Source organism: Actinomadura pelletieri DSM 43383, from assembly GCF_003634705.1.
Taxonomy (GTDB): Bacteria; Actinomycetota; Actinomycetes; order Streptosporangiales; family Streptosporangiaceae; genus Spirillospora; species Spirillospora pelletieri.
Map to the genome: position 1 here is coordinate 571,150 of NZ_RBWU01000005.1, position 115,343 is coordinate 686,492.

Here is a 115,343-nt window from a genome sequence, read left to right on the forward strand (position 1 = left end):
AGGCCGCGAAGCCGGTCGGTGATCATGGTGACGGCGCGAGCGTGGCCGCGGGCGGCGTTCTCCCGGGTGGAGTACCGGCCGACGTCGGCGTGCGTCGACAGGTCGGACACGATCGTCTGCCACAGCAGGGGCGTGCCGTTCGCCGTGACACCGAGGTCGATCACGGTGAACCAGGTGGACACGACGACGACCACGGCGCCGACACGGACGACGTCCTGCGCTAGGAGCCGTCCTCGTACGTCCAGGAGGAGCCGTTGGGCCTCCTCGGCCGTGGCGGGTCTCCCGTCCGAGCGGTAGTAGTCAACGGGCATGGTGCCTCCCAACGCCGAGCGGGGATGGGCGGGGGCCGGCGGGGCCGGGGGGCCGGGCGCGGAACCGGGCTCAGTGCCCCGAGTTCGCGTCCGGCGGCCAGGCGTGCAGTTCGCACCAGACCGACTTGCCGGACGAAGTGTGGTCCGTGCCGTGTCGGTCGGCCATGATCGCGACGAGGAACCAGCCGCGTCCGGTCTCGTCCATGAGGTCGAGCGGCCGTGCCCGGGGGACGGCGGCGCTCTGGTCGTGGACTTCGACGCGGAGCCGGGATCCGGCGCGCAGCAGCCTGAGCAGCAGCACCGAGCCGGGGATCGCCACATGCCGGACGGCGTTGGTGACCAGCTCGGACACCAGGATCTCGGTGTCGTCACCGACGTGTCCGATGTCGGAGCCGACGGTGACCGAGCGGCTGAAGCGACGGGCCCGCGGCACCGACTCCAGTTCGGCGGGGAGTGTCAGCTCGCCGAGCAGCTTCGCGGCGGGCTTGTCGTCCGGGGGTGGTGGTGCGTGCGGTGGTGGTGCGTGCGGTCGGGTGGCGCCGTTCGGTTGGACGGCGGGTGGGGTGGTGGGGAGTTCGATGGTGCGGTGTTCGCCCGACATGGTGAACGCCTCCTTGACTAAGGCGTGTCGCCCGGATCCGGCACCGCGGGGGCACGGCACCGTGGAGGGGCGCGGGGGGTGGTGCCGGTGCGCCGTGCACGCGGTCATGGCGGCTCACCGTCCTCGGCATGGGCGCCCGCCCGGGCGCGGAGCAACCGGGCGGTGCCGGTGAACCACTCGTGGTTCTCCTGCTCGAAACGCAGGCCGCGCAGGCACGTCAGGTACGGGCCGATCGGGGAGCCGCTCCGCAGATACGTCTCCTCGTCCATGTCGCCGCGCAGATGCTTCAGGGTGCGCTCGAAGACCTCGATCTTGGCGGCGGACGCCAGCGCCCGCTCTTCGAGTTGCGCGATGACGGGGCCCGCGGAGATGTGGTCCACGGCCTGGACCATGACGAGCAGGTTCTCTCGGATGATGCCCGGTTTGGCGGGGGTCGCCGCGAACCGTTCGAGCTCGTCCACACCGGCCTGCGTGACGGTGTACACGCGCTTGTTGGGACGGTCGTGCTGGATGATCTTCCGACCGCTGATCAGTCCTTCGGTCTCCAACCTCGCCAGCTCCGTGTAGAGCTGTTGCGGTACGGCGTGCCAGAAGTTGGAGACCGACAGATCAAAGATCTTGGCCAGCTGGTAGCCGCTGTACTCGCCGTCCAGCAGCGCCGCCAGCACCGCGTGACGTAGCGCCATCGGCCTTCTCCCCGCCTTGACTCAGGGTGTACCCGACGGTAGCAGACAACGACCTGACTAGTCATGCTTTTGACTAGCTTGGGTTAGGGGGATTTTTCCTAGTTCACTGGGAGTCTCTGGCGGCGGCTGCGGACCGCTCGTGCAGGCCGTTCTCGACGTCCGCGGCGAGGGCGACGATCTCGCCGCGCAGGAACGCCTCCCGGGTGTGCTGGCGGCGCGTCTTTCCGCTGGTCGTCCGGTGGACCGTGCCGCGCCCGGACAGGACGACGCTCAGCACGGGCAGCCCGAACGCGCGGGCGACGCTCGTCCTGATGAGGGTCGCCAGCTCGTCCAGCGATGTCCCGGCGGCGGCCCTCGTACTGATCTCCTGGACGAGGACGACATGCTCCCGCCGCACACCGTCATCGACGGTGAACGCGGCGCCGAGCAGGGTCGCCGGGTGGGTCCGTCCGGCGACCTCCTCGATGTCGTGTGCGTGGATGTTGCGGCCGTTGACGATGACGAGGTCCTTGATCCGGCCGGTGACATAGAGGTCTCCGCCGGATCGGAACCCGAGGTCGCCCGTGCGGAGATACTGGCCTGCCCCTGTGGACGTGTGCGCGCCGAACGTCTCGCGGCTCGCCTCGGCGTTCTTCCAGTAGCCCGGGGCGACGCTGCCACCCTTGACCCAGATCTCGCCGACGCGTCCGTCCGGCAGGGGTACGCGGGTGTCGGGGTCGACGACGCGGACGTCCAGCGTGACGGGTCGCCCGCAACTCACCAGCCGACGCGACGGGCTGTCCGCGCAGGCCGGGACGGCCGTGCCGCCGGTGAGGGCTTCAGCGTCGAAGTCGCGGACGACGGCGCCACCGCCGAGCGGCGCGGCGGTGACGAGCAGCGTGGTCTCGGCCATCCCGTAGCAGGGCATCCACATGGCGGGCCGGAAGCCGATCGGGGCGAAACGCTCGGTCATCCTCTCCAGCGTCGCGGCCCGGACGGGTTCGGCGCCGTTCTTCACGACGCGCAGGGACGACACGTCCAGGCCCTCCAGCTGGCGGTCGGTGACCCGGCGCAGCGCGAGCTCGTAGCCGAAGTTCGGTGCCACGGTGACCGTGCCCCGGTAACGGGTGATCAGCTCCAGCCACACCACGGGACGTTTGACGAAGGTGATCGGCGAGGTGAACACGTAACGGCAGCCGAGGTAGAGCGGTTGGAGGAACTGGCCGACGAGGCCCATGTCGTGGTGGTGCGGCACCCAGCCGACGCCGACGGTCTCGGACGTCCCGCCGATCCGCCGTCTGATCTCCTCGCCGTTGCAGAGCAGGTTGCCGTGGGTGACCATCACGCCCCTGGGTTCGCTGGTCGAGCCGGACGTGTACTGGAGGAACGCGAGGGTGTCCGAAGTGAGGCGCGGTGGCGTCCACGCGTCGGGGTCGTCACCGCCCTGTGTTTCGGTGTCGAGGCACTCGACGCGGTTCGCGAGGTCGATTTCGGTCAGCCAGGCGTCGAGGGTGTCGCGGTGGGCGGTGTCGGTGAGGATCAGCGCGATGTCGGCGTCCTCGATGATCCTTCGGGTGCGTCCGTACCGTTCGGCGTCCAGGTCGGGAAGGGGTGCGGGGACGGCGATGGCCCGCGCGTACAGGCAACCGAGGAACGCCGCCACGAACTCCAGGCCTTCCGGATACAGCAGCAGGACGGCCCTGTCCCGCAGACCGCGCGCCTCCAGGCGGCACGCCAGCCCGCGGGCCCTGCGGTCGAGTTCGGCGAACCCGAGCACGTTCTCCCTGTACTTCCCGGCCGCTCGGGCAGGTTCTTCGCTGATGAATGTGAACGCCCGGTCGTCACCGTGCGCCTGGACGTTCTCCCGGACGAGCGATACGAAGTCTTGGGGGCGCTTGCGCATCGTCCGTCCCCATCACGTCGTCGGCGACAGGTCGGCCAGAGACAGCAACGAGAACCAGCGGCCTTCGTCGGCGGCGCGGAACATCGCGTCCTCCAGGGGCGGGAGGAAGTCCTCGGACAGGAAGGTGTCGGGCTGGACGCGCTGAACCAGCCGTTGCAGGCACAGCACGAGCCACTGTCCGTCGGCGAACGGCCCGCCGAACCGGTGCCGGTTGTGCAGCCACGTCAGGACGCACGAGAGCATCGCGTGCAGTTCGCAGTAGCGCTTGGCACGTGCCAGCGCCGCCACCGAGGCGGTGTCGCCCGCACTCGCCCGAACGCCCTGCTCCAGGGTGGCCCGCATCCCGCCGATGCCGGACATCAGGTCCTTCAGTTCGGCCGCGACGCCCGGCGCGGCGTGCGCGACGGCGGCGGTCAGCAGCTCCTCGCAGATCACTTCGAACCGCTGGCCGACTTCGTCGCGTCCCTCGTTGGTGAGCTGGAGCACGCGGCCGTCGGGAACCCAGGCCGGCGGTGTCCGCGTCCAGGAGAACAGGTCGGCGAGCAGGTCGTCCTCGCGGCCCGTCTCCTCCGGCGGGTCGACCAGGTACGGCAGTTGCCCGGCGACGTTCGCGAGGTTGACGTGCGTGGTGCCCTCGAAGATGCTCGCGATCGCGTGGTCGCGCTGCAGTTTCTGGAAGACGCCATGGGCCACGCCCTCGCGTAGGTAGCCGCGCGCCGCGAGGACGGTCCCGATGCTGCCCACGACCTCCTCGCCGAGCACCGGCACGAAGTACTTCACGATCGACGACCACAGGCTCAGCCGCCCCGGCGCGAGCGTCAGGGACCGCGCCACCGGGATCGCGACGCACTCGGCGATCAGCAGGTCCAGATGCGCCTTGAGGAGATGGTCGCGGATGACGGGGATCTGGTAGATGTCCGAGCCGTAGAGGGTGCGGTGCCGTGCGTAGTCCATCCCGATGCGCACCACGGCGTCCATGGTCCCGACCGACAGCGCGGCGATCGCCGTGCGGGTGATCTGGAGCGTCTTCAGCGTCTGGACGAGCCCGGAGCCGCGCCGTCCGATCACACTGTCGGCCGGGACGCGCGCCCCGGTGAACGCGACTCCGCTCAGATCGTGGCCGCGCAGTCCGACCGTCCGCACCGGCGGCAGCGTCGACCACGTGCCGGGGTCGAGTTCGTCCTTGTCGACCAGGATGAGCGAGAAGTCTCTCGGGCCGGTTCTGGCGTAGGTGGTCACGAAGCGTCCGCGGGTGGCGTTGCCGACCGGCCATTTCGTCCCGGTCAAAATGAGTTCGTCCCCCTGAAGCTCGGCCTCCGACTCCGAGGCCGCCACATCGCTGCCGTGGTCGGCCTCGGAAACACCGAAGCAGGCCAGGTCACCGCCCAGCACCCCTTTTGCGACCGTCCTGCGCTGCCGCGCGTCCCCCCACAGCCACACCGGGTTCACCGCCAACAACCCCGACCCGTACATCACCGCGACGGTGACGCTGCGGCGCGAGAGCGCACGTGTGACGAGAAACAGCTCTTCTAAGGTCGTCAGCCGCCCACCCAGGCCACTCGGCACCAGATACTCCGGAAACCCCCAGGCCCGGACGGCCTCGACCGCTCCCGGCGGAAGCTCGTCCCGTTCCTCCGCCTCGACGATCGCCCTGTAGGAGAACGGCCCGGCGGCATCGTCCATCGGATCACCGAGATACCGATCCAACTCACCGGCGACCCGATGCGCCCCCGACCCCCACTCACCGCACCCGACCTCCGAGACACCCCCGACGCTCGCAACGGGCACGGCGCTGGTGGCAGGCACGGCGCTGGTGGCAGGCACGGCGCTGGTGGCAGGCACGGCGCTGGTGGCAGGCACGGCGCTGGTGGCAGGCACGGCGCTGGTGGCAGGCACGGCGCTCGCGGCGAGCCCGATGGTTGCAACGGGCCCGGCGTCCTCAACGGGCGCGGCGTCCTCAACGGGCGCGGCGTTCGTGGCGGGCCCAGCGGCCTCAACGGGTGCGGTGTTCTCGGCGGGCGTGGAGTTCGTGAGTGGCGCTGCGAGGGTGGGTCTCGGGGCGAGTGTCGGTGGGTTCGGGGTGGCGGGGGGTGCGGGGTTCGGGGAGGTCTTACCGTCCATCTTGGTCTTCGACTCCTGGGGGTGGGGCGGTTCTTCGGTGGGGAGCGAGGGAGATTTCGGGTCCCTTCGCTTCCAGTCGCCTTCCGACGACCCGGGCGAGTGTCATCGCCGCGGGGAGGGGGCGGACCATGACGGTCAGGTCGGTGACGAGGCCGGTGTCGCCGAAGGTGAGCAGGTCGAGGCCCTGGACGTCCCTGCCCGCCACCCGGGCGTCGAAGATCAGGGCCGTGGACGCGGCGCTCACCAGTTCGTCGGTGTAGTGGAAGTCCTCGAAGACCTCCAGCAGCACGCCGAGCAGCGGGAAGACCGCGTCGCGGCCGAGGTAGGGCCTCACCATGACCGGGCTGTGGAAGGCGATGCGGGGGTGGAGTGCGGCGCCGATCGCGGCGAGGTCCTTGGCCTCCACCGCGGCGCGGAACGTTCCGGGGGTCGTCATCTGATCCGCTCTCTTCACTCGCCCTGGGACGTGGTCAGTTCGCCGCCGGGGGCCGGGGACGCCGGGGCGGCGGCGTCGGCGAGGCCCTCCGCCCAGGCCCGGTAGCCGTCGGGCGACGGGTGGAAGCCGTCGGAGGCGAACAGGCGGCGGTCACGGGCCATCACCTCGTCCACGGGCACGTGGAGCGCACCGCCCGCACGGGCCGCGTCCGCCATGATCCGGTCCATGGTCCGTGCCCGCGCGCCGAGGACGAGGCGCAGCGGTCGCGGGATCGTCGGGAAGCGGTGCACGGGCGGCATTCCCGCGAGGACGAGGGTCGCGTCGGTGAACCTGGTCCGCAGAACGTCGACGAGGTCGGTGACGTCGGCCGTCCAGGAGCGCAGCGAACGCCTCCTGATCAGGTCGTTGATTCCGACGGTGACGACCACGAGATCGGCGGACGCCCTGTCGACGAGCCCGGCGGCCGGGACGAGCGCGGTCGCGACCCGGCGGGCGGTGGCGCCGCTCTCACCGGTGACCGACCATGCCACGCTCCGCCGCAGACGTTCCCGCAGCGCCTCGGCGAGGAAGCCAGGCAACGCCCGCTCGTGCCGGGAGGCGCCGACCCCGGCGGCGGTCGACTCACCGATCACCACGACGCGGAACACGGGACCGGCACCCGTCGGGTCCGGGCCGGGAAGGAAACCGTGCTCGTCGCCCGCCGCGGGGTCGAGCCGGGGGGGGCGCCGCACCGTTCGCCAGGCCTGGACGGCGAGGAGCGGCGCCAGCGGAACGAGCATCAGCGACCGGGTTGCGAAGAATGGTTTCTTCATCTTTGTCCCAGAGTTCGAAAATTGGCGGCCCGGACATCGGTCGAAGCCTCAGCGGACCCGCTCGCCGAGCGAGCTTCCCGCGATATGACCGATCACCTCCGCGACATAGGCGTGTCCCCTCGGGTTGAGGTGGATTCCGTCGGCGTTCCACATCGCCGGGTCAGCGACTTTCGCCACCGCCTCCCGTTCGGGAAAGGTCGTTCCGAACTCGCGTGCGGCGCGTCCGAGCTCGTCGTTGAGGTCGGAAATACGCTGGACGGTCCGCTTCTTACGGAACTGTGAGATCGGGGACAGGTCGAGGAGCGGCGGCCGGGGCACCGGGATGGCGACGGCGACCGCGCCGACGTCCCGGGCCCAGCCGAACAGCTCGTCGAGCCGGGCGGCGACCTCCGTCCGGTCGAAGCCGCGCAGCGCGTCGTTCATGCCACAGCCGAGCACCAGCAGGCGCGGCCGGAGCCGCCGGACGGCGGGGAGCTGGTCGCGGACGACGTCCTCGATCGTCGCGCCGGGGTCGGCGACATTGAGCAGTTCCGCACGGGAAATGCCCAGGTGGCAGGCCAGTCGTCCGGCCCAGCCGAGCCATCCGCCGCCGGGATCGGGGTCGGCCTGGCCCTCGGCCACGCTGTCGCCGAGCACCACCATGACGGGCTCGGGCCCCGTCCCCGCGGCCCTCGCCCCGGTGGAGGCGAGGTCCATCACGCGACGAGTTCGAGCAGGTAGTCGGTGAGGTCGGTGACCGTCTCCCGCCGCCGGGCCTCGGCTACGTCGACCTCGATCTGGAGGTGGTCCTCGATGTCGCTGATGATGCTGATGGTGTAGACGGAGTCCACTCCGTAGCGGGCGAGTTCGACCGCGGGGTCGATGTTTTCGGGAGGCTTGTCGAGGTAGAAGGCGATCCTGTCAAGAAGCCACGTTTCCAGCTCGCCGCGGGAAATTGTTTCCGATCCGGTCACCGCACTCCTCCTTTGTCAGAGGATCATCGAATTTCAGGCGATAGCTATCGGAAGACGAGCAACACGCAACATACATGGAAATGGAGGATATGTCTCAGGTCCACATGTGAACGATCGGACACAACCATGTCTCTGTCGCGTAAATTATGTCAGCGGAGACGGTAAATCGGCGCAAAGTTACTGAGCGGTAAGGTGTTCCGTTATGGGACCCAGCGCCGCCGGGGCCGGACCTCATCGTCCCCGCGCGCCCCATCGAACCGTTCGTTCTCGCGGGCGGTACGACGGCACGTCACCTGCATGGTTCCCCGGCGGCCCCGGTCCGGGCGGGCGATCGGCGGGCGCCGGGTGGGCGCCGGAGCCCGGCACGTTCCAGAGGGTTTCGGACAGCGTTCGGGACGGCGGCTCAGCGCCCGTCCGGCCGTCCGGACACCGGCACCGGTCCCCTCAGCCGGGAGACGACGGGGTTCGGCTCCCGGGCCTGCGCGAGCCGGTCCAGGAACGCGTGGGCGTGCCGTGACCGCCAACGGTGCGCCGCCATGCGGTGGAACCTGGCGAGGTGCGCGGCGGAGGGTCGCGGTGTTCCGGTCAGCGTGTAGCCCCGGTCGACCAGACGTGAGGCGAGGACGTGCTCGACCAGGTCCGCCTCCCACACCGGCAGGCGGTCCCGCCACGCCCCCACCGCGCGGGTGTTGGGCGCCTCGTGGGTGCGCAGATGCCATTTGCGCGTGGACGGCACCGTCCGGCGGGCGTGCTCGTACGCCCTGGTCATCTCGGGGTCGTAGTCCTCGCCGAGGAAGGCGCACAGCTTCACCAGCTCGTCCTCCGGTTCGGCGACGAGGTCCTCGTACCGAAGCTCGTAGAACGTACGGGGACCGAGCCGGGACGCGAGGGCCCTCCCCGTGTCGATCGCCTCCCGCCAGGTCAGCGCGGCGGCGTAGATGTCGCCGTGGAACCACGGCATCCGCACCAGCGAACTCACCGCGTCCCGGCCGTCCCGGACGAGATGGACGAACTGGGCGTCCGGGAACAACCGCCGCAGCATCGTCACCCGGCGGAAGTAGCTCGGACGCTTGTCGCCCCAGCGCGGTTTGCCGTGTCGCCGGGCATAGCCGCGGAAGATGATCGCCAGCGCGGACCCGAGCGTCGGCGGCCCGTGCACGATCTCCTCGATCGTCTCGTCGGCGTCCAGCCCGAGGACCCTGAACTTGGTGTCCTTGCCGTGGACGATCCACTCCGCCAGCGCCCGCCGGTTCGCCTCACGCTCGAGATCGCCGAAGGTGTGCCGCACCTCGTACGAGGTGTGCACGAACCGGGTCTCGGACGGGAACGCGACACGCCGGTGCGAGTGCAGCATCTGCTGCAGCAACGTCGTGCCCGACCGCGGACATCCGAGAACGAAGATCGGGTGGCTGAGCTGCGGATTCATGGGCCGCGAACGTACCCGCGCCCGCTGGACCCAACCTCGGGACGACCTCCACGAAACCTGAAAGTTCGCGTCGATCGGATCGAAGGAGACTTCCCTTAACACGAGAAGTAAGCTACGCTAATTACTGGTGTGCCGGGAAGTCTGGTCGGCGGGACGGATACGTCTCCGACCAGAAGGGGTTCAATGACTCACCGGCATTCTTTGTGTGCGCCGCGTCTGCCCCTGCATGGCGCGCGGCCCTACGGTTTGACCGTCGCCGCACTGGCGCACGCCTTCCCAGATAGCTAGCCGCATCGGCCACTGCCCCGACGGGGCCACTTCTTTCACGTTCACTCCCCTGGCCAGGGCGTTCTCGCGCGCTCTGGCACGGTCACTGACGTCCTCGATGCGGAAGCGTGCATTTCACATGGGCGAATTCATCGACGCCGCGCTCGGTTTCCCGACGGCGCTCTTCACTTTTTCTCTGCTGGTCGTCACCGTGTACTGGACGGTCGCCCTCCTCGGCGGCCTGGGCACCGAACTCCCCGGCACCGGAGGTGATGTCGGGGACGCTTTCGGCGGTGCCGAAGACGGTGCCGAAGACGGATTCGTCGCCGAGCGTCTCGCCTTTCTGGGCCTCGGCGGAGTTCCCGTCACGGTCGTGCTGTCCCTGCTGATCGCGCTCGCGTGGTTCGTCAGCCTCGCCGGTACGGCGTTGTTCGACGGCACCGTCGCGCGGACGCTCGTCCTGCCCGTGGCGCTGGTCGCGGCCTGGCTCGGTACGCGCGTGACCGTCCTGCCGCTGCGCCGCGTCTTCCAGGGAGCCGTGGAGGCCTCGCTACGCGACTTCGTGGGCCTCCCCTGCGTCATCCGCACCGGACGGGTCGGCCCCGACTTCGGGCAGGCGGAGGTCACCGCGGCCGACGGCTCGTCCGCCATCGTCCAGGTGCGGCAGCCCGCCATGGACATCCCCGTGGCCGGTCTCGCCAAGGACACCGTCGAAGGCGCCGTGCTCACCACCGGCAGCAGAGCCCTGATCTTCGATTTCGATCCGGAGGGCCGGTTCTTCTGGGTCATGCCGCACGACGCGGCGTACGACCGGCCCGAAGACCTCGCCCGCTGACCGGGCCCACCGGCCAAGCCCACCGACCGGGCCCCGCCCGGCCGACCCACTGACCTGCCCACCTCACGCTGACCTGCCCCGCATCCCCCAAACAGACGGGAATGTCGATGGACACCATCACGATAGGAGCCGGTGTGCTCCTCGCGCTCGCCCTGCTCATCGCCCTCGGCCTGGTGCTGATGGTGACCCGGTTGTTCCGCAAGGTCGACCAGGGCCGCGCGCTGATCATCTCCAAGTTGAAGAGGGTCGACGTCACGTTCACCGGCGCGATCGTGCTGCCGGTGCTGCACCGCGCCGAATTCATGGACATCTCGGTCAAGACCATCGAGATCGAACGCACCGGACGGGACGGTCTGATCTGCAAGGACAACATCCGGGCCGACATCCGCATCACGTTCTTCGTCCGCGTGAACAAGACCGTCGAGGACGTGGTGAAGGTCGCGCAGGCCATCGGGACCGCGCGGGCCAGCAGCCAGGAGACGTTGCAGGAGCTGTTCGCCGCCAAGTTCTCCGAGGCGCTGAAGACCGTCGGCAAGCACCTGGACTTCACCGACCTCTACACCCGCCGCGACGAGTTCCGCGACCACATCATCCGGGTCATCGGCACGGACCTGAACGGCTACAGCCTTGAGGACGCGGCGATCGACTACCTGGAGCAGACCCCGCTGCTGTCCCTCGACAAGTCGAACATCCTGGACGCCCAGGGCATCCGGAAGATCACCGAGCTGACCGCGCTGGAGCACATCCGCACCAACGAGCACGCCCGCAACGAGGAGAAGGAGATCACCCGCCAGAACGTGGAGGCGCGGGAGGCGATCCTGGAGCTCGAACGCCGCCAGGCGGACGCGGAGCTGCGGCAGGAACGCGAGGTCGAGACCGTCCGGGCCCGTGAGCAGGCGGAGATCGAGCGGGTCAAGGCGGAGGAGCGGCTGCGGGCGCAGACCGCGCACATCCGCACCGACGAGCAGCTCGGCGTCCAGCACGAGAACAAGGAGCGCGAGGTCTCGGTCGCGGCGAAGAACAAGGAGCGCGTCCTCGCGATCGAGAGCGAGCGCATCGAGAAGGACCGGGTCCTCGAGGTCATCGCCCGCGAGCGGGAGACGGAGCTGACCCGCATCGCCGCCGACAAGGAGGTCGAGGCGGAGAAGCGGGAGATCGCCAACGTCGTCCGGGAGCGGATCGCGGTGGAGCGGACGGTCGCCGAGCAGGAGGAGGGCATCAAGCGCCTCCGCACGGTCGAGGAGGCCGAGCGCGCCCGCCAGTCGGTGATCATCCACGCGGAGGCGGAGGCGCAGGAGAACCTCGTCAAGGACATCAAGGCCGCCGAGGCCGCGGAGGCCGCCGCCGCGCACCGGGCCCGCGAGGAGCTGACGATGGCGAAGGCCCGGCAGGAGGCCGCCGAGCTGGACGCGCAGGCGAAGATCCGGCTGGCCGAGGGGCTGCGGGCCGAGGCCGCCGCGGCGGGGCTCGCCGAGGTGCAGGTCCGTGAGCGGGACGCCGACGCGATCGAGAAGGTCGGCCGTGCCGAGGCCGCCGTGGCGCAGGAGAAGGCGCTGGTCGAGGCCGCGCGGATCCGGGAGAGCCTCAAGGCGGAGGCGGAGGGCCTCACGGAGAAGGCCGGGGCGATGGCCGCGCTCGACGACGCCACCCGCCAGCACGAGGAGTACCGGCTGCGCCTGGAGGCGGAGAAGGACGTGCGTCTCGCCGGGATCGAGACGCAGCGCCGGGTCGCGGAGGCGCAGGCCGGCGTTCTCGCGGCCGGGCTGGAGAAGGCCGACATCGACATCGTCGGCGGCGACACCGTGTTCTTCGACCGGCTCGTCGGTTCGATCGCCCTCGGCAAGGGCGTGGACGGCTTCGTCCAGAACTCCAAGGTCGCGCAGGCGGTCGCGGGGCCATGGCTGGACGGCTCGGGAAGCTTCACCGACGACGCGGCGAAAATCCTCGGTTCGCTCTCCACGGACGGCGTCCGCGACCTGACCCTTTCCGCGGTGCTGCTGCGCATGCTCAAGTCCGGCGGCCCGGACGGCGCGGCCGTCCAGCAACTCCTGGACACCGCCCAGCGCCTGGGCATCGCCGACACGCGGCTGTCGGACCTCAACGGAACCGACCTGACCACCGCGTCCAGGTAACGGACCGCACAAAGGACGGAGGGGAGACGAACCCGTGATCGAGGACGTCAGGGACGCGCCCGCCACGCCCGAAGCGGCCACGGCTGCCACGACCGGTACAGCCACGACCGGTGCGGAGCTGGACCACGGCACGTACGAGGTGCTGCGGGCGCGGCTCGCGGAGCGGGCCGGGGAGCTGGCGCGGCGGGCCGAGACGCTGAACGCCCGGCGGCTGGAGGTGTTCGGCGGCGCGGAACTGACGCTGATCGGCACCGAACGGATCCGGACGGCGAGTCCCGGCGTGCCCCGCGACGTGGTGGCTCTCGGCGACGTGCTGTTGTTCGGGAACAACGCGTCCCTCGGCTCGACGTCCGAGACGACGGTCGACGACGTGTTCTCCCTGCACAGGTTCTCGAGGTCCGGCGAGGCCGGCGACGGGGGCGGCATCGCGTTGGTCCCGGTGGGGACCGACGCGGTGCCGGGTCTCCTGGACGATCCTCGGTTCCGGCGCGACTTCGCCGACATGTACCGGTACTACCGGCAGGCCCGGCTGCTCCAGTTGCGGTTCGTCGAGGGGCGGCTGCTCGCGGCATTCCAGACCGGGCCGCGCCTGTCCGACGTGCGGGTGCTGCGGTGGCGGACGTCCATGTCCGGGGACGGCGCCGTCACCTACGAGGACAACCAAGGCGAGCGCGACCACGCGTTCCCGTCGCCGCACGACGTCGACTGGACCGCCGCGACGCGGGACGAGCACGTCCTGGGGCGACACCCGCACATCTCGATCGGCGGTGAAGTATTCGTCGCGACGGTCGGCGGCACCCTCACCGTCAAGGTCGAGGACGACACCGACACCGGCGAGGGCATCTACTCCGAACCCGTCGACGAGCCGCTCCAGTCGCTCGCCGACGCGGACGTCCTGTACGCGCGGGTCGGGGCACTGATCCTGCTGCGGATCCGCCCGTACAACGAGACCGGGTGGCGGCACCTGGTGTTCAACGTCCGGACGAAGGACGTCGTGCGGCTCGACGGCATCGCGGGGGCGTGTCGCCGGCTGCCCGACGACCACGGGATCGTCTTCCCCGGCGGCTACTGCCTGGACACGGGCGTGGTGAAGACGTTCGACACCGACGTCACCGGGTTGGAGTACGAGCGCGTCGTCCGGTCCCCGAACGGCGAGGACGTCCTGTACGTGTTCCATTCGCGCGCGGACGGCAGGTCGCTGCTCCTGCCGTACAACGTGATCCGCAAGCAGGTCACCACGCCGATCACCTGCCACGGCCACGCGCTGTTCGAAGACGGGACGCTCGTCGTCATGCGGACGCTCACGGACGAGGCGGCCCGCGTCCACCCGGTCCGGTTGTGGGCGACGCCGTTCGTGTCCGACGCGCACGCCGCCGCGCAGCCCGTGGGCACGGGTCCGCTGGAGCGGATCGGGAACGCGGACCTGGTCCGGGGGATCTCCGAGTGCCTCTCCGTCGCCCGCATGGTCGAGGAGATGTCGCCGTCCACCCGTGTCTTCGAGGCGCTGATCGCGGCCTGCACGCGCACGTCCGACCTGCACCACTGGCTCGCCGGGGACGAGATCGGGGACCTCGCGGCGCCGCTGGCCGACGTCCGCGCCACGGCGGGTCAGGTGCTGGAGGAGTACGAGAAGGTCCGCGCGCTCACCGAGCAGGCCGCCGCGTCCGTCGCCGAGACCGCCGACGCCGTCGCGGCCCTGGTCCGGCGGGCGCGCACCGAGCCGCCGGAGAGCGCGGACGGGTGGATGACGCGGCTCGCCGAGTTCCGCCGCGCCCAAGGGCACATCGAAACGCTTCGCGACCTGCGCCATGTGGACACGGCCCGGCTCGACGAACTGGCCGCGACCGTCGAGACCGAGCTGCGGGACGCCGGTCAGGGCGCCGTCGAGTTCCTGCGCCGCGAGGACGCCTTCACCGGCTACCACGCCGAGGTCGACCGGATCGCGGAGGCGGCGCACGCGATCGAGACGTCCGCCGACGCCGCGCCCCTCGCCGACCTCCTCGACGCGCAGAACGAGGGCCTCGGGATCGTCACCGAGGTCGTCGGCGAACTCGACCTCACCGACGCCACCGCCCGCACCGCGATCCTCGAACGGGTCGGCGAGGTCCTCGGTGGGCTGAACCGGGCCCGCGCCGTCCTGGACAACCGGCGCCGCGAACTCCTCGAACGCGAGGAGCGCGCCGCGTTCGCCGCCGAACTGGCCCTGCTCGACCGGGCCATCGCGGGCGCGCTCGCCACCGCCGCCACCCCCGAGGGCTGTGACGAGCAGCTCGGCCGCCTGCTCCTCCGCCTGGAGACCATGCAGGCCCGGTTCGCCGACCTGGACGAGTTCCTCGCCGAACTCGAGACCAAGCGGACCGAGGTGTACGAGGCGTTCTCGTCCCGTAAGCAGGCGCTTCTGGACGAGCGCGCCCGCCGCACCGACCGCCTCATGGAGTCGGCCGACCGGATCCTGTCCGGCGTCCGCCGCCGCGCCGCCGCGCTCGCGTCCCCGGACGAGGTCAACACCTACTTCGCCACCGATCCGATGGTGGCCCGCCTGCACGCCATCGCCGGCGAGCTGCGGGCCCTGGACGACGGTGTCCGCGCCGAGGAGCTGGACGGCCGGGTCAAGGCCGCCCGCCAGGAGGCCGGGCGCGCGCTACGCGACCGGCTCGACCTCTACGGCGACGACGGTGGGACGATCCGGCTCGGACGGCACCGTTTCGCCGTGAACACCCGTCCGGTCGAGCTGACCCTCGTTCCGCACGGGACCGCCGAACGCGCCTCGCTCGACTTCGTGATCACCGGCACTGACTACCGGGCGCCGGTCCGCGACGACGCCCTCATCGCGACCCGCCACCTGTGGAGCCAGAGCCTCGTCTCGGAAACCCCGGACATGTACCGCGCCGAGTACCTGGCGACGTCGATCCTCGCGGGGACGGCCCCCGACGTGCTGCGCCAGGCCGTGGCCGGGGATCGTGTGCTGTCCCTCGTCCGGGACGCGGCGGCCGACCGTTACGACGAGGGCTACGAACGAGGCGTCCACGACCACGACGCGGCGCGCATCCTGGAAACAGTGGTGCGCCTGCACACGGACGCGGGCCTGCTGCGTTACCCGTCCGCCGCCCGCGCAGCCGCACAGCTCTTCTGGACACACGGACCCGCCGACGGCGACCGCGCCGCCTGGACGACCCGCGCCCGTTCCCTGGTCCGCGTCCGCGAGGCGTGGGGCAGCCCCGGCGCCCTGACCGCGCTGGCGTCCGAGCTGGCCGCGTCCATCGGCGAGTTCATCGACCGCACCGGACTGCCCGCTGAGGCGGACGCGGCGATCGCGGCCGAGTACCTGATCGAGGAACTCGCCGCCACTCCGGAGGGGTTCGTCACCGCCCAGGGAGCCCGCGACCTGCTGGACGGCCTCGGCCATCACCACGCCGTCCTGAACAGCGAGCTACACGCGCTCGGCGGCGACCTCGCCGCCCGCCACCAACTCGCCATGGCCTGGCTCGCCCCTTTCGCGGACGACCCGTCCGACCTCCCCGATGCCGTCGCCGCCCTGCTGTGCGACGCCCCCCGCTACGACTCCCCCGCCGCCCTCACCGCGACGGTCGACGACCTGCTCGGCGACCATCCGCGCATCACCGGCGGCCGTCTCTCCGTCCGCCTGGACGAACTGCTCACCCGCACCCGCCGTTTCCACGCCGACCGGGTGCCCGAGTTCCGCGCCTACCAGAAACGACGCAACACCGTCATCGCCGAAGAAGGAAGACGCCTCGGAATCACCGGGCTCAAACCACGCACGATGAGCGCCTTCGTGCGCAACCGCCTGGTGGACGAGGTGTACCTACCGCTGATCGGCGACAACCTCGCCAAACAACTCGGTTCGTCCGGCGAAGGCAAACGCACCGACCACATGGGTCTCCTCCTGCTCATCTCCCCGCCCGGCTACGGCAAGACGACCCTCATGGAGTACGTCGCCGACCGTCTGGGGCTGGCCCTCGTCAAAGTGGACGGTCCGGCCCTCGGCCACGAGACCACGTCCCTCGACCCGGCGAAGGCACCGAACGCCACCGCCGCCCGGGAGGTGGAGCGGATCAATTTCGCCCTCGAAATGGGCAACAACGTCCTGCTCTATGTGGACGACATCCAGCACACGTCCCCGGAATTCCTCCAGAAGTTCATTCCGCTGTGCGACGCCCAACGCCGGATCGACGGCGCGGCACGCGCCTACGACCTGCGCGGCAAGCGATTCGCCGTGTGCATGGCCGGAAACCCGTACACCGAGTCCGGGCGTCGTTTCCGCATTCCCGACATGCTCGCCAACCGCGCCGACGTCTGGAACCTCGGCGACGTCCTGTCCGGCAAGGAGGACCTGTTCGCGCTCAGCTTCATCGAGAACGCCCTCACGTCCAACCCGGTGTTGGCTCCGCTCACCACCCGCGACCGCGGCGACGTGGAACTGCTCGTCCGGCTGGCCTCCGGCGACGAGACCGCGCGTCCCGACCGCCTGTCCCACCCGTACTCCCAGACCGAGCTGGACGAGATCCTGGCCGTTCTGGAAAGGCTGCTGCACGTCCAGCGGGTCGTCCTGACGGTCAACCGCGCCTACATGGCCTCCGCCGCCCAGGACGACTCCGCCCGCACCGAGCCTCCGTTCCGGCTCCAGGGTTCCTACCGCGACATGAACAAGCTCGCCGAACGCGTCCTGCCCGTGATGAACGCCGCCGAACTCGAAGCCGCCATAGACGACCATTACAAGGCCGAATCCCAAACCCTGACCTCGGACGCCGAAGCGAACCTGCTGAAACTGTCCGAACTTCGCGGCACCCTGACCCCCGAACAGCAGGCCCGCTGGACGGAGATCAAATCCGCCTACCGACGATCCCAGCCCATACCCGGAACCGAGGACCCGACAGTGAGCGCCCTCCTCCACCTGGCCGACAAACTGACCGCCATCGAAAAGGCACTGAACGCACGACTCGACTGACCGGGCGACCCCTCAATTCCCGGCCCCGGGCGGCGGCGGAACGTCCCGAACCCCATGCTGCCTGAGCGACATGTCCACGGCCAGGTCCCACCGGTCGGACAGGGCACGCGACATCGCGTACGCGTCGTCGCACATCGCCGCCGCGGCCTCCGCCGTCTCCGGGTCACCGGCCCGTTCGGCGACGCGCCGCAGCATCTCACCGGCGGCGATCTGGAGGTGGACGGCGACATAGGCGTCCCGCATGTGCCTGCCCACGGGGTCGCGGCGGCTGCGGCCGAGCCCGCCCTCGACCACCGCCGCGAACAACATCCCCGCGTCCCGCACGATGGACGGCGCCGAACCGTGCGCCCGCAACCGGGCCTCGATCGCCCGCGTATGCGCCCGGGACCGCTCGGCGTAGCGGCCGAGCGGTCCGCACATCTCCGGTTCGTCCGCCGCCGCGGTCAGCAACTCGCTGAGCGCGGCCTGCACATGCTGCTGCAGCGCGTGCGCGTCCTTCAGATAGCCGACCAACTGCCTGTCGATGATCGTCATGCGGACTTTCTCGCGCGCCGTCGACGCGGCGTCGGCATCGCCTTGACGACCACGGCGAGCACGGCGAGCGCCAGCATCGCGACGGTCAGCCGGAGCAGACCGGGCCCCAGACGCTTTCCCTTGCTCATTTCTCACTCCCTCCCCTGTCCAGTTCACGGGCGACCGGACGGATCCGTCCGGCCACGTTCATTTCGGCCCTGCGGCCACAGCGGGCCAGCAGGTCACGCCAGATCGAAACGGGCAACAGGGCCGTCATCTCATGCCGCCAGGGGGCCTGCCCGGTGTGCCGGTTCCCGTCCTCGCCGGGGTAGAAGACCGTGCCGTCGAAGGCCAGCCTGAGCGGCACACCGCCGTCATCCCCAGAAGGCCCCTCATCCACATGGCCGCACGTCAACCCGAGCGTGGCCTCCGTCCCACCGCGAAAGGTGGGCACGGTCGCACCACCGCGCGCCCACGCCCGACCGGACTCCGCGAGAGTCACGAACGTGGTGAGCAGGACGCACTGGACGGGCCCGCCGTCCAGCCGCCGCAACCCGACCCGCAGATTCAGGATGGGCGCCACCGTGGACGTTCCGGCCTCGAACCCGACCAGCTCCACACCGAGTTCCGGCGGACCGTTCATGATCAACACTTTTCGGACCTGCCCCGCCCGCCCGACACGAAACACCGTGACGAACCCCTTCAATCTCGGATTGGAGAGATTTTCCGGTGCCATGCCGGACGTGCCTGGTCGCCTCAGCCCAACGGCCGCCGCCCGAGAAAGGCGACCAACCGATCTCCCGCCCCCGCGTCCACACCCGGCTCGACCGGCTCGGCGAACAACGGCCACCGATCCTGCGGCTCGGGCGCCAACAACGGCACGATCATCAGCAACTCGTCCGCCAACGCGGGCGGAACGGGCGCCCGCCGCCCCGACGCCTGCGCGATGTCCCAACCGTGCACGGCCACCTCGATCGCTCCTGCGGCGGCCATCAACTCCCGATCCATACTGCGATCACCGATCTCAACCCGCCCCGGGCACAGCGACTTCCGCAGCAACCGAACAGCACGCACCCGCACCGCGGACACCGGATCCTCCTCCGGGACGAGCGGCTCCGGGTTCATCGCGACCCGCCCAAGGCAGACGCCGTCGTACAGGGCCGCGAGCGAGTCACGCAGATGCAGCAACAGCATCTCGAGGTTCCACTCCCCACACGGCGTCCCACGCCCCAGCATGTCGGGCGTGACCCCCTGGACGGCCGTCAACGCGAAGTAGATCGCCCGCTCGAGCAACCTGCCGTCCAGGGGAGATGGACAGTCACCCGAGGGGGGACCACCCCTCGGCCCAGACCGGTGGGCTTCCGTCCACGCACACATCTGTCCTCCAGTCATCGCGACGGCCTCCAAGAGGTAGACCATCCGCCCACCGGAAAGTCATCGCACACCCCATCACCCACGCCGATACCACCCCCAAAGAGCAAACCGCACCAATCCCCCACAAACCCCACCCGACCCGAGGCCACAAAGTCGCAACCATGCCCGAAAAACCAATTTTCCACCCCCTATGCCCGATTAGCTGAAACGATCAGCCACCTCACATCTGAAACGGACGTGCCAGGCATAGCCGCAATAACATCCGATCGTGCGACATAACCGATTGGAACGAGCTAGGCTGACCCGCGCGCCCCGAGCGAGAGCCTCGGGGCGATGACCAGTTAGAGCGTCGTGCGCACATGAACGCACGACGCCTCCACATAGATGGGATCACCATGCGCTGGCGCATCTTCATGTGGTAGGGGAGACCGGGGCGGACGTGAAAACTCCACCCCGGCCCCTTACGAAGATCGCCCGCAATAGAGCCTTCTCATCGGCGTCCCCGACATGGTGAACTGAATGAATGACAGAGCCGATGACCGTGGCCATCGCCACCGCCCTGGCGGGCAAGGCCGTCGAGGTCGCGGGCGAACCGGTACGCGCCGCCGTCATGGAGATCACCCGCCGCGTCCGTGAACGCTTCCACGGCCGCCCGTCCGAGGAGAGAGCCCTCGCCCGTGGCGCCGAGGAGCCCGAAATCCTCCAGGGCGCCGTCCGACGCCTCCTGGACGAGGACCCGGACTTCCGCAGCGAACTGGAAGGCCTCTGGAACCAGGCCCACACCGAGGCCTCCGCGACCGACGACGGCGTAGTCAACGTCTTCAGCGGCCAGGCCCAAAGCGTCATCCAACTCCGCGACATCAACGGCAACCTGAACATCGGCTAACACCACCTCCACCCACCAATCCCAGCGACCGTCGAACGCCATTCAGCGCCCCTCGCTGGAGACCGCCAAACACACGCGCCAGCCGGGGCGACCCTCAACTAAAAAGACGGCCCGCCTGAACCATGCGCTAACGCACCCGCGGAAAGTCGCCGATTCCCGAGATCGAAACCGCCCTAAACTTCTGCCGAGCAGGAGGAATGGCGGCCAGATCGGAGCGGGCGAAAAGCTCGGCCCGCTCCAATCCGGCTCGCGCCGTCCTTGGTCAGGTCAGGGCACGATCATGTGAAAGCCGATGTCCCGCGCACCAGCGGCGACGCCGGTGCCGACGAAGACTTCCCTGTCGGCGCAGCCCGCGTTGTCGTGCCGCAGGAAGACATTCGCGTCCCAGGGGGTACTACTCCACTGGACCGAAGCGACCGGAACGACCCGGCTGGCGTCGATGTCATCGTCCATCCGCACGCAGTACTGACCGGTGGCGATCTTTCGAACGCCGGTGACCCCCTGGAGCGAACGACCGACCCGTCGGCGTTGACGATGGCTGCGGCGCGAACTCCCGGGGCAGAGGCGCCGCCAAGATCGGCCAACGCGGGCAGAGCGAACCCCCCGACGATCCCGGCGGCGGCCAAGGCGGCCGCGGTCAGTGCGGCGGTTTTCCTGGTAATGGAGGACACGGAGCCTCTCTTCCTGGCGAAGGGATACGTTGCTGCGGAAGGAGCCTGGCGTGGCATTTCCACCGCGCCGACACCCCTCCAGCTATTACTCAATGTATTAACTTGAACACACATAGTGATATAGCGCAGCAGTAACCCCTGCTTGCTTCCCGGCTCGCCTAACCAGACCTGGAAGGCCGTAACACCACAGCATTGGACCGTTTTGTCTCCCACGGCCTGTACCGGGCGCGGTGACCGGACCTCGCGCCGTCCAGGCATCTCATGCCGCCGAACGGGCCGCCTATTGGTCCTTTCAAAGCTCGCGAAGAGCGGCGGCGCAGATGCCGGACAGCGGTAGGACGGCACCTAAGACTTCGGTTTTGGCCGCGCGGTGCAGAAACTGGCCCCGCCGACAGCGCCCCGCGCAGAACAGAGGCGCGCCCCCACAACGGGGGCCCCCGGAAAACATGACGAAGGACCAGCGGGAAAGCGACAACGTCGCTGACCATGCTGGTCCCAGGTCCGAAGGTGGAGCTGAGGGGATTTGAAGCCCTGACCCCCTCGATGCGGACGAGGTCGGACATCGTCGACCACCTGCGGCGATCAAGGCCTTAGCAGGTCAGCCCCCTCAAACACCCAGCCTCGCCCAGGCTGACGCAGCCTGATCTAAATGGTCGTCCCACATATTTCCCATAGGACCCCGCACGGAAGCGGGCCTGGCGTCAGCGCCCTGATGAGCACCGCCGGAGCCTTCGGACTCGTGGAACATCGCGAAAAGGCGCCCACCTTCGTTCAGAGGGCGGGCGCCGGTGCTTGCGAGATCATCGCGCCTACGGCGTGTCGACGCCGTCCAGAGGCAGGTCAACGATCATCACGTCGAAGTGCGGAGAGTCGGGGAACGGCTGTGCCTTCGCTATCTTGCGCCATCCCCACCGCGCGTAAGCCCGCTGCGCCGACTCGTTGTCCTCGCGGACCAGCAGCGTGGCCCGTTCCTCGGCTCGGCCGCCCAGCAGCGCGTCGTGCAAAGCGTGTGCCACGCCTTTGCCCTGCCACTGCGGAATCACCATCAGTTCATTAAACGCGAACGTCCTCCCCCCGGTCTCGCGGGTGAACCCGTCCGGCACGGGCGTCGTCAACCCGTCCCACCAACGGGCCTTCACCGGCAGCGCGTACCCGAACGCCTGGCCGACCGGCTCACCGGCCACGTGAGCGATGACGATCTCGAACCCGGGCGCCTTGGCGTAGCCGGGGAATCGTTCAGCGAACCGCTCCGCGGAGTAGAACGGTTGGTCGATCACGTCCTGATGTGACGCGACGTAAATCGGCACGATCACGCTGCCCAGGATGGACTCCGCGTCCGCTGAGTCATGGCGGGTGAAGGTGAGGTCCGAGGTCATCAGTCTCCTATGGAGGCGAGCAGTTCACGCACCTGCCGGATCGAGGGTCGCCCGGCCTGGGCGGAATCGGTGAGCCGTAGTGAGGTCATGGCGCTGCCCCGCAGGAAGGCGTCGCCGCGCCGTTCGGCCGGAAGGCCTTCCAGGACCTGTGTCATATGACGGGCGCCCTCCTCGATGTCCCCGGCGCGGATCAGCGCACCGGCCCGATGCATCTCGACCTGCCCGCGTGCCTGCCAATTCCGTGCTGGATAGAGGGCCAGCGCGGCGTCCTGGGCGGCCATGGCTGGGGCGATGTTTCCGGCGCAGGTATGGACGAGGCTGGTGACGAAGTGGAGACGACCGACCGACCACCCCCACTGACTGCCCCGATCGGTGCGCACCGACTCAGGGAGCCGCTCGAACACGTCACGTAGCTCGTCGAGGGCTTCCGCGGCTTCGTCGTGCCGACCGAGCTCGGCGAGCGCCTGGGCTTTGGCCGCGTGTCCGGAGACCACACCGGCAGGGGCGGCCCGGCCGACCGTGATCGCCTCCTCTGCCGCCTTGATGACGGACAGCCGGGGCTCGGGCGTGTAGAGAGAGGAGATGGCCGCGCGTCCGCGGATCAGCGCGGCTGTTGTGTGGTCACCGGTCTGGTCGGCGGCGCGTGCGGACGTGCGCCACCAGCGACGCGCAGACCTGCCCTCGCCCAGGATGGTCAGGTTGATCGCTATGAGCGCGGCCAATTGGGCACCCACGTGTATCAGGCGGGTGCGTGCCGTTCCCCGGGCGGACGGAACCAGGCGCGTCAGCTCGTCGAAATCCGCCGTCAGCTCCGGCTGGAGGGTCGCGGCGGGGGACCAACTGACCTCGCGGGCGTAGTCGTGGGCTACGCGTTCCCAGGTGTCGGCGTCACGGTCGCTGGCATCCGCGGCGACCGCGGCTTCGAACGCGTCACGTAGCGGCTCGGCGTCACGAGCCAGAGAGCTCGCGGCTCCGACGGTGGCCATCAGGCCAAGCAGAGTTCGGCGCTTCACGTCCTCATTGTCGCCAATGTCGCCGTCGGCTCGCCCGGGACCCGTGGCCGGCTCTGTGGTCCGAAGGAGGGCGACGAGGCGACCGCCGCCCCCGAGGATCTCGTCGAGTCGCGCTGCCGTCGCCTCGGATGTGCCCTTCTGGCCGAGGCGGAGCTTGGAGATGTGTGACGGGTCGATCGGCACCTGCCTGGCCAGGGCTCGAACGCCGAGCCCGCGCTCACCCATGAGCTGCCGGAGCACCTCCCCGAACGACTCATCAGCCATCGCCACTCACCGTTTCGTCTCGGTGTGGACCGCTTCAGGTTGTGGTCCGCACCTGGCGGCCCACGGACCACGCCTTCCAAGCTAGCCCCGGACGCGGTCGAGTAGAGGCCGAACGGGTGTCCCAGGACACATAGAGCGGCCCCGGGCGGTGTGTCAGCACCGTGCCCCGAGGCCTAACCGGAAGGGATCTCCGGCTGTGAAGAACGTAGCGAATCCGGCGTCGTCCGGCGACGGCGAGGTCGAGGCGGTCTTGAAACGGCTGAGCGACGCGCACGCCGACTGGGCGTTCCAGGTCCTGCCGGTGACCGAGCTGCCGTGGGAGGCGTTCCGCAAAACCGGCCGTTTCCGCGTCGGTGGGGGTGTGGGCTGGCTGCGCGCCGAGTCGGCGGAGCGGCTCGGCAGGCAGATCAGCGCGGTCGAACGAGCGGAGGCCGAACTCGACGCCATAGATGCGCAATCCGCCGGAGCGGGCATGCCGACCGGCTCCAAGAACCCGCGCGTGCTGGAGGAGCTTGAGCGGCTCCGCGCCGGGCACCCCGGCTGGCAGATCGAGTACGCCGGGGGCCGGGATGTCCCGTGGGTCGCGTTCCGCGACCGCGGCGCCAACTGGATGGGCGGGCACCCTACGGCCGAGGCCACAGACCCCGTCGAGCTGGAGTCGCTCATCGAGCAGGCCGTCCAACTGGAAGTCGAGAGCGGGACGCCCACCGAGCGGTGCGTGCGATGAACGTGCCGAGGTGCACGCAGGGACGTCCGGCCGCCCCGCCCCCCGACCTCTGGGACTACGCGACGGTGGTCAGGGCGTTGGAGCGCCGCTACACGGTCTCCGCCTGGCACGGCCCGTACACCGGCCGCTGGTGGGCGATGGTGGACGGCCGGTGCCTGGTCGAGGCCGACACCCCCGGGCAACTCGGCGAGCGGATCCAGATTGTGCGGAGCCGGTGGCCGCGATGACGCAGGCGGAATGCCAGCAACTGGAGACGCTGCGCGCGCAGTTCCCCGACTGGTGGTTCGCGTGGCAGGAGGTCGAGCCACGCTGGCACGCGCAACGCAAGGGCGACCACGCGACGCGGCCCGCCGTGATCACCGACCTCCGCGCGACCAACCCGAACGACCTGGCCCTACTGCTCCTACACATCCCGGCCGTCGAACCGGTCGCGGACCCGAACCGCTAGACCGAGGCGGCGCCGCGGGCGCTCGCCGTCCCGGCCGCGCCGCCCCCCATCGCCACGCCCCGGCGCCTGCGCGGGTGCCGGGGCGTGGCCACCGCCGAGAGGACAACATGCTGATACCTGAGGACCTCGGCCCGGCGAAGCGCCTGCTGGCCGCACTCCGCCACCGGGCACCGAAGTTGGTCGCGGAGATCGTCCGCGACGAGGAGACCGGCTTGCCACAGGTGCAGATCACCTACCGGGACGGGGTGATGCTGGCCGTGTGGGACGGCACCGCATACCGGTGGCGCTCCGAGGAGGGCCCGTGGGAGGTGCTACCTCAGGACCCGAGGGACGCCGCGGCTGCGATAGCCCCACCCATAAGGGTAACGACGCCTGCTCGTCCGACTGAGGACGGCGAGGATCCCGCCGACGACAAGCGCCCCTGAGGCCCCAGGGTCTCCAAGACGAGATCGACCCGAGACGGTGGGCGTGGTGAAGCCCTCACTGAGGGGTCACCGTCACGCCCACTCCCAGACCGTACGGCCCGCCGCGCCCTCCAACCCGTGGCCCCGGTCCCACCGACACGAGATTCTGGTGAGCATCATTCCGCTGTGGTCGGTCTACGGCGACGGCCGCCGATGCGGGCGGTGTCCCTCCTGCACAACCTCATCCGCTGCCCAAGCCGTCCAAGAATAGGACGCACCACGGCGAGCTGATCGGCATGTTCAACACGCCACGCCGGCGTGTCCTCAGCCTGCGAAGACATAGCTGTACTTCGCTGCTGTACGGCCACTCAAAGCCCCCCCGCACGGACCACAGGGGGCCGAAGCCCCCAAGGGGGCAAGGGGGCGAAGCCCCCAAGGGGGATGTAGGGGGCGAAGCCCCCACAAGGGGGGCGTGGGGGGCAAAGCCCCCCACATCGGGGGTCCGGGGGTCGCCCCCCGGGTAAACATGACGAAGGACCAGCGGGAAAGCGACAACGTCGCTGACCATGCTGGTCCCAGGTCCGGAGTGGAGCTGAGGGGATTTGAACCCCTGACCCCCTCGATGCGAACGAGGTGCGCTACCGGACTGCGCTACAGCCCCGAGGACTCCGTAAGGTTAGCAAACTTGAGGGGGTGGTCGTGCACGGGTTATTCGCCGACGGCGCGGCGGTCGTCGGCGTACTGGTCGAAGACGTCGTCGGCGGGGACCAGTTCGATGACTTCGGCGGGTTCGTTGGTTTCGGTGGGTTCGGCGGCGCGGCGGGCCTCTAGGGCGCGGGCGCGTGCGGCCGCCGCGGCGGCGGCCTGGCGGCGGGCGGTGTCCATGCCGACGGCGACGCGGAGCAGGGCCAGGTGGCCGGCCAGGAGGACGACCGGGGGCACGGTGATCCACCAGGGGGCTAGGCCGGACGTGGCGACGGTCACGGCGGTGATGGTGAGGGCCGTGAGGCCGGTGGTGCGGCGGCGGCGGCGGGCGATGACGGTGGCGCGGGTCGTGCGGCGGCGGGGAGGCGGTTCCGGGATCACCTCGGGGGCCTCGTCGGCTTCGTCGTCCTCGACGAGGGGCTCCTCGGAACGCTTGTGGAGGAGTCGGGTGATTCCGGTCGTTTCAGTGTCGCGGCGCAGCCACATGGGTACGAGGACGATGGCCCACACGGCGACGATGGCGAGGTACAGGACCGCGCTGCTCATCGGCTCCACCGTCCCGGGGCACGCTCCGCCGGCGGGCCGACTTTCGGCGCGCGAACGTGCAATGGGAGCAGGGCCACGTCCCGCACGGTACGAGGGGCTGTCAGAGGTTGACGAGCATAAGGGGCGGTGTGTCGCGAGATCGATCTCGCCGTTACTCTCCGTTTGCTCGGGCTTCTCGAACGCAGGAATCTTACGGAGAGAAAGTCACGGCCGACTCAAGTGCGTCGGGGAAATGCCTGTTTGCGCTCGGCGAGCCAGCGGGTGCGCAGGCCGCCGGGGACGTCCTCGACGGTCAGGGCGTAGCAGATGTGGTCGCGCCAAGCGCCGTCGATGTGCAGGTGGCGGCGGCGAATTCCCTCCTCGCGGAATCCGAGTTTTTCGACGACCCGGCGGCTCGCGGTGTTCTCGGGGCGGATATTCGCCTCCAGGCGATGGAGTCCGACGGTGAAGAAACAGTGGTCGACGGCGAGGGCGACCGCGGTGGGAATGACTCCGCGGCCGGCGACCTGCCTGTCGATCCAGTAGCCGATCTGGGCGGAGCGGGCCGAGCCCCAGACGATCGCGCCGATGGTGAGCTGCCCGGCGAACTGGTCGTCGTAGGTGACGACCCAGGGAAGGGCGAGGCCTTGGCGGGCCTCGCGGCGCATGGTGTGGACCATGCTCAGGTACGGGCCGAGGCCGCTGCGGAAGAGCGGCGTCTCCGGGTTGGTGGGCTCCCAGGGGCGGAGCCAGTCGGCGTTGCGTACGCGCAGTTCACGCCAGGTGGCGGCGTCGCGATGCCGCAGCGGGCGTAGCCCGACGGAGCCCTCGGTCAGGGTGACAGGCCATCCCCGCAAGCGTTCCACGCTTCCATGATTCCCTGGTCGGACGTCTGGACGCCATCAATTGTTCCCGAGAAATCGGGCACGCGGGACGTTCGTTCACACTCGATGCCCGCGTCTCATCACCCAGTCGACGCGGAAGTCGTCGTCCAGGACGACGAGATCGGCGTCCTTGCCGGGTTCCAGGGACCCGATCCGCGTGTCCAGGCCGAGGGCGCGGGCGGGGGCGCGGGACGCGGCCTCGGCGGCTTCGTGGACGGGCACGCCGAGGTTGACGACCGTTTGGCGGAACGCGTCCGCCATCGTGATGACGCTGCCGGCGAGGGACGTCCCGCCGGCGAGGACCGCGCTGCCGTCGCGGACCTCCACGTCCATCACGCCGAGGCGGTAGTCGCCGTCGGGCATTCCGGTCGCCGCCATCGCGTCGGTGATCAGCGCGACGCGGGACGCTCCGGCGGTGGTGAACGCCATCCGGGCCACGGCGGGTTCCACATGGACGCCGTCGTTGATCAGTTCGATGGTGACGCGCGGGTCGTTCAGGGCGGCGGCCACCGGGCCGCCCTCCCGGTGGTGCAGCGGCCGCATCGCGTTGAACAGGTGCGTCGCGACGCGTGCTCCCGCGTCGAACGCGGCCCGTGCCACGGCGCCGGGGGCGTCGGTGTGGCCGACGGCGGCGATCACGCCGGTGTCGGCGGCCTCCTTGATCAGGTCGAGCGCGCCCGGGAGTTCCGGTGCCAGGGTGATCATGCGGAGGTGGCCGCGGGCGAGGCGGCGGAGGCGGCGGAACTCGTCGAGGTCGGGGGTCCGCAGCAGCGCGGGGTCGTGCGCGCCACGGCGGTCGTGCGCGAGGTAGGGGCCCTCCAGGTGGACGCCCGCGATCACGTTGTCGTCCGCGAGTTCCGCGAGACCGGCGACGGCGGCGCCGAGTTCGTCCGGGTCGCCGGAGACGAGGCTCGCGATCGTGGTCGTGGTGCCGTGCGCGAGGTGGAACGCCGCCGCGCGCCGCGCCTCGTCGGGGCGTCCGAGCTGGTAGGAGGCGCCTCCGCCGCCATGGACGTGCATGTCGACGAAACCGGGGACGACATACCGGCCGCCGAGGTCGATCGTTTCGCCGGAGGCCGTGGCGGATGTGGTGATCTTGCCGTCCGCGATGTGCAGATCGCCGTGGTGGACGCCGTCCGGCAGGACGATCCGGGCGTCGGTCAGGACGGTCATCGATGATCTCCTTCGGCGGTGGGGGCGCCTAGGCGCGGGGGTGGTCGCCGCCGTTGATCTGGTCGACGGCGTGGACGAGGACGCGGCCGAGGACCGCCATGCCGTCACGGACGCCGCCGGTCGAGCCGGGCAGGTTGACGATCAACGTGCGGCCCGCGACGCCCGCGACGCCCCGGGAGAGGATCGCGGTGGGCACCACGGCGTGTCCCTCCAGCCGGATCGCCTCGGCAATGCCCGGAATCTCCCGTTCGATCACTTGGCGTGTCATTTCGGGGGTCCGGTCGGTGGGGGTGAGGCCGGTTCCGCCGGTCGTCACGACCACGTCGTAGCCGGAGGCGACCGCGTCCCGCAGTGCGTCGGCGACCGATTCGCCGTCGGGGACGATGATCGGGCCGTCCACCTGGCAGCCGAGGTCCTCCAGCAGGGCGGCGAGGACCGGCCCCGACTTGTCCGCGTAGACGCCCGCCGCGGCCCGGTTCGACACGGTCACCGCCATCGCTTTGATCATCGTCTTGCTCATCGCCGCCACGTTCCGGTCTTGCCGCCGGTCTTCTCCTCGACCCGCACATCGGTGATCACGGCGGCGGGGTCGATGGCCTTGACCATGTCGACCAGCGCGAGGGCCGTGACGGAGACGGAGGTCAGCGCCTCCATCTCCACGCCCGTCCGGTCGGCGGTGCGGGTGACGGCCGTGATCGCGACGCCGTCGTCCCGGACCTCCAGGTCGACGGTCACGCCGTGCAGCGCGATCGGGTGGCACAGCGGGACCAGGTCCGGGACGCGTTTCGCCCCCATGATCCCGGCTATGCGGGCGACGGACAGGGCGTCCCCCTTGGGAACGTCCCCGGCGCGCAGTAGGGCGACGCAGGCGCTCGACAGACGAACGAACCCCGTCGCCGTCGCCGTACGGGACGTGACGTCCTTCGCCGACACGTCGACCATGCGGGCCGCGCCCGAGTCGTCCAGGTGGGTGAATTCGGAGCCCATGGCACTCATGACGGCAACCTCATGACCTCCACGTGGGAACCGGCGGGGACGGTTTCGACGTCCTCGGGCACCTCGATGAGCGCGTTCGCCGACGCGAGCGAGCCGAGCTGGTGAGAACCCTGCGTTCCGGCCGCCGTGACCGTGTACGAGCCGTCGCTGAAGGACAGTTCGCCGCGCAGGTAATGGCGGAGCCCCGACGGTGACTTCACGTCCTCGGCCAGGACGGCGCGCACCTTCGGCAGTGGTTCGGGCGGCAGCCCCTGCATGGCGCGCAGTGCGGGACGGACGAAGACCTGGAACGAGACGTAGGCACTGACCGGGTTCCCAGGGAGGGTGAACACGGGTGTGCCTTCCAGGAGGCCGAACCCTTGGGGCTTGCCGGGACGCATCCGCACCTTGTGGAAACCCACCGTCCCCGTTCCGGACAGCACTTCCTTGACCACGTCCCGGGTGCCCATGGACACGCCGCCGGTGGTGACGATGGCGTCGGCGCGGGCGAGCTGGTCTTCGAGCATCTCCATTACCCGGCCGGGCTCATCCTCCACGGTGGCCTGCCGGTAGCCCACTCCCCCGGCCTCGACGACGGCGGCGGTGAGCATGTAGGCGTTGGACTCCCAGATCTGGCCGGGGGCGAGCGGTTCGCCCGGCTCGCGCAGTTCGTCCCCCGTGGCGACGACCACGACACGCGGACGCGGACGGACCGTGACCCTCGACCGTCCCACCGCGGCGATCATTCCGAGCTGCGGGGCGGCGAGCCGTGTGCCCGCGGGCACGACGATCTGACCGGCGGAGACGTCCTCGCCCGCCCGCCGGATGTAATGGCCGGGCGGCGCGGACCGCGAGATCAGGACCGTGGCGTTGCCGCCGTCCGTCCACTCCACCGGGATGACCGCGTCGGCGCCCACCGGCAGCGGCGCGCCCGTCATGATGCGGGCGGTCAGACCGGGCCGGATCGCCGACACGCCGGTGTCGCCCGCGGCGATGTCCCCGACGACGGGCAGCGCGACCGGATCCGCCTCGGTGGCCGCCGCGATGTCGGCGGCGACGACGGCGTAACCGTCCATGGCGGAGTTGTCGAACGGCGGCAGCGGAACCGGCGCGGACACCGGCTCCGCCAGAACCGCGCCCTGTGCCTCAAGCAGCGCCAGGTCGAGCGGCGGCAGGACCGCGACGCTGCCGAGGATGTCCGCCAGGTGCTCGTCAACCGTTCTCATGCCGTCCCATGCCCACGGTGTCCTCCGCTCACGGTGTGCTCATGCTCACGGTGTCACACGAGGTCAGGCGTCGCCCGCCTTGCCGTGTTCGTTGACGAACTCGCGCAGCCACGGCAGGAACTCCGGCGCCAGGTCGGGACGTTCCGCGGCGAACTGGACGACCGTGCAGAGGTACTCCAGCTTGTTGCCGGTGTCGTAGCGGCGCCCGCGGAACTTGACGCCGTAGACGCCCCCGCCCTGCTCGGCGGGCATGTCGGCGAGGGTGCGCAACGCGTCCGTCAGCTGGATCTCGCCGCCGCGCCCAGGCGGGGTCTTCTCCAGGACGTCGAACACCGCCGGGTCGCAGACGTACCGGCCGATGATGATCCAGTTGCTCGGTGCCTCCTCGACGGAGGGCTTCTCGACCAGGTCGGAGATCCGGACGACGTCGTCCTCGTCGGTCGCCTCGATGGCCGCGCACCCGTACGCCGAGACGTGGTCGGGCTCGACCTCCATCAGCGCGACCACGCTGCCGCCGAGCCGCCGCCGCACCTCGATCATGCGGTGCAGCAGCTTGTCACGGGAGTCGATCATGTCGTCGCCGAGCAGCACCGCGAACGGCTCGTCCCCGACGTGCTGGCGGGCGCAGTGCACCGCGTGTCCGAGCCCGCGCGGCTCCCCCTGCCGCACATAGTGCATGATCGCCAGGTCGCTGGACTCGTGGACCGCCTCGAGCCGCTCCTGGTCGCCCTTGGCGCGCAGGGCCTCCTCCAGCTCGTACGCCCGGTCGAAGTGGTCCTCGATGGACCGCTTGCTCCGTCCGGTGACCATCAGGACGTCGCTGAGCCCGGCGTCGACCGCCTCCTCGACGACATACTGGATCGCCGGTTTGTCGACGATGGGCAGCATTTCCTTGGGCGTCGCCTTGGTGGCGGGCAAGAATCGGGTACCGAGACCGGCCGCCGGGACGACGGCCTTGAGCACAGGTGCAGAGTGGGCCATAGACAGACCCTAGCCATCCGTGAGGACAGCACGTGCACGACATCGCTTCGAAGGCTCGACTACGGGCCGACCTGCTCGCACGACGCGCGGCCATGCCGCCCGAAGCCCGCGCCGCGGCCGGACGGTCCATCCGGGACGCGTTGCTGACGGTCCCGGAGGTGGAGATGGCCGGAACCATCGCGGCATACGTCTCGATCGGGACGGAACCGGACACGCGCGGTCTGCTGTTCGCGCTGTGGAAACGCGGCGCGTACGTGCTGCTCCCCAAGCTGTTGCCGGACGGTGATCTCGACTGGGCGTCGTACGAGGGGCCCGACTCGCTCGTCCCTGGGCCACGCGGGTGTCTGGAGCCGTCCGAACCGCCCCGCGGACCGGACGCGGTGGCCAGCGCGGACGTCGTCCTCACCCCGGCGGTCGCGGTCGACCAGACCGGCATGCGCCTCGGACGCGGCGGCGGATCCTTCGACCGCGCGCTCGCACGTGTCGGACCGGCGATCCTGACCGTGGCACCGCTGTACGAGACGGAACTCCTCCCGGCGCTGCCCTCCGAACCCCATGACCAGCGAGTCCGCGCCGTCGTGACACCGGCCGGGGGCTTCGTACGGCTCGGGTGAGCCGTCAGGCTCAGTTCAGCGGTCAGCTTCTGTGGGTGGTCGGTCTTAGGTGGGCCCTCAACCTCAGGTGAGCAGCCAAGCTCAGGGAGCCGTCAAGCGCCGGCAAACACAGCGAGTCGGATGAGGAGCCATGCCCAGGTGAGCAACCAGGCTCAGAGAGCCGTCAGTCTCCGGGGAAGCGGCCAAGGTCGGGTGAGCCGTCGAACTGAGGCAGGCGATCAAGCTCAAGGTCAGTGCGTCGCTCTGAGTCTGGGGCGGTAGGGCCTTCTTGCAGGACCGAGGCGCACGTCGTTTGGGTTGTTCGTCTCCGCGACGCCGGGATGTGGCGTGCCCGGGGGCGGACCGTGGCGGGTGCCCCTCGCGGCGCCCTTGGTGGAGTGTCCCCCTGGCGCGGTCGCGGCGGTCCGTCCCGTCACAGGTGCAACTTCCGGCAAGGGTGAGCGACAACGTCACCGTCGACGTTATGGGACATGACGTGCAAAACATGCTCAACAGGGTAAATGCGCAGGTCAGACGGCGTTGAAGAGCGCGTACGGCGGCCGTCACTGAACCACAGGTATGCGATCGGCCACCGAATCTGTAGGATTCCTAAACGATCAACTTCGTCGACCCGAAGGGCGGGATGTGCATCTCGACATCTGGCTACTCCTCGGGTCCGCGCTCGTACTCTGTGCCATCGTTGCGGTCCGACTGTCGCACAAGGCTGGGCTCCCCACCCTCCTGGCGTACATGGGCCTCGGCCTGTTCATCGGCGAGTCCGGCCCCCTCCACATCAACTTCGACAATGTCGAACTCGCCGAGACGCTCGGCCTGGCCGCACTCGTCCTGATCCTGGCGGAGGGCGGTGTCACCACCAGTTGGCGGCACGTCCGCCCGGCGGTTCCCGCCGCGCTCAGTGTGTCCACGATCGGCACACTGATCAGCATCGTCGTGGTCGCGCTCGCCGCCATGTGGCTGGTCGGACTGGAATGGCAGGCCGCGTTCCTGCTCGCCGCCGTCCTCGCCCCGACCGACGCCGCCGCCGTGTTCTCCGTGCTACGGCGGCTGCCGTTGCCGTCCCGGCTGAGCGGGCTGTTGGAGGCCGAGTCCGGCTTCAACGACGCCCCCGTCGTGATCATTGTGGTGACGCTCAGCGCGCACGCGAGCGCGCCCAACATCGCCGAACTCCTCGGCGTGATGGTGTACGAACTGGTCGCGGGCGGCATCCTCGGCGTCGCCATCGGCTGGCTCGGCGCCCAGGGTCTGCGCCGCATCGCGCTGCCCGCGTCCGGCCTCTACCCGATCGCGGTGCTGTCCTTGTCGATCGGGTCCTACGGCGCGGCGACCCTCCTGCACGCCAGCGGCTTTCTCGCCGTGTACGTCAGCGCCGTCGTCCTCGGCAACGCGCGGCTCCCGCACCGTCCCGCCACACGCGGTTTCGCCGAAGGCGTCGGCTGGCTCGCCCAGATCGGACTCTTCGTGATGCTGGGCCTGCTGGCCTCGCCCAGCGAACTGCCCGGCCAGATCGTGCCCGCGCTTGTGATCGGGTTCGTGTTGCTGCTGATCGCCCGTCCCCTGTCGGTGTGGCTGTCGACGATCGGATTCAAGTTCTCATGGGGCGAGAAGATGTTCGCCTCGTGGGCGGGGTTGCGTGGCGCCGTTCCGATCGTCCTCGCCACGATCCCGATGGTGGAACACGTCGAAGGCTCCGACCGGCTGTTCGCGATCGTCTTCAACATCGTCGTGGTGTTCACCCTCCTCCAGGGACCCACTCTGCCCTTGGCGGCCCGTCTCTGCCGGTTGAAGAGTGACGAGCAGACCCGGGAGCTGGACGTGGAAGCCGCTCCCCTGGAGGAACTGCACGCAGACCTGCTGGAGGTCCGGATACCGGCGGACTCCATGCTGAGCGGTGTCGAGATATTCGAGTTGCGGTTGCCGCCGGGCGCGTCCGTCACCCTGGTCGTACGGAACGGGTCGAGTTTCGTCCCAGAACCCACCACGCCCCTGCAGGCCGGCGACACCCTGCTGGTCGTGACGACCACCGCCGTACGGGACGCCGCCGAGCGCCGCCTCCGCGCCGTCAGCCGAAAGGGACGGCTGGCGGGTTGGTTCGGCGAGACGGGCACCTGAACCATGTTTTCGACGTCATCTCCCCCCAGGCTGTTCCTTGGACGACATGTCTACGACCGGCCAGGGAAGAGACCGGGGGGCGAATACTGTTCCAACCATCGGTACCATTAGCAGTCGTCAAGAGTGAGTGCCAGCCCGGGCGGCCGGGCTGAGTCAGCGAGGAGGAACCGTGCCGACGTATCAGTACGTTTGCACCGAGTGCGGCGAGCCTCTCGAGGTCGTGCAGAAGTTCAGCGACGACGCGCTGACCGAATGCCCGGCGTGCGACGGCAAGCTCCGCAAGGTCTTCTCGGCGGCCGGGATCATTTTCAAGGGCTCCGGGTTCTACCGCACCGACAGCCGCGGCTCGGGCAAGTCCTCGACGGTGGGGGCCTCGTCCAACGGTTCGTCCTCGGGGAACGGGTCGTCCAAGTCGCACGCCTCCTCGTCGTCTTCGTCCTCCTCTTCCTCGTCCGGTGGCGACTCGTCGTCGTCCTCGGGCACGTCCTCCTCGTCTTCCTCCGAAAAGGTCGCCTGACCTTCAAGGAACCTCCGGCAACCGGAGGCGGCCCACCGGACCAGAGTCCGACCGGGCAGCCTCCGGCTTCAGCCATTGCCCGCCCACGCCCCGGGAAGCTTCTACGACCAGCCAACGCGTGAAACTCGTCGGTGACCGGGGACGCGGCGCTGTTTCGGCAGAACTCCCACGACCGGCAACTCTGTAGCGCCTAAGCAGGCTTCGGGAACAGGCGGCCATCGTCCAACGGGCGACCGGAAGTGGAACGTACGGCGACACCTTGTGAAGTGAGGCGACCTCGCTGATGGCCTGGCTGCGCAGGCGAGCGCTCCCGACGGCTCATTGAGACACGCCCCCGCCGCACGCGCCGCCCCCTCTCCGCATTGCCGCAACTGAAACCATCCGTCGCTCCAGCACTACCACCCCACCAGCGCGCCCCGCTTCTGCCACACCATGCGCGCAGGACGTGGACCCCCAGCCGTCCGTTTCGCCTGCTCTGGCGCGGGTCACAACGTCCTAAAAAGGTAATTTCGGACGACCGTGGCGCAGGTCACAGCGGCCACTACATCTCAAGGGGTATAGGCGCGGACACCCCTTGCCCCCAAGGGAGTAGCCCGTTTCCCATCTCTCGCCGGAGGCAGAGTGTCAGACCCGTTGGAGACCATTGAGAGGACGGGGATGGCTGGGACGCACCGTTCCAGTTGACAACACTCTCGATAGTAGAGAGACTCTCTTCTAGAGAAGCAATGCCACATCGGCGTGGGAAATTTCGCGATACTACTTGACATGTCTCGGCGATCGAGACACTGTGGGCCAACGCGATATATCTTGATCGCCAGGATGCACAGGAGAGGAACATGAGCGAACAGAGCCCGGCTCCACCCAGATCTCGGGGCCACCGCCTGGCCGCGGTGATCGCTGGTCGGCGCACCAAGTGGGCGGTCCTGGCCCTGTGGGTTGTCCTGCTGGTCGCCCTCGGTCCGCTGGCCGGCAAACTCGGCGATGTCGAGAAGAACGACGCCGCGTCCTGGCTACCCGGCGGGGCCGAGTCGACGCAGGTCGTCGAGCTTGAGAAGCAGTTCCGCAAGGACGAGATCATGGTCGCGGTCGTGGTCTACGAGCGGTCCGGCGGAATCACCCCCCAAGACCGCGCGAAGGCCGCCTCGGACGTCGCCGTGTTCGAGAAGCTGCCCGGCGCGCAGAAGGCGCAGGGACCGTTCCCGTCCCAGGACGGCAAGGCCCTTCAGACGCTGGTCCCCCTCACCGACGAGGACCCGATCGAGGCGGTCGAGGACGCGCGTGAACACGCCAAGCGCGGCCCGCCCGGACTGACCACGCACGTCACCGGCCCCGGCGGCATGGCCGCCGACCAGTTCAAGGTGTTCGAGACCATCGACGGCTTCCTGCTCATGGCAGCGGGCAGCGTCGTCATCGTCCTGCTGCTGCTCATCTACCGCAGTCCCGTCCTGTGGATCGTGCCCGTACTGAGCGCCCTGTTCGCCCTGGGGCTCGCCCAGTCGTTGGTGTACCTGCTCGCCAAGTACGGGGACCTCACCGTCAACGGACAGAGCGCCGGTATCTTGACGGTCCTTGTGTTCGGTGTGGCCACCGACTACGCGTTGCTGCTCGTCGCCCGCTACCGGGAGGAACTGCACCGGCACGAGGACAGGCACGAGGCCATGGCCTTCGCGCTGCACCGGGCCGGACCGGCGCTCATCGCGTCGGCCGCCACCGTCGCCGTCGGTCTGCTGTGCCTGATGCTCGCCGAGCTGAACTCCACCGCGGGCATGGGTCCCGTCGCCGCGGCGGGCATCGTCACCGCACTCGCCGCGATGACCACGCTGCTGCCCGCCCTGCTCATCATCTTCGGCCGCTGGCTGTTCTGGCCGCTGATCCCCCGGTACGACGCCAAGTACCTGGAGCCGGAGGCGTACGAGGCCGAACACGGCATCTGGAGCCGCGTCGCCGGTCTGGTCGGGAAGCGTCCGCGGATGCTGTGGGCCGTCACCATGCTCGGCCTGATCGTCCTCACCTTCGGTCTGGGCTCGCTCAAGGCCGACGTGCTGTCCGACGCCGGGCAGTTCACCGGAAGCCCCGACTCGATCAAGGGCTCGGAGGTCGTCTCCCGGCACTTCGCCGCCGGATCGGGCGCACCGGCCGTCGTCATCGGCAAGGCGTCGGCGTCCGGCCAGATCGCCGAGGCGGTCCGCGGCACACCCGGTGTCGCCGAGGTCGGCCCGCCCGCCACCGCGAACGGGCTGGTCAAGTACGAGGCGGTGCTGAAGAGCTCGGCCGACAGTGAGGCCGCGCGCACCACCATCGACGGGCTGCGCGCCAATGTGCACAAGGTGCCGTCCGCGGACGCGAAGGTCGGCGGCATGACCGCCACGGCCCTCGACATCAAGCGGGCGGCCACCCGCGACAACAAGGTGATCATCCCGATCGTGCTGGGCGTGGTGTTCCTGATCCTCATCGCGCTGCTGCGCGCCGTCGTCGCGCCGCTGCTGATGATGGGCACCGTCGTGCTGTCGTTCCTCGCCTCGCTCGGCGCCTGCGCGCTGATCTTCGACTACGGCTTCGGGTTCGAGGGCGTCGACTCCGGGTTCCCGCTGCTGGCGTTCATCTTCCTGGTCGCGCTCGGGGTCGACTACAACATCTTCCTGATGCATCGCGTCCGGGAGGAGTCGCAGATCCTCGGCACGCGCCGCGGCATCCAGCGCGGGCTCACCGTCACCGGCGGTGTGATCACCTCGGCGGGTCTGGTCCTGGCGGCGACGTTCGCCTCCATGATCACGCTGCCGCTGGTGTTCATGGTCGAGATGGGCTTCGCGGTCGCGTTCGGTGTCCTGCTCGACACCATCATCGTCCGGTCCCTCCTGCTTCCGGCCCTGTCATACGACATCGGTCGGCGGATCTGGGCGCCGGGCCGTCTCGCCAAGGAGGAACCGTCCGAGGACCAGGCCAAGGTGCTTGACCCGGTCGGCTGACGCCGCACAGTCCCCCGGCTTCGGCCGGGACGGGGAAGGGAAGGGGCCCGGCCACGCCGCCGGGCCCCTTCTCGGTGAGTTATCCACAATCGGCGGACGGCTGACGGACGCCGACCCGGGGTGGCTAGTGTCGGCGCCATGCCCACTCAGCCTTCCGGTTCCCAACCCGTCGCCGAGATCGCGGTCATCGGCGGCTCCGGCTTCTACTCGTTCCTCGACGACATCGAGGAGGTACGGGTCGAGACCCCGTACGGTCCGCCGAGCGACACGATCGCGGTCGGCGAACTGGCGGGCCGCCGTGTCGCGTTCGTCCCCCGGCACGGCCGCGACCACCGGTTCCCGCCCCACAAGATCCCGTACCGGGCCAACCTGTGGGCGCTGCGTTCCCTCGGCGTCCGGCAGGTACTTGCCCCGAGCGCCGTCGGCTCCCTGACCCACGACCACGGTCCCGGCACACTCGCCATCCCCGACCAGCTCGCCGACCGCACGTCCGGACGGGAGCAGACCTTCTACGACGACGGCGCGGTCCACGTCTCGTTCTCCGACCCGTACTGTCCGACGGGCCGCCGCACCGCCGTGACGGCCGCCCGCGCCTCCGGCTGGGAACCCGTCGACCGCGGGACCCTCGTCGTCATCGAAGGGCCGCGTTTCTCCACCCGAGCCGAATCCCAGTGGTTCGCCGCCCAGGGCTGGACGCTGATCGGGATGACCGGCCACCCGGAGGCCGTCCTCGCCCGCGAACTGGCGCTCTGCTACACCCCGCTGTGCCTCGTCACCGACCTCGACGCGGGCATCGAGGAGGGCGACGGCGTCACGATGGAAGAGGTGCTCCGCGTCTTCGGCGAGAACATCGGCCGCCTCCGCGCCCTCGTCGCCGACATCGTCCAGGCCCTGCCCACCGACCGCCCATGCCCGTGCCCGAACGTCCTGGACGGCATCAAGCTGCCCCTGGAGCTTCCGTGAACGTCCGGTCGACCCGCCTGCGGCGTCCCCTGGCGGCCCTGTTCGCCGCGGTCGCCACCGGGCTCGCCCTACTGGCGCTGCGCCCCGCCGCACCACCGTCCGTCCGCGTCCTCGCCGCCGCCCGCGACCTCCCCGCCGGGACGACCCTCACCCCGTCCGACCTGCGACCCGTGCAACTCCCTCCCCCGTCCGTCCCCTCCGGCGCCTTACGCTCCGGCGGGACGGGCCGCATCCTCGCGGCCCCCATGCGCAAGGGCGAGCCCCTCACCGACGCCCGCGTCGTCGGCGCCGCCCTCCTACGCGGCCACGCCCCCGGCACGGTCGCCACCCCCGTCCGTATCGCGGACGCCGACGCCGTCCGCCTCGTCCGCCCGGGCGACCACATCGACGTCCTGACCGCCCCACGGGACCCGGCCCCCTTCCAGGGGCAGGCCCGAATCGTGGTCTCCGCGGTCCCGGTACTCGCCGTTCCGTCCCCACACGAGAACGGCACCCACGAGGGAGCCCTGGCGGTCCTGGCCACCGACCGCGCACAGGCCGCAGCCCTGGCAGGAACCACCACCCCCCTCTCCCTAACAATCACCAACCGCTCCCACTAACAGCACCCAAGAACCCCACCCACCACCACGCACAAGCCACAGCCCAACAGAAACCACCTCCCTAACGACCAAGCCCAAACCAGCACCCACACAAGAACACCGATGCCCCACCCACCAACCACCCGAAAGCCACAACTCCGACAGGAACCCACACTCCCAACACACCAACCACGCCCCCATCCCGCCCTAGTCACCACCGACCGCCCCCACCGGCCAAGCCCAACACCAGCACCCACAAGACACCGACGCCCCATCCACCAACCACCCGAAAGCCCACAGCTCCGGCAGAGACCCACCGGACTCCGGACGCCAGCCGCGCGGTCCCCGTCCGGAACTGACGATCGTCGGCCAACAGGGCTTAAGTTCCCACGTCATGCGCCCTGTCGAGCCCTCCTCCGACTTGGCGAACCCCACGGGACTTCATTACGATCCGTAGCCGTTCTTGCGCTCTCTCGCATTCCCGACCCCCTGGAGCCCCGGCATGAGCGGATTCAAGAAGTTCCTCTTCCGCGGAAACCTCGTCGATCTCGCGGTCGCGTTCGTCATCGGAGCCGCGTTCGCAGGCCTCGTGAAGGACTTCGCCAACTCCTTCATCACGCCGCTGATCGCACTGATCGGTGGCAAGCCCGACTACACCCGCCTGTCCGTCACGATCAGCGGCACACAGTTCCCGTACGGAATCTTTCTGACCTCGGCCATCGCCTTCACCATCACGGCCGCGATCGTGTACTTCCTGGTGGTGCTGCCAACGACCAAACTCATCGAGCGCATGGACCGCGGCAAGCAGGCCACCGAACGCGACTGCCCGCACTGCCTCAGCGAAATCCCGATCAAGGCCACCCGCTGCCGCTACTGCACCGCCGAAATAACCCCCACCGCCGAACCCACCTACTAGGTGTTGCTGGCCATGACGTTGGTAGCGCTCGTGCGGAGGCGTGAGGCTGAAGAACGGTTATCGGTGGCGGTCTGAGGCCGGTCGTAGTTGTAGTGGATGTTCCAGACCGCGATCGTCCGGGCTCGCTCTCCTTCAGTGTGTTCGGCCCGTTCCGAGGTCCACTGGCGGGCGTAGAGGAGTTCCTCGGCGAGGATGCGCTGGTAGCGTCGTCCAACCTTGCCGTTGTGCCAGGGTGTGTAGGGCTTGGTCCGCTTGTGCTGAGAGGCCCGCGAGGTCAGGGAGCGCACGAGGGCCGCGGCGCTACCGGCTCTTCCACTCGGGCAGGCAGGCGCGGGAGACGCCGGTCTCGGCGGCCACGTGCGCGATGGGGCGGCTGCGGCGGCGCTTCATAAGCCTTCCGCGTCCCTCGATGTTCAAGGAGGCGTTCGCATGCGTCACTGGAGCACCTCGGCGGGTCGGCCGGTCGCGATCACAGTGCGGAGGGGGAACGCGATGAGCAGCGCGACAGCGACCAGGAGCCCGCTGGCCCACAGCGGCCCGAGGTCCCCGGCCGCGCTGAGGGTGGTCGCGGCGACGAGTGGTCCGACGGCGGCGCCCACGTTGAGTGCCGCGGTCGCATACGAGCCGGCCATGGTGGGGGCTCCAGCCGCCTCGTAGAGGACCCGCGTGATCAGCGTGCTGCCCAGCGCGAACGACAGCGCGCCTTGAACGAACACGAGGGCGAGCAGCGCTACCGGCTCGTCAGCCAGCATGGCCAAGGCCGGCCAGCCGACGAGCAGTAGCGGACCACCGACCTCGAGGACTAGGGCAGGGCGCCGGTCGGACAGCCGTCCGGCGACGGTGACGCCGACGAAGGAACGGCACCGAAGAGCACCAGGGCGACAGAGATCCACAGCTCGCCCAGCCCGGCGGTGTCGGTCACAACGGGGGCGAGGAAGGTGAAGCTTGCGAAGGTTGCCGAGTTCACCAGCGCCCCGAGCAGCATGACCAGCACCAATCGGGGACTTTTGAGCTGGGCGAGCTCCGTTCGCAAGGTTGGCCCGCCGGTCGCCGCTTCCTTCACACGTCCCGCTGGGATCCCCTTCAGGATGCCGAGAGCTGCGGGCAGGCAGAGGGCGGCGACAGCCCAGAACGTGGCCCGCCAGCCGAGCAACGTGCCGAGTACCGACCCGCCAGGGACACCGGCGATCGTGGCCAGCGTCGTGCCCGACAGCAGCACGGCCAGCGCACGTCCCTTCTTGTCGGGCGCGACCAGCGTTGCGGCAGCCGTCAGAGCGACGGCAAGGAACCCTGCGTTCGCGAGCGCGGCGACGACCCGGGTAGCGAACAGGACCGGGAAGCTCGTGGTGTTGGCGCCCACGGCGTGAGCTGCCGCGAAAGTGAGAATGAACCCCAGAAGGCTGGAGCGACTGGGCCAGTCGCGGGCAAGCGCGGCCACAAGAGGAGCACCGACGATCATGCCGATCGCGAAGGCCGGGGTGAGCAGGCCCGCTGTCCCGACTGTGATGTCGAGATCCGAGGCGATGTCCGGCAAGAGGCCGGCGAGCATGAACTCCGAGGTGCCCATGGCGAAGACCGCCATGGCAAGCAGGTACAGCGGGTAAGGCATCGAGTGGCTCCGAGGTGAGGAGAAGCACGAGAAGGTCATCTCGTCACCGCGGCCAGCCCCAAGGGCGCACTCGTCCCACCACAGAAGCGGCGCGACGGCAGGGGCTACGAGCTCAGTGGTTCAGGGGCTGACGGCGTGACCGAAAGCCCCCACCTTGTCCGACTCGGGACTCGACATGGCCCGCACGCTACCCGACCAGTGCCCATCGAGGCACCTCGGTTTCACCGGCGTGGCCTGCGCCACCAACGTCATGTCCCGCAACAACCAGGGCATGTCCCAACCGGGATGAGCGAAGGGAGGTCCCCAGTCACAGGGGTCACCGACCAAAGACCCCTGAGGGGATCTCACAGCCGTCCCAGCGGCGAAGACTCCGTTCGACCCGACCGATGCACGGCGAGCATTCCTCGATCCAATGCCGCCAGTGCTCGCACGGGTGAGGTAGCTGATCGTGTCGCCGTTCGCGGTCGGCGGTCTGGATGTCGGCATTCTCGTCGACGCCATGTTCGTGCTGGTGGAGATGCTGCACGGTGACGACCCGCCAGCGCCGTGAAAGGGATTCGGTTGCTCCACCGGTGGTGGCTGGCGGGGCGGTTGTTTCAAGCATTTGCCGGGGCCTAGACGGTGTGATCGTTGAGTTGGTCCGAGGTGGCTTGCGGTTTGTTCGGGTCTTGGTGTGGAGGGTCAGCGGCGGCGGAGGGCCTTGTCGAGTAGGGCGGGTGGGGTGTCGTGCTTCTCGTGGGCGGCGAGGTCGACGCCTGGAGCGACGATGGCGTCAATGGCGTCCAGTACGTCGTCGGGCAGGACGGTATCCGCGGCGGCGAGCGCGGAGTGGAGGTGTTCCACGGTACGGGGGCCGATGATCGCGCTGGTCACGGCCGGGTGTGCGGTGACGAAACCGAGTGCGAGCTGGATCATTGTGAGACCGGCCTCGTCGACGACCTCGGCCAGCTGCTCGACGGCGTCGAACCTGGCCTGGTTGTGTGGCAGGGCGGGGTCGAAGCGGTCCGGCATCATGGTTGAGCGGTGTGTGGTGACCTCCCTGCCCGCGCGGACGGCGCCGGACAGCCAACCTGACGCAAGGGGGCTCCAGACCAGCACGCCGAGCCCGTACTCCTCGGTGACGGGAAGCACATCGGCCTCGATTCCGCGCTGCAGGATCGAGTAGCTGGGCTGTTCGGTGACGTAGCGGCTCAGGTGGTTCGCCCGGGCGGCCCACTGGGCCTGCACGATGCGGTAGGCCGGGAAGGTCGAGGAGCCGAAGTAGCGGATCTTGCCCGCGCGCTGAAGGTCGGTCAAGGCCGACAGCGTCTCCTCGTCGCTGGTCGTCGGGTCCCACCGGTGGATCTGGTAGAGGTCGACGTGGTCGACGCCGAGACGGCGCAGGCTGTTGTCGAGTCCGGTGATGAGCCAGCGACGCGAACTGCCCTGGTGGTTGGGATCATCGCCCATGGGCATGTTCGCCTTGGTGGCCAGGACGATGTCGTCGCGGCGGCCGGCGATGGCCTTGCCGACCATCTCCTCCGACACGCCCCGGCTGTACATGTCGGCGGTGTCGATGAGGTTGATCCCCCCTTCCAGAGCGGCGTCGACTATGGCGGTGGCCTCGTCCTGGGTGGTACGTCCCACTGCGCCGAAGTTCATCGCGCCGAGCACGAGTGTGCTGACCTGCACTCCGGTGCGGCCCAAGGTGCGGTACCTCATGACGGTTCTCCTTGATGTGTTGCGCGGCTTGGTCCTGTCCGCTCGTTCTGGCATTCTGAACAAACGGAACCTTGTTCCGGAAGCAGGATACGGAACAGCGTTCCGCTTATCAACCCTCGGGTGAGAGAGGTGGGGACCATGGCTGATAGCGCCAGGGGGTCACAGGCCCCGCGACAGCGGGCCGACGCCCGGCGCAACAAGGAGGTTCTGCTGGACGCGGCCGCCGCAGCCTTCGCCCGCGCGGGCGTCGATGTGCCCGTGCGCGAGATCGCCGCCGAGGCCGGGGTCGGCGTCGGCACCATCTACCGGCATTTCCCGACACGAGCCGACCTCATCGTCGCCGTGTACCGTCACCAGGTCGAGGCATGCGCGGAGGCGGGACCGACCTTGCTGGCGAACAGCTCGACCCCGCACGCGGCTCTGGCGGGGTGGATCGATCTCTTCGTCGACTTCCTGGTCACCAAGCACGGCCTCGCCGAGGCACTACGGTCCGACAATGCCGCCTTCGAGACTCTGCACGCCTACTTTCTCGACCGGCTCGTCCCCGTCTGCGCCGAACTGCTCGACGCGGCGGCCGATGCGGACGAGATCCGTCCTGGCATGGACGCCTACGAACTGATGCGCGGCATCGGCAACCTCTGCATCGGCGCGAACAACGACCCCCGCTACGACGCACGCCACTTGGTCGAACTCGTCATCGCGGGCCTGCGCCGCGTCTGAACATCCGGTCCCCTGCCTAAGGGGTCATGGACGCCCGTGGGCGAGGTGGCCGATCACGGCGGGCCGCTATCCGGCTGCACTGGGCAGATTTCCGAAAGCGGCGCAGGGTCCGGATCGGCTTGGAGTCGCTATCCGCCCCGGTCGACTGTGCCGGTCCCGATTGAAGGCTCCGGTGAGGAATTCGGTGAGGCCGGTTCGTAGGGCGTCCAGGTCGGTGGTGACGCTGGTCGTGTGCCAGACAGGGCACCACCGGGCGCGAGGACCAGCACCGCACCCGCCACGACTTGCCGATCGCTCCGGCGACGGTCGCCTTGCACCCGTAGACACCGAGGTCGAGATCGCCGATCCTGTCGCCGGGCGGCGAGGAATTGTTCGGACGGTTGCCGGTCTGGGTTTCCGGCCTGGGGGCCCGTCGTTCTCGGGCGAACATATGCATCTCCATCAGGCCCCGGCGCCGGGATTTGAGAGGGGAAGCCGACACTGTCCTTCACCGCCGGAAACCACGCTTCGCGACCGATGTGGGACGTGACGACACATCAGCGGGAGCCTGGTGCGGCCTGGGACGCGCAGACCGACGTTCAGTCGAACCGAAGGCCGCGCGTCGCGTCGACCTCCTCAGGAGTTCCCGTCGCGACGACCTTGCCGTCATCGAGAAGGACGACGGTGTCGGCGGCGCGGATCGTCGACGGGCGATGCGCGATCACCAGTAGCGTGCACTCGCGCGCCACCTTGGCGATCGTCCGGGTGAGGGCCTCCTCGTTCGCGGCGTCCAGCTGCGACGTCGGCTCGTCCAGCAGGAGCAGGCGCGGCTTCGGCAGCAGTGCGCGGGCGATCGCGACACGCTGTCGTTCACCACCCGACAACATGTCGCCATGCTCGCCGACCGAGGTGTTCAGACCTTTCGGCAGTCGGCGCACGAGGTCGCCGAGGCTCGCCAGTTCCACCACTCGGTCGATGTCGGCGTCGGTGGCGTTCGGCCTGGCATAGACGATGTTGTCCCGGAGCGTGCCGTGCATCACCGGGGCCGCCTGCTCCACCAGACCCAGCCTGGAACGGCACTCGTCCACGCCCAGTTCGGTGACATCCGTGCCTTCCAGAAAGATCTGCCCGCCGTCAACGTCATAGAACCGGGCAAGCAACGCGAACAACGTCGATTTTCCGGCTCCTGACCGGCCGACCAGGGCGACGTGAGTGTTGCGCGGAACCTTGAACGACACGCCCCGAAGGACCGGTCGCCCCTTGTCGTAACTGAACGTCACATCCCGGAACTCGACCTCCGCGGTGGTTCCGTTCGGCGACGGCTTCGTGGTCCCCGACGATGCGGTGTCCGACTGAATCTTGTGGCCGGCTTTCGTGGCGGCGGAGGCACGGTCGGTTTCGGAAGGCAGCCGGGTGACGTCCTCGATCCGCTGCAACGCCGCCAGACCACGCTGCAGCGTCGCCATCACGTCGAACATGTTGGCGATCGGAGTGGCGATGTAGGTGATGTACAGCAGGAATCCGACAAGGTTCGCCAGCGAGGCGTCACCCTTGGCCACACGGATGCCGCCGACGACCAGGACCGCCATCATCGACCCGTGCATGGCCAGGGTCATCATCGGACCGATGACGGCGTCACGTTTGGCCGCCTGGAGGTTCTGCTGGTAGACGTTCCGCGCGAGCCGGCCGATCCGCTCGTTCTCCCGGTCCTCGGCGCGCATGACCCGGACGGTTCGGATGGCCGACAGCGCCCGTTCCAGCTCCGCCGACACGCCGCCCAGGCTGTCCTGGGCGTCCTCGACGGCCTTGCGGATCCCGGCCAGCAGCAGCATGGTCAGCCCGCCGATCACGCCGACGATGCCCAGCACGATCAGGAACAGGGCGGCGTCCAGCCACAGCATCATGGCGACGCCGCCGGTCACCACGAACAGGCCCACGACGACCTCGGACAGGTCGTAGGCGAGCGAGTCGCGCAGCATCGTGGTGTCGGAGGTGGTGCGCGACAGCAGGTCCCCGAGCCGCTGTGTCTCGTAGCGGCGCATGGGAAGCCGGAGCAACTTGTCGACGATGCGTAACCGCAGCCCCAGCACCAGTCCCTCACTGGTGCGTTCGAGGGAGTACGCCGCGATCGCGGCGACGACGGCTTCGAGGACGAAGACCACGCCCAGCAGCACCGCGAACGTCGCGTACGGGCGGCCGTCGGAGAACTGCTGGATCGTCCTGGTCGCCAGAAGCGGCTGTGCGAGCCCCATGCCGGACGCCAGGAGCGAGAACACGAGGGCGACGGCGATGGCCTTCCGGTGCCCGCGTGTGACTCTGACTAAGTCACGGAGACCGACCCGCAGCGGCACGTCCGGTCTGTCGTCCGGCTCAACCTCCAGATCGCCGTCAGGATCCAGGTCGTCGCTTCTGCGCGCCGTTCGCAGACTGGTGAACACGGATCCCATCTCCTCACAAAGGTTCGTTCTCCATTGGTGCATCAGCGGCTGGTGGGCGTGCGCTCGGTTCGACCGTCATCAACGCCCGGAACCCGGTGAAGTCGTCGCCCTCGTCAACGGGCGGCCGCCGGCTTCCACCAGGCGTGCGCGCCGAACGGGGACGTGCGCGCCCCGACCCGCCACACCGGGAAATGCCCGCGCATCCGGGGGGCCTACTACAGTCGCCCGTGTATGCGGGTAACCAGCCCGCGGGCGCCGGATGTGCCCCTAACCAGGCAAGGTCAGAGGGACGTGTTCCGGCCTATGCGTCGCCGGTCGGCTTGAGTTGGCTGATTCGCTGGTGCGACAGGCCGAGCGCCTTGCCAGCGTCGCGGGTGCTCCACCCCTGGTCGAGCAGGGTCGCCACGGCGGTGGCGAGGGCGTCGCGCTCGGCGTTCTCGGCTCTGACGCGGGCGCCGCGGGCGTCCCATACGGCCGTCATCGCGGCCGCGGCCCTCGGGTCGGCGGGGATCAGGCGGACGCCGACCGTGTCCGGGGCTTCGGGAAACAGGCTCTGCACGCAGTCCATCGCGTTGTGCTGGGCCTCGGTCCAGGTCGTGCCCTGGGCCTGGGCGGCGCGTCCGTCCGGGAGGTCCTGAACGCTGACCTTCCAGTACCTGCCGTCACGGGTCGCGGTGGCGTTGTAGATCGTCACCTCGGTTGTCTCCGGCGTTTCCATGCTCGAGACGGTAGCCTTCCGGACGAGTCCTGTCTAGGCAGCTTGCCTTGTAACGTCTATGGCGATAGACAGCCATCCCCTCCGCATGAGGTCGAGGAGGCTCTTGTCAGGACGCCACTCCCCCGGTCCGGCTTCACGACCTCTGGCACGGCTCGGCGTCGATGCCGCGGGGGGATGGACCTCAAGGTCGTATCGGAGATTCTCGGCCGCTTTCAGCGCTGACGTGTGAGCCGCGGTCGCCGAGGACGCGGCTACGAGAATCGCGGCATTCGTGCCGGGTCGGAAGCGCACGTGGGCCGATGGTGCCATCAATGCGCCAACACCGTCCCAGATTGCTCAACGGAAATGGTGAACGCGCCGACCGGGGTCTACATTCCGACTGGTCAGCGCGTTGGAGTGGGCGCCTCCGGCAGGATTCGAACCTGCGGCACCCGCTTTAGGAGAGCGGTGCTCTATCCCCTGAGCTACGGAGGCATGTCGTCGCTGCGGTATGAGCGTAGCGGACGCGTTCCCAGCCTAGGGGATGGGGAGTGCTGAGCGCTTCTCCTTATGCCTCTAGGCCTGGTGGGGGTGGTGTCGGTACGCTTCGGTGCCGTGACGGGTCGGCATCGTGGGCAGCCGAAGGACGGCCAGGTCGACGAGCGGTCGGCCAGGGGACGGGTCGGCTTGATCGTGGTTGCGTTTCTGGTGCCCGTCGTGGTGGCGTCGGTGGTCGCGTTCGGGCTGCGGGACGAGCCGGTGCGCAAGCGGCCGGAGACGGTGGGGCAGAAGGTGACGCCCGCCGTCACGCCGGAGGAGGCGCCGACGTTCGGGGAGTATGTGCCGCCCGAGCCTGAGCCGCTGGTGGCGACGAAGGCGCCTCGGCGGGTGCCTACACCCAAGGTGACTCCGACGCGGAGGAAGCCGAAGCCGTCGCCGTCTGTGACGGGGACGCGGCGGGCGTGTCCGCCGGGGTGGGTGGAGGTCCGGTGGCGGCATGCGCGGTGGTGCGTGCGACAGTATGGTCACCGTGGCCGCTGAACCGGTTACGGACAGGTCCGCGTAGAACCTGTAGTAGCGTTCTGCCGCTGTTCGCATTTGGGCATCAGGAGGAAAACCACCGTGCCGAATCCCCGGTCGGCGGCGCTGACCGCGGTCTTCCTGGTGATGACGCTGATCTCACCGCAGGGCGCCGCCGCGGCGGCCCAGGGCCGGGTCGACACCCTGGACGCGCTGCGCCGTGAGGCGTCCAAGGCACGCTCCCAGCTTGAGCAGGCCACCAAGCGCATGGAGGACCGGAAGAAGGACCTGGCCGCCTCGCAGGTCAAGCTGCGGGACACCCTCAAGGATCTCGCGGCGGCCGAGGCGGAGCTGAATCGGATCCGGGAGCCGATCGCCAGGCTGGCGAACACCTCCTACCAGCAGCGCGGCGCGGCCGGGTCGATGGCGATCTTCGGTAGGGGCGATCCCGGTCAGACGTTGCGGTCGACGGCGGACGTGACGTTGCTCGCCACGTCACAGCAGGCCCTCGTGGACCGTGCGGACGAGCTTCAGGAACGGCGGAAGCGGCTCGCCACGACGGCGCAGGATCTCCAGTCGCGGAATGCGGTCGAGCAGACCCGTCTCCAGCAGGAGGTGGACGGGTTGAAGAACAAGTCGGAGGAGCTGACCGAGCGGCTCAACGCGATGCTCGACAAACTCGCGACGACCCGGCTGAAACGGTTCCAGCTCGGATGCGACAAGGGGTTGTCGAGTGACGCCAAGAAGTATCCGAACGGGCTGATTCCCGAAAAGTATTTGTGCGCGCTGCCGCAGAAGGGGCACAAGCTGCGGGCGGACGCGGCGCAGGGTTTCTACAAGTTGAACGAGGCGTACAAGCGCCGGTTCGGCCGTGACATCTGTGTCACCGACGCGTACCGGAACCTTTCGGACCAGCATCGGGTCTATGCGCAGCGGCCGGGGTTCGCCGCCGTTCCCGGGACGAGCAACCACGGCAAGGGTCAGGCCGTCGACCTGTGCGGCGGGATCCAGAACTCGGGTTCCGTCCAGTTCAACTGGATGGAGGCCCACGCCGAGAAGTACGGCTGGATTCATCCGGCGTGGGCGTACAGCAGCCCGTTCGAGCCGTGGCACTGGGAGTTCGGGACCGAAGGGTGAGCGGGCCGGTCAGCGGCTCGTGCCGGCGGGGCGGGGCTCGCCGGGGAAGACCGCGGCCAGGCGGCTCGGCACGCGTTTCCCCGCGTAGGGGGCTGCTCGCCCTGGGAACTCAGGGGTGCGTCAGTTCGTGGAGGACGTCGTCGAGGCGGTCGTAGCCTTCGGCGACGCCGCGATCCATGGGCGACTCGATGACACGGTCGCGGGTCTCGCGAGAGTCGAACAGGAAGGTCGTGTCGAGGGTGGTCGTACCGTCCCGCTCGGTGAAGTCGTGGGTCACGACGGCCTCGCCCGAGTACCAGGCCTCGTCGAACGACTCGGTGTAGACGAGGCGTTCGGGCGGTGTGACCTCGCGGTAGACGCCGCCGGCCGCCATGCTCGCGCCGTGCGGTCCCCGCCAGAGGAAGCGCCAGGAACCGCCGACGCGCAGGTCGATCGTCGCCGACACGATGTCCCAGCCGTGTGCCCCGTACCAGCGGCTCACCAGTTCGGGTCTCGTCCAGGCGGCGAAGACGAGGGCGCGGGGCGCGGCGAAGGTCCGGGTCATGACGATCGCCCGGTCGGAGGGGGTCGCGACCGTCACGGGCGCCAACGGGGGACCCTGCCGATGAAGCCGAGAAGACGGTCCTGCAACGGCGCGTCCTCGTCCACCTCGACCCGCGGGCCGAAGACCTCGACGCCCGGACCGAACGCGCCCGGCGTCCGGAACCGCTCCATCATCTCGTCGGGGATGTTCCGCATGTCCGACCAGTAGGCCTCGACGTCGACCGGGTCGATCGTGTCGTCCTGCCCGGTGGCCCTGGCCAGGTCCCAGCCGTGCAACGGCAGGTCTCGGCTGACGACCTGGTCGATGTGGTCCAGCGCGGTCAGCCGGCCGGACGGCGTGTCGCTCTCCTGCCCGGCCAGTGCCGGGTCGTCGAGGACGGCCTCGATGTCGGCGCGGGCGGCGCGGAACGCGGCGACCGGGTCGGTGTCGACGGACGGCGCGGCGCTGAGCGCCCGGCCCAGCGGGCGCAGCATCACCTCGTGCATGTCGACGATGTGCCGGACGACGTCCCGCGCGGTCCACTTCTCGCACGGGGACGGGTCGTCCCACTGGTCCGGGCGGACGGCGGCGACCTTCGCGTCGAAGGCGTCCGCGCGGCGCCGGTACGACTCCACTCTCTCATTCATCGCCGAGTCCTTTGAGTTCGTCGAGCAGGGCGTCCAGGTTCTGGAAGCGGTCTTCCCAGAAGGCGCGGTAGGTCGCCAACCAGTCGGCGGCCTCCCTGAGCGGGCCGGGTTCGAGCCGGCACGGGCGGCGCTGCGCGTCACGACCGCGGGAGACCAGCCCCGCCCGCTCCAGGACCTTCAGATGCTTGGAGACGGCGGGCTGGCTCATGGCGAACGGCGCGGCGAGTTCCGACACGCTCGCCTCACCGGCGCGCAGCCGCGCCAGGATGGCCCGGCGCGTGGGATCGGCCAACGCCGCGAATGTGGCGTCCAGTCCGTTCATGACCACCCCTTCCACCAGGGTTGATAACCTACTGGTTCTATAACCGCCTGGTCAAGGTTGGGGCTCGGTCAAGGTTGGGGCTCGGTCGAGGGGCGCGAGGCGGCGCAGCGCTTCGGTGTGCAGGCCCAGCGCGCCGCAACTCGCGAAGATCTCGGCGGCGTTCGCCAGCTCATCGCGTGCCCGCGCCCGCTCGCCCGCGTCGAGGTGACCGGCCGCCGCGCGGAGCCGGGCGCGGCCGGCCTCGACCCGCTGGCCGGTGCCGGTGAAGATCTCCGCGGCGGTCCGGGCGTGCAGGGCGGACGCGACCGGGGCCGTGCCGTGCAGGGCGTGCGCGCGGGCGAGGTGGACGAGACCGGTGTTGGTCCGCAGCTCGCGGTGGGCGTATCGGGCCGCGCGTTCCGCCCACCGCCGGGCGGCCGTCCACCGGCCGCGTTCCGCCTCCGCGTGCGCGGCCAACTCGCAGCAGGACAGCAGGCTCGCCTGATCCAGCGTGAGCGCGTCACCGCCGTGGAGCCGCGCCACGGCCTCGATCCCGGGTTCCAGCAGGCCCGCGTGGATCAGCGCGGTGGCGCGGGCGAAGTGCGCCTGTAACGCCCACCACTCCGCACCGTCCTCGGCGTCCGCCACCGCCTGGTCGGCATGGCGCAGCGCCGCCGGGCCGTCTCCGGCGGACGCGGCGACGAGGCACTGTTGCGCGAGCGCGATGACCCGTAGCTGGCGGGAGCCGGCGGCGTCGGCCTGCCGCGCCGCCTCCTCGGCGACGGCCGCTCCCTCGCGCAGGCGGCCGAGCATCGCGTACGCGCGGGCCGTCGCGGTGAGCATCACGGTGTGGGCCAGGGTCTGCCCGGTGGCGCGGGTCAGCGTGAGGGTCTGGTCGAGGTGTCGCAGCGCGCCATCGAAACGTCCCAGGAACAGTTCCGTCCAGACGAGCCAACTGAGGGACTTCAGTGGCAGGTGCTCGGGCGGACGGCCGTCGCACGCGTCGGCGAGGACGCGGTCGGCGGCGGCGATATGGCGTGCCGCGTCGTCGAGGCGGCGGGCGGCGAACGCGGCCATCGGGCGTATCGCCGCGACCTCGAGCCGCAGGGCCGTGTCCCAGGAGGGGGCGTCCGCCGGCAGGGTGCGCAGGACCGCCTCCGCCGCCTTGGGGTCGCCGCGGTACAGGTCGTCCGCGGCGAGCCGGAGCCGGAGCCGGACGTTCGCGTCGACCTGCCGGTCGGTGCCGTGCCGAAGGCCGCCGAGCAGCAGCCGCCGGCTCTCCTGCGGCCTGCCGAGCAGCCGTTCGATCATGGTGAGGACGAACAGGGCCCGGGTGCGCCGTACGTGGTCGTCGTCCGGCAGCGACTCCAGGGCTTCGCGGGCGGTGTCTCCGGCCTCGGTGAGACGGCCCGCCGACAGCTGGAGTTCGGCCAGCCGCAGCAGCAGGTCCGGGCGGCGGTCGGCGTCGTCCCGGGTTCCCATCAGTTCCAGCGCCCTGCTCAGCAGGTGCGCGGCGCTCGCGGGCGCGTTCGCGGCGATGACCTCGCTCGCCTCGGTCAGCGTCGCGACGGCCGTCTCGTCGCCGTGTCGGCCCGAGCGCACGACATGGTGGGCGCGGACGGTGACGGGCGCGCCGACGCGTTCCAGGTGGGCGGCGATCCGGGCGTGCGCCGACAGCCGCCAGGCGGGGGCCGCGCGGTGATGGACGACGCTGCGGACGAGCGGGTGACGGAACCGGAACCGATCCCCTGCGCCCGCGGGACGGACGATGTCACGCGCGGCCATCTCGTCCAGTGCGGTGACGACGGTGCGCTCGTCCAACTCGGACGCGACGGCCACCAGCGGCACGTCGAACTCGTCGGCGACGATCGCGGCCGCCCGCGCGACGAGCGACGCCTCCGGTGAGACGCCGTCCAGTTCCCGTTCCAGCGCGGTCGTGGCGGCGGGTGGGATGCCGGGTGGTTCCGGTGCCGTCGCGCCGTGGGCGGGTTCGGTCACCCCCATCCGGGCGAGGGCCTCCAGGTAGAGGGGGACGCCGCCGCTGGCCTCATGCAGTCGCCGGACGTCCGCGCCGCCGACCTCTGAACCGAGGAACTCCCGCGTCTCCGCCGGGGTGAACGGCCGCACGGTCACCATGCGGTCGGGACCGAGCTGCGCGCCCACGAGGCGCGCGAGCGCCGGGGACACCTGGGCCGGACGGTAGGCGATCGCGATCAGCACCGGGCCGCGCGGTGGACGGCGCAGCAGGTGGGCGAACAGTTCGGCGGAGTCGTTGTCGGACCAGTGGACGTCGTCCAGGAGCAACGCGAGACCGGACGGCCTCGCCAGTTCCTCCAGCAGCCGGCGGACGGCCCGGTACACGCGGTACCGCACGGACGCACCGAGATCGACGTCAATGAGCGCGTCGTCCTCGATGGCGTCCGACAGCGACGGGAACAGGGTCGCGAGGAGGCGGAGGGAGGCCGCGCCGAGGCGGTCGCGCACCCATTCCTCCCGCCCTTCGAGGTGGCCGTCGAGCGCGTCGACCATCGCGGCGAGCGGTAACTCCTGCTCGAACTCGCCGACACGGCCCCGCAGCACCAACGCCTGCCGGCGTGCGGTCATGGCGGCGAGTTCGTCCAGTAATCGGGTCTTGCCCACGCCCGGGTCGCCGACGATCGCCAGGCACTGGCACGTCCGGGTGACGGCCAGCGTGTCGACGACCTCGGCGAAGCCGCGTAGGGCCTCGCTCCGACCGACCAGGGGGCGGCCCGCGTTCTCCCGGCCGTCTCCGGTCCCGGCCGGGACACCGTTCGTCTCGACGGGCGTCCCGTCAGGGCTCGGACCCGGCCGCGCCGACGTCTCAAGGCGCCACCATTCCGCGAGCCAGCGTTCGACCACGGTGTCGATGACGTCCTGCCGGACGTTCCGTGCCCGTAGGCAGGCGGCGACGAAAGCCTCGACGAATTCCATCCTGGGCAACTGCGGAAGCCGCTTGCCATTCAGCACCTCGGACAGGGTGCTGCGCGGCAATTGGTCGACCATATGCCCGCCGGGCGCGGCGGCGCTCCGCGACAGCGACGCCAACCGGCGAAGCGACGGGCGACCTGCCCAGACGCGCAGTCGAACCAGTCGTTCAAGGTACGCCGCGGCATCCTCCGCGCCCGCGGCGGACGGCATGTCGGCAAAGTCCACTGACCGACCCAATCACATTATCGGGGGTTGTCGTCACTCTTTCCTGCCGGCACTTTCTTACCGGCCGCCGCCCCCGGCCGAATCACGATCGTATGGCGTTGACCATGACGCAACAACCAGTTTGACGGTATCAACGAAATCGCTGCTCAGGCCCTTTTCTGGGGTTACTCGGCGGGCCGCTCACCGGCGGGTCGCCGCGTCCGGACATGTCCGGCCTTGTCTGGATCCGTCCGGACTCTTGTGATCGGGGCGGCGGCCGCCCTATTCGTGGGGACAATCGGTCAGATCATGGACGGCCGCGCCAGGACGCGGCCGCTGCCCGATTCCCCCGGCCGGTTCAGCGCGGCCGGGCGCGTCCCCGGGGATTGGCGCATCCCCGGGGACGCGGACCACGCGTCCCGGAGACGCGGATCACGTGTTCACCAGGCCGTTGGGGAACGGCACGGGTCACTTTCGCCCATGCGGGCCCGTCGGCGGGGGCCGGCCGGGACGAGACGCAGGTCTCGTCCCGGCCGACGGGGGTTCACCCCGGGCGCGGGTGCCAGCCATCGCGATAGCGGACACCGTCGCGCCCGAGCCCGACCTCGTCGTGCCAGGCCCCGCATACCGGCTCGACGTGGACGGACTCGGGCCGTTCGACCACGACGCACACCTCGTCGCCGGGCCACCACCATCCGCACGAGCGTGCCAGCGCGGCCCAGTGTTCGAGATGGTGGAGATCGCCCGGCTTGTACTGCGCGAGCCCGACCCGGCGCAGGACGTCGTAGTAGGCGATCCACGCCGCGTCCTGCTGCCCGTACCAGCACACCGGACCAGGGCCGCCACCGGTCAGCGCGCGGCGGACCGGGTCGCGGAGCCCGGCGCCGAGGGAACGGTGCATCGCGTCGTGAATCCCCCGGTGCAGGACGACGCCCAGCGGAACGCCGGCGCGCAACGCCTCCTGCGGCGGCAGGTTCGGCCAGGGCACGCGACGCTTGCCGTCGCGAGCCGGGCACATTTCGGGATCGGGGTGGACGACACCGGCGCCGAGCGCGACGCGCAGCCGGTGCGCGATCATCGCCAGATCACTCGCCAGTGGCGGCTCCCCGGGCGGGCGAGGGCCATGTACCCAGGCGTACAGATCCCGAATGGTGGGCCGGTCGGCGACGAGCGGCATCGCCTGTTTCGGAGAGTCGACCCAGACGAACCGTGGCCGGGGTCGGGAGAGCCTCGCGTAGATCGCGGTCAGACTGTTCTCGGTGGTGCGCCGGTCGGCCGGACGGGTGGACAGTGCGTGGTCGAGCCACTCCCGGCGGAATTTCACTGCTTCCCGCCACCGGTCGTGCGAACTCGCGTATCGGACATCGGTGTGCGGGTGGGCGGCGTCTTCGCGCCGCGCGAGCGCGGTCACCGCGCGTGGGCGTCGCCGCCCTTCCTGATGGAGATCATGCGTCGATGATGGCCCGCGACCGGCCGTTCGCGCAACCGGCCCGGCCCATGGGGGCGGTCCCGGTACGTCGTTCGTGGCCTGGGACGGCCTATTTCGTGATCTTATTCGACCGTTCCAACGGGCCCGGCTACGCTGATCCTTCCGACGATCCCCCAACGAACGTCGAAAACGGACATTCCTCAGAAAACACGGGGTGACCACGATCATGAGCGAGCAGGAATTCGTTCCCCCCGGCGTGGATCCCACACAGATGAGCCACGCCCGCGCCTATGACTATGTGCTGGGCGGCAAGGACAATTACGCGGTCGACCGCGAGGCGGCGGCGCAGGTCATCGCACTGGCCCCGGATCTGCCCGTGCTGGGCAAGGCGCAGCGCCGGTTCCTGCTCCGGGTGACTCGGATGTGCGCCGAGCAGGGCATCGACCAGTTCCTCGACATCGGCACCGGGATCCCGACCGCGCCGAACGTGCACGAGACCGCCCGGGCCGTCAATCCCAAGGCCCGTGTGGTCTATGTCGACTACGACCCGTTGGTGACCGTCCACAACACCGCGTTGCTGGCGGGCAGCGAGGGCATCGTCTCCATCCAGGCCGACGCGCGCGAGCCGCGGGCGCTCATGAGCCACCCGGAGGTCACCGAACTGATCGACTTCGATCGTCCGATGCTGGTGCTGTTCGTCGGCCTGTTCCACCTGATCTCCGACGACCATGACCCGGCGGGGCTGATCGCGCAGTACCGGGACCGGTTGGCACCGGGCAGCCACATGATGCTCTCGCAGTTCTGCTCCGACGGAAGCGACCCGGCCGCCCGGGCCAAGCTGGAGGAGATCTCGGCGAACTCGCCGTCCCCCATGTGCTTTCGGGCCCGCGAGGAGATCGTCCGGTTCTTCGACGGTTTCGAGCTGATGGAGCCCGGTGTGGTGGACGTCCAGGACTGGTGGCCCGACGAGACGGCCCCGCGCACGAGCCTGAAGGTCGCCGCGGGGGTCGGCAAGAAGCTGTGACCCACCGGGTCGCGCCGCGCGTGGACGGATGCGGCACGGTCCCGCACGACGCGGACGGGCCGCGCCGTCTGGATGACGGCGCGGCCCGAACGTGGAATCAGGTCAGCACTTCTTCCACTGGAAGCGGTAGATCGTCTTCACGTCACCGTCGGCGGAGTCGAAGGAGATGAAGTTGGTCTCGTCCTTGTCGTTGCCTTCGTAGACGCGCAGCTCGGTGTTGATGTTGAGGTTGCGGTCCTCACCGCAGGGCTTCCACACCAGTTCCGCGACCGGCGTGCGGTCGGTGAACTGCCAGTTGCCGTCGTACGCACCACGCAGGTTGTGCGTGACGGGCGTGGTGCTGGACATGCCCTGGAAGTAGTAGTTCGCACGCTCGACGGCGGACGCCCCCTTGCCCAGGTAGGCGTAGCCGCGGTAGTCGGCGCTGGCGATCGCGTACGTGAATCCCTGCGGGATGTGGATCTTGAGGTTGAGCTGGCAGTTCTTCCGCATGTCGGTCGGGTTGGAGTCCCCGCCGGCCTGCGCCATGTAGTCACTGTAGGTGACGGTGAACGCGGTGCGGTCCGGCGACGGGGCGACGGCCGTGGTGCCCCTCGGGCATCCGGAGCCGTTGACCGTCTGCACCTCGATGGTGATGCGGTCGGGGGCCGCGTTCGCGTCCGCCGACGCCGTCGGCGCCATAGCCGCGCCCATCGTCAGGGCGGCGAGGCATGCTGCCGAAGCAGTCACTCCTTTGCGCATTTGTTCTTTCTCCTTTGGAGGGGGTTACGCGGGGCCTACGGGGGGACTACGGGCAGGTCCTCCACTTGAAGTGGTAGACCGTCTTGATGCTGCCGTCCGTCGAGTCCATCGTGATGAAGCTGGTCTTCGTCTTGTCCGTGGGCGCGGTCACACGCAGCTCGGTGTTGATGTTGAAGTTGCGCAGCTCACCACAGGGCTTCCAGATGAGTTCCTCGATCGGGACGAGGTCGGTCTCCTGCCAGTTGTCGTCCTTGGGGCCCTTCAGGCCGCTCTCGACGGAGCCGCCCCTCGTCATGCCCTGGAAGTAGTAGCTCGCCTTCATGGTGGCGTTCGAGCCCTTTTCCAGGAAGGCGTAGCCGCGGTAGTCCACCTTCGCGATCGCGTAGGTGAAGCCCTGGGGGACGTGCACCTTCATGTTGATCTGGCAGTTCTTCCGCATGTCCAGGGGCTTGGACTGACCGCCGGCCTGCGCCATGTAGTCGCTGTAGGTGACGGTGAAGGCTTCCTTGTCCGGGGACAGGGCGACGGCGGCGGTGCCGATGGGGCAGCCGGATCCGTTGACCGTCGCGATCTCGATCGTGACGCCCGAGGGGCCACGTTCGAGCAGACGGCCGCCGGACGCCGCGGCGGGGGAGACGGACGCCGCTGTCAGGGCCATGGCGGCGGCTGCCGCGGCGGAAATTGCGATCCCTTTACGCATGTGATTCCTCTTCGCTGGGAGTTGACGCTTCTTCTTCGGCGACCGAAGAGGCGAGTACCGGCAATCCGGATTAAATCGGTACTCGTCGATGGATGTTGATCCAGGATCTGAATGGAGCGTAACTTTCACCCCAGGGGCTGTCAATCACCGGTTTTTAACTTTTCTTGACCTGGCGTTCAATGGTCCGGCGGCGCGGCATCATCAAACTTGATCATCGATTATCGAACGTCAATACCATTCTTTTCACAAGGACCGTTCCAAGATCGCGTCCGGTAATGGAAAAAGCCCGCTGCCCTGGATACGGAGGCGACCCCCGGCACGGACATCGGGTCCGGCGGCCCGCGTTGTGGACGTGGACAAAGACGAGTTGGAAACATGAACGGGCCGCGCTCGGGCCGCTCCGGGGCGTACGCCCGGGTGGCGGCGGTGGACATCGGCGCCCGGCATCGCCGCCAGGGCCGTCGGATCGGGCGCGGGGCGGGTCGGAACAGCCATTCCGTGATGCGTCGGACGCCCAATTGGCTGATGATCGATCCTATTGTTAGGGCAAGCCTCGCCATTGGACAAGGCCAAAATGCGCGAACCCCGATGCCGTCGATCGACGACAAGATCAGCTTTGCGGACGCAATACGCTCCGGTCACAATGTGCCGGGGAGTGCGTGCAGTCCGTGGAGCGGTGCGCGGCCGGTGGGCGGTGAATCCGTGAAATGAAGGTCAGGCGGCGGCTTCCGTCGTCCTGCCGTCCTCCAGGTGGAGAACGCGGTCGGCCTCGGCGAGAAGTGCCTCGTCGTGGGTGGCGACAAGGACGGTGACGCCCTCGCTGGAAACGACGGCGCGGAGCAGCGGCATGATCGCGGCGGCGGTCTCGGAATCGAGCTGGCCGGTCGGTTCGTCGGCGAGCAGGAGGCGGGGGCGGTTGGCGAGGGCGCGGGCGATGGCCACACGCTGGCGCTGGCCGCCGGAGAGTTCGTAGGGGCGCTGGGCGGCGTGGTCGGCGAGACCGACCAGGGCCAGCAGGAGCCGGACGCGTTCGTCGCGCTCGGCGGGCGGCGTGCGGACGAGGCGCAGCGGAACCTCGACGTTCTCGGCGGCGGACAGGACGGGTATCAGGCCGTGCGACTGGAAGACGAACCCGATGTGGTCGCGGCGGAGGGCGAGCAGATCGTTCTCGCCGAGGGCGCCGATGTCGCGGCCGGCGACGCGGACGGTGCCGCCGTCCGGGGAGTCCAGGCCGCCGATCAGGTTGAGCAGGGTGGTCTTCCCGGACCCCGATCGGCCCTTGATCGCGACGAGTTCACCGGGGGCGACGGTGAAGGACGCGCCGCGCAGGGCCGGAACCTCGATCTCGCCGGTGCGATAGGTGCGGGTCAGCGCCTCCACCGCGACCATCGGCTCGTGCAAGGGCCCACTCGTGGGCTCGCTCGTGGGTTCGGTCATGGGGCGTCCTCGCGGTCGGGCCGGACGGCGACATGGTCGGGTTCCAGGTCGAGGCGGACGCGGTCCCGCATGTCGAGGGCCTCGGTGAACGCCTTCGGGAGCTGGACGCGGCCGGCCCGGTCGAGGACGGCGTACTCCTCGGCGGTACGGGTGCCGTCGCCCGCGGCGCGGCGGCGGACCTCGCTGCTGGTGCGGCCGTCACGGATGCCGACGGTGCGGTCGACGCGTTCGGACACCTGCGCGTCATGGGTGACGACGACGGTGGTGGTGCCGAGTTCCTCGTTGACGCGGCGCAGCGCGGCGAAGACGTCGGCGGCGGTCGCGGTGTCGAGTTCGCCGGTGGGTTCGTCGGCGAGGACGACATGGGGTTCGTTGGCGACGGCCACGGCGATGGCGATGCGCTGCTGCTGCCCGCCGGACAGTTCCGCGGGACGGCGTCCGGCGCAGTCGCCGACGCCGAGCATGCCGAGGAGTTCGGCGGCGCGGGTGGCGCGGACGCGCCGGGACCGTCCCGCGAACCGCATGGGCAGCTCGACGTTCTGCGCGGCGGTCAGGTACGGGAGCAGGTTGCGGGACGTCTGCTGCCAGATGAAGCCGACCTGTTCGCGGCGGAACCGGAGCCGTTCCCTGGACGTCATCGTGAGCAGGTCGGATCCGGCGACGCGGGCGACGCCCGCGGTCGGAACGTCCAGGCCGGAAAGGATGTGCAGCAGCGTGGACTTGCCGGAGCCGGACGCGCCGACGATCGCGACCAGCTCACCCGGGTCGACGAGCAGGTCCAGGCCCTGGAGCGCGACGACCTCGATGCCGTCGGCCTTGTAGATGCGGACCAGATTGTCGCAGACGATATGGGCGCCCTCCCCGTACACCGGGCCGCGTTCGGCGGCGCGGCGTTCCAGTTCGGCCAGGTCGGGTGTGCGGTTCATGTCACTCCCCCGTTCTGAGGACGGTGCCGGGGCGGGTGTCGTGGACGCGGTCGACGGCGACGGCCGCGGCGGCGGCGAGCAGCAGCGCGCCGAGCAGCCCGAGCAGCGCGGCCGGGCCGGGCACGTGGGCGGTGACGGCATGGCCGCCGGTGTAGGGATCCAGGTCCACGGCCGGGCCGGTGATCTCCGGCAGCAGCAGGCCCAACGCCCACCCGGCGCCGACGGCGCAGAGCAGCACGGGCGCGATCTCCACGAGGGCGAGGCCGTGGCTCTGCCGGCGGCTGAGGCCGAGGGCGCGCAGGTGCGCGACGGTGCGGCCCCGGGCGCGGGCTCCGACGATCAGAACGAGCAGGACGGCGAGCAGCCCGAACACGCCGCTGATGAGCGCGCCGTTCCGGAACGTCTCCCGGACGACGGACACCAGCGGCATGCCGGTCATGTCGCGCAGGACGTCCCGCCGCATGACGATCTCGCGGCCCGGCGCGGCGGCGCTCAGCGCACGGGCGTCCAGGTCGTGTCCGGTGACGAAGACCTGTGACGGGAATCCCGTGGCGGTCGCGACGGTGTCGAACGGGACGACGAAGAACGGGCTGTTCGGGGATCGTCCCGGGAAGTGGTCGATGACGTGGGGCGACGTGATCTGGATCGGGTCCATGCCGGACCGGCTGAGCGTCACCGCGCCGGAGCCGAGGCCCCGGGCGGCGAGCGGAGACGCCAGCACGCCGCTCGCCGGGACGCCGGGGACGTCCGGTGCCAGCGCCCGGTAGGCGGCGAGGTCCGCGCCGACGACGGTCATCGGCGCCGTGTTCGACGCGGTCGTCACGACGTCGATGACGCGGACGCGAACGGCGCCCGTCACACCCGGCACGGCGCGGATCCGGCGCAGGCCCGCCTCGTCCAGCGGACCGGCCTCGATGCGGGCGTCGGCGCCGACCTCGGCCCAGGACGCGCGTTCCTGCCCGTCCCGCAGCGCGGTGTCGACGGTCGCGGTGAATCCGGCGACGCTGGCGGCGAGCAACAGCACGACCAGCGGAAGGACGCCGACGAGGCTCTGCCGGGAGGCACGCGCCAGACCGAGGAAGGCGACCGCGCCGCGACGGCGCCGCAGGAACGGGCCCGCGGCGCGCAGCAGGTACGGGTAGGCGCGCAGCACGAGCACCGCGAGCGCGACGCCGAGCAGCACCGGCACGGCGCTGATCAGCGGGTCGGCCGCGGCGCCCCCGCCGCGCCGCCGCAGCAGCACGACGGAGCCGACGGCGACCGCGACGAGCATGGCCTCCAGGACGGGCCGCCGCCGCGTCGGCCGCGCCGCGCCGAGGTCGTCCCGGTGGCCGGACGACGATTCCAGCCCGCCGCCCCGTTCCCGCAGCACCATCGCCCCGGACAGGATGAGAACGGCCGCGACCAGCACCCCGACCGCGAGGGCCGAGCCGTACTGCGGCGGCCCGGCGTTCGCCCAACGTCCCACCGCGTAACCGAGGGCACCGGCCGGGACGACGGCGAGCGCCGTCACCCCGCAGACGGGCATGGCGAGTTGCCGCAGCGACGCGCCGCGCGCCCGCATCGTCCCGAGGACGGGCCGCAGCCGCTCACCGAGGAGCCCGGCGGCCAGCAGCAGCACCCCGGCCGCGACGGCGACGAGCCCGCCGAACGCCAGACCGAGCACGGACCGGGCCGCGTGGAGGCGACTCTTGTACTCCTCAAGCCGCTTGTCCAGCACGGTCTCCACCGTGGCGGGGAACACGCCGGGCAGACCATGGACCTTGGATCGGTACGCCTCCACGTCTTCGGCCATCGCCATCGCGTCGTCCATGGTGACGACTTCGGAGCGGATCGGGAAGCGCCAGGTGAAGGTGAGCTGCCTGCGCGGGTTCCGGACGAGGCGGCTGTACTCCTGCGATTCGATCAGCGCGCTACCGAAGTCGGCCTCCGTTCCCATCTTGTCGATGACGATGCGCTGGGCCTTCAGCAGGCTGGGACGCGGCGTCCAGTACGGGTCGGCCGCGTTCTTCGCCTCGTACACGCCGACGATCCGGGCGGGCAGCGGATCGTCGGGAAGATTCTCGTCGAGGAGGACGAGCGGGTCGCCCGGCCGTCGGCGGGTCCGGTCGGCGAAGCTCTTGGAGATCATGACGCCGATCTCGGCGGCGCGCGGGAGGTCGGCGTCCCGGGCCATGCGCACGATCCGGATCCGCTCGGCCGCGCCCTCGTCCCAGGTCAGCGTGATCAGCTGCGGCGAGGACGCCAGCGTCTCCATCAGCCGGGCCGTGCTGATCGACGGCTCGGGTTCACCGGTGGCGCGGCGCAGGGAGGGCGGCAGGTAGGTCTGCCAGGTCGTCGCGTGCACCTGCATCTCCGGGGCCGACGCGATCAGGCTCGTCGCGATCGGACCCGCCGCTTTGCCCTCCACGCGCAGGTCGGTGCCCTCGACCGCGTCCTCTGCGGCACGGTCGTATCCGGTCGCCGTCCGGGACGGGACGACGACCGCGAGCACCGCCGCCACCAACATCAACACGGCCAGGGCGCCGAGCGGCGCCAGATGCGCGCGGGCCGACCGTAGCGCGGGCCCCCTCACCGGTCCTCCCCCACGCGGCTTCCCGCACCGACGTCTCGGCGACGCAACGCGGCGAACAACGGCAGCAGTACCAGCCCGAGCACCACGGTCACCCCGACGATCATCGCGAGCAGCACGGGCCACTGCACGACGGCCTCGGCGGGCGGGTAGGGCCGCGCGGCCCGCACGCCGACCACGATGTGCGGGACGGCGAGACGCGCCACGACCAGGCCGAGGACCGTCCCGCCGAGCAGGCCCAACGCGACCAGATATGCCTGTTCGATCGCGAGCATCCCGGCGACCTGCCGGGACCGGACCCCGAGGATCCGCAGCACGGCGAACTCGCGGGCCCGTTCCCCGGCCGTCACCGCCGCGTTCACCACGAACGCGATGACGGCGAAGACGAGCCCGGTGCCGAAGCCGAGGACGAGGGCGCTCTGGAGGCCCGCGCCGAGCGGGGCGTCGCGGAGCCGGGTGCGCAGCGCGGCCCGGTCGGCCTCGACCCTGCCCCGGCCGGGGTGGGCGGCGAGGACGCGCACGGCGGCGCCGGTGCGACCGCCCCGAACCGACGCCCACCATTCGCCCGGCGTGAGGTCCGCCGGGTCGGCGCCACTGACGGCGAGCCGCCGTTCGGTCACGGTGGGCAGGTCGATCAGGGCGCCCGGTTCGTCGACTGGGACGCTCGGCAGCGCCGGAACGACCCCCACGACATCGATGCGCTGATCGCCGCCGGTAGCGCTGACGGTGACGGTGGAACCGACGCCGACCTGGGCGCGCTCGGCCATCGCCCGGGTGATGACGCCGGGAACGGACGGCCGCCGGTCCGGGCTCGCCGGGTCATGGGACGGCGCCGCGGACGTGGCGAGCATCGCGTGGGCCTCCTGCCCGAGGACGGGGATGTACTCGTGCGACGTCCAGAAACGGTCCCGTTCGTGCGGGGTCGCCGGGAGGGACAGCCGCAGCAGCCCGCGCGGCAGGTCGGCGGCGGTGGGGACGGCCTTCGGCGACGTGTCGCCCGCCGTCCAGCCGAAGGCGTCCCAACGCCCGCCCGCCGGAGGAGTCGCGCCGTGGACGCGCAGGAGGTCGAGTTCGAGCGGACCGGCGACGGGGTTGAGGTCATAGAAGTAATGCAGGCCGCGGACCGACAGCGGGTAGGCGAGGGCGCCACCCGGCCCGGCCAGGGCGGCGGCGTCCAACGTGAGGGTGCGCGTGCGGCCATCGGCGGGAACAACGGGCAGCGGCACCTGTTGAGCGAGACCATGGGCGTCCACCACGGTCACCGCGAACCGAAACGGAGTACCGGCCGGTGGCGCCTGATCCCTCAGCCCACCGGGAACCGGCCCCACACGCCGCAAGCGCAGATCGAGGCTCAGCCGTCCCGGCCGTCCTTCGACAGTCAGCGCCGGAATGGCGGGGCGCGCCTTCGCCAGTTCGTCGAGCCGCATTCCCCGCCGCAGATCGGGCCGAACGCGCAGCACCGGACCGAGCGCCCGAACGTCCACGCCGAGGACGGACACCGAAGCGTCGCCGACCTCGGCGTCCATCCGCAGAACCGCGGTCGTGGACGTGACGCCGGGCAACGCCGCGAACCGTCCGCCCATGCCGAGCGGCACGGGGTTCGCGGTGGGATCCTTACCGACCAGCCGCAGGTCGGCGCCGCTCTGGAAGTCGGCCTGGTCGACCTGCGACCGGCGCCAGGTCGCCATCGTCGTCACCGACAGCACCCCCACGGCCATCGCCATGGCGAGCAACAACACCGGCCCCGCGTACCGGAGGCGGCGCCGACCGACCTGCCGTGTGCCCAGGACGGCGATGAGCCCCGGCCCCAGCCGCGTGGCGGCCCGCTCGGCGACACCACAGACAGGCGGCAGCAGCCGAAGCGTGAGCACACTTCCGGCGAGCAACGCCAAAGCCGGAGCGGAGACTATGACGGGGTCCACCCCCGCAGCGGCATTCACCCCCGCGGCCCCGTACCGACCGAGCTGCCAGACCGCGAGCCCGGCGACCAGCAACAGGGCGAGGTCGACACCCGACCCGAGCAGCCCACGCGGGGGCCGCCCGATCCCGGACTGCACCTCGACGAACGTCCGGTCGGCACTCCGCAGCGCAGGAGTCGTCAAGGTGACCGCGCACGCCACCGCCACCACCACCGACACGCCCCACAACGGCACGAGCGGACCCGCGTCCAGCCGTAGCCCGGCGCCCCGAACGGCCGGGGCATACCCGGCGAGGCGCAGCAGCGGCCCGGCGAGCAGCGGCCCGAACACCGCCGCGGGCAGCACGATCAGCAGACCCTCGGTGAGTCCAAGGACGGCGAGCTGCCGCTTCCCGATGCCGCGGGTGCGCAGCAGCGCGACCTCTCCGCGCCTGCGATCGCCCATCAGCCGGGCGACGAGCAGCCACGCGCATCCGGCGAGCAGGACGAGCTGAATGATCGGGATGAGCATGGTGGACCGGGCGACGAGCACCGCGTCGTTCAGCTGCCGAGCCAGCTCCGACAGCCGCGTGACGATGACGAACTGCGTCCCTTCGCCCGTCGCCGCGAAGGCGTCATCGGCCCCGGCGAGCCGCGCGCGAAGCGGTTCGAGATCGTCGACATCGAGACGGCTCAGGTCGGGCAACACCGTGAACCGTGCGTCCAGCCCGGACCCGTTGAACCGCTGAGCGAACACCCCCGGCGGCACCACGAACGGCCCATAAGTCGTGTAGTCGAGCTTCTCAACACCAGCGGTGAGAAGCCGATCGTCCTGCCAGAAGTAATCGTCCGGGTCGGACACATCGAACAGCCCGACAACCCGGACCTTGACCACCGCGTCCCGGTCAACACGCCCACGCAGAGTAAGCAGGTCGTTGACCCTGACATCGATGGCGCGTGCCGCCGCCCCCGACAACACCGCCTCGATCTCACGCCCACCCTCACGAGCCCAGCGTCCACCGATGAGCCGCGCATGCCTCTCGATCCCGGTGTGGGTGGCGAACGCCGTCAACTCCGGATGGTCGCTCTTCTCCTGCCCTGGAAGCGTGTAGGTGTCGCTCCGCGCACTCATCGACACCGACAGCGGAACGTCCCCATGAATACGCTGGAGCGTCCGCTCGACCTGGGCGCGCACCTGGTCAAGCCGACGGGCGGGCACATGCGTCCCGACGGTCGTCCCCGCCGTCTCGAACGTGGCGTCCGCAAGAGTACGCCGCAGCCCGTCACGGGTGACCGAGCCGGTATAGCCGACGAGAGCGGCAAGAACGGTGGTGGCGAACAAGGCGGTCGCACACGCCGCGAGGACGAGCGACCGGTCACCGGCCATCCGGCTGAGCACCAACCCCCGACGCCTCACGACCGTTCATGATCATTCACGCCCGGGAACGTCACAAGGGCTCGTGCCGTTTCTGTGCCGTATCGCAACACACTTGCAATACGAACAAACTACTCTTTACGGGACCAAATCGAGGTTCCCTCCGGCGGCATCGCCTCGGCGCGCCGCAGGAACTCCGCCGGCTCCAGCGCCTCCCCGGCCGAGGCGGCCGCCGCGAACGCGGTCTCGCCCAACTCGCCGCGCGCCCGGTCGGACGCGCGGTCGATGTCGGCACACTCGGTCGGGCCGGGGCGCACTCCGGAGTCCGTCCTGATCGCCGCGGCCTTCCCCAGCGCCTCGGCCGCCTCGCGGTGCCGCCCGGACAGGGTCAGCGCACCGGCCAGGCCCTCCAGGGCGCCGGCCAGGTCACGCGGCGACTCCAACCTGATCGCGACGGCCAGCGCGTCTCGTTGGTAGGTCAGGGCGGTGGGTGCGTCGCCGCGGGCCTCCGCGATCTGGCCTAGGGCGATCTGGATCAGGGGCAGGTACAGGGGTGGGAACTCCTCGGGCGACACGGCTCGGAGCATGGTCTCGAAGCGGTCCTGCGCGTCGTCCAGCCGCCCGTCGGCCAGCGCCACCAGCCCGAGCCCGAGATCGGCGAACGTGACGGCCGAGGCGTGTCCCTGGTCGACGGCCACCCGCATCGCGCGGCCGAAGAGCCGCCGCGCGGACGACTGGTCGCCGCGCAGGTAGGCGATCCAGCCGCGCCACGCCATCCGGGACGCGACGTCCGGCCACAGGTGCAGTTCCTCGGCCATCCGCTGGCCGTCCTGCTGGAGCCGTTCCGCCCGGTCGTAGTCGCCGGTCAGCTCGGCCAGCGCGCCGAGTCCCTCGATCGCCTGGAGCCGTCCCCACCGGTCGCCGGTCTCGCCGAACAGCCGGTCCGCCCGCTCGGCGTCACGGCGCATCGCGGCCGGGTCGCCGTGGGCGTGGCCGTGCATCGCCCGCAGCGCCAGCGCCGCCGCCTCGCCCCAGCGGTCACCGGACGCGCGGAACCCGGTCAGCGCCTCCTCCAGCGTCACCGCGGCCTCCGCGACATCGTCCACCTGGAAATATGCCAGGGTCAGGAACCACCGTGCCCAGGCCCGCGTACCGGCGTCGGCGGTCGCGTCGACGTGCCGCAACGCCTCGTCACGGCGGGCCGCGGCCAGGTCTCCGTCCACCCCCTTGAGGGCGGCGAGGCCCGCTCGCCATGTCAACGCCCGCGCCAGGACGCCGGGTGAGGCGCCGTCGAGTTCCAGCGCCGTGTCCAGCGAACGCAGCGCCTCGGTCAACCTGCCGCGCAGGAACCAGTACCAGGCCAGCGCGTCGACCAGTCGCAACGCGTCGTCCGCCGCGCCGTCGGCGACGGTCTCGTCCAGCGCGGCGCGCAGGTTCGCGGTCTCGGTGTCGAGGATCCGCAGCCAGCGCGTCTGGTCGTGCCCGCGCAGGTGGCGCGCGGCGCGTTCGGCCAGGTCGATGTAGTGGCGGCTGTGCGCCCGCCGGACGCGTGCCTCCTCCCCCGCCTCGGCGAGCCGCTCGGCGGCGTACGCGGCGATCGACTCCAGCAGCCGGTACCGCGGGCCCTCGCCCGGACGCTCCGTCATGACGACCAGCGAGCGATCGACCAGCCGCACCAGCAGGTCCAGCACCTCCGCCTCGGGGACGCCCCCGCCGCCGCACGCCGCCTCGGCGGACTCCAGCGCGCAGCCGTCGGCATGGACCGACAGCCGCCGCAGGACGGCCCGTTCCGGCCCGGTCAGCAGATCCCAACTCCAGTCGATCACCGCGGTGAGGGTCCGTTGCCGGGCGGGCGCGCCGCGATGCCCGGACGACAGCACCCGGAACCGGTCGTCCAGCCGGGAGACGAGGCCCTCGACGCCGAGCGTCCGCACCTTGGTCGCGGCCAGTTCCAGGGCGAGCGGGAGGCCGTCCAGCCGCCGGCACAGCTCCGCGACCGGCCCCGACGTCGCGTCGTCGAGCCGGAACCCGCGCGAGGCCGCCTCCGCCCGCGCCGCGAACAGCCGCACCGCGCTCGACGCCGCCGGGTCGTCGCCGACACCGGGCACCTCCAGCGGCGGGACGGCCCACACGACCTCCCCGGGCAGTCCGAGCGGCTCCCGGCTCGTCGCGAGGATCCGCACGCCCGGCACCCGGCGCAGCAGCCTGTCCACCAGCTCGGCGGCCTGGTCGATCACGTGCTCGCAGTTGTCCAGGACGAGCAGCAACCGGCGGGCGCCGAGCGCCGCCGCGAGCCGGTCCAGCGCGGCCTCGGGCGCGCCCGGCGCGTCCCGGATGTCGAGGATCGCCGTGACGGCCTCGGCCAGATCGGGGAGCGTCGAGCGTTCGAACCCGGCCAGCTCCGCCATCCGGACGCCGTCGCCGAACGCGTCCACCAGCCCGGCGGCCACCTCCACCGCCAGCCTGGTCTTGCCGACGCCGCCGGGCCCGGTCAGGGTGACGAGCCGGTCGGTGCCGATCTTGGCGCGGACGCGGCGGACGGCCTGGTCGCGGCCGATCAGTTCGGTGGTCGGAACGGGCAGGTTCGACCGCGGGCCCGGCTCGCGGTGGGGCGGGGCGTCCAGGGCGGGGTCCTGCCGGAGGACGGCGCGTTGCAGATCGGAGAGGCCGGTGCCGGGGTCGAGGCCCAGGTCGTCGGCGAGCAGCGTCCGGTAGTGCTCGAAACTCTCCAGTGCCTCGTTCTGGCGTCCCGCCCGGTACAGCGCCAGCATGTGCGCGGCCCGCAGCCGCTCGCGCAACGGATGCTCGCCGACCGCGTCACGCAGTTCTCCGGCCAGTGCCCCGTGCTCGCCCAGTAGGAGCCGGGTCTCGGCGTGCTCCTCCAGGACGGTCAGCCGCAGCTCTTCGAGCCGCGCGGCGGCGGCGCGGGTGAACGGCTCGTCCGCGAGGTCGGCGAACGCGGGGCCGCGCCACAGCCCGAGCGCCTCGGCCAGCAGCGCCGCGCGCTCCTTCGGCTCGGTCGCCTCGCGCGCCTCGTCCACCAGAACCTGGAACCGGCGGGCGTCGACGCGGGCGTCGGCCGCGCCCAGCAGGTACCCGGCGGGACGCGACTCCACCAGCGCCCGCGCGCCCGGTTCCGCGTCCTCCAGCACCCGCCGGAGCTGCGACACCTTCGCCGACAGCGAGCCCATCGGGTTCCCGGGCAGCGCCTCGCCCCACAGGTCGTCGATCAGGCGGTCGGCGGGCACCGGACGTCCCTCGTGCGCCAGCAGGTCCGCGAGCAGCGCGCGGACCTTCAACCCGGGCACCGCAACGAGCCCGCCGTCGTCGGTCCACACGGCGAGCGGTCCGAGTACCCCGAAACGCACATCCCGACCTTAGTCGCGGCCCTGAAGGAAGGGGACCGTAAGGATCCCGTAAACGGTCCGGCGCATCGTGGGTCCACGACGCCGGAAGGCGGACGATATCGAAACCGACGGAGGAGACCATGCGTAAGATCATCAGCTCGACGTACATCTCGCTGGACGGCGTCATCGAGCAGCCGCAGAACTGGACGTCGGCGTACTTCCAGGACGAGGCCGCCGCCTACGCCAAGGACCTGCTCTTCTCCTGCGACGCGCTTCTCATGGGACGCCGGACGTTCGACGGCTTCTCACAGGCGTGGCCCGCGATGGAGGAGGCGACCGGCGACTTCGGCGTCCGCATGAACACCCTGCCGCACTACGTGGTGTCCGACACGCTCAACAAGCCCGGCTGGGGCGACACCACGGTGATCCGCCGGGCCGACGCCGTCGCCGAGATCACCAGGTTGAAGGAGCGGGACGGCCAGGACATCCTCCAGTACGGCTTCGGCCCGGTGTCGCGGACGCTCGTCGACAACGGACTGCTGGACGAGCTGCGCCTGTGGATCCACCCGGTCATCGTCGGCACCGGCGACCCCGACGAACTGCTCAACCGCGCGGACTTCTCCGCCTCGTTCGAGCTGGCCGGCACCGAGTCCTTCAAGACCGGCGTCATCGTCGCGACCTACCGTCCCGTCGCCAGGTGACGGGACTCGCGACCCGCAAGCTCAGCCCGCGGTGCTCGCGAGCTGGTCGATGGCGCTCCGCAGCAGGACGGGCGTGCGGGCGGGCGGTTCCGCCTGCACGCCGAGCCTGTTGAGGACGTCCCGGTACCGGGCGATGTCGGCGGGCCTGTCCGGGTAGAGGGCGCCGGCGAGCTGCTCCAGGTACACGACGTCGGGCAGCTCCGGCTCGGCGAACCGCAGCAGCGTCACCGGACCGCACTCGGCCGCGTGCCCGCCGGACGCGAACGGCAGGACCTGCACGGTGACGCTCGGCAGCCGCGCCATGTCGATCAGGAAGCGGATCTGCTCGGCCATCGTCTCGGCGCCGCCGACCACGCGCCGCAGCGCGGCCTCGTCGACGACCGCCCACAGCTTCAGCGGGTCGGGGCGGTCGAACACCCGGCGGCGGCGCATCCGCAGCTCGACCCGCCGTTCGATCTCCTCCGCGGACGCCTCCGGATGCCGCGCCGCGATGAGGGCGCGGGCGTAACCGGGCGTCTGGAGCAGCTCGGGGACGTCCTGGACCTCGTACACGCGGGCGACCACGGCGCCCTGCTCCAGCCCGAGGTAGGGCTCGAACCAGCCGGGCACCAGGTCGCCGTACTCCTGCCACCAGCCGGGACGGTTGGCGAGGTCGACGAGCTCCAGCACCGGATCGCGGCGGCACGGGTCGGTGACGCCGTAGAGGGTCAGCAGGTCGGCGACGTCGCGTTCCTTGAACCCGACACGGCCCAGCTCCATTCTGCTGATCTTGGAGTGGGAGCCGCGGATCTCGTAACCGGCGTCCTCGACGGAGATCCGCGCCATCTCGCGGAAACGGCGCAGCTGCGTCCCGACCAGCATGCGCAGCACCGTCGGGCCGGCGGACCGGTAGTCCTCCGCGGAGACGGCCCGTTCCAGCGAAGAACCGTCCGGATCGTCGAGGAGGTCGTCCGCGCCCGGCTCACGCACGCCGGGTTCGGTCACGCCAAGCTCGCTCACGTCAAGCTCGCCTTCGTTCATCTCGTCACCGTTCAGTTCGCTCGCGCTCATGACGGTTTGCGTCCCACGGCGCAGAACTCGTCCACCTCGTCCGGTTCCCCGGACGAGCCGGGCGCGGCCCGCCAGCGCGTCACCGGCACGACGCCCGGTTCCAGCACCTCCAGGCCCTCGAAGAACCCGGCGATCATCTCCGGTGTGCGCAGGTAGTACGGGGTGTCGCTCGCCTGGTTCCACATCTTGATCGCCGCATGGAACCGCTCACCGGTGAAGACGTCGGTGCTGTCGGCGACGGTCAGATGACTGCCGGGCGCCAGCGCCCCGACCAGACGGGCGACGATCGAGCGCGCCTCATCGTAGCGGGGAACGTGCCCGAGGATGTTCAGGAGCATGAGTGCGACCGGACGGTCCAGGTCGAGCGTCCGCGCGGCCCCGTCGAGGATGCGGTCCGGGTGGCGCAGGTCGGCCTCGATGTAGCTGGTGGCCCCCTCGGGAGTGCTGGTCAGCAGGGCGCGCGCGTGGGACAGGACGAGCGGGTCGTTGTCGACGTACACGACATGGGCGTCCGGCGCGGCGCGCTGCGCGACCTCGTGGGTGTTGTCGACGGTCGGCAGGCCCGTGCCGATGTCGAGGAATTGCCGGACCCCCGCCTCGGCGGCCAGGTACCGCACGGCGCGGGACAGGAACGCCCGGGACTGCCGGGCGATGTCCACGATCTGCGGGTACACGGCGACGAACCGGTCGCCCGCGGTCCGGTCGGCCGGGTAGTTGTCCTTGCCGCCGAGCCAGTAGTTCCAGATGCGCGCGGACTGCGGCACCGCGCCGGTGCCCTGGGACGCCGGCGGCCCCTCGCCGCCCGCTGCGGGGTCTCCCATGGGACGCCTCCTCGGGAGCGCAAGTACCTTTCTCGACGGAGAAGTTACTCGTAAATCCCTGACTTGCCCACTGGCACGTTTGTCCCAGTTCGTACTGATCTACCGAGATGTACGCTGAACAACCGGCCCATACCCGTCGCGACCTGCCACGATACGGGTTCTCCAAAAAAATCTTTGAAGAACTCGGGCCGCGATGTCGAATCCGCCGTCCCCTCTTCGACGCGTTCGATGAGAGGCCGGAAGGGACCGGCCCACGACACACGAGGGAGCCCGCGATGCGGTTCATGCTGATGACGACGGACGACGGCTCGGCCGCCCAGAACCAGGACGAGTCCATGTTCGTGGAGATGGGCAAGTTCATCGAGGAGATGTCCAAGGCCGGGGTGTTGCTCGCGACCGGCGGTCTCGAGCCGGGCGGCACCCGCATCGTCTCGTCCGGCGGCAAGGTCACCGTCACCGACGGGCCGTTCGCCGAGGCCAAGGAGACGGTCGTCGGGTTCGCGCTGATCGAGGTCCGCAGCAGGGAAGAGGCCATCGAGCTGTCCAAGCGGTTCTGGGCGATCGTCGGCGACGGCGAGGGCGTGATCCAGCAGGTGTTCGGCCCGGGCGACCCCGCCCCCGGCGCATGAGCGCTTTTCGCGGGTGAACCGGGCGCCGGACGCCCGGTGAGCTTGCGCGACGGCCGGTGCGGGTGCTCTCATCGGCGGCGTGACGACAGCGGACAGGTCCGGCGTGCACGCGCGCGTCGACGCGGTGTGGCGGCTGGAGGCCGCCCGCATCATCGCGGGGCTCGCCCGGATGGTGCACGACATCGGGCTGGCCGAGGAACTCGCGCAGGACGCGCTGGTCGCCGCGCTCGAACAGTGGCCCGAGTCAGGCGTCCCGGACAATCCGGGCGCCTGGCTCATGGCCGTCGGCAAGCGTCGCGCCATCGACCGGCTCCGCCGTGACCAGCGCCTGGAGCACAAGCTGGCGGAGATCGGCCGCGACCTGGAGTCCCGGCCCGCGCCGGAACCCGACGTCCCCGACGACGACCACATCGAGGACGACGTGCTCCGGCTCGTCTTCACCGCCTGCCATCCCGTCCTGTCGACCCAGGCCCGGGTGGCGCTGACGCTGCGGATGCTCGGCGGGCTCACCACCGGGGAGATCGCACGGGCGTTCCTCACCTCGGAGCCGACCGTCGCGCAGCGGATCGTCCGGGCCAAGCGCACGCTGTCGGACGCGGGCGTGCCGTTCGAGGTGCCCGAGGGGCCGGACCGCGCGGCCCGGCTGTCGTCCGTCCTGGAGGTCATCTACCTGATCTTCAACGAGGGCTACACCGCCACGGCCGGAAGCGACTGGGTGCGCACCGACCTGTGCCAGGAGGCCCTGCGCCTCGGCCGGATCCTCGCCGAACTGGCACCCGGCGAACCCGAGGTGCACGGGCTCGTCGCGCTGATGGAGATCCAGGCGTCCCGGACGCGGGCGCGGACCGGGCCGTCCGGTGAGCCCGTCCCGCTGCTGGAGCAGGACCGCGGCCTCTGGGACCGTCTCCTCATCCACCGCGGGTTCGCGGCGCTGCTGCGCGCCAAGGCGATCGGTGAACCGCTCGGTCCGTACGTTCTGCAGGCGGCGATCGCCGCGTCCCACGCGCAGGCCCGCACGGCCGAGGACACCGACTGGGCGCAGATCGCGTCGCTTTACGAGGTTCTCGCGAGCGTCGCCCCCTCCCCCGTGGTGGAACTCAACCGGGCGGTGGCGGTCGGCAGGGCGCACGGCCCGGCCCGGGGCCTCGAACTCGCCGACAGGCTGGTGGACGAACCGTCCCTGCGCGGCTACCACCTGCTGCCGAGCGTTCGCGGTGACCTGCTCGCCCGGCTCGGACGCACCGCCGAGGCCAGGGCGGAGTTCGAGCGCGCCGCGGAACTGACCCACAACGAGCCCGAACGCCGTGCCCTCCTCGACCGCGCCGCCGCCCTGGACTGAGCTTTCAGGGTTGCCCCGGAAACCGGATCATGACAGGTTTCAACTTGGGGTTTGGTACTGACGCGGGTCGAAGACGGAGGGACATCCAGTGATCACGCTTTCGGACGTCGAGGCCGCCGCCGACCGCGTCGCGGACCGGATCCGCCGCACGCCGGTGGTCGAGGTGGACCCCGCGCCCCTCGCGCCCGCCTCGCCCGTCGCGCGCATGTGGCTGAAGCTGGAGCTGACCCAGCACACCGGGTCGTTCAAGGCGCGCGGCGCGTTCAACCACGTCCTCGCCGCGCGGGCCGAGGGGCGGCTGCCGGACATCGGGATCGTCGCGGCGTCCGGAGGCAACGCGGGCCTCGCGTTCGCGTACGCGGCGGCGAAGGTGGGCGTGCCCGCCGAGGTGTACGTGCCGGAGACCGCGCCCGCCGTCAAGGTCGCCCGGCTGCGCGCGCTCGGCGCCACGGTCGTCCAGGTCGGCACCCGGTACGCCGCGGCGCAGGACGCCGCCACCAAACGCGCCGCCGACACCGGTGCGCTGTTCTGCCACGCCTACGACCTGCCCGCGGTCTGCGCCGGTCAGGGAACGCTCGGCCTGGAACTCCTGGAACAGACCGGCGGGGAGATCGACACCGTCCTGGTCGCGGTCGGCGGCGGCGGGCTGATGGCGGGCATCGCCACCGCGCTCACGGGGACCGCTCGCGTCGTCGGTGTCGAGCCCGAACGCATCCCGACCCTCGAACGCGCGCTGCACGCGGGACGTCCGGTCGACGTGGACGTCTCCGGCATCGCCGCCGACTCGCTCGGCGCCACCCGTCTCGGCGACATCGCGTTCTCGGTCGCCTCCCACACCGGGGTCCTCCCGGTCCTCGTCTCCGAGGAGGCGATCGTCGAGGCGCGCCGGTTCGTGTGGGCCGAGTATCGCCTGGTCATCGAGCACGGCGCCGCCACCGCCGTCGCCGCGCTCCGCTCGGGCGCGTACCGGCCCGCCCCGGACGAACGGGTCGTGGTCCTTCTGTGCGGTGCCAACACCGACCCGTCCGACCTAGGCTGAACGAACGCCTCGGGTTCCGTTCAGCCCACGTCTCCCGGCCGACTGGTCAGCCGACGATGCGCAGCGACTGCAACGGCAGCACCCGGACCGGACGTTCCCGTTTGGGCGACTCGGTGACGGGCCTGCTGCCGCAGAGCGCCTCCACCACGTGCGCGCCCAGCGCACTGTCGATCGGATGCGGGACGGGCACGCCGTTGGAGTCGAGCTTCGAATATTTCGCGAGGTTGGTGGTCAGGGAGATCTGCCGCGCCCCACCCGCGGACGACAGCGACTGCGTTCCGGCCCCGAAGACGCTGCCGTCGTGGCCCCAGAACGTCCCGCACGGCAGTTCGGTCGAGTAGAGCCCGAGACCGTAGTTCATCACCACGTCGCCGTCCGCGTCCTTGACGGGGACGGTGCGTCGCATCTGCGCCAGCGCGTCCTCGCCGATGAGTTCACCGGTGAAAAGCCTGCGGTAGAAGCGGTTGAGGTCGTCCATCGTGGAGACCAGCGCGCCCGCCGTCCATGCCCAGCTCATGTCGTACGTGCTGTAGTCGCGGGGTGGTTCCACATGCTGGTAGAGCGACTCGTACAACCGCGAGTGCCGGCCGGAGATGCGTGCGCGAGACGGGAAGTAGGTGTGCTTCAGCCCGGCCTTGTCGATGACGTTCCGGTCGATGTACCGCTCCGCCGTCGTGCCGGTCACCTTCTCCAGGAGCCGTCCCGCGATGGCGTAGTTGGTGTTGGAGTAGGAGTAACGCTCGCCCGGTTCACCGGTGCGCGGCGCCTGCATTCCCCAGGTGATGAGCTGCTCCGGTGTGATGCGCCGGAACCGGTTCTCGTCCAGGCTCTTGGGCGAGAGGTCCGACAACGAGGGGAACGCGAGGTACACGTAGTCGCCGATGCCGCTGGTGTGGTTGAGGAGCATCCGCACGGTGACCTGCTTGCCGTGCCGTCCGGGAAAGATGTCGGGCAGGTACCGGCCGACCGGTGCGTCGAGTTCGAGGCGGCCCTTCTCGACCTGTTGGAGGATCGCGGTCGCGACGAACGTCTTGGTGATGCTTCCGACGCGCTGTGGCATGCCCTGTTTGACGGGTCGCCGTGTCCGGACGTCGGCGACACCGGACGCTCCGTTCCATGTGGTGCGCCCGTCCTGGGCGGCCGACCACGTCCCGTACATGCCCGCCTCACGCGCAGCGTCCAGAGTGGCGCGCAGCATCGCCGGGTCGAACGGCCGCGTCGGCGGACGCGCGAGTGCCACACCGGCAGAGGCCGCCGGTCCGGCATTGCCCTGTACAGCATTGCCCTGTATGGCACTGCCTTGTCCGGCATTGCCCTGTGCAGGATTGCCCTGGTCGGTGACCGCCGCCGCCTGGGCGGGCGTCACCGTCAGTGCCAGTGTGACGACGACCGCGGCACCCCAGGCCGCGGTGATGTCGGCGAGCCGTCCCCGTAGGTCGAACCGCTTCGCCATGGTCCTCTTCTCCAGTTATGTGCACACCCAGAGTGAGTCTCCTCGGGGTCCTCCTCGCTGTCATCCGACCGCGGAAGGAGATTTCTCACTCCTCCCGGAAGGCAGGCTGTGGCGGTGGCGGGTGGCCGCCGGGGCGCGAAAAGTCAGCCGAGCAGGTCGGCCAGGGTCTCGCGGCGGGACGGATGCCGCAGTTTGTGCATGCCCTTGGACTCGATCTGCCGGATCCGTTCGCGCGTCACCCCGTAGACCTTGCCGACCTCCTCGAGCGTCTTCGGCTCGCCGCCCGCCAGCCCGAACCGCATCGAGATGACGCCCGCCTCGCGTTCGGTGAGCGTCTCCAGCACGGCGTCGAGCCGTCCGCGCAGCATCGAGGACGCGACGACGTCGGCGGGGTCACCGCCGTCCGGGTCCTCGATGACGTCGCCGAGTTCGCCGTCGCCGTCCTCACCGAGCGGGGTGTGCAGGGACAGCGGCTCACGGGCCTGCCTGCGCAGCCACTCGACCTTCTCCGGAGTGACGTCGAGCTCGACGGCCAGTTCCTGCGACGTCGGCTCCCGGCCGAGGTCCTGCATCATGCGCCGCCGCACGCGTGTCATCCGGTTGAGGACCTCGACGACGTGCACGGGGATGCGGATCGTCCGGCTCTGGTCGGCCAGCGCGCGGCTGATCGCCTGCTTGATCCACCAGACGGCGTAGGTGGAGAACTTGAGACCGCGCCGGTACTCGAACTTCTCCACGGCGCGGATCAGCCCGAGGTTGCCCTCCTGGACGAGGTCGCCCAGCGGCAGGCCATGGCCCATGTACCGCTTGGCGAGCGACACGACGAGGCGGAGGTTCGCCTCGACCATGTGCTCCTTGGCGCGTTGGCCGTCGGCGGCGATCCATTCCAGGTCGGTGCGGTCCTGGAGGCTGAGGTCGTCACCGAGGGTCTCCAGGCGTTCGCGGGCGAACAGCCCTGCCTCGATGCGTTTGGCGAGGTCGACCTCCTGCTCGGCGGTGAGCAACGGGGTGCGGCCGATGCGGGAGAGGTAGTCCTTCATCGGGTCGACGACGTTCACGGTCGCGCGGTCCATGCGCGCCCGGGTGGACGCGCCGTCCGCGGGCGCGCGGTTCACGGTCGCACGGTTCACGGTCGCACGGGGGGGCACGCTGGGCGCGTCGCTGGCGTTCAGGGCGGTGTCCTTTGTTCGTCCGGCCGGGAGGGAACGGGTCACCCGTTCTCAGTACCCGATCGTGGAACATCCTGAACCAGGCGACGCATTTCAGGTTTCGATGACGAGAAGGAGATCGCCCGCCTGAACCGGGGTGGTGCCGGGCACCGCGAGCCGGACGACGGCGCCGGACACGGGCGCGGTGATGGCGGCCTCCATCTTCATCGCCTCGATGGTCGCGACCACGTCCCCGGCGGCGACCTCGTCGCCCTTGGACACGCGGAGCGTCACCGAACCGTCGAACGGCGCGGCGACATGGCCGGGCTCGTCCGGGTCGGCCCGCTCGACGGGCGGCACGTCCGACACCACGGACTTGTCGCGCACCGAGAGCGTGCGGAGCTGGCCGTTCACCGTGCAGATGACCTGTCGCACCCCCGCCTCGTCGATGTCGCCGACCGCTTCCAGACCGGCCAGCACGCGCACGCCGGGTTCGAGGTCGAACGCGACCTCCTGTCCCGCGCGCAGCCCGTAGAGGAACGGGCCCGTGGGCAGGACGGACAGGTCTCCGTAGGCGGCGCGGGCCTCGCGGTAGTCCTTCGCGGGGCCGGGGAACAGAAGGCGGTCCAGAGTCTCGCGGACTTCGGGGCCGTGCAGGGCCTTCTCCTCCGCGCCGTCCAGTTCGGCGCGGGCGGGTGTGTACTGGCGTCCGGCGAGGGCCTTGGTGCGGAACGGCTCGGGCCAGCCGCCCGGAGGGTCGCCGAGTTCGCCGTTCAGGAAGCCGATGACGCTGTCGGGAATGTCGTAGCGCTCCGGGTTCTCGGCGAAGTCGGCGGGGTCGGCGCCCGCGGCGACCAGATGCAGGGCCAGGTCACCCACGACCTTGCTGGACGGGGTGACCTTCACGAGCCGTCCGAGGATCGCGTCGGCCGCCGCGTACAGGCGCTCGATCTCCTCGAAGCGGTCGCCGAGGCCGAGCGCCACGGCCTGCTGCCGCAGGTTCGACAGCTGCCCGCCCGGAATCTCGTGCCGGTAGACGCGACCGGTCGGCGACGGAAGCCCCATCTCGAACGGCGCGTACAGCTTCCGGACGGCCTCCCAGTACGGCTCCATGACGGTCAGCGCGTCCAGGTCGATCCCGGTGGCGTGGTCGGTGGAGTCGGTCGCGGCGACGATCGCCTGGAGGGGCGGCTGGCTGGTGGTGCCCGAGAGCGGCGCGGCGGCTCCGTCCACCGCGTCGACACCGGCCTCGATGGCGGCGATGTAGGTGCCGATCTGGCCACCGGCCGTGTCGTGGGTGTGCAGATGGACGGGCAGGTCGAACCGCTCGCGGAGGGCCTTGACGAGCGTGCGGGCCGCCGGGGCGCGGAGCAGTCCGGCCATGTCCTTGACGCACAGGATGTGGACGCAGGACTCGACGAGTTCCTCCGCGAGGCGCAGGTAGTAGTCGAGGGTGTAGAGCCGCTCGTTGGGTGACGACAGGTCGCCGGTGTAGCAGAGGGTTCCTTCGACGAGCGCGTGTGTCTGCAGCGCGGCGTCGATGGCCGGACGCATCCGTTCGACGTCGTTCAGCGCGTCGAACACGCGGAAGATGTCGACACCGGTACTAGCGGCCTCCTTCACGAAGGCACGCGCCACCGAGTCGGGGTACGGGGTGTACCCGACGGTGTTACGGCCGCGCAGGAGCATCTGGATGCACAGGTTCGGAGCGGCCTCACGGATCGCGGCCAGCCTGTCCCAGGGCGACTCGCCGAGGAAGCGGAGCGCGACGTCGTACGTCGCGCCGCCCCATGCCTCGATGGAGAGAAGCTGCGGGGTCATGCGCGCGAGGTAGGGCGCGGCGGCGAGCAGGTCGTAGGTGCGTACCCGGGTGGCGAGAAGCGACTGGTGCGCGTCCCGGAAGGTGGTGTCGGTGACGGCGAGGGCGCTCTGGGAACGGAGCCGCTCGGCGAACGCGCGCGCGCCGAGCGCCAACAGCCGGTCTCGTGAACCTGTGGGGAACGGGCCGTCGAGGGAGAGCGGCGGCAGCTTCGTCGCCGGGTCCAGGTCGGTGGGCGCGTCTCCGTGCGGCTTGTTGACCGTCACGTCCGCCAGGTACCGGACGAGTCGCGTCGCACGGTCACCGCTCGACCGGGCCGTGAGCAGTTCGGGATGGTCGGCGATGTAGGACGTCGTGACGCCGCCCGCGCGGAAGTCCGGCTCGTCGAGCAGCGCGCGCAGGAACGGGATGTTGGACGCGACGCCCCGGATGCGGAACTCCGCGACGGCGCGGCGTGCCCTGCCCACGGCCTCCTCGAACGTCCGTCCGCGGCAGGTCAGCTTGACCAGCAGCGAGTCGAAGTGCGGGGAGACGATCGCGCCGCCGTACGCGGTGCCCGTGTCCAGGCGCACGCCCGCGCCGCCGGGCGACCGGTACGCCGAGATCTTGCCGGTGTCGGGACGGAAGCCGTTCGCCGGGTCCTCGGTGGTGATGCGGCACTGGACGGCGAACCCGCTGACCGTGACCTCGTCCTGCGCGATGCCGAGGTCGGCGAGCGTCTCACCGCCCGCGATGCGCAGCTGGCTCTGCACGAGATCGACCCCGGTGACCTCCTCGGTCACGGTGTGCTCGACCTGGATACGCGGGTTCATCTCGATGAAGACGTGCTCGCCGTGCTCGTCCACGAGGAACTCGACGGTGCCGGCGTTCACGTAGCCGATCTCGCGCGCGAACTTCACCGCGTCCTCGCAGAGCCGCCGCGCCACGTCCGGGTCCAGCCTCGGCGCCGGGGCGATCTCCACCACCTTCTGGTGGCGGCGCTGCACCGAGCAGTCGCGTTCGCGCAGGTGGACGATGTGCCCGGAGCCGTCGGCGAGAATCTGCACCTCGATGTGGCGGGGACTGTCCACCGCCTGTTCCAGGAACACCGTCGGGTCGCCGAACGCGCTCTCCGCCTCGCGCCGCGCGGTGTCGACGGCCGCCTCAAGGTCGGCACGGTGCTCGACACGGCGCAGCCCGCGCCCGCCGCCGCCCGCCGCGGCCTTCACGAACAGCGGGAACCCGACCTCGTCGGCCGCCGCCAGCTCCGCGCCCGGCTCGGGCGTCGCCGACCGCAGTACGGGCAGCCCCGCGCGCCGCGCCGCCGCGACCGCCTCGATCTTGTTGCCCGCGAGGCTGAGCACCGAGGAGGGCGGGCCAACGAACGTGATCCCGTTGCGCTCGCACGCCTCCGCCAGCTCCGGGCTCTCCGACAGGAACCCGTATCCGGGGTACACGGCGTCGGCGCCGACCCGCAGCGCGGTCTCCACGATGCCGTCGACGTCCAGGTAGGCGCGGACGGGATGGCCGTGCTCGCCGATCTCGTACGCCTCGTCCGCCTTCTGCCGGTGCAGCGACAGCCGGTCCTCGTGCGCGTAGACGGCGACGCTGGCGATGCCGAGTTCGTAGGCCGCGCGGAAGGCGCGGACGGCGATCTCGCCACGGTTGGCGACGAGCAGCTTCGTGATCACGTGACTCTCCAGAGACGGCGACGCGGAGGTCCGTCCGCGCCCGGCGGAGTTCGCGGGAGCGTGCCGCACCGCGGCGGAACGGACCGTTGGGGGGACGGTCCCGGTGTACGTACCCAGTTGAGCGGCTGCGGCAGCCTCGATCCCGCACGAGATCGTCAGCATTGCTCCGGATTTCCCCCAAGAAGGAAGATCTGGCGATTTTTCGTTGACGTCCGCGCCTGCCCGTTGTCCGTCGATAAGGTGTCCGGCCAGGCTCGCTGTGATCAAGGGGGACTCTGTGCGGCTGCCGGAACATCTTGAACTTCTCGTGTCCGACGAACCCGTCATCGACCTGTACGCGGTCGGGCCGTGGCGCGTTCCGGACGGCCTGTACGAGGAGATCCGGGACCGTGTCGACGCGCTCGTCAACGACCCCCGCTGCGTCCCGCTGACGACGGACCGGCACGCGATGATGACCAACCCCGCGCCGCTGGTCGCCGCCGAGATGATCAGTACCCTCGCCTACCTGCCCGGCGCCGCGGCCGTCTACTCCGGAGTCTTCAGCCACCTGTACAGCGAGCTTTTCGGGCGTTACCTCGACGCACCATCGGACACCGACCACACCAGGGAGGGTTGGAGCGCTCTATCGGGTGAGTTCCGCGCGTTCGAGTGGCTGGAAGACTGCGGCGACCAGGACCTGGCACTGACACTGGCCCGCGAGTCGCTCGGCGTCTTCGAGGGTTTGGAACCGTTCGAGGCCCGCCGCCGGGCCCTGCTGGAGCTGTTCGAGAACCCCCCGTCCGGTGACTGGCTCAAACTTCCCCTGGAACGGCGCCGGGACCTGTGGGCGGCGCAGGCGAGCGACGACGTCGTCGCCGCCCTGCCCGAACTGGCCGGGCCCATCGGCCACCTGGAATGGGTGTGCTCGGGTCTGCTGCCCGTCCACGAACACCTGCGCGAGATCGCCCCCCACCGCGAGACCGCCGACGACCTGCTCGTCCACCTGCTGCTCCAGGCCGGTCGGGAGCAGGTGCCCGCCGAACTGTCCGTCGTCCTCACCGAGGACCGGTACGGCGAACTGCTCGGACGGTTCGAGGACGCACGCGAGTCCTTCGACCGGGAAACATGGTCGCTGGACGAGTGGGCCTGGCTCGCCCGGGCGGTCGGCGCCGGGGCCGTCGACGCCTGCCGTGGCTGGCTCGACATGGCGATGCGCTTCACCGGCGCCGTCCAGGGGCTTCCCGGTCACCCGGTCGGCCCCGACCGGGTGTGGATTCCGATCCAGGGGTTCCAGGAGGACGTTCGGCGTCTGTTCACCCCGCGCCGCCGGATGGTCAACCCGCTCGCCGCGAACCTCGGCGCGTCCCGGCCCCGCCCGCGCGGCGCCCGTGGCCGGACGAAGGTGGAGACCGGTCTGGTCGGGCAGCCGGAGGTCGTCGCCGCGCTGGAGGACATCGCGAACGGGCCCGGACCGGTCCGGCTGATGATCGTCGGCCCGGACGGCACCGGCAAGCGCGACGCGGCCCAGGAGATCGTCCAACTCGTCCAGCGGCACGGCATCACCGACCCGCCGCTGTGGCTGTCCGACGACTTCTTCGCCGCCAAGGAGATCTCGGCCGCCACCTCGCAGCTCTACAGCGAGGCCCGCGACAGCGACGGGGTCCGGCTCATGGTGATCGACGGTCTCGACGACATCTCCCGGGACGACCGCAGCGGCGAGGCCAGCCTCGAACAGCTCCACCGGGCGATCGACGTCCATGACGACCTGCACGTCGTGGTGTTGTGCGAGCCCGGCGGCGACGACCTGATCCGCGAACTCAACCCCGCGCTCGCCCTGCGGTTCCAGGTGGTCCGAACGCACCCGTTCACGGCCGAAGGGCACGCGGAACTGTTCAACCGGGCCGTCCAGCAGCGTGGGGCGCGTGCGCACAAACGCGCCCTGACGGCCGCCGGGCGGGTGCTCGCCGACGCGACGCCCGTCCGGAACCTGCGCAACGCCCGACTCGCGCAGCGGCTCGCCGACATCGTCGTGGATTCGGTGCGCGAGCGGACCGAACCCGGCCAGGAACTGGTCGTCAAGCATTCCGACATCCCCGCGTCGTTCGACTCGCCCGGCGCCGACCCGATGGCCGAACTGGAAGCCCTCACCGGCCTCGGCGCCGTCAAGCACGAGATCGAGCTGATCGTCGCCGGGGCGAAGGCCGCGAAGCTGCGCCGCGACGCCGGGCTGCCCGCCGCGGACACGCCCGCCAGGCACACCGTGTTCACCGGCAGCCCCGGCACCGGCAAGACCGTCGTCGCCCGGCTCCTCGCCCGCGTTCTGAAGGACCTCGGCGTGCTCTCGTCCGGACATCTGGTCGAGGCGACCCGTTCGTCGCTCGTCGGCACCTACATCGGCGAGACCGCCGTGAAGACGCGGAGCGTGGCGCGGCGGGCCGTCGGCGGGGTCCTGTTCATCGACGAGGCCTACTCGCTGGTCCAAGAGGGCGTGGACGAGGACTACGGCCCCGAGGCCATCGCCGAGCTGCTGAAGTTCATGGAGGGCCACCGCGACGACTTCGTCGTCGTCATCGCCGGCTACGAGCGCGAGATGCAGCGGTTCATGGCGTCCAACCCCGGACTCGCGTCGCGGTTCCCGAGCACGGTCCGCTTCCCCGACTTCACCGACGCCGAGCTCATCGAGATCTTCGAGGCGCGGACGGCGGCCATCGGGCTACGACCGGAGCCGGGCGTGCGCGACCGGGTGGCCGAACTCCTGCGCCGCGCCCCCCGCGGCCGCTCCTTCGGCAACGCCCGCGCCATGCGCAACCTGTGCGAGCGCGCCACCGCGCTCCAGGCCCGCCGGGTGACCGCGCTGAGCGACCCCAGCCCGGAGGACCTGGCCGCGCTGCTCCCCGAGGACGTCCCGGACACGCTGTCGGGCGCCGCCCGCGTCCGGCCCGTCACCGACCCCCTCGCCGAACTGGACGCCCTCGTCGGCCTCGCGGACGTCAAGAGGGAGGTGCGGCGCCTCGCGGCCGAGGTGCGCGCCGCCGACCTGCGCCGCTCGGCCGGGCAGCCGGTCGGCGCGCCCACCCGCCACATGGTGTTCACCGGCAACCCGGGGACGGCCAAGACGACCGTCGCCCGCCTCGTCGCGGCCGTCTACGCCGACCTCGGGCTGCTTTCGTCCGGCCACCTTGTCGAGGTCTCCCGCGCCGACCTCGTCGGCTCCTACACCGGCCAGACGGCCCCGCGCGTACGGGCCGCCGTCGAGCAGGCCCTTGGAGGTGTCCTGTTCATCGACGAGGCGTACTCCCTGACCGGTGACGGCTACACGCAGGAGGCCGTGTCCACGCTCGTCCAGCTCATGGAGGAGTACCGCGGTGACCTGGTCGTCATCGCGGCGGGTTATGAGCGGGAGATGAGCACCTTCCTCGCCGCCAACTCCGGGCTCGAATCGCGGTTCCCCAAGCGCATCGCCTTCCCCGACTACTCCGACGACGAGCTGGTCGAGATCTTCAACCGCCTCGCCGCCGCGGAGGGCCTCACCCTCGCCGCGGACGTGCCGGCGCGGCTGCGCGGCCTGCTCCGGAACGTTCCGCGCGGACCGTCCTTCGGCAACGGGCGACTCATCCGCAACCTCCTCGACCGCGCCGTCGCCGCACAGTCCGAACGCCTCGCCACATCGTCGGACGCAACCGAACTCCGCACCCTGAAGGCCACGGACCTGCACATGACCGGCCCAGAGTCATCAAAGGCGCCGGGCATGTACCTGTGACCACGATGCGATCACTCGGAATAGCCCAAAAGATCTTGCGGTTGCAACTAACGTGCGAAATCCGGTCGCCCGGGTAGCACTCAGGTCCAGCCCCCATGGAGGTCAACCGTGCCGAGCAGCATTCCGAGGACCCGCTCCCACTCCCCGCGCGACCGCGTGAAGACCACCTCACTCCGCGCCCTGGTGGTCGCCGCACGCCTGGAACGCAACCACGCCCCGGAGGGCCCACCGGGCAAAGAGGACGGCCGGGCGGAGCAGGACACCCGACGTCCCACCCCCGACCCGGCCTAACCCCATCACCACCGCGAGCACCGACACCACGCGGCCGAAGTTACCGGGCGGTCGGCGGGTTGGAGTTCGGTGCGTTGAAGATGGCGTGGACGGCGGCGCGGGTGCGGGTCGGGCCCAGGCTCTCGACCATCGCGGTGAGATGTTCGGCGCCGAGGGTGGCCAGGAGGGCGTGGGCCAGCGCCTCCGCGTCGGGCACGGTCTCGTCCAGCAGGATCGTCAGGTGGCGGTGCCAGAAGCCGTAGGCGCCGATGCGGTAGCGCGCGCCCGGCGAGGCCGTCTCCGACATGCGGACCAGGGAGAGGTGGTCCAGGACGTAGTCCAGGTAGGCGTCGACGAAGGCGTGCAGGCGTTCGGACGGCCGGACGGTCGTGTTCGCGCCGCCGGGGCCGAGGGGGGCGGGTCCAGAAAGGATCGCGTTCTGCAGGTCGCGTTCGCGGGCGTCCAGGAGGGCCGCGGCCAGGCCCGCCTTGTCGCCGAACCGGCGGAAGAGGGTTCCCTTGCCGACGCCCGCGGCGGCGGCGACCGCGTCCATCGAGACCGACTCGACGCCGTGGCGGGCGAAGAGGGCGGCGGCGGCTTCGAGGACCTTGACCCGGTTGCGCGCGGCGTCCGCCCGTTCCCTCGGCGGCGGCGTCCGCATCAGCTCAAGGTCGACGCGCCTCCCACCGGCCGGACCACGGTCCATGGACATCCCCTCCCATATACGGACTGTAGTCCTTTTAGCTTCACGGCGGCAACCCGCTGATCAACCGTGTTGCAAAGCACATCCCATCATCTGGCCTAGGCTGGTGCACTGCTGATCAACCGGAGGCGACGGGAAGCGAGTGGTGTGACGGACAGGACGATGCCGGACGCCCTTCCGCTGCGGTCGGGCGACCCGACCCGGTTGGGCGGATACGAGATCCTGGGCCGCCTCGGCGAGGGTGGGCAGGGTGCGGTCTTCCTGGGCCGACCGGCAGGTGAGGCCGGGTCCCCTCCGGTGGCGGACCCCGCCGTGGACTATGTCGCCATCAAGCTGCTGCACGGCGGACTCGCCGGAGAAGAGACGGCCCGCGCGCGTTTCGTCCGGGAACTCGAAGTCGCCAAACGCGTGGCGCGCTTCTGCACGGCCCAGGTTCTCGACGCCGACGTCGCCGGTGACCAGCCCTACATCGTCAGCGAATACGTCCGCGGTCTGTCGCTTCACCATGTGGTGCGCACGGACGGTCCTCGCACGGGCGGAGCCCTCGAGCGGCTCGCCATCAGCACGCTGACCGCGCTCACGGCCATCCACCAGGCCGGGATCGTCCACCGCGACTTCAAACCCCACAACGTGGTGATGGGACCGGACGGGCCCCGCGTCATCGACTTCGGCGTGGCGCGCGCCCTGGACGCCGCCGGTGAGACGCAGAACGTCGGCACGCCCGCCTACATGGCGCCCGAGCACTTCACCGGCGGGCAGGTCGGCCCGGCGTCCGACATGTTCGCCTGGGGTTCGACCATGACGTTCGCCGCCACGGGACGTCCCGCCTTCGGCAACGACGAGATGGCCTCGGTCATGCACCGGATCCTGACCGGCGAACCGGATCTCGGCGACCTGTCAGGGCCGATGCGCGATCTCGTCGCGGCGTGTCTGGCGAAGGAGCCCGCGCATCGTCCGACGGCGAGGGAGGCCCAGGAGCGTCTCGTCGGCGCGGCCAGCGGCGTGTCGGCGTCCGCTCCGCCCGTCCAGCCGCTGCCCGCCTTCCCGGGGGCGTCTCACGCGGCTGATTCGGTTCTGCCGGCCGACCGCACCACGAATCCCACGGGCCCCGGGCACGGGACGGCACCGCAGCCCGCTCCCTTCGTCGAGCAGCCGCCGCCCCAGGGGCCCGGCGGGTACGGCGGTCACCCGCAGGGCTCGGCGGGCGTGCCCTCCCCCGTGGCCGGGTCGGGCGGCGGGAGGCGTGGACGGCTCATTCCGGTCGCGGCGGCCGCGGCGGTGGCGGCCGTCATCGCGGGCGGTGCCGTCTGGGCCGCGACGAGCGCCGGTGCCGGCGACGACAAGGACCAGCGGGCCGCGTCCGGCGACGACCAGGGCGCCCGAGGCGGCCTCGGGACCGTGGCGAGTCCTGGCGGGGAGGCTCGGAACCCGGCGAACACCCAGTCCGGACGGCCGAACGGTGACCGGAGCCCGAGCCCGGCGGATCCTAATTCGTCCAAGAAACCGGGCACTCCGCCCGACGGGGGCGCCACACCGTCGAGAGGCGGCGGGGGCGGCGGCACGCCGCCCAAGGAGCCGGCGAACAAGTACAGCCCGCAGCAGGTCTGCAACAGCGGCGGTCATGGGAGCGGCTATTACGTGCAACGCTCGCTGGGCGTTCCGGGCGGGACCGCCTACCTGCTCTACAACAAGTCCACCTACAACTGCGCGGTCACGATGAAGACGCGGAAGGTGGGCACGAAATCCCCGGTCTCGGTGTGGATCCAGAAGAAGGGCGGCAGCAGGATCGCCGACAGTGGCTCGTTCGCCTGGTACGCGGGTCCGGTGTACGTGAAGGCGCCCGGCACGTGCGTCCGGTTCGGCGGCAACGGCGGTACCGCGCCCTACGGCAACTGCGGCTAGCCACGGAACGCTTCGATATCCGCGCGGACGCGGCACGGGGCCCGCAACGAGAAGGCCACCCACATTCGGGGTGGCCCCTGTTCGTCGGCGGACGGGTCGACATTCGGTTCACCGGGTCGACCCGTCGCCGTTCGGCTGACCGTCGGGCCGCTCGCCGAGGTGAGAACCTCGTTCTCCTGTAGCACGCTCGGTCGGCGGCCGTTCGCCGGTCATCGGCTGTGGTTGGCGGTCTTCAGTTACTGGATGCGATGAGATGGTCGAAGTCGCCGTCCTTGGCTCCAAGGATGAGCGCCTCGATCTCAGGGCGGGTGTAGATCAGCGCGGGACCGTCGGGATGACGGGAGTTGCGCATCGCCACCTGCCCGTCGGGCAGTTCGGCGATCTCAACACAGTTCCCCTGGGAATTGCTTCGCCGGGACTTCAGCCACCGGGCCCCGTGAAGGTTGGCGGCCGGCATCCCGTTGTCGTAGTCGGTTTGGAGCATCATGTCTCTCTGAGAAAATCACCGAGAAGCTCGACGGTGCTCTCCGGGGTCGCACTGTCGACGCACAGACGTTCCATCGCCTGCAGATAGGTGTCGACGTCGTCGCGCCTGTCCAGGTACATCGCGCCGGTGAGGTTCTCGACGTAAACCACGTCCGGCAGGTCCTGCTCGGGAAAGCGCAGGATCGTGAACGCGCCTCCCTCGGCGGCGTGGCCCCCGAACTTGAACGGCATGATCTGGATGGTGACGTTCGGCAGTTTCGACATCTCGATGAGATGTTCGAACTGTCCCCGCATCACCTCCGGGCCTCCGATGGGACGCTTCAGCGCCCCCTCGTCCACCACCGCCCACAGGCGCGGCGCTTCCGGGCCCGTGAGTCGTTCCTGCCGTCGCAGGCGAAGTTCCACGCGTTGTTCGATCTGTTGTGCTGTGGCTCCGGCGTTGCCCAGGCGGATCACCGCGCGCGCATACCCCTCCGACTGCAGCAGTCCCGGGACGAACTGCAGTTCATACGTGCGGATCAACGCCGCCGACTCCTCCAGACCGACATAGGTCTGGAACCAGTTCGGCAACACGTCGTTGTACCGGTGCCACCATCCGGGGGTGTTGGCCTCCCGCGCAAGCTGTAGCAGCGCCTCGCGTTCGGTCGCGTCGCTGACGCCGTACAGCGAGAGCAGGTCGTCCACGTCTCGTTCTTTGAAGCTGACTCGCCCCAACTCCAGGCGGCTGATCTTCGACTCCGACGCGCGGATGACGTAGCCGGCGTCCTGACGGGTCACGCCCTTCTGCTCACGCAGACGGCGAAGTTGCGACCCGAGCAGGATCCGGCGAACCGTCGACCCGCTTCCCGGCGTCTCTGGAGTCACGCCCAACCTCCCGGCTATTCGGCGGACAGCGAACCTAGTGTGTCACTGGCATCTGTGTCCTGCGGCTACCTCCGATCACTTCCGCGCCCTCCACGCCTCCCCGCGCTCTGCCGAAGCAGATGCACGTGCATTGGGCCTTGCATTCGCACGCTACGATGCGCAGGATAACGCACGAGACTTCCGAGCACGGCTGCACAACGAGATCACTCTGCGGGGTCCGGTTGGAATGACGTCACGCCATGCGCACGACGACACGCGGTGGGAGCTCGGCCCCGTAGCGGGGCCGGCCGACCCGCACGACCGCGCCGCGCCCTCGATCCCCGTCCCGGAGTCCGCTGACCTGCCGCCACGCCTGGACGCGGCCGTCCGGGAGTTGACCGAGCTGCGGGGCGCCACGGTCTCCTACACGGTCGAACCGGATCCGGAATCGGTCACCGCGGCCCGCCACTTCGCGGTGTCGCGCCTCATGGAGTGGCGGCTGCCGGAACTGGCCGACGACGTGGGCCTCGTCGTGTCGGAACTCGTCACGAACGCGCTGCGGCACAGCGGGGGGACGAACGGTCGGCCGGGCGACGCCGTACACCACGAGGGCGTGTACGGCGACCCGGCCGACCCGCTGGGCTCCGCGCCGTCGGCGATCAGGCTGCGACTCGGCCTCGACGCCCACTGGCTGCTCTGCGGCATCATGGACGCGAGCCGTGCCGCGCCCCGCCGCAGGGAACCGGACTACATCGCCGAGACCGGCCGCGGCCTGCACCTGGTGGAGTCGTTCAGCTCCCGATGGGGGTGGCGCACACTGCCGAGAGGCAAGGTGGTGTGGGCCCTGTTCCACACCGGTTGAGGGGTGCGTAACGGCGGACCACACGGGTAACAAGAAGGTCCCCACCCGGGTCATGAGGAGATGACCGGCAGAGAGGAGCATCGGTGGTCTTCGCCGTCGAGCACCGTGTCGAAAAGGGCCTCACGGTCGTCAAGATCAACGGTGAGATCGACGTCTTCACCAGTCCCCGGCTACGCGAAGCGCTGCTCGACATCATCGACGACGGCGGCTCCCACCTGGTCATCGACCTCGGCGAGGTCACCTTCCTCGACTCCACCGGCCTCGGCGTGCTGGTCGGCGTCTACCACCGGCTCCGCGCCCGCGACGGCTCGATGTCGTTCATGGGCGTCAACGACCGGGTGCGCCGCGTCTTCCACATCACCCAGCTCACCAAGATCTTCGTCCTGTACCGGTCACTGGACGACGCCATCGCCGCGCACGAGTCCGCCACCTCGTGAACACCCCCCGCGCGGTCTCATGACTCGCGCGGCGTCCGGTGACCCGCGCGGCGTCCGGTGACCCCACGGCGTCCGGCCGATCGCGCGGCGCCCGACCGATCGCGCGGCGCCCGACCGATCGCGCGGCGCCCGACCGATCGCGCGGCGCCCGACCGATCGCGCGGCGCCCGACCGATCGCGCGGGGTCCGACCGATCGCGCGGGGTCCGGTGACCGCGCGGCGTCCGGCCGATCGCCGAAGTTATCCACAGTTCGCGCGGACGCGCCCACGGCCGCACCTACCCGGTACGGTGAAACCGAGATCAAGCCCGCCGCCTGGGCATGTCCCGCCGACGCGCGCGGTGCTGTCCGCCGGCCGACCCATCGAACGGACGGGAGCGCTCCGTGGCAGAACAGCCGCTGCATGAGCACACGCTCGGCAATGGCCTCCGCGTGGTGGTCTGCGAAGACCATGTCGTACCACTGGCCGCCGTGAACATCTGGTACGGGGTGGGCTCGCGGCACGAACGCGCCGGCCGCACCGGCCTCGCCCACCTCTTCGAGCACCTGATGTTCCAGGGCTCGGCGAACGTCGCGGAAGGCGAACACGCGGCGCTGCTGGAGAGCGCGGGCGCCGCGTTCAACGCCAGCACGTCCTTCGAACGCACCAATTATTACGAGACGGTCCCGGTCAGCCATCTGGAGCTGGCGCTCTGGCTGGAGGCCGACCGGATGGGCACGCTGCCCGCCGCGCTCACCCAGGCCAATCTCGACAACCAGCGCGACGTGGTGAAGAACGAACGGCGCCAGCGCTACGACAACCAGCCCTACGGGACGGCGTTCGAGCGGCTGTGCGCGCTGACGTTCCCCGAGCGGCACCCGTACGCGCACACCCCGATCGGCTCCATGGAAGACCTGGACGCCACCACCCTCGACGACTGCGCCGACTTCTTCGCCACCTGGTACGCGCCGGGCAACGCCGTCCTGTCCGTCGTCGGCGACGTCGACCCGGAGAAGACCATCGCGGCGGTGGAGCGCTACTTCGGCGGCATCCCGGCGGGCCCGGAGAAGCCGCCCGCGCGGTCCGGCGACCTCGGCCCGCTGACCGGGGTCCGGGAGGAAGTGCTGGACGAGGACGTTCCGTCCCCCGCCTACTTCGCGATGTTCACGCTGCCCACCGACGGCGGCGACGACGTGGAGGCCGCCGAACTGGCGGTCGAGATCCTGGGCGGCGGCTCCGGCTCCCGCCTGTACGACCGCATGGTGCGGCGCGACGAGATCGCCACCGAGGTGTGGGCGGGCGTGACCCGGCTGGCGTCCGGCCCGTCCCTGGCGATCGTGGATGCCGTCGGGCCGGAACCGGACAAGATCGCCGCCGTGCTGGACGAGGAACTCGAACGGTTCGCCGCCGAGGGCCCGGACGCCGACGAGACCGCCCGCGCCACCGCGCAGGCCGAACGCGGCTTTCTGGAGCAGACCGAGACCGTCACGGGGCTCGCCAACGCCCTGTCGCAGAACGCCACCCAGTTCGACGACCCGGCCCGTGTCTTCACCGCCCCGGGCCGCGCCGCCGCGGTCACCGCGGACGCGATCAAGGAGATGGCGGGCCGGTGGCTCGGGCCGGGCGCCCGCACCGCCCTGACCTACGGAGGCGCCTCGTGAGCACCGGACTGACCCTCCAGCCCCGTCCCGTCCCCGGGCCCGTCCCCGCATGGGCGTTCCCGGCCGCGACCGGGGGCCGCGTCCCCGCCGGTCCCGGCACGCTCCGCTGCGACCTGCCCGGACGTCGCCTGGCCGCCGTCCGGCTCGTCCTGCACGCGGGCGCCGGCCGGGAACCGGGCGATCTCGACGGCGTCGCCACCCTCGCGGCACGCGCGTTGCTCGAGGGCACCGAGCCCGGCGGCGGCACCGCGCTGACCGCCGCGTTCGAACGGCTCGGCGCCAGCCTGTACGCCTCCGCCGACCTGACCGCGCTGCGGATCGCGCTGGACGTCCCGGTGACGCGGCTCGACCAGGCCCTCGACCTGTTCTCCTCGGTGGTCCGGCGTCCCGCGCTGGACGACGCCGACGTCCGCCGCCTCGTCCGCGAGCGCCTGGAGGAGATCGCGCAGGAGGACGCCGACCCCGGCACCCGCGCGATGCGTGAGGTACGCGCCGTGATGTTCCCGGCGCAGGCCCGCGCGTCCCGTCCCACCGGCGGCTCCCGCGCCTCGGTCGACGCGCTCCAGGGGAGCGACGTCCGCGCCTTCTACGGCTCCGTGGTGCCCGCCGAGGCCACCGCGGTCGTCGCGGGTGATCTTTCAGGGGTGGACGCCGACGCGGCGCTCACGGCAGCCCTGACGGGCTGGGCGGGCACCGGCGGACCGCTCCCCACCGCCGACCGGATCATGCCGGAGTCGGCCGCCAGGATCGTCGTCGTCGACCGTCCCGGTTCCGTGCAGACCTACCTCGCCTTCGGGCACGGCGTCCCCGACCGTTCCCACCACGACTGGCCGTCACTGACGGTCGCGTCGCACGTCCTCGGCGGCGGCCTCACGTCCAGGCTCAACGCGGTACTTCGCGAGGAGAAGGGCTACACCTACGGAATGCGGGCGGGCCTGCTCCGCATGCGGCACTGCGGACTGTTCCTCGCCCAGGGCGCCGTGCACACCGAGGTCACCGCCGACGCCGTCACGGACGCCCTGTCCGAACTGCGCGGCATCGTCTCCCGCGGCATCGACACCGACGAGCACGGCGCGTCCGTCCGCGCCCTCGCCGACCGCGCCCCGGCCGAGTACGAAACGGCCCGCGCCGTCGCCGCCGAACTCGCCGACGTGTCCGCCAACGGCCTCGGCGTCGACTACCCCAGCGCCTACCTGGCCGCCGTCCGCGCCTCCACCCCCGACGGCGTGGCCCACGCCTACCGCAAGCACATCGACCCCGAGGCCCTGACCATCATCGCCGTAGGCGACGCCACCCAAATCCGCGACCCCTTGGAGAACCTCGGCTACGCCCCCGTAACCGTAACCACCAAGGAGTAAACCCACACCACCCAACCGCCACCAAGACGGAAGCCGCCCGCCCCCGGAGAAGCCCACCGGGCACCGGGCGGCAGGCCGGCGAACCTCGGGTGAACCAGGAGAAACTCGCTTTACGTCACCGAGCAACCCCATCCACACGCCTCTGAAGCAACTCACACCCCGACCGTGGCGACCACCCGAAACCATCGCACGGCACACCGCCAGCACGAACTGGCAGCCCTGTCGGCCGAGGGACGTTCGACACTCCGGGGGAAGCCCACCGACGGTCGAGTGGCACGCCGGAAAGCCCTCAAGTACGCCTCAAGAAGCGTGGCCGCGTCACCTCCAAGAGGCGAACCCCGCGTCCACACCCCAGTGGCCGACCGGCACCATCGCACGGCACACCACCAACCCGAGCCCGAGCCCGTCGAGCAAAGAACGTCCAACACGCCTGCAGGGAAGCCCACCGACAGTCGAGTGGTGCACCGGAAAGCCCTCAGGTACGCCTCAAGGAGCGTGGCCGCGTCACCTCCAACAGGTGGACCCCGCGTCCACAACCCGGTAGCCGACCGGCACCGCCGCACGGCACACCACCAAACCGAGTTCGAGCCCGTCGAGCAAAGAACGCCCCGACACGCCTGAGGGGAAGCCCACCGACAGTCGAGTGGTGCGCCGGAAAGCCCTCAGGTACGCCTCAAGGAGCGTGGCCGCGTCACCTCCAACAGGTGGACCCCGCGTCCACAACCCGGTGGCCGACCGGCACCATCGCACGGCACACCACCAAACCGAGTTCGAGCCCGTCGAGCAAGGGACGTCCGATACTTCGGGGGGAGCCCACCGGGGGGCGAGTGGTGTGCTGGAAGGTCCTTGGGTGGGCAACGAGGAGTGTGGCGGCGGCGCCTTCACGAGGGTTGAGCCCGTCCACAACGGTGGTGATCGGCCGGCACCGTGGTCTGGCATAGCGGCGACACCGGGTTGTGGGTTGTTGTCGGGACGGGGCGTCCGACGTTCGAGGTAGTTGGCGGTATTGGGTGGTTTGTCGGGATGTGGTCGGGTGAAATGGGGGCGGGATCCGCTCTCGGGGTGAAACCAGTGGCATGGTGGAGTGAGTCTCATATGTATGGGCCGGAATCCGTGACCGGGTGTCACGGAGAGCCGTGCGCACGACTGGTGCGGGGAACGTCCTCGCCGTCGGGAGAAGGGAACGGCCGGTGTCCTACGGGCAGATGGCAGGCGGCGGGCCGTCCGTCGACACGATCCTCTCGGAGCCGAACTGCAAACCCGGTGGCGTCGTGGCGGGCAAGGTGCACCTGCGCGGCGGAGCCGGACCGGTGGAGATCCGCCATGTGACGCTGGCGCTCATGCCGCGCATGCAGAACGGCTACGGCGGTGAGACGGCCGGACCCGAGGTGTACCGGGGCGCCCTCACGCGCGGGTTCCGGCTGGAGGCCGCGCAGCAGCGCGACCTGGCGTTCTCCATCCCGCTGCCGTACGAGCTGCCGTTCACGACCGTGCTCGGCCACGAACTGCCCGGCTTCACCATCGGCATGTGCACGGAGGTCGATGCCAAGGGGCAGCCCGACCCCGGCGACATCGACCCGATCTCCGTGGAGCCGCTGGAGTCGCAGCAGTGGGTGCTCGCCGCGATCGCCCGGCTCGGTTTCCAGATCACCAATGTCACGTTCGAGTCGTCCAAGCTGAGGGGCGTGTCCCAGCAACTCCCGTTCCACCAGGAGATCCATCTCAACCCGCCCTCCGCGTACGCGGGACGGATCGAGAAGGTCGGGCTGAGCTTCGTCGCCAGCCCGCGCAGCATGGCCTTCGTGCTCCGCGCCGAGGACCGCAAGACCCCCACGGACGAGTCGTTCGGCGTCTTCCAGGTGTCGCACGCGGAGGCCGCCGAGACCGACTGGAACGCCAAGATCAACCAGTGGCTCGAGGCCGCGGTGGCGCTGCCGCGATCGTCCCGGTCCGGCTCCGCCGGCGGCGCCACGCACGGGAGCCCGCTGCCGCCTCCGGGCGGGTCGCCGTTCCCGCCGCCTCCACCGGCGGCACGGCCCGCCGCGTCCTACGGCGGGCCCGGAGATTACGGTCACCCCGGCGGCGCGCACGTCCCGCCGCCCGCACCCGCTCCGGGCCATGCGCCCGCCGCCATGCAGACTCCGGGCCATGCGCCCGCCGCCATGCAGACCCCGGGCCACGCGCCGCCGCCCGGACCGGCCCGTCCACCGGGTCACCACCCGGGCGGGCAGCCGTTCCCGCCGCCTCCTCCGGGCGGCCTCCCCGGCCACTCCCCCATGCCCGGCCACGGCGGCCCGCCGCCGCCTCCGCCGCCCGGTCACACGCCGCCCGGTCACACGCCGCCCGGTCACACGCCGCCCGGTCACACGCCGCCGGGCGGCCCGCTGCCGCCGGCACCCGGGCAGGGAGGCGCCTACCCACCGCCGCACGCCGCACCGCCGCCGATGCCCTACCCGCCCGCGCCGCACGGGCATCCGGGTCAGCCGCCCGTGCACGTCCATCACCACCGTCCGCCCGGCCACCACGGGCACCGCGGTTACGGCGCCGCCGCCGGTGCGGTCGGCGGAGCCGCCGGCGTGGTCGGCGGGGCCGCGGCGGCCGGGATCGCGGGCGGCATGGCGATCGGCGCGATGGGCGACGCGGCCGGATACGCGCAGAACGTCGCGGGTTACGTCGCGGGCCATCCCGTGGACGCGTTCGGCAACGCGGTCGCCGGATACGCGGGCCAGGCCGCCGGACAGATCGCCGGGAACGTCGCCGGAGAGGTCGCGGGCAATGTGGCCGGGGAGATCGCGGGCGGCGCCGCGGAAATCCTCGGCGGCCTGCTGGGCGGCCTTTTCGGCTGATCGACCGCGCTCCCGAGTATTTCCGGCGGCGACACGCCACCGGAAATTGTCGGGTCATTCGGACGAGATCCGTTGCGCTCTCGGCCAATCGGGCCGCGGGTGGTTATCGTCGTGACCATGACCACCGTGATCCTGGTCCTGCTCTGCCTCGCGATCGCCGGACGCGAACTGTACCTGGCGTCCGACAAGCGGCTGCCCCGCGCCCAGGCGGAACTGCGTGAGCTGCGCGGCCAGGTGTCGGAGCTGGCGCGCCGGCACGACGCGTTGAAGGCGGTGGTGGACGAGGCGACCGAACCCGCCGGCATCCCGATCCCGCCGCAGCAGTCCGAGGACCCGCCCACCGAGATCGTCGACCGGCTCGACTCCATCACCGGCCGGGTGGAGCGGTTGGAGAAGCAGTTCAACGACCTGTCCGGCGAACTCGCGGGCCTCGACCTCGACCGGGAGGCGCAGCGCGCGCTGGCCCGATCGCTGGACGCGGTGGAGCGGGACGTCGTGGAACTCCACCGGGAGATGCTCGACCGCCTGGACCGCGAGGAGGGCGTCGTCACCGGCGTCCTGCTCAGCGAGGAGGGCGAGGGTGAGACGCTGCTCGCCGACGCCTACGAACGCTGCGCCGCCGAGTACGGGTTGCGCGTCCGGGTCCGCGACCAGCGTGCCGCGCAGTCCACCGGCACCTACCGCGGGACGGTGTACCACCTTTCGGGACGCCGCCCCGAGGAACTCGCCGAAGACCTGCTCGACCACGCCCGCGGCACGGACGATTCGAGCGCCCTCGGCGCGCTGCTCACCGAGCTGGCGGCGCTGCGCGGCGGTGGCGTCGTCCAGTTCGGCCCGTTCACCGCCGCCGGAACACCGGACGCGCTCGTCTGCGGCGTCGTCCCGGACGGCGACGCGCCGCCCGCGCCACCGCGCCAACTCGTGGACCTCATCCGCGCCCTTCCCACGGACCGGCAGAGCGACCTGTCCTGGCTGCGCGCCGCCGAGTGATCAAGGCCGGACGAAGCGCGACAGGCCCTCCGTCCGGTCCACGCCGAACGCCAGCAGACACCGCGGCACCCGCGCCACGTCGACCTGGAGGCACAGCCCGAGACCGAGGTCCGGGTCGACGAAGACGACGTGCCGCAACGCCCGCAACGCCCTGCGTGCCCGAGCCCGCGTCTCCGGACGCGACGCCTCGTGCAGCGTGTCCGTGACCATCTGGCCCGCGTACCGCCACAGCGCCGCCGAGTCCAGCACCCGCACCCCCGCCGACCGCAGGTTCGCGACGATCACGACTCCGGTGTCGTCGTCCTCGGGTTCGTCCGGCACCGGCAGCACATGGTCGCCCGCCAGGGCACGCGGCGCCCGCGGCCCGCCCACGGCCCGGTGGTACCGCAGCGGATCGAGCGTGTCGATGACGAACGCCCCCGCGTACGGCCTGGACGCCCGCGGTGGCGCGGCCCGTCCCGCCAGCGGCGCCCGCACGGCACGCCCACCCAGGTGCGCGCTGAGGTCGAACACCATGCCCGCCTCGTCCAGCCACAGCGGAACCCCGAGCCTGGCCGCCGCCCTCCCGTCGGCGGCGTCGACCATGCGCCACAGCTCGTCGGCCCGCCGTGAGAGCGTCGCCGCCAGACCGAGCCCCGGGAACGCTCCGTCCAACACCGCAAGCGTCGCCCGCCACGTCGCACCACCAACGAACTCGGCGACGAACGCGTCCGCCTGCGCCCTGCGCCGCCGCGGATCCACAACGGCCCGCGGGCGCGGCAGCGGCTCAGGCACCGTCACCGATGGCGGCGCGGCCGACAACCCCTTCCCCGGCAGGAACGGTTCATCGGCTCGCTCATGACGCCCCACGGTCCGCCCCCACGAAGGCGGCGCCTCGGCCCCTGCATCGCGCCGCCCCCAAGTCAACGGATCCTCCTCCACCCCGTCCCGACCCTCCTCACGAGCCCTCCAACCCGACGCCCCGGCCGCCCCAAAGGACGCACCGGCCAACGGCTCCCCACCCGACACCGAGCGTCCTCCCGAAGCTGAAGACCCCCCACCCTCACCAGAAGACGGCCCAGCCACCCCACGCGGCACCCACCCCAACGACGAGCCACCAGAAGACAGCGGTCGCGTGTCTGAGGCGGAGGACTCGAAAGCCTCACCGGGCACCGACTCGGCTGACCCCTGCGGCCCAGGCGCCGGTCGTCCTCCCGGCGCTGAAGGCCGCCCTCCCTCACCAGACGACGGTCCAGCCACCCCATGCGGCGCCCAACCCAACGGCGACTCACCGGCCGACGACAACCGCGCCTCCGACGCCGAAGACCCCGAACCCCCACCGGACGACGACCCAGCAGACCCATGGCTTCCAGGCGCCGGTCGTTGGCTCGGTGTTGAAGCCTGCGGTACCCCCGCAGCCGGCGGCCCGGACACCCCACGCGGCACCCAAGCCGACGGAGAGCCAGCGGACGATTGTGGTCGCGTGTCTGAGGCGGCGGGTTCAGAAGCCTCACCGGACAGTGGCCCGGCTGACCCCTGCGGCCCAGGCGCCGATCGTCCTCCCGGCGCTGACGACCGCCCTCCCTCACCAGACGACGGTCCAGCCACCCCATGCGGAGCCCAACCCAACGGCGACTCACCGGCCGACGACAACCGCGCCTCCGACGCCGAAGACCCCGAACCCCCACCGGACGACGACCCAGCAGACCCATGGCTTCCAGGCGCCGGTCGTTGGCTCGGTGTTGAAGCCTGCGGTACCCCCGCAGCCGGCGGCCCGGACACCCCACGCGGCACCCAAGCCGACGGAGAGCCAGCGGACGATTGTGGTCGCGTGTCTGAGGCGGCGGGTTCAGAAGCCTCACCGGACAGTGGCCCGGCTGACCCCTGCGGCCCAGGCGCCGGTCGTCCTCCCGGTGCTGAAGGGTGTCCTCCCTCGTTAGGAGACGGTCCGGCCACCCCGCGCGGAGCCCAACCCAACGGCGACTCACCGGCCGACGACAACCGCGCCTCCGATGCCGAGGACTCTGAACGCTCGCCGGCCGACGGCTCGGTAGGCCCGTAGGTCGTAGGTGTCGATCGTTGGCTTGGTGTTGGAGCCTGCGGTACCTCGACAGTTGGCTCGGGCGGGCCATGTGGTGTCCAGGGCGACGGGTAGCCGCCGGGGGACGGTGGTCGCGCGGCCGGTGCCGAGGAAGCCTCGCCGGGTGGCGGTTCAGGGGGTGTCCAGGCGGCTGGTGCCTCTCCGGGCGGTGTCGATGGTCCGGCTGGGCCGTGTGGGGTCCAGCCCTGCGGCGGGCCGGGGGACGGATCGGATGGGACGGCCGTCGGTCGTTCGCGTGGTGGTGAAGGTCGCGTTTCGCCTGGCGCCTCGTGTGGTGGCGGGGAGCCGGCGGGGGGTTTTGTGGTCGCGCCGGTCGGTTGTGAGGGTTGGGGGGTCTGGGCGGGTGGTGGTGGGGCGGGGGGTGCCCAGGTTGAGGGTGGGCGGGTGTGGGGGGTCCAGGGTTGGGAGGCGGGGGGTTGCCGGTCGGCCGGCTTGGGTCGGGGGGCGGAGCTTCTGCCCGCCACGTGGACGTCCTCCGGGTAGGGGCCGGGAGGTGGCGTCGCGTCGGGGTCCTCGGGCTCGGGGCTACGGTCGCGCGGGCCGAATCTCACGTGTCGATCCTGCGCTCAGATCAAGATCATGGGCAAGGTCATCGGTGGCTTTGTGATGGGCCGAAGAGGGCGGCGCACAGGGATTCGAGGTCGTCTTCCGCCGGGAGGGCGACGAGTGCGAGGTCCGGGGAGGGGGCGAGGTGGAGGCGGACGGCCACCTCGCGGTGGGACGGGTCGTCGGTGCCCTCGGCCGCGGCGATGTCGCGGAGGCCGACGGAGATGATCTCGGGGAGGTCGATGACGGACGGCTGTTCGACGCGTAGTTCGTCCAGCCAGAGTTCGAGGACGCGGAGCGCGAGGCCGTTGAGGAGGCGGCCCCAGGACACCACCAGGGCGGGTGGGACGTCGTCGGTCTGGAGTTCGGGGAGGCCGTAGCGGGCCAGGCCCCTGGTGCTGAAGGAGAAGCCGCGCGGGCCGGACGTGTGCGGGAGGAGCATCCAGTCGGTGAGCCGGACGGTGCCGTCCGGACCGGGAAGGGAACGTTCGAGGTGGCTCAGGGCGAGGACCTGGGGGGTGAACACGTCTATGACGGGGGTGGCCAGGGCGGCGGCGATGGCGCCGGCGATCGCGCGGGCCGACCATTCGTGGGCGGGGGGATGGCCGGGGCGGTAGGCGGCTCGGACGGCGAGGAGGTGGGCGGCGGTGTCGATGGCCGCCAGGTCGGACGGGGCGGCGCCGTAGGCGGCGAGGAGGTCGCGGGGTAGGGGTGGGAAGTCCGATGCCGGGCGCTGGTCCAGGGTGAGCATGGGGCTGTCGAGCATGGCGAGGACCCGGTCGCGGAGCGGGGGCGCGGTGCGGCGTGCCACCTCGTCGCGGGCCAGCCGGGCGGGGTCGGTGATGGGCTCGGAGAGCGCCACGGCGTAGGTGCCGTAGAGCGTTTCCGGGACGGGCAGCGTCAGTTTCTCACCCAACTGTTCCCCCGTGGGGCCTCGGCGCATGTCAACAATATCGATGAGACCGGACGAGACTGGAGAAAACTAACTGGCGCGAATGGGACATTTGCCTCGCATGGCCGACATGGGGTCGCTATCCCGGCGGGCGTGGCGGGGGGAAGTCGTGTTCGAACCAGACGACCTTGCCGCGTTCGGCGCGGTGCGTTCCCCAGCGGGAGGCCAGATGGCTGACCAGTTGGAGCCCGCGGCCGGACTCGTCGGTGGCGTCGGCGTGCCGGAGTCTCGGCAGGTCGGCGCCGTCGTCATAGACCTCGCAGAGCAGGCTCAAGCCCTTGATCAGGCGGAGGTCGATGGCGCCCGCGCCGTGGACGAGCGCGTTGGTGACCAGTTCGCTGACGAGGAGCTGGACGGTGTCGGTGAGCGTTTCGAGGTTCCACTCGGCGAGTTTTCCGGCGACCTGCGAGCGGACCCACGGGACGGTGCTCGGCTCGGGGGCGAGGGACCAGGTGCCGACGTCGTCCTTGGGGATCCCGTCGAACCCGACCGCGACGATGGCGATGTCGTCGGCGGGCGTGGACGCGGCGAGGCCGTCGAGGAGGGAGTCGCAGGTCAGGTCGAGGTCGGTCGTCGCGTCGACGAGTCGTTCGCGCAGTTCGGCCAGCCCCTCTTCGATGTCACGGTCGCGGCGTTCGAGCAGGCCGTCCGTGCACAGGACGAGCTGTGCCCCGTCCTCGACCTCGACCTCCATCGCCTCGAACGGCTCGCCGCCGACACCGATCGGCACACCGGAGGGGAGCTGCAGGACGCGGCTGTCACCGAGCGCCGACACCAGGACGGGCGGCACATGCCCGGCGTTGGCGAGCGTGCATCGCCGCTCGACCGGGTCGTACACCGCGTACAGGCAGGTGGCGAGGTAGCCCTCGCCGAGGCGGCGGGCGAGGCCGTCGAGTTGGCGCAGCAGTCGCGCGGGCCGCATGTCCTCGGCGGCGAGGGTCCGGACGGCGGTGCGCAGCTGGCCCATGATCGCGGCGGAGGTGAGGCCGTGGCCCATCACGTCGCCGACGACGATGCCGAGTCGGCAGCCGGGTAGCGGGATGGCGTCGAACCAGTCGCCGCCGACGTTGACGGCCTGCTCGGCGGGACGGTAGCGGTACCGGACGCGGGCGCCCGCGACGTCCGGCGGGTCGTCGGGCAGCATGCTGCGCTGGAGTTCCTCGGCGACCTGGACCTCGCGCCGGTACAGGCGGCCGTTGTCGATGCACAGCGCGGCGCGCCGGGCCAGCTCGTCCACCATGGCGAGGTCGAGGTCGCCGAACGCGGCCCGGTCGGGCTTGCGGAGCAGCTTGCACGTGCCGAGCACCCGTCCCCGCGCGATCAGCGGAACGACCAGCATCGTCCGGCCGGTGAACAGCGCCCGCAGGTCGCGGTCGCCGAACAGGGCGGACAGCTCGGCGGCCCGTTTCGCCCCGACGCGGGGGATGTGCACGGGACGTCCCGTCCGCATGGCCTGGACGAACGGCGTGCCGGGCGGCAGCAGCAGGGCCTCGCCCTCGGGGACGGCGTCGTCCCAGCGTCCGGGCTCGTCGTTGTGGACGACCGCGACGCGGCGCATCTGCGTGGTCTCGTCGATCTGGGCGGCGGGCGGCGCCGAGTCGGTGGCGACGCATTCGAGCAGTTCGACGGCGGCGTAGTCGGCCAGGCGCGGCACGAGCACCTCGGCGAGGGTCCGGGCGGTCTGCAGGTGGTCGAGCGAGCTGCCGATCTGCTGTCCGGCCTCGCCGAGATAGGTCAGGGGTTCCCGCACGGCCATCGTCTCCAATCCCCTCTCAGGGCACGGACTCGGGTCGGGGGGCGGACGCGTCGCGTCCGGGCGTGAGCTGTGGGGCGGTTGCGGACGGGCCGTGGCGGAGCCGGGGACCGACGTGGCGGAGCCGGGGACCGACGTGGCGGAGCCGGGGACCGACGCGGCGGAGCCGGGGACCGACGCAGCGGAGCCGGGGACCGACGCGGCGGAGCCGGGGACGGGCGTCGCGCGCCCCGTGTAGGGGACGATCGGCAGCGGAACGGTCACCCCGAGCGAGACGGCCGGGCAGCCGAGGCCGAGCACCCGCGAGGCGAGCCATTCGGACGTCGCGGCGCCGACGCCCGGGAGCAGTTCGGCCAGGCGCGCGGCGAACGGCCCGGCGTAGGGGGCGGCGTACGGGGCCGAGGCGGGTTGGAGCGACGGTGTGGCCAGCACGGGTTCGACGCGCAGCAGCCGAGCCCCGGACGCGTGCCGGGTGTACCCGTCGAGCGGTTCGACGGGCTGGTCGCCGATGGTGACGCGGGGACCGTCCCTGCGGAGTCTGCACAGGTCGGCCGCCAGGGCGAGCACACGGACGTCCTGGGCGTCGCCCGGGGTGCCCTGGCCGTCGCCCGGGGCGCCGGACTCGATCGGGTACACCCACCAGGCGACCTCGACGGGACGGCCGTTGTCGACGCGCGGGACGGTGCAGGCGCCGCACCACACATGCCCGAAGATCTCCGGCTCGAAGACGCCGCGGACCTCGGGCGGCAGCCGCAGCAGCAGGCCGAGCGGGCGGTTCACGGCCTCACGCCGCCCGACGCCGAACAGGTCGGTCGCGGTGTCGTCCCAGTGGACGACACGGCCGTCGTCGTCGAGGGTGATGGCCGCCATCCGGGCGACACCCAGCAGGTCGGCGATGACCACGCGGTCTCCCTCCTCCAGAGCGAGGGGGCAAGGCGCTCCCGGCAACTCTTGGTAAAGGAGAGGTTACCTCGTGTAAGCGGATCGTCGCTGGGAGTCCGCGGAACTCATGCGGCCGGAGGTGGCCGCCCGCTCTCGAACCGGGCGCGCCAAGGGGCCAGGAGTGGCCAGGGCGGAAGACGTTCCCGGTATCCGACCCGTCCGCGACCGGCACCGGGACCCCGGTGGCCGACCCCGGCAATGACCGAATGCGGCATATGCCGCTAAAGGCCCATTGACACCCATCTTTCCTCGGCAGAAGATCACGCGACCGTTGTGATCCCCCCGTCAGGGAGGCGCCATGTCGCGCACGATGTTCCGGCATCGAAGACTCACCCCCCTCCTCGCTGCCGCCGCGCTCCTGCTCGGAACGCTGGTGGCGACTCCCGCCGACGCCGCACCGAGACCCGCGTCCGCGGGCGCCGCGGTCGACGTCTACGCGGCCGACCTCGACGCGGCCCAGGTGAAGCTGTTCAACGCGGCCGGCCTCGACCGCGAGGACGTCCGGTTCTCCAAGAGCAAGAAGAAGGGCGGCGCCCACGTCGAGGCCGTGCTGAGCGCCGCCCAGGCCGCCGCGCTCAACCGGCACGGGCTCGGCCTCACCGTGAAGAAGGTCGGCGGCAAGGACGCCAGGCAGCGCGCCAAGGCGGCCGCGCCCAAGGTGTTCCGCCCCTACACCGGCCCCGGCAACCTCCGCGAGGAGCTGTTGAAGGTCGCGGCCGACCACTCGTCCATCGCGGCCGCCGTGGACATCGGGACGACCGTCCAGGGCAAGCCGATCACCGCCGTCCGGGTGACCAAGGACGTGGCGCGGCACAAGCGGACCGACCGGCCGGTCGTGGTCTACCAGGCGGCGCAGCACGCCCGCGAGTGGATCACGCCGGAGATGGTGCGCCGGTTGCTGCACCACTATGTCGAGGGCTACGGCAAGAACGCCGAGATCACCAAGATCGTCGACTCGACCGAGCTGTGGTTCGTCCCGGTCGTGAACGTCGACGGCTACGATCTGACGTTCACCGAGGGGTTCCGGCTCTGGCGCAAGAACGTCCGCGACAACGACGGCGACGGGCAGATCACCGGCGCGGACGGCATCGACCTGAACCGCAACTTCCCCTACAAGTGGGGCTATGACAACGAGGGCTCCTCGCCGCAGCCCGCCAGCCAGACCTACCGTGGCAAGTCGCCGGCGTCCGAGCCCGAGACCCGGGCGCAGATGGACCTCTACAAGCGGCTCCGCCCGGCCTACCTGATCAACTACCACTCGGCGGCGGAACTGCTGCTGCACGGGGTCGGCTGGCAGGCGCTGACCCGCAGCCCCGACGACGCGATCCACGACGCGCTGCTCGGCGACATCGACCACCCCGCCGTCCCCAGTTACACCCCGGAACTCGGCGCGCAGCTCTACACCACCAACGGCGAGACCGACGGGCAGGCCGACAACGCCTACGGCGCCCTGTCGATCACCCCGGAGATGGCGACCTGCGTGACGGCCGCGCGGTCCGACCCGGACGACGAGTGGGAGCCCGAGAACTGCGGCAGCGTCTTCGAGTTCCCGGACGACGAGACGCTCGTCCAGAAGGAGTTCCAGAAGAACCTGCCGCTCGCCCTGGCGGTCGGCAAGTCCGCGCAGAACCCGGACGAGCCCGTCTCCCCCGTCGGACGGACCGCGCCCGACTTCGAGACCGACGCGTTCACCACGTCGTACGGCGACTCGCAGGAGGTCGCCTCGGTGATCCGCAGGTCGTTGGGGCACAAGCAGTTGCACTACCGGATCAACGGCGGCCGCGAGCAGACCACCCGCGTGCACGAATGGGACGGCGGCGAACGGTACGGCGACGAGAACGACACCTACTACGGCGAGTTCCGGGGCCAGGTCAGACGGCAGAAGCCCGGCGACAAGGTCGAGGTGTGGTTCAGCGGCAGGAAGGACAACATCCGCGTCGTCGAGAGCAAGCACTTCACCTACACCGTCCGTGACCGGCAGAAGGCCGATGTCCTGGTCATCGCGGACGAGGACTACACCGGAATCAATCCGAAGTACCCGGCCGGGACGAACAAGCCCCGCTACGCCCAGCAGTACGCCGACCTCGTCAAGTCCGCCAAGCACAAGCCGCTCGTCTGGGACATCGACAAGGACGGCGTCCCGCATGACCTCGGCGTTCTGGGCCACTTCGACGCGGTCGTCTGGTACCTGGGCGACAACCGTCTCACCCAGGACCCCGCCGACGACCCGGTGAAGACCTACCTCGGAGACCAGCCCGACTCGCAGGTGGCCGACCGCGCGAAGGACCTCGTCCTGTCGGTCCGCTCCTACCTGAACGAGGGCGGGAAGCTCCTGCACGCCGGTGAGACGACCGGATACTACGGCCCGGTCAGCCGTCTCAACGGCGGAGGCATCTTCTACGGTCTGAAGGGCCACCCCGAGAAGCCGTGCGTGGTCACGAGCAACTTCCGTGACGACTGCGAACTGCTGTCGGACGACTTCTTCCAGTACTACCTGGGCGCCTACGACAGGCAACTCGTCGGCGCACCGACCGCGTTCGCCGGGACCGACACCCCGTACAAGAACGTCACCTCGAAACTGACCGGGACCCCGACCAACCCCGTGAACGAGGCGGGCGGATTCCAGGTCACCTCCAGCGTCCTGCCCAAGGACGACTTCCCGCAGTTCAAGAGCTGGAAGGCGGGCGACTACACCGGCGCGGCCGCACCCACCGAGCCCATCGAGGGCCAGTGGTACGTGGCCGGGGCGCACGAGGACGCCAGCTACCGGCGACTGACCCGGACGGTCGACCTGTCCACGGTCACCGCCGCGCAGGCGCCGACCCTCCAGGCCCAGCTCTCCTACAGCACCGAGACGGGCTACGACAACATCATCGTCGAGGCGCACACCGCCGGGGCCGAGGACTGGACCACGCTGCCGGACAAGAACGGCCGGACGAGCACCAACGTCCCGACGGACTGCGAACAGGGTTACCTCCTGGCCATGCACCCGTTCCTCGGCCACTACCTGACCGGGGGCAACCCCTGCCGCAACACCGGGACGTCCGGCCAGTGGAACGCCATCACCGGCAACTCCAACGGCTGGGTGCCCGTCGCGTTCGACCTGTCGGCCTACGCGGGCAAGAAGGTCGAGGTGTCCATCTCCTATGTGAGCGACCCCGGCTCCGGCGGAACCGGGCTGTTCATCGACGACACCAGGCTCACCATGTCCGGTGGTCAGCCTGAGGCCGAAGGCTTCGAGACCGGACTCGGCCCGTGGGCCGTCCAGGGCGCCCCGCCCGGCAGCCCGGGGAACACCTCCGAGTTCGTCCGCGCGCAGGCCCAGATCGACGCCGTCTCGGCGGTGGCGACCAGGGACACCGTCCTGCTCGGCTTCGGCATCGAGCAGGCACCGGCGGCGGACCAGCGCGCCCTCGTCGCCAGAGCCCTCGACCATCTGCTCGACTGACCCGACCAGCCCAGAAAGACAACCCAGAAAGACAACCCAGAAAGACAACCCAGGAAGACAACCCCCGGGAGCCCGGCCGTGCCGGGCTCCCGGGCCCGGGCCCATATCGCAAGATCCAGTTGGTGTGCAGCAGCATGTGATGAACGACACGTGGCCGGACGCAACCATTCGCCCCCTCCCCCGCGTCTTACCAGACAGGAAGACCACCGGCGGGTGGAATCTTTCTGATCGAGCACGGCCCGCGACGTCCCGCAGAACGGGGTCGCCCTGGCACAGCCGATCCGACGCACGAGCCTCGGCCCGACCCTCGAACGAGGCCCCACGCGAACCCGCCGGGAACGGTGGCACGTATCACCTGACGGTGGGCGGTTCGTCCGCCCGGTCCGCGCGTGCCCCCGAACACGCGCCAGAAACCGGTACGGCCACGGGCCACTATCCACGGGGAGCGAACGATGACCGCTGCCACCATCCGCCGCGACACCGAACGCGACGACAAGAACCGCGCCACCAAGAACCGCGCCACCAAGAACCGCGCCACCATCGAGAGCACGCGGCGCTACGAGCGCGACGTCCTGCCGCTCGCCGACCCGCTGTACGCCAGCGCGGTCCGCATGACCCGCAACAGCGCGGACGCCGAGGACCTCGTCCAGGAGACCCTGGCCAAGGCGTACGTGAACTTCCACCAGTTCCAGGAGGGCACGAACCTCAAGGCCTGGCTGCACCGCATCCTCACCAACAACTTCATCAACACCTACCGCAAGAAGCAGCGCGAGCCCCAGCGCGCCGGTTCCGAGGAACTGGAGGAGTGGCAGATCGCCCAGGCCGAGGCCAGCTCGTCCGGTTTCCGGTCCGCGGAGTCGGAGGCGCTCGACCGCATCCCCGACGCCGGGATCGCCGCGGCCCTGCGGGCCCTGCCCAAGGACTTCCGCGACGCGGTGTACCTCGCGGACGTCGAGGGGTACGCCTACAAGGAGATCGCCGAGATGATGGGCACCCCCATCGGCACGGTGATGTCCCGCCTCCACCGCGGTCGTAAGCAACTCCGCGAAGCCCTCTCCGACCACGTGCTCGCCGCCTGAGCATCCGGCCTCTTCCGAGGATCCGGGAGAACACGATCCCGCAGGTGCCCCGTGCTTGCGGGATCGTCCTGTTCGGTGCATGAGGGGTTGTCCACCGGGTACCGAGAGCGAAACTCATCCGGTCAGCCATCAACCCCAACCCATCGTCGTCACCACGCAACGACCCGACGCCCGCGCGAACGAGCCGCCGGGCGTGCCCAGGCGATGCCAGCGATCGCCCGCGTTTCTCGACGGTGGAGGCCCACCCAGGGCCGACAGAGGAGAGAAACCATGAACAGGGTCCGCGACGTGATGACGGCCAAGCCCCATACTTTGCCGTTGGACGCGACGCTGTACGAGGCCGCCCAGGTCATGCGGGACCAGGGCATCGGGGACGTGCTGGTCACCTACGCCGGACGGCTCTGCGGCCTGATCACCGACAGGGACATCGTGGTCCGGGCCGTCGCGGAGAGCCGTGACACTTCTCTCACCCCCCTCGGGGACGTGTGCACGGCCGAGTTGACCACCCTGCGACTCGACGACGACACCGTGACGGCGGCCCGGCTGATGGTGGAACAGGCCGTACGGCGGCTGCCCGTCGTGGACGACGAGCAGCGTCCGGTGGGCATCGTGTCCATCGGTGACCTGGCCCTCGCCGACGGAGAGGACGGTCCGCTCAGCAAGATCAGCAAGGCGCCCCCGAACAACTAGCGCGGCGGACGCGTAGAGTCGTAAGGGTGACACCCACCGAAACGGTCCTGACGGACCAGCTCGCGTTGGAGATCGCCCGGCTCGGAATGGTCGGGGAGTCGTCCGACATCGGCACCCTGCACCGGGTGACGGAACTCGCCTCGCGAGCCGTCCCGGGATGCGCGGGCGCGGCGAGCGTGCGCTGGGCGTTGCCGGACGCGACCAGGAACGATCCGGAGTCGGCGCTCGGGCTGCCGCCCGACCCGTCCCGGGAGGTTCCGCGCGTCCCGGCGCAGACGCCCGCCCCGGAGGTGTTCCCGCCGGACGTCCCGGCACCGGAGGAGACCCGGCCCGAGCCGCTGGCCGCCGCGGCCAGCCATCCCGACCTCGCCGAGGTGACCGACCGGCAACTGTCCCGTGGCCACGGACCGATCTTCGACGTGGTGCTGGACCGCCGGACACTGTCGTCGGACGACATCCTCGGCGAGACCCGCTGGCCGGAGGCGATGTCCGACATGCTGCGCCGCGGGGTGCGATGTTTCACCACGGCCCCGCATCTGAACCCGCCCGTCCTGGTCACGCTCACCCTGTACGGGGTGACGCCGAAGTCGCTCGGGGACGGCCGGCACGCGCTGGCGTCCCTGCTGATCGCGCAGGGCACCGCCGCGGTCAGCAACACCCAGCAGTACGACGACGTGCACCGCACCGCCATCCAGTTGCAGGAGGCGGTGGAGGCACGGGCCATCGTCGACCAGGCGAAGGGCATCCTGATGCACGCGCTCGGATGCGACGCCGACGAGGCGTTCGCCGAGCTCCGGCGCATCTCACAGACACGTCATGTGAAGCTCACCGCGCTCGCCCAGCGTATCGTCGGTCACCAGGGGCTTCCGTAGAGCGGAAATCTAGGCGCATACGGGTGCGGCGCATAAGCTGCGCACTGCCGGACCGCGGAAGTCGGCCCGGCGATCTTCCGGTCCCGGAAGGACAGAGGCCACCTCGGCTCCGCCGTGTGACCGGATGAGAGGGAGACCAGATGCACGATCGGCCCGACCAGCTCGAACCCGAAACCCTGATGCGGGAGATCTCAGACCTCGAAGGGCGCATCGGTGAGCTGCGCCAGGCCGCTGGCGTGCCCGAACCCGATCTCCGGGTCACGCTGGACGCCGCGCTGGTCGAGTTGGAGCTGGCGCTGACCGTGCTGCGCACGATGGGCGGCGAGCACGTCGGCGAGCAGGGCGGGTCGGCGGCGGCCGAGAACGAGCGGCGGGTCCTGCGGACGGTCTTCCAGGACGCCCCCGTGCCGCTGTTCCTGTTGGATCGCAACACGAGCGTGCGGCGGGTCAACCGGCAGGCGGCGACGCTGCTCGGCACGTCGTCGGGCTATGTGTCGGGCAAGCAGTTCACGGCGTTCTGCGACATGGCGACCCGGGCGGCGGTGCGGTCGCAGCTCGCCGCGGTGGTCCGGACGGGGCGGCGGCGCCGCGTCCAGGTCCGGTTCCTGGGCCGGGACCGTCCGGTGGACGCCGTGGTGACGTTCGCGCGCGTGTGGATCCGCGGCGAACCCGATCCGATGGTCATGGTGGCCGCAGGTCCGACGAACACCCCCACCGACGACACGGCCGCCCAGGACGGGCAGGACCCGGCGCGCTCCCCGCGGGCGAAGGTCGCGCAGACCAGGGGCGCATCGGGCGGCCCGGCCGACGACGAGGCCGTCGCGACGATCGTGCACCGGATGGACGTCCTCGCGACCGCCAGCGAACTGCTCTTGGACGAGCCGGTCTTCAACGAGACGGTCGCGGTCCGGCGGTGCGCCAGGCTGCTGGCCGCCGAACTGGCCGACTGGGCGTTCATCGATCTGACCGTGCCGAGCGGCGGCGGCCCGGCGGGGGCCGCGCCCGCGGGCGCCCACGTCGCGGGCAAGGCGCCGCTGCGACGGCAGGTCGTGATGGGCCCGGACGACGAGCATTCCGTGGAGGCCGCGCGGACCTTGGAGGAGGTCGACCCGATCGAGGGCACGCTCCCCCACACCGTGTTCGTCACCCGGCAGAGCGCGCTGCGGCCGCATGTGGAGAGCCTCGACGTCCTCGGGACCTGCCCGGACGGCCATCCGGTCTGCGGCAAGATCGGCGCGACCTCGGTGCTGAGCGTCCCGATCGAGGACGGCGACCGCGCCATCGGAACGATCACGCTGGCGGCGAGCGGCGAGTACGGCCCGTTCGACCTCATGGACCTCGGTGTCGTCCAGCGCCTCGGCCGGTATCTGGCCCTGGTGATCAGGGCGGCGCGGCTGTACCGGCGCCGCGCGGAGGTCGCGGAGACGTTGCAGGCCGGGCTGCTGCCGAGGGCGCTGCCGACCATCCAGGGGGTGAGCGTCGCCGCGAAGTACCTGACGGCGACGCACGGCTCGGAGGTCGGCGGCGACTTCTACGACGTGTTCCGCACCGAGAACGGCTGGGGTCTGATCCTCGGCGACGTGTGCGGCAAGGGCGAGGACGCGGCGGCGGTGACGGCCACGGCCCGGCACTGCGCGCGGCTGGCGTCCCGGTGGCGGTCGCGGCCCGGGGACGTGCTCGGCATCGTGAACGAGGCGCTGCTGGACGAGGACCGCTTCGTCACCGCCGTCATGGCCGGGTTGACGGTCGAGACCGAGAAGGTCATCGTGTCGCTCGGCACGGCCGGCCACCCCCCGGCGATCGTGGTCCGCGCGGACGGCGTGATCAGGACGGCGGCCCGCGGCGGTGTCCCGCTCGGCCTGTTCGAGGACTTCGAGCCGGGCCTGGACACGGTCGACCTCACCGCGGGCGACACGCTGATCCTGCATTCGGACGGCGTCCTTGAGGCGTGCGACATGATGCGGCAGGAGTTCGGGCAGGAGCGTCTGCTGGAGACCCTCGCGGCGCACGCGGGCGACACCCCCCAGGGGATGCTCGCCGGGGTGGAGCGGGTGCTGCTGGAGTTCTGCGACGGTGACCTTCGCGACGACGTGTCGATGCTGGCGATGCGGGTGGAACCACCGTCCCTTACCTGACTGATGTCCGTTTCGCAGGGTAGATCTTTTCCATGACCGTGAACCCTGCGGACAAGCCCCGCAACGAGACCGAGCACGAACGTCTCGACCGACAGTTGATGGAACTCCTCCAGGGGTTCCGCGTCGCGGTCACCGGTGTGCAGGTTCTCTTCGCCTTCCTGCTCACCGTGCCGTTCTCCGCGAACTTCGACGAGGTCGACGGCCCGGGAGTGACGCTGTTCTACATCGCCCTGTTCGGTGCGGCGTTCGCCTCGATCTGCTTCATCGCCCCCGTGTTCCAGCACCGGATCCTGTTCCAGCTCGGGCAGAAGCCGCTGCTGATCCGCCGCGCGAACCGGTTCGGGATCCTCGGCGCGTTCGCGCTCAGCATCTCGATCACCGCGGCGACCACGCTGATCGTCGAGTCGCTGGAGGAGAAGGCGGCCCTGACGGTCGTGACGATCGCGGTCGTCCTGCTGCTGTCCGGGTGGGCGTGGTTCGTCCAGCCCTACCTGACACGGCTGTCCGCGAGCCGCAAGCTCAAGGACAGCGACACCTGACCGGCCCCTGAACCGGTACGGCCAAAGGCCGACCGGGTCAGGGGTCGTCTCGCCGCGGGGACCGGTTCGGTCAGTAGGCGCGGCCGAAGATCACGCGCCGGCCGTAGGCGGACGGACGCCCGCACTTCACGCACGCGCCCGTCTCGTCGGGCGCGTCGGCCGGGATGACCCGGGGTGTCGCGGCGGTCTCGGCCTTGACGTCGTCCTCGCACGCGGTGTCGCCGCAGTGGAACGCGCGGGCCCACCCGGACGCGACCTGCGCGACGAACGCGTCCCAGCCGTCCACGGCGGCGGTGTTGTCCTCGCGGAACGCCTCGGCCCTGGCCAGCAGGAACGACTGGAAGTCGGCGAGGATCCCGGGCAGCAGCTCGGGCAGCTTGTCCAGCGGGATCTGCTCCTTGCCCTGCCCCTCGACCGTCGGGAGCCGGCGGGCGAGGGTGGCGACACCGGCGTCGATGTCGCGCTTGCCGAGCTCGACGCGGACCGGGACGCCGCGCATCTCCCACTCGTTGAACTTGAACCCCGGGGAGAGCTGCGGACGGTTGTCGTCCACATGCACCCGGATGCCCATCGCCCTGATCGCCGCGCCCAGCCTGCGGGCCTCGGTCGCGGCCTGCTCGCCCTGCTCCTTGCGCCCGATCGGGACGATCACGACCTGGTACGGCGCGAGCCGGGGCGGCAGCACGAGTCCCTTGTCGTCGCCGTGCGTCATGACCACGGCGCCGAGCATCCGGGTCGTCATGCCCCAGGACGTGGTGTGCGCCAGCGTCAGCTTGCCCGCCTCGTCCTGGTACTGGATCTCGAAGGCCTTGGCGAAGTTGGTGCCGAGGTAGTGCGACGTCGCGGCCTGGAGCGCCCGGCCGTCCCGCATCATGGCCTCGAGCGTGTAGGTGCGGACGGCTCCGGCGAACCGTTCGCCCGGCGTCTTCTCCCCCGGCACGACCGGCATCGCCGCGAGTTCCCTGGCGACGCCCGCGTAGGCGTCCAGCGCCCACATCGTCTCGCGCATCGCGTCGTCCTCGTCGGCGTGCGCGGTGTGGCCCTCCTGCCAGAGGAACTCGGTCGTGCGCAGAAACAGCCGGGGCCGCATCTCCCACCGGACGACGTTCGCCCACTGGTTCAGCAGCAGCGGCAGGTCACGGTGCGAGTCGATCCATTTGGCCATGTACTCGCCGATGATCGTCTCGGAGGTGGGCCGGACGACCAGCGGCTCGTCCAGCTCCTTGCCGCCCGCGTGCGTCACGACCGCCAGCTCCGGCGAGAAGCCCTCGACGTGCTCGGCCTCACGCTTGAGGTAGGACTCCGGGATCAGCGACGGGAAGGACACGTTGTCGTGCCCGGCCTCCTTGATCCGCCGGTCCAGGTCGGCTTGGAGCAGCTCCCACACCCGGTATCCGTACGGTCGGATGACCATCGTGCCGCGCACCGGTCCGCGGTCGACGAGCTGCGCCTGCACGACCAGCTCGTTGTACCAGGCGGAGAAATCCTCACTCTGCGGCGTCACACCTTCTCGACTCACGGCCATAGGGTACCGACTGCCGACAGGGGCACCGACGCTTTTCGCCGCGCATGGGCGCCTTCGCTACTCTCGCGGGATGCGCTGGTCCCAGATGTTCGCGCCCACGCTCCGTGACGATCCGGCCGAGGCCGACGCGCCGAGCCACCGGCTGCTGCTGCGCGCGGGCTACATCCGGCAGCTCACCGCCGGGCACTACTCTCTGTTGCCGCTGGCCGTCCGTGTCCGCGCCAAGATCATCGCGATCGTGCGGGCGGAGATGGACGCGATCGGCGCGCAGGAGATGCTGCTGCCCGCCCTGCACCCGGCCGAGCCGTGGCAGCGCTCCGGCCGCTGGGAGCTGATGGGCCGGGAGATGTTCCGGCTCACGGACCGGCGCGGCGCCGACCACGCCCTCGGCATGACGCATGAGGAGATATTCGCGACGGTCGCCGGGGAGCTGAACTCCTACCGGCAGCTTCCACAGCACTGGTACCAGTTCCAGACGAAGTTCCGGGACGAGCCGCGCCCCAAGGGCGGCCTCATGCGAACCCGCGAGTTCACGATGAAGGACGCCTACAGCTTCGACATCGACCGGCCCGGTCTGGACGTCTCGTTCGACGCCTACCACGGCGCCTACACGCGGATCTTCGAGCGGCTCGGCATTCCGGCGCTGGCGTGCGAGGCGTCCAGCGGCACCATGGGCGGTTCCGGCTCGACCGAGTTCATGTGCCCGTCCGGCGTCGGGGAGGACCGTCTCGTCCACTGCCCCGCCTGCGGGTACGCGGCGAACATCGAACGCGCGACGTCCGTCCTGCCGGCCGCCTCCGACGAGCCCGGCCTCCCGGCCCCCGAGCGTTTCGACACTCCGGGCGTCCGCACCATCGAGGACCTGCTGGCCTACGACGCGCCCGCCGACCGCCAGATCAAGACCCTCGTCCACATCCTGGACGGCACGCTGACGCTCGTCCTCCTCCGCGGCGACCACCCCCTTAACGAGCAGAAGCTCGTGGACGCGACGGGCGCGACCGCGGTGCGCGCCGCCGACCCGGCCGAGATCCGGGACGCCCTCGGCGCGCTGCCGGGCAGTCTCGGGGCGGTGGGCGTGTCGCTCCCGGTGATCGCGGACGAGTCGCTGCGCGGTCGCCGGGCCATGTTCACCGGCGCCAACACCGACGACGTCCACCTGCGCGGCGTCGACGTCGACCGCGACCTCGACGTCGGTCTGTGGGCGGACCTGCGCGAGGTCGCGGCGGGCGAGCCCTGTGTCCGCTGCGGGGAACCCCTGGAGATCCAGCGGGCCATCGAGGTCGGCCATATCTTCAAGCTCGGTGACCGCTACGCCCGCGCGCTCGGCGCCGAGGTCCTCGCCCCGGACGGCCGTCGCGTCCCGGTGATCATGGGGAGTTACGGCATCGGCATCGAACGCGCGATGGCCGCGATCGTCGAGAACCACCA

90 protein-coding genes, 2 tRNA genes and 3 pseudogenes (2 of these 95 only partly in view) are annotated in these 115,343 nt (G+C 70.6%); 39 read left to right on the top strand and 56 right to left on the bottom strand.

Annotated elements, in window-relative coordinates:
- The 10 genes from BZB76_RS24385 to BZB76_RS24430 all read right to left on the bottom strand — a co-directional run.
- Positions 1-311, bottom strand: the 5' portion of a protein-coding gene (locus BZB76_RS24385) for a hypothetical protein (protein ID WP_121436706.1). The gene continues 37 nt to the left of window position 1, outside the view; only the first 311 of its 348 coding nucleotides appear in the window; it begins with the start codon at positions 309-311; its stop codon lies beyond the left edge, outside the window.
- 70 nt (positions 312-381) lie between these two features.
- Positions 382-912 (bottom strand): ATP-binding protein, encoded by a 531-nt coding sequence (locus BZB76_RS24390; RefSeq protein ID WP_170180727.1) that lies wholly within the window; start codon positions 910-912, stop codon positions 382-384.
- 104 nt (positions 913-1,016) lie between these two features.
- Entirely contained in the window at positions 1,017-1,598 is a 582-nt protein-coding gene (locus tag BZB76_RS24395) for a PadR family transcriptional regulator (protein WP_121436708.1), read from the bottom strand.
- A gap of 103 nt (positions 1,599-1,701) precedes the next feature.
- On the bottom strand, positions 1,702-3,480 hold the full coding sequence (locus BZB76_RS24400; RefSeq protein WP_121436709.1) for a fatty acyl-AMP ligase: 1,779 nt from the start codon (positions 3,478-3,480) through the stop codon (positions 1,702-1,704).
- 12 nt (positions 3,481-3,492) lie between these two features.
- Positions 3,493-5,163 (bottom strand): acyl-CoA dehydrogenase family protein, encoded by a 1,671-nt coding sequence (locus BZB76_RS24405; protein ID WP_121436710.1) that lies wholly within the window; start codon positions 5,161-5,163, stop codon positions 3,493-3,495.
- A 427-nt stretch (positions 5,164-5,590) separates the two neighbouring features.
- Complete coding sequence (locus tag BZB76_RS24410; RefSeq protein ID WP_211343157.1) at positions 5,591-6,037, bottom strand: nuclear transport factor 2-like protein; 447 nt, start codon at positions 6,035-6,037, stop codon at positions 5,591-5,593.
- Between the two features lie 14 nt (positions 6,038-6,051).
- A complete protein-coding gene (locus BZB76_RS24415; protein WP_170180728.1) occupies positions 6,052-6,849 on the bottom strand; it encodes an SGNH/GDSL hydrolase family protein in 798 nt (265 codons plus the stop codon).
- A gap of 48 nt (positions 6,850-6,897) precedes the next feature.
- The gene (locus tag BZB76_RS24420) at positions 6,898-7,545 is read right to left on the bottom strand and encodes a GDSL-type esterase/lipase family protein (protein ID WP_121436712.1); all 648 of its coding nucleotides are present in this window, start codon (positions 7,543-7,545) and stop codon (positions 6,898-6,900) included.
- Positions 7,545-7,802, bottom strand: coding sequence for an acyl carrier protein (locus BZB76_RS24425; RefSeq protein WP_121436713.1), 258 nt, complete (start codon positions 7,800-7,802; stop codon positions 7,545-7,547). The genes BZB76_RS24420 and BZB76_RS24425 overlap by 1 nt, the downstream gene beginning before the upstream one ends.
- Before the next feature lie 403 nt (positions 7,803-8,205).
- The gene (locus BZB76_RS24430) at positions 8,206-9,228 is read right to left on the bottom strand and encodes a sulfotransferase family protein (protein WP_121436714.1); all 1,023 of its coding nucleotides are present in this window, start codon (positions 9,226-9,228) and stop codon (positions 8,206-8,208) included.
- Between the two features lie 406 nt (positions 9,229-9,634).
- Between BZB76_RS24430 and BZB76_RS24435 the strand changes: the two genes are divergently transcribed.
- From BZB76_RS24435 to BZB76_RS24445, 3 genes are all read left to right on the top strand, one after another.
- The gene (locus tag BZB76_RS24435; RefSeq protein ID WP_121436715.1) at positions 9,635-10,330 is read left to right on the top strand and encodes a hypothetical protein; all 696 of its coding nucleotides are present in this window, start codon (positions 9,635-9,637) and stop codon (positions 10,328-10,330) included.
- 107 nt (positions 10,331-10,437) lie between these two features.
- A complete protein-coding gene (locus BZB76_RS24440) occupies positions 10,438-12,462 on the top strand; it encodes a flotillin family protein (protein WP_121436917.1) in 2,025 nt (674 codons plus the stop codon).
- A 34-nt stretch (positions 12,463-12,496) separates the two neighbouring features.
- On the top strand, positions 12,497-17,428 hold the full coding sequence (locus BZB76_RS24445) for a DNA repair ATPase (RefSeq protein ID WP_420534815.1): 4,932 nt from the start codon (positions 12,497-12,499) through the stop codon (positions 17,426-17,428).
- A gap of 12 nt (positions 17,429-17,440) precedes the next feature.
- On the opposite strand, the gene BZB76_RS24450 is transcribed toward BZB76_RS24445, so the two are convergent.
- The 4 genes from BZB76_RS24450 to BZB76_RS24460 form a co-directional block, all read right to left on the bottom strand.
- On the bottom strand, positions 17,441-17,962 hold the full coding sequence (locus BZB76_RS24450; protein ID WP_121436716.1) for a DUF892 family protein: 522 nt from the start codon (positions 17,960-17,962) through the stop codon (positions 17,441-17,443).
- The gene (locus BZB76_RS36435; protein ID WP_281273902.1) at positions 17,959-18,090 is read right to left on the bottom strand and encodes a hypothetical protein; all 132 of its coding nucleotides are present in this window, start codon (positions 18,088-18,090) and stop codon (positions 17,959-17,961) included. Before BZB76_RS36435 ends, BZB76_RS24450 begins: the two co-directional genes overlap by 4 nt.
- Positions 18,087-18,584: a DUF6084 family protein gene (locus BZB76_RS24455; protein ID WP_147449514.1), complete on the bottom strand. Its 498-nt coding sequence runs from the start codon at positions 18,582-18,584 to the stop codon at positions 18,087-18,089. The genes BZB76_RS36435 and BZB76_RS24455 overlap by 4 nt, the downstream gene beginning before the upstream one ends.
- A gap of 113 nt (positions 18,585-18,697) precedes the next feature.
- Positions 18,698-19,234 carry a TIGR03086 family metal-binding protein gene (locus tag BZB76_RS24460; RefSeq protein WP_170180729.1) on the bottom strand — a complete coding sequence of 179 codons (537 nt, stop codon included), beginning with the start codon at positions 19,232-19,234 and terminating at the stop codon, positions 18,698-18,700.
- A gap of 604 nt (positions 19,235-19,838) precedes the next feature.
- Between BZB76_RS24460 and BZB76_RS24465 the strand changes: the two genes are divergently transcribed.
- Positions 19,839-20,201, top strand: a complete 363-nt coding sequence (locus BZB76_RS24465) for a hypothetical protein (protein ID WP_147449515.1) — start codon at positions 19,839-19,841, stop codon at positions 20,199-20,201.
- A gap of 267 nt (positions 20,202-20,468) precedes the next feature.
- Here BZB76_RS24465 and BZB76_RS24470 read toward each other — a convergent pair whose 3' ends face one another.
- The 3 genes from BZB76_RS24470 to BZB76_RS24480 all read right to left on the bottom strand — a co-directional run bounded on the left by BZB76_RS24470 (position 20,469) and on the right by BZB76_RS24480 (position 23,525).
- A complete protein-coding gene (locus BZB76_RS24470) occupies positions 20,469-20,654 on the bottom strand; it encodes a hypothetical protein (protein WP_121436720.1) in 186 nt (61 codons plus the stop codon).
- 1,027 nt (positions 20,655-21,681) lie between these two features.
- On the bottom strand, positions 21,682-22,248 hold the full coding sequence (locus tag BZB76_RS24475) for a GNAT family N-acetyltransferase (protein ID WP_121436721.1): 567 nt from the start codon (positions 22,246-22,248) through the stop codon (positions 21,682-21,684).
- The gene (locus BZB76_RS24480) at positions 22,248-23,525 is read right to left on the bottom strand and encodes a helix-turn-helix domain-containing protein (RefSeq protein ID WP_147449516.1); all 1,278 of its coding nucleotides are present in this window, start codon (positions 23,523-23,525) and stop codon (positions 22,248-22,250) included. Before BZB76_RS24480 ends, BZB76_RS24475 begins: the two co-directional genes overlap by 1 nt.
- Positions 23,526-23,721: 196 nt before the next feature.
- Between BZB76_RS24480 and BZB76_RS24485 the strand changes: the two genes are divergently transcribed.
- The 4 genes from BZB76_RS24485 to BZB76_RS24500 all read left to right on the top strand — a co-directional run bounded on the left by BZB76_RS24485 (position 23,722) and on the right by BZB76_RS24500 (position 25,125).
- Positions 23,722-24,252 carry a hypothetical protein gene (locus tag BZB76_RS24485; RefSeq protein ID WP_121436723.1) on the top strand — a complete coding sequence of 177 codons (531 nt, stop codon included), beginning with the start codon at positions 23,722-23,724 and terminating at the stop codon, positions 24,250-24,252.
- Entirely contained in the window at positions 24,249-24,479 is a 231-nt protein-coding gene (locus BZB76_RS24490; RefSeq protein WP_147449517.1) for a hypothetical protein, read from the top strand. Before BZB76_RS24485 ends, BZB76_RS24490 begins: the two co-directional genes overlap by 4 nt.
- Positions 24,476-24,700 (top strand): hypothetical protein, encoded by a 225-nt coding sequence (locus BZB76_RS24495; RefSeq protein WP_147449518.1) that lies wholly within the window; start codon positions 24,476-24,478, stop codon positions 24,698-24,700. Before BZB76_RS24490 ends, BZB76_RS24495 begins: the two co-directional genes overlap by 4 nt.
- 107 nt (positions 24,701-24,807) lie before the next feature.
- Entirely contained in the window at positions 24,808-25,125 is a 318-nt protein-coding gene (locus BZB76_RS24500; RefSeq protein ID WP_147449519.1) for a hypothetical protein, read from the top strand.
- 566 nt (positions 25,126-25,691) lie between these two features.
- Here the strand turns inward: BZB76_RS24500 and BZB76_RS24505 are convergent.
- The 8 genes from BZB76_RS24505 to galU all read right to left on the bottom strand — a co-directional run bounded on the left by BZB76_RS24505 (position 25,692) and on the right by galU (position 31,573).
- Positions 25,692-25,765: transfer RNA gene (locus tag BZB76_RS24505), tRNA-Ala, on the bottom strand.
- Positions 25,766-25,812: 47 nt separating this feature from the next.
- Positions 25,813-26,355, bottom strand: coding sequence for a divisome protein SepX/GlpR (gene sepX / locus BZB76_RS24510; RefSeq protein WP_121436727.1), 543 nt, complete (start codon positions 26,353-26,355; stop codon positions 25,813-25,815).
- A gap of 215 nt (positions 26,356-26,570) precedes the next feature.
- Positions 26,571-27,200: a GNAT family N-acetyltransferase gene (locus tag BZB76_RS24515; protein ID WP_246007163.1), complete on the bottom strand. Its 630-nt coding sequence runs from the start codon at positions 27,198-27,200 to the stop codon at positions 26,571-26,573.
- Between the two features lie 75 nt (positions 27,201-27,275).
- Entirely contained in the window at positions 27,276-28,391 is a 1,116-nt protein-coding gene (nagA, locus tag BZB76_RS24520; RefSeq protein WP_121436728.1) for an N-acetylglucosamine-6-phosphate deacetylase, read from the bottom strand.
- A gap of 28 nt (positions 28,392-28,419) precedes the next feature.
- Entirely contained in the window at positions 28,420-28,911 is a 492-nt protein-coding gene (locus BZB76_RS24525; RefSeq protein ID WP_246007164.1) for a MogA/MoaB family molybdenum cofactor biosynthesis protein, read from the bottom strand.
- Positions 28,908-29,378 carry a cyclic pyranopterin monophosphate synthase MoaC gene (gene moaC, locus BZB76_RS24530; RefSeq protein WP_211343182.1) on the bottom strand — a complete coding sequence of 157 codons (471 nt, stop codon included), beginning with the start codon at positions 29,376-29,378 and terminating at the stop codon, positions 28,908-28,910. The genes BZB76_RS24525 and moaC overlap by 4 nt, the downstream gene beginning before the upstream one ends.
- A gap of 5 nt (positions 29,379-29,383) precedes the next feature.
- Complete coding sequence (gene glp / locus BZB76_RS24535) at positions 29,384-30,592, bottom strand: molybdotransferase-like divisome protein Glp (protein ID WP_121436730.1); 1,209 nt, start codon at positions 30,590-30,592, stop codon at positions 29,384-29,386.
- A 63-nt stretch (positions 30,593-30,655) separates the two neighbouring features.
- Entirely contained in the window at positions 30,656-31,573 is a 918-nt protein-coding gene (galU, locus tag BZB76_RS24540; protein WP_121436731.1) for a UTP--glucose-1-phosphate uridylyltransferase GalU, read from the bottom strand.
- Positions 31,574-31,605: 32 nt separating this feature from the next.
- Between galU and BZB76_RS24545 the strand changes: the two genes are divergently transcribed.
- The 7 genes from BZB76_RS24545 (at position 31,606) to BZB76_RS24575 (ending at position 40,236) form a co-directional block, all read left to right on the top strand.
- Positions 31,606-32,187, top strand: coding sequence for a 5-formyltetrahydrofolate cyclo-ligase (locus BZB76_RS24545; protein WP_121436732.1), 582 nt, complete (start codon positions 31,606-31,608; stop codon positions 32,185-32,187).
- Positions 32,188-32,811: 624 nt separating this feature from the next.
- Positions 32,812-34,296 (top strand): potassium/proton antiporter, encoded by a 1,485-nt coding sequence (locus BZB76_RS24550; protein ID WP_121436733.1) that lies wholly within the window; start codon positions 32,812-32,814, stop codon positions 34,294-34,296.
- Between the two features lie 169 nt (positions 34,297-34,465).
- On the top strand, positions 34,466-34,813 hold the full coding sequence (locus BZB76_RS24555) for an FmdB family zinc ribbon protein (RefSeq protein ID WP_121436734.1): 348 nt from the start codon (positions 34,466-34,468) through the stop codon (positions 34,811-34,813).
- An 836-nt stretch (positions 34,814-35,649) separates the two neighbouring features.
- On the top strand, positions 35,650-37,779 hold the full coding sequence (locus tag BZB76_RS24560; RefSeq protein WP_121436735.1) for an MMPL family transporter: 2,130 nt from the start codon (positions 35,650-35,652) through the stop codon (positions 37,777-37,779).
- Between the two features lie 138 nt (positions 37,780-37,917).
- The gene (locus BZB76_RS24565; protein WP_121436736.1) at positions 37,918-38,742 is read left to right on the top strand and encodes an S-methyl-5'-thioadenosine phosphorylase; all 825 of its coding nucleotides are present in this window, start codon (positions 37,918-37,920) and stop codon (positions 38,740-38,742) included.
- Complete coding sequence (gene cpaB / locus BZB76_RS24570; RefSeq protein ID WP_246007165.1) at positions 38,739-39,341, top strand: Flp pilus assembly protein CpaB; 603 nt, start codon at positions 38,739-38,741, stop codon at positions 39,339-39,341. The genes BZB76_RS24565 and cpaB overlap by 4 nt, the downstream gene beginning before the upstream one ends.
- 481 nt (positions 39,342-39,822) lie before the next feature.
- Entirely contained in the window at positions 39,823-40,236 is a 414-nt protein-coding gene (locus BZB76_RS24575; protein WP_121436738.1) for an MscL family protein, read from the top strand.
- Here the strand turns inward: BZB76_RS24575 and BZB76_RS24580 are convergent.
- From BZB76_RS24580 to BZB76_RS24590, 4 genes and pseudogenes are all read right to left on the bottom strand, one after another.
- Positions 40,233-40,496: pseudogene (locus BZB76_RS24580) on the bottom strand (integrase core domain-containing protein); the annotation flags it as partial. The gene BZB76_RS24575 and the pseudogene BZB76_RS24580 sit on opposite strands and share 4 nt — an antisense overlap.
- 40 nt (positions 40,497-40,536) lie before the next feature.
- On the bottom strand, positions 40,537-40,674 hold the full coding sequence (locus BZB76_RS34925; protein ID WP_170180731.1) for a leucine zipper domain-containing protein: 138 nt from the start codon (positions 40,672-40,674) through the stop codon (positions 40,537-40,539).
- Positions 40,671-41,845 (bottom strand): annotated as a pseudogene (locus BZB76_RS24585) (Cmx/CmrA family chloramphenicol efflux MFS transporter). The gene BZB76_RS34925 and the pseudogene BZB76_RS24585 overlap by 4 nt, the downstream one beginning before the upstream one ends.
- Positions 41,846-42,526: 681 nt before the next feature.
- Positions 42,527-43,546, bottom strand: coding sequence for an aldo/keto reductase (locus tag BZB76_RS24590; protein ID WP_121436739.1), 1,020 nt, complete (start codon positions 43,544-43,546; stop codon positions 42,527-42,529).
- A gap of 138 nt (positions 43,547-43,684) precedes the next feature.
- On the opposite strand from BZB76_RS24590, the gene BZB76_RS24595 reads away from it, so the two are divergent.
- Entirely contained in the window at positions 43,685-44,266 is a 582-nt protein-coding gene (locus BZB76_RS24595; protein WP_121436921.1) for a TetR/AcrR family transcriptional regulator, read from the top strand.
- Between the two features lie 578 nt (positions 44,267-44,844).
- On the opposite strand, the gene BZB76_RS24600 is transcribed toward BZB76_RS24595, so the two are convergent.
- The 3 genes from BZB76_RS24600 to BZB76_RS24615 all read right to left on the bottom strand — a co-directional run bounded on the left by BZB76_RS24600 (position 44,845) and on the right by BZB76_RS24615 (position 47,875).
- Complete coding sequence (locus tag BZB76_RS24600) at positions 44,845-46,683, bottom strand: ABC transporter ATP-binding protein (protein ID WP_121436922.1); 1,839 nt, start codon at positions 46,681-46,683, stop codon at positions 44,845-44,847.
- Between the two features lie 301 nt (positions 46,684-46,984).
- Positions 46,985-47,401, bottom strand: a complete 417-nt coding sequence (locus BZB76_RS24610) for a hypothetical protein (RefSeq protein WP_121436741.1) — start codon at positions 47,399-47,401, stop codon at positions 46,985-46,987.
- Positions 47,402-47,802: 401 nt separating this feature from the next.
- A tRNA-Arg gene (locus BZB76_RS24615) sits at positions 47,803-47,875 on the bottom strand.
- Positions 47,876-47,995: 120 nt separating this feature from the next.
- Here BZB76_RS24615 and BZB76_RS24620 point away from each other — a divergent pair.
- Both BZB76_RS24620 and BZB76_RS24625 read left to right on the top strand, forming a co-directional pair.
- Positions 47,996-48,421 (top strand): hypothetical protein, encoded by a 426-nt coding sequence (locus BZB76_RS24620; RefSeq protein ID WP_147449520.1) that lies wholly within the window; start codon positions 47,996-47,998, stop codon positions 48,419-48,421.
- An 81-nt stretch (positions 48,422-48,502) separates the two neighbouring features.
- On the top strand, positions 48,503-49,537 hold the full coding sequence (locus tag BZB76_RS24625) for a M15 family metallopeptidase (RefSeq protein WP_121436743.1): 1,035 nt from the start codon (positions 48,503-48,505) through the stop codon (positions 49,535-49,537).
- Positions 49,538-49,646: 109 nt separating this feature from the next.
- Here the strand turns inward: BZB76_RS24625 and BZB76_RS24630 are convergent, their stop codons facing one another.
- From BZB76_RS24630 to BZB76_RS24650, 5 genes are all read right to left on the bottom strand, one after another.
- Positions 49,647-50,117: an SRPBCC family protein gene (locus tag BZB76_RS24630; RefSeq protein WP_246007199.1), complete on the bottom strand. Its 471-nt coding sequence runs from the start codon at positions 50,115-50,117 to the stop codon at positions 49,647-49,649.
- Positions 50,114-50,707: a TIGR03086 family metal-binding protein gene (locus tag BZB76_RS24635; RefSeq protein ID WP_121436744.1), complete on the bottom strand. Its 594-nt coding sequence runs from the start codon at positions 50,705-50,707 to the stop codon at positions 50,114-50,116. The genes BZB76_RS24630 and BZB76_RS24635 overlap by 4 nt, the downstream gene beginning before the upstream one ends.
- Positions 50,700-51,029 (bottom strand): ArsR/SmtB family transcription factor, encoded by a 330-nt coding sequence (locus BZB76_RS24640; protein ID WP_121436745.1) that lies wholly within the window; start codon positions 51,027-51,029, stop codon positions 50,700-50,702. Before BZB76_RS24640 ends, BZB76_RS24635 begins: the two co-directional genes overlap by 8 nt.
- 51 nt (positions 51,030-51,080) lie before the next feature.
- Entirely contained in the window at positions 51,081-54,182 is a 3,102-nt protein-coding gene (locus BZB76_RS24645; protein WP_147449521.1) for an ATP-binding protein, read from the bottom strand.
- Between the two features lie 523 nt (positions 54,183-54,705).
- Complete coding sequence (locus BZB76_RS24650; RefSeq protein ID WP_211343159.1) at positions 54,706-55,485, bottom strand: DUF6745 domain-containing protein; 780 nt, start codon at positions 55,483-55,485, stop codon at positions 54,706-54,708.
- A 331-nt stretch (positions 55,486-55,816) separates the two neighbouring features.
- Between BZB76_RS24650 and BZB76_RS24655 the strand changes: the two genes are divergently transcribed.
- Positions 55,817-56,614 (top strand): SAM-dependent methyltransferase, encoded by a 798-nt coding sequence (locus BZB76_RS24655; RefSeq protein WP_121436924.1) that lies wholly within the window; start codon positions 55,817-55,819, stop codon positions 56,612-56,614.
- 102 nt (positions 56,615-56,716) lie between these two features.
- Here the strand turns inward: BZB76_RS24655 and BZB76_RS24660 are convergent, their stop codons facing one another.
- The 7 genes from BZB76_RS24660 to BZB76_RS24690 all read right to left on the bottom strand — a co-directional run bounded on the left by BZB76_RS24660 (position 56,717) and on the right by BZB76_RS24690 (position 69,630).
- Positions 56,717-57,355 carry a DUF4360 domain-containing protein gene (locus tag BZB76_RS24660; protein WP_121436748.1) on the bottom strand — a complete coding sequence of 213 codons (639 nt, stop codon included), beginning with the start codon at positions 57,353-57,355 and terminating at the stop codon, positions 56,717-56,719.
- Positions 57,356-57,401: 46 nt separating this feature from the next.
- Positions 57,402-58,055, bottom strand: coding sequence for a DUF4360 domain-containing protein (locus tag BZB76_RS24665; RefSeq protein ID WP_121436749.1), 654 nt, complete (start codon positions 58,053-58,055; stop codon positions 57,402-57,404).
- A 714-nt stretch (positions 58,056-58,769) separates the two neighbouring features.
- On the bottom strand, positions 58,770-59,492 hold the full coding sequence (locus BZB76_RS24670; RefSeq protein ID WP_121436750.1) for an ABC transporter ATP-binding protein: 723 nt from the start codon (positions 59,490-59,492) through the stop codon (positions 58,770-58,772).
- Positions 59,489-60,418: an ABC transporter ATP-binding protein gene (locus BZB76_RS24675; protein WP_121436751.1), complete on the bottom strand. Its 930-nt coding sequence runs from the start codon at positions 60,416-60,418 to the stop codon at positions 59,489-59,491. Before BZB76_RS24675 ends, BZB76_RS24670 begins: the two co-directional genes overlap by 4 nt.
- Before the next feature lies 1 nt (position 60,419).
- Positions 60,420-62,993 (bottom strand): CRISPR-associated protein Cas5, encoded by a 2,574-nt coding sequence (cas5, locus tag BZB76_RS24680; protein ID WP_121436752.1) that lies wholly within the window; start codon positions 62,991-62,993, stop codon positions 60,420-60,422.
- Complete coding sequence (locus BZB76_RS24685; protein WP_147449522.1) at positions 62,990-66,304, bottom strand: FtsX-like permease family protein; 3,315 nt, start codon at positions 66,302-66,304, stop codon at positions 62,990-62,992. Before BZB76_RS24685 ends, cas5 begins: the two co-directional genes overlap by 4 nt.
- An 89-nt stretch (positions 66,305-66,393) precedes the next feature.
- The gene (locus BZB76_RS24690) at positions 66,394-69,630 is read right to left on the bottom strand and encodes an AfsR/SARP family transcriptional regulator (RefSeq protein WP_121436754.1); all 3,237 of its coding nucleotides are present in this window, start codon (positions 69,628-69,630) and stop codon (positions 66,394-66,396) included.
- Positions 69,631-69,749: 119 nt separating this feature from the next.
- On the opposite strand from BZB76_RS24690, the gene BZB76_RS24695 reads away from it, so the two are divergent.
- Positions 69,750-70,310 carry a dihydrofolate reductase family protein gene (locus BZB76_RS24695; RefSeq protein WP_121436755.1) on the top strand — a complete coding sequence of 187 codons (561 nt, stop codon included), beginning with the start codon at positions 69,750-69,752 and terminating at the stop codon, positions 70,308-70,310.
- A gap of 21 nt (positions 70,311-70,331) precedes the next feature.
- On the opposite strand, the gene BZB76_RS24700 is transcribed toward BZB76_RS24695, so the two are convergent.
- Both BZB76_RS24700 and BZB76_RS24705 read right to left on the bottom strand, forming a co-directional pair.
- Positions 70,332-71,360, bottom strand: a complete 1,029-nt coding sequence (locus BZB76_RS24700; protein WP_337959768.1) for a helix-turn-helix domain-containing protein — start codon at positions 71,358-71,360, stop codon at positions 70,332-70,334.
- The gene (locus tag BZB76_RS24705) at positions 71,357-72,181 is read right to left on the bottom strand and encodes an SAM-dependent methyltransferase (RefSeq protein ID WP_121436756.1); all 825 of its coding nucleotides are present in this window, start codon (positions 72,179-72,181) and stop codon (positions 71,357-71,359) included. Before BZB76_RS24705 ends, BZB76_RS24700 begins: the two co-directional genes overlap by 4 nt.
- 275 nt (positions 72,182-72,456) lie before the next feature.
- Here BZB76_RS24705 and BZB76_RS24710 point away from each other — a divergent pair, with 275 nt between their 5' ends.
- The 3 genes from BZB76_RS24710 to BZB76_RS24720 all read left to right on the top strand — a co-directional run bounded on the left by BZB76_RS24710 (position 72,457) and on the right by BZB76_RS24720 (position 75,188).
- A complete protein-coding gene (locus BZB76_RS24710; protein WP_121436757.1) occupies positions 72,457-72,810 on the top strand; it encodes a YciI family protein in 354 nt (117 codons plus the stop codon).
- 169 nt (positions 72,811-72,979) lie between these two features.
- On the top strand, positions 72,980-74,149 hold the full coding sequence (locus BZB76_RS24715; protein ID WP_121436926.1) for an RNA polymerase sigma factor: 1,170 nt from the start codon (positions 72,980-72,982) through the stop codon (positions 74,147-74,149).
- 88 nt (positions 74,150-74,237) lie between these two features.
- Positions 74,238-75,188, top strand: coding sequence for a threonine/serine dehydratase (locus tag BZB76_RS24720; protein ID WP_121436758.1), 951 nt, complete (start codon positions 74,238-74,240; stop codon positions 75,186-75,188).
- A 46-nt stretch (positions 75,189-75,234) separates the two neighbouring features.
- On the opposite strand, the gene BZB76_RS24725 is transcribed toward BZB76_RS24720, so the two are convergent.
- The 3 genes and pseudogenes from BZB76_RS24725 to BZB76_RS24735 form a co-directional block, all read right to left on the bottom strand.
- On the bottom strand, positions 75,235-76,641 hold the full coding sequence (locus tag BZB76_RS24725; RefSeq protein ID WP_246007166.1) for a serine hydrolase domain-containing protein: 1,407 nt from the start codon (positions 76,639-76,641) through the stop codon (positions 75,235-75,237).
- Between the two features lie 143 nt (positions 76,642-76,784).
- A pseudogene (locus BZB76_RS24730) lies at positions 76,785-77,687 on the bottom strand (RNA polymerase sigma factor); the annotation flags it as partial.
- A gap of 216 nt (positions 77,688-77,903) precedes the next feature.
- The gene (locus tag BZB76_RS24735; RefSeq protein ID WP_121436759.1) at positions 77,904-81,278 is read right to left on the bottom strand and encodes a pyruvate carboxylase; all 3,375 of its coding nucleotides are present in this window, start codon (positions 81,276-81,278) and stop codon (positions 77,904-77,906) included.
- 277 nt (positions 81,279-81,555) lie between these two features.
- Here BZB76_RS24735 and BZB76_RS24740 point away from each other — a divergent pair, with 277 nt between their 5' ends.
- Both BZB76_RS24740 and BZB76_RS34290 read left to right on the top strand, forming a co-directional pair.
- A complete protein-coding gene (locus BZB76_RS24740) occupies positions 81,556-85,017 on the top strand; it encodes an AAA family ATPase (RefSeq protein ID WP_211343160.1) in 3,462 nt (1,153 codons plus the stop codon).
- A gap of 108 nt (positions 85,018-85,125) precedes the next feature.
- A complete protein-coding gene (locus BZB76_RS34290) occupies positions 85,126-85,308 on the top strand; it encodes a hypothetical protein (protein WP_147449524.1) in 183 nt (60 codons plus the stop codon).
- A 40-nt stretch (positions 85,309-85,348) separates the two neighbouring features.
- Here the strand turns inward: BZB76_RS34290 and BZB76_RS24745 are convergent, their stop codons facing one another.
- The gene (locus BZB76_RS24745; RefSeq protein WP_121436761.1) at positions 85,349-85,993 is read right to left on the bottom strand and encodes a TetR/AcrR family transcriptional regulator; all 645 of its coding nucleotides are present in this window, start codon (positions 85,991-85,993) and stop codon (positions 85,349-85,351) included.
- Positions 85,994-86,137: 144 nt separating this feature from the next.
- Between BZB76_RS24745 and BZB76_RS24750 the strand changes: the two genes are divergently transcribed.
- Complete coding sequence (locus tag BZB76_RS24750; RefSeq protein WP_121436762.1) at positions 86,138-87,892, top strand: serine/threonine protein kinase; 1,755 nt, start codon at positions 86,138-86,140, stop codon at positions 87,890-87,892.
- A 232-nt stretch (positions 87,893-88,124) separates the two neighbouring features.
- Here BZB76_RS24750 and BZB76_RS24755 read toward each other — a convergent pair whose 3' ends face one another.
- Together BZB76_RS24755 and BZB76_RS24760 are read right to left on the bottom strand one after the other, a co-directional pair.
- Positions 88,125-88,379, bottom strand: a complete 255-nt coding sequence (locus BZB76_RS24755; RefSeq protein WP_420534817.1) for a DUF397 domain-containing protein — start codon at positions 88,377-88,379, stop codon at positions 88,125-88,127.
- Positions 88,376-89,197, bottom strand: a complete 822-nt coding sequence (locus BZB76_RS24760) for a helix-turn-helix domain-containing protein (RefSeq protein ID WP_337959771.1) — start codon at positions 89,195-89,197, stop codon at positions 88,376-88,378. Before BZB76_RS24760 ends, BZB76_RS24755 begins: the two co-directional genes overlap by 4 nt.
- A gap of 271 nt (positions 89,198-89,468) precedes the next feature.
- Here BZB76_RS24760 and BZB76_RS24765 point away from each other — a divergent pair, with 271 nt between their 5' ends.
- From BZB76_RS24765 to BZB76_RS24790, 6 genes are all read left to right on the top strand, one after another.
- Complete coding sequence (locus BZB76_RS24765) at positions 89,469-90,083, top strand: ATP-binding protein (protein WP_121436764.1); 615 nt, start codon at positions 89,469-89,471, stop codon at positions 90,081-90,083.
- Positions 90,084-90,166: 83 nt separating this feature from the next.
- The gene (locus tag BZB76_RS24770; RefSeq protein WP_121436765.1) at positions 90,167-90,520 is read left to right on the top strand and encodes an STAS domain-containing protein; all 354 of its coding nucleotides are present in this window, start codon (positions 90,167-90,169) and stop codon (positions 90,518-90,520) included.
- A 383-nt stretch (positions 90,521-90,903) separates the two neighbouring features.
- Entirely contained in the window at positions 90,904-92,160 is a 1,257-nt protein-coding gene (locus BZB76_RS24775) for a M16 family metallopeptidase (RefSeq protein ID WP_121436766.1), read from the top strand.
- Complete coding sequence (locus tag BZB76_RS24780) at positions 92,157-93,518, top strand: M16 family metallopeptidase (RefSeq protein WP_121436767.1); 1,362 nt, start codon at positions 92,157-92,159, stop codon at positions 93,516-93,518. Before BZB76_RS24775 ends, BZB76_RS24780 begins: the two co-directional genes overlap by 4 nt.
- 1,136 nt (positions 93,519-94,654) lie before the next feature.
- On the top strand, positions 94,655-96,364 hold the full coding sequence (locus BZB76_RS36440; RefSeq protein WP_147449525.1) for a sporulation protein: 1,710 nt from the start codon (positions 94,655-94,657) through the stop codon (positions 96,362-96,364).
- A 117-nt stretch (positions 96,365-96,481) separates the two neighbouring features.
- Positions 96,482-97,354, top strand: a complete 873-nt coding sequence (locus tag BZB76_RS24790; RefSeq protein WP_121436930.1) for a hypothetical protein — start codon at positions 96,482-96,484, stop codon at positions 97,352-97,354.
- Here BZB76_RS24790 and BZB76_RS24795 read toward each other — a convergent pair whose 3' ends face one another.
- The 3 genes from BZB76_RS24795 to BZB76_RS24805 form a co-directional block, all read right to left on the bottom strand.
- Complete coding sequence (locus tag BZB76_RS24795; protein ID WP_147449526.1) at positions 97,355-98,128, bottom strand: hypothetical protein; 774 nt, start codon at positions 98,126-98,128, stop codon at positions 97,355-97,357. It lies immediately after the preceding gene.
- Between the two features lie 1,895 nt (positions 98,129-100,023).
- Positions 100,024-100,896: a hypothetical protein gene (locus tag BZB76_RS24800; protein ID WP_246007167.1), complete on the bottom strand. Its 873-nt coding sequence runs from the start codon at positions 100,894-100,896 to the stop codon at positions 100,024-100,026.
- 115 nt (positions 100,897-101,011) lie between these two features.
- Positions 101,012-103,588 carry a SpoIIE family protein phosphatase gene (locus BZB76_RS24805; protein ID WP_121436770.1) on the bottom strand — a complete coding sequence of 859 codons (2,577 nt, stop codon included), beginning with the start codon at positions 103,586-103,588 and terminating at the stop codon, positions 101,012-101,014.
- A gap of 337 nt (positions 103,589-103,925) precedes the next feature.
- Between BZB76_RS24805 and BZB76_RS24810 the strand changes: the two genes are divergently transcribed.
- The 6 genes from BZB76_RS24810 to BZB76_RS24835 all read left to right on the top strand — a co-directional run bounded on the left by BZB76_RS24810 (position 103,926) and on the right by BZB76_RS24835 (position 112,390).
- Positions 103,926-107,075: a M14 family metallopeptidase gene (locus BZB76_RS24810; RefSeq protein WP_211343161.1), complete on the top strand. Its 3,150-nt coding sequence runs from the start codon at positions 103,926-103,928 to the stop codon at positions 107,073-107,075.
- A 452-nt stretch (positions 107,076-107,527) separates the two neighbouring features.
- Positions 107,528-108,154 carry a sigma-70 family RNA polymerase sigma factor gene (locus tag BZB76_RS24815; protein WP_121436771.1) on the top strand — a complete coding sequence of 209 codons (627 nt, stop codon included), beginning with the start codon at positions 107,528-107,530 and terminating at the stop codon, positions 108,152-108,154.
- 270 nt (positions 108,155-108,424) lie between these two features.
- A complete protein-coding gene (locus BZB76_RS24820) occupies positions 108,425-108,844 on the top strand; it encodes a CBS domain-containing protein (protein WP_121436772.1) in 420 nt (139 codons plus the stop codon).
- Positions 108,845-108,870: 26 nt separating this feature from the next.
- Positions 108,871-109,716 (top strand): ANTAR domain-containing response regulator, encoded by an 846-nt coding sequence (locus BZB76_RS24825; RefSeq protein ID WP_246007168.1) that lies wholly within the window; start codon positions 108,871-108,873, stop codon positions 109,714-109,716.
- A gap of 140 nt (positions 109,717-109,856) precedes the next feature.
- Positions 109,857-111,851 carry a SpoIIE family protein phosphatase gene (locus tag BZB76_RS24830; RefSeq protein ID WP_121436773.1) on the top strand — a complete coding sequence of 665 codons (1,995 nt, stop codon included), beginning with the start codon at positions 109,857-109,859 and terminating at the stop codon, positions 111,849-111,851.
- Positions 111,852-111,883: 32 nt separating this feature from the next.
- On the top strand, positions 111,884-112,390 hold the full coding sequence (locus tag BZB76_RS24835; protein ID WP_121436774.1) for a DUF6328 family protein: 507 nt from the start codon (positions 111,884-111,886) through the stop codon (positions 112,388-112,390).
- A 70-nt stretch (positions 112,391-112,460) separates the two neighbouring features.
- Here the strand turns inward: BZB76_RS24835 and proS are convergent, their stop codons facing one another.
- Entirely contained in the window at positions 112,461-113,909 is a 1,449-nt protein-coding gene (gene proS, locus BZB76_RS24840) for a proline--tRNA ligase (RefSeq protein ID WP_246007169.1), read from the bottom strand.
- Positions 113,910-113,985: 76 nt separating this feature from the next.
- Between proS and BZB76_RS24845 the strand changes: the two genes are divergently transcribed.
- Positions 113,986-115,343 carry the 5' portion of a proline--tRNA ligase gene (locus BZB76_RS24845; RefSeq protein WP_121436776.1) on the top strand. The gene runs 337 nt beyond the window's last position, so 1,358 of the gene's 1,695 nt are visible here — the first part of the coding sequence; the start codon lies at positions 113,986-113,988; its stop codon lies beyond the right edge, outside the window.

Bases quoted from the DNA above. Each gene is read 5' to 3' on its own strand.
- BZB76_RS24390 (WP_170180727.1), bottom strand. From the start codon at position 912: ATGTCGGGCGAACACCGCACCATCGAACTCCCCACCACCCCACCCGCC.
- BZB76_RS24395 (WP_121436708.1), bottom strand. From the start codon at position 1,598: ATGGCGCTACGTCACGCGGTGCTGGCGGCGCTGCTGGACGGCGAGTAC.
- BZB76_RS24400 (WP_121436709.1), bottom strand. From the start codon at position 3,480: ATGCGCAAGCGCCCCCAAGACTTCGTATCGCTCGTCCGGGAGAACGTC.
- BZB76_RS24405 (WP_121436710.1), bottom strand. From the start codon at position 5,163: ATGGACGATGCCGCCGGGCCGTTCTCCTACAGGGCGATCGTCGAGGCG.
- BZB76_RS24410 (WP_211343157.1), bottom strand. From the start codon at position 6,037: ATGACGACCCCCGGAACGTTCCGCGCCGCGGTGGAGGCCAAGGACCTC.
- BZB76_RS24415 (WP_170180728.1), bottom strand. From the start codon at position 6,849: ATGAAGAAACCATTCTTCGCAACCCGGTCGCTGATGCTCGTTCCGCTG.
- BZB76_RS24420 (WP_121436712.1), bottom strand. From the start codon at position 7,545: ATGGACCTCGCCTCCACCGGGGCGAGGGCCGCGGGGACGGGGCCCGAG.
- BZB76_RS24430 (WP_121436714.1), bottom strand. From the start codon at position 9,228: ATGAATCCGCAGCTCAGCCACCCGATCTTCGTTCTCGGATGTCCGCGG.
- BZB76_RS24435 (WP_121436715.1), top strand. From the start codon at position 9,635: ATGGGCGAATTCATCGACGCCGCGCTCGGTTTCCCGACGGCGCTCTTC.
- BZB76_RS24440 (WP_121436917.1), top strand. From the start codon at position 10,438: ATGGACACCATCACGATAGGAGCCGGTGTGCTCCTCGCGCTCGCCCTG.
- BZB76_RS24450 (WP_121436716.1), bottom strand. From the start codon at position 17,962: ATGACGATCATCGACAGGCAGTTGGTCGGCTATCTGAAGGACGCGCAC.
- BZB76_RS36435 (WP_281273902.1), bottom strand. From the start codon at position 18,090: ATGAGCAAGGGAAAGCGTCTGGGGCCCGGTCTGCTCCGGCTGACCGTC.
- BZB76_RS24455 (WP_147449514.1), bottom strand. From the start codon at position 18,584: ATGAACGGTCCGCCGGAACTCGGTGTGGAGCTGGTCGGGTTCGAGGCC.
- BZB76_RS24465 (WP_147449515.1), top strand. From the start codon at position 19,839: ATGACAGAGCCGATGACCGTGGCCATCGCCACCGCCCTGGCGGGCAAG.
- BZB76_RS24470 (WP_121436720.1), bottom strand. From the start codon at position 20,654: ATGGACGATGACATCGACGCCAGCCGGGTCGTTCCGGTCGCTTCGGTC.
- BZB76_RS24475 (WP_121436721.1), bottom strand. From the start codon at position 22,248: ATGACCTCGGACCTCACCTTCACCCGCCATGACTCAGCGGACGCGGAG.
- BZB76_RS24480 (WP_147449516.1), bottom strand. From the start codon at position 23,525: ATGGCTGATGAGTCGTTCGGGGAGGTGCTCCGGCAGCTCATGGGTGAG.
- BZB76_RS24490 (WP_147449517.1), top strand. From the start codon at position 24,249: ATGAACGTGCCGAGGTGCACGCAGGGACGTCCGGCCGCCCCGCCCCCC.
- BZB76_RS24495 (WP_147449518.1), top strand. From the start codon at position 24,476: ATGACGCAGGCGGAATGCCAGCAACTGGAGACGCTGCGCGCGCAGTTC.
- BZB76_RS24500 (WP_147449519.1), top strand. From the start codon at position 24,808: ATGCTGATACCTGAGGACCTCGGCCCGGCGAAGCGCCTGCTGGCCGCA.
- sepX (WP_121436727.1), bottom strand. From the start codon at position 26,355: ATGAGCAGCGCGGTCCTGTACCTCGCCATCGTCGCCGTGTGGGCCATC.
- nagA (WP_121436728.1), bottom strand. From the start codon at position 28,391: ATGACCGTCCTGACCGACGCCCGGATCGTCCTGCCGGACGGCGTCCAC.
- BZB76_RS24525 (WP_246007164.1), bottom strand. From the start codon at position 28,911: ATGAGCAAGACGATGATCAAAGCGATGGCGGTGACCGTGTCGAACCGG.
- moaC (WP_211343182.1), bottom strand. From the start codon at position 29,378: ATGGGCTCCGAATTCACCCACCTGGACGACTCGGGCGCGGCCCGCATG.
- glp (WP_121436730.1), bottom strand. From the start codon at position 30,592: ATGAGAACGGTTGACGAGCACCTGGCGGACATCCTCGGCAGCGTCGCG.
- galU (WP_121436731.1), bottom strand. From the start codon at position 31,573: ATGGCCCACTCTGCACCTGTGCTCAAGGCCGTCGTCCCGGCGGCCGGT.
- BZB76_RS24560 (WP_121436735.1), top strand. From the start codon at position 35,650: ATGAGCGAACAGAGCCCGGCTCCACCCAGATCTCGGGGCCACCGCCTG.
- BZB76_RS24565 (WP_121436736.1), top strand. From the start codon at position 37,918: ATGCCCACTCAGCCTTCCGGTTCCCAACCCGTCGCCGAGATCGCGGTC.
- BZB76_RS24575 (WP_121436738.1), top strand. From the start codon at position 39,823: ATGAGCGGATTCAAGAAGTTCCTCTTCCGCGGAAACCTCGTCGATCTC.
- BZB76_RS24590 (WP_121436739.1), bottom strand. From the start codon at position 43,546: ATGAGGTACCGCACCTTGGGCCGCACCGGAGTGCAGGTCAGCACACTC.
- BZB76_RS24595 (WP_121436921.1), top strand. From the start codon at position 43,685: ATGGCTGATAGCGCCAGGGGGTCACAGGCCCCGCGACAGCGGGCCGAC.
- BZB76_RS24610 (WP_121436741.1), bottom strand. From the start codon at position 47,401: ATGGAAACGCCGGAGACAACCGAGGTGACGATCTACAACGCCACCGCG.
- BZB76_RS24635 (WP_121436744.1), bottom strand. From the start codon at position 50,707: ATGAATGAGAGAGTGGAGTCGTACCGGCGCCGCGCGGACGCCTTCGAC.
- BZB76_RS24640 (WP_121436745.1), bottom strand. From the start codon at position 51,029: ATGAACGGACTGGACGCCACATTCGCGGCGTTGGCCGATCCCACGCGC.
- BZB76_RS24655 (WP_121436924.1), top strand. From the start codon at position 55,817: ATGAGCGAGCAGGAATTCGTTCCCCCCGGCGTGGATCCCACACAGATG.
- BZB76_RS24660 (WP_121436748.1), bottom strand. From the start codon at position 57,355: ATGCGCAAAGGAGTGACTGCTTCGGCAGCATGCCTCGCCGCCCTGACG.
- BZB76_RS24665 (WP_121436749.1), bottom strand. From the start codon at position 58,055: ATGCGTAAAGGGATCGCAATTTCCGCCGCGGCAGCCGCCGCCATGGCC.
- BZB76_RS24670 (WP_121436750.1), bottom strand. From the start codon at position 59,492: ATGACCGAACCCACGAGCGAGCCCACGAGTGGGCCCTTGCACGAGCCG.
- BZB76_RS24675 (WP_121436751.1), bottom strand. From the start codon at position 60,418: ATGAACCGCACACCCGACCTGGCCGAACTGGAACGCCGCGCCGCCGAA.
- BZB76_RS24695 (WP_121436755.1), top strand. From the start codon at position 69,750: ATGCGTAAGATCATCAGCTCGACGTACATCTCGCTGGACGGCGTCATC.
- BZB76_RS24700 (WP_337959768.1), bottom strand. From the start codon at position 71,360: ATGAGCGCGAGCGAACTGAACGGTGACGAGATGAACGAAGGCGAGCTT.
- BZB76_RS24705 (WP_121436756.1), bottom strand. From the start codon at position 72,181: ATGGGAGACCCCGCAGCGGGCGGCGAGGGGCCGCCGGCGTCCCAGGGC.
- BZB76_RS24710 (WP_121436757.1), top strand. From the start codon at position 72,457: ATGCGGTTCATGCTGATGACGACGGACGACGGCTCGGCCGCCCAGAAC.
- BZB76_RS24715 (WP_121436926.1), top strand. From the start codon at position 72,980: ATGGTGCACGACATCGGGCTGGCCGAGGAACTCGCGCAGGACGCGCTG.
- BZB76_RS24725 (WP_246007166.1), bottom strand. From the start codon at position 76,641: ATGGCGAAGCGGTTCGACCTACGGGGACGGCTCGCCGACATCACCGCG.
- BZB76_RS24745 (WP_121436761.1), bottom strand. From the start codon at position 85,993: ATGGACCGTGGTCCGGCCGGTGGGAGGCGCGTCGACCTTGAGCTGATG.
- BZB76_RS24755 (WP_420534817.1), bottom strand. From the start codon at position 88,379: ATGATGCTCCAAACCGACTACGACAACGGGATGCCGGCCGCCAACCTT.
- BZB76_RS24765 (WP_121436764.1), top strand. From the start codon at position 89,469: ATGACGTCACGCCATGCGCACGACGACACGCGGTGGGAGCTCGGCCCC.
- BZB76_RS24790 (WP_121436930.1), top strand. From the start codon at position 96,482: ATGACCACCGTGATCCTGGTCCTGCTCTGCCTCGCGATCGCCGGACGC.
- BZB76_RS24810 (WP_211343161.1), top strand. From the start codon at position 103,926: ATGTCGCGCACGATGTTCCGGCATCGAAGACTCACCCCCCTCCTCGCT.
- BZB76_RS24815 (WP_121436771.1), top strand. From the start codon at position 107,528: ATGACCGCTGCCACCATCCGCCGCGACACCGAACGCGACGACAAGAAC.
- BZB76_RS24820 (WP_121436772.1), top strand. From the start codon at position 108,425: ATGAACAGGGTCCGCGACGTGATGACGGCCAAGCCCCATACTTTGCCG.
- BZB76_RS24830 (WP_121436773.1), top strand. From the start codon at position 109,857: ATGCACGATCGGCCCGACCAGCTCGAACCCGAAACCCTGATGCGGGAG.
- BZB76_RS24835 (WP_121436774.1), top strand. From the start codon at position 111,884: ATGACCGTGAACCCTGCGGACAAGCCCCGCAACGAGACCGAGCACGAA.